This window comes from Janibacter sp. RAF52 (assembly GCF_052114035.1).
In the GTDB taxonomy this organism is placed as follows: Bacteria; Actinomycetota; Actinomycetes; order Actinomycetales; family Dermatophilaceae; genus Janibacter; species Janibacter hoylei.
Window position 1 is genome coordinate 1 of record NZ_JBFRDY010000010.1, and the last position, 111357, is coordinate 111357.

Below are 111357 nucleotides of genomic sequence, written 5' to 3' on the forward strand. Positions count from 1 at the left end.
CGTCACCTGGAGGATCGAACGGACCTACCACCGCCGACGACGACAAGACCGCCTCGGCCGATTGACGCCCATCGAATACGAGACCACCATGACCACACCAGCCGACCAGGCTGCGTGACTACCGACTGTCACCTATCCGTGCAGCAGTCCCGACGTCCCCCACGCCAGCAGACTCCGAACGAGCCGCATTTCGTGACCATGCGACCACAGGATCTCGCCTGGCGCAGGTCGAGAGGAGCGCATGTGACGGCTGGCTCACCGGTCACGTGCGCGTGTGAGGGCCCACAAGGATCGCCCAGCGTCCGGGACAGTTGAGGTCAGCGTGAGCCGAGCGGCAGGCGGACCAGCTCCCTGGCTCGCGTGATCGGCGCGGTTACGAGCCTGGGTGCTCCCGGGTCAGGTGGCCGCGCAATCCGGTGGACGTCGGGTAGATGACCTCGCAGGCAGGGCAGGGGGTGCATGTCCCGGTGGGCTGCCCACCCTTCGATCGTGTGCTCCCACCACCACGGCCGGGTCCCCTCCCGTCCGTCCGGGGCGGGCAGGAGCCCACCTGGTAGCTGCGGTAGCCGGTCGAGGGGTCCCACCCGAAGCGGTGGCTGGTGTCAGCCGTCGAAAGTCGCGGCGGCGGGGCGGCGGAGCCGGTGGCCAGGTCGTGTCGCAGCCGGGTGGGTGTGATCCCCAGCGTCTGGGCTACGGCGGGCAGCGGCTCTCCGGCGGTCCACCTCTCGTACGCGGAGATGACGGCGGCCTCGTCGGTGCGCCGGTGGCCGCGCGGCGGCCAGCCGTCCAGCGCGAGCGTCACGACCTCGGGGAGGACCCCGGACAGTGCAGCGATCAGCCGTCGGGTATCCCCGTGGTGCGGGCTCGGGCCCAGGCGGCATCCACAGCCGGTGGGTGCCGGGTGGGGTCGTGCACAGATCGCGTGAGTAGCGGTCGCGAGGGGAGGTGCGGGCGAAGGGTGGACCTCACCGCGGCACATCGGGTGCCGCCGAAGGGGAGGAGCGTCCCATGAAGAAGTCCATCGTCCGGTGGAGTCACCGGGCCCGGTTGGTCTGCGAGGCCGGCATGACGACCGCCGAGTACGCCGTGGGCACCTTGGCCGCCTGCACCTTCGCGATCGTCCTGCTGGCGGTCGTGAAGTCGGGGACCATCAAGTCGGGCCTGTCCGATGTCATCCTCGAGGCGCTCGGCATCCGCTAGGGCGGGCGACGAGTCGGGGATGGTGACGGCGGAGCTCGCCCTCACCCTCCCCGCCGTCGTCCTCGTCCTGACGATCTGTCTCGGCGCCCTTGCCTGGGGCATCGACCGGGTCCGTTGCGTCGATGCCGCGCGCGTGGCCGTTCGCGAGATCGCCCGCGGTGAGGACCCGGGGCGCGCCCTCGACGACGCCCGAGCCCTCGCCCCCGAGGGGGCGAGTGTCGAGGTCGCCCGAGGCGGTCGCGACGTCACGGTGACGGTGACGAGCTCACCGCCGGAGGTCCTCGCCTTCGCGACGGGGGAGACCTCGTGCTTCTCGACGGCGCGCGTGGAGCCGACTCATGACCCGGCGTGACCTGCACGCCGAAGCAGGTTCCTCGACGATCATGTCGCTCGCCCTCATCGCCGTGCTGCTCACTGTCACGGTCGCGGCGCTCGCGGTGCTCTCGGCTGTCCGTGCCGCGCACATCGCGCGGTCGGCTGCCGACCTGTCGGCACTCGCGGGGGCGATCGAGTACCAAGCCTCTCTCGACGCCTCCGCGGCGTGCGCGGAGTCCGACCGTCTGGCGCAGCGGCACGACGTCCGGCTCCTCGACTGCCGGGTCACCGGCGACGGGGACGTGACGGTCACGGTCGCGGCGAGGATCCCCCTTCGTCTCGGCGGTGTCGGGCCGGACCAGGCCGAAGGGAGGGCCCGCGCGGGGCCGCAGCCCGACCAGACGGCCGTGGGCGGCCTCCTCGACGGACCCTGACCGGCGGCGTCAGAGGGCAAGTCCGGCGACGAGCAGCGCGATCGCCAGCGCGGGCAGGACCCCTTGGTTGACGGCGGCGCGGGCCTTGTCCGGGCTGGAGAGGAGCAGGACGAGGCTCGCGGCGAGCATCGAGCCGACACCGGTGAGCACGAGCGTCAGGCCGACCGCCTCGTGCCCGACCGCGTGCACGACGATGCCCAGCGCGACGGCGATGGCGAGGAAGAGGTTGTAGAAGCCCTGGTTGAAGGCGAGCTCGCGGGTGACCTGGGCCTCCTCTCCCGAGGTGCCGAAGACGCCCCGGGCGCGGGTCGTCCACGCGAAGGACTCGAGGTAGAAGATGAAGACGTGCAAGGCGGCCGCGCACCCGGCGACGGCCAGACCGACCCAGATCACGGCCGGCCCGTCAGGCGCGCGGGTCGCGGCGGATCGGGCGGGTGGCGTCGTCGGCCGGCGCGGCCCCGCGCGTGTCGATCCGCTGGGTGGCCGCGCCGGTCGTGGGGTCGTGGCTCTCGGCGACCTCGGCCCGCTCGCGAGCGATCTGCGTCGAGACCCGCTGCTCCTCCAGGTCGCGCTCGCGCTGTGCGAGCTCTTCCTGGTGGGCCGCCTCCTGCTCGGCCAGCCGGCGGCGCGACTCCGCCTCCTGCTCCTTGCGCAGGCGACGTGCCTTCGCCTTGCGGGTCAGCGCCCACTTGATCGTGACCAGGCCCAGCCACAGCAGCAGCATCGTCAACATGCCCGCGATGACGAGGGTGAGCGGGTTGAGGTTGATCGTCACCGCGTCGAGGAGACGGATGTCGACCTCCTGGCCCGACACCTCCGGCGCCTGGGTCCCGAGGAGCAGCGCCGCCCCGATGAGGAGAGCGACGAGCACGAGGATGATGCCGAGGATGACCATGAGGGGTTCCTTTCGGTGGCGTCAGCCCGCCGTCTGCGGCAACGGGTCCTCGCTCACTGTAGGACCGAGCGTGCCCAGGAGCAGGTCAAGCAGGGCCACCGCGCCGCGCGCGTCGAGCGGCTCGTTGCCGTTGCCGCACTTCGGCGAGACGACGCACGCCGGGCAGCCGTCCCCGGCGCACGCACACCCGGCGATCGTGTCGCGGGTCATCGTCAGCCACTCGGTGATCCGCTCGTGCGCGCGCGCCGCGAATCCGGCCCCGCCCGGGTGCCCGTCGTAGACCATGATCGTCGGTAACCCCGTGCCCGGGTGCAGGTCGGTCGAGACCCCACCGATGTCCCACCGGTCGCAGGTCGCGAGCAGCGGGAGCATCCCGATCGCCGCGTGCTCGGCGGCGTGCGCGGCACCCGGCACGTCGGCCTCGGCGACTCCGGCTGCGGCGAGTGCCTCCGGCGTCATCGTCCACCACACGGCTCGCGTCGACAGGGTGCGCTCGGGCAGGTCGAGGTCGTGGCGCCCGATGACCTCGCCGCTCGGCAGCCGCCGGAGGAACCCGGTCACCTGCCGTCGCACGTCGACCCGCCCGAAGGAGACCCGCACCGGCCCGTGGTCGACCCCGGCCTCCTCGGCGACGATGTCGAAGGAGGAGACCGACTGGGCGTGCGTCGTCCACCCCGGGTCGCCGGCGACGACCGTGGCCGTCGCCTGATCGAGATCGAGCTCGGTGACGACGAAGGTACGCCCCTGGTGCACGTGCACCGCACCCGTGTGCGCCTGGGCGTGCGCCGACGACTCGTCGATCGTGCCGACGACGCGGCCGGACCTCCCTTCGACGATGCTCACCACCTCACCGATGCCGCGCAGGGAGACGTGCTCGCCCGGCCGGTCCGGCCGGGTCCAGTACCAGCCACCCGGCCGGCGGCGCAGGATGCCGCGGTCGACGAGGACCTCGAGCACCCCCGCCAAGCCGTCGCCGAACCACCGCTCGTCGTCGAGCGTCACCGGGATCTCGGCGGCCGCGCATGCGACGTGCGGTACGAGCACGTGGACATTGGCCGGGTCGAGCACGCTCGCCTCGACCGGTGCGTCGAAGATCGCCTCCGGGTGGTCGACGACCCACGTGTCGAGCGGGTCGTCGGCCGCGAGCAACACGGCGAGGGCGTCCTGACCATCGCGGCCGGCGCGGCCCGCCTGCTGCCACACCGACGCCAGCCGCCCCGGCCAGCCGGCCATGAGCACGACGTCGAGCCCGGCGATGTCGATGCCGAGCTCGAGGGCATTGGTCGCGGCGAGCCCGAGCAGGTCACGGTCGCGCAGCCGACGCTCGATGACGCGGCGCTCCTCGGGGAGGTAGCCGCCGCGGTAGGCGGCGATCCGCCCCTCGTCGGCGGCGCTCACCTGCCGTGCCGCGGAGGTGGCCAGGGCCTCGACCCCGGCGCGGGAGCGCGCGAAGGCCAACGTCTGCACGTCGCGACCCACGAGCTGGGCCATGAGCTCGGCGGCCTCCGTCGTGGGGGAGCGGCGGCTCCCTTCGTCGTCCTCGGGCGGCTGCCACAGCGCGAAGGTCATCGCGCCGCGCGGCGACCCGTCGTGGGTGACGGCGAGGACGTCGTCACCGACGAGGCGGGTGGCGTGCCCGCCGGGGTCGCCGACGGTCGCGGAGGCCAGGACGAAGACGGGGTCGGCGCCGTACCGACGCGCCACCCGCCGCAGGCGACGGATGAGCAGCGCGACGTGCGAGCCGAAGACCCCGCGATAGACGTGGCACTCATCGATGACGACGTAGCGCAGTCGCCGCAGCACGTGCGCCCAGTGCTCGTGGCCGGGCAGGAGGGAGTGGTGGACGAGGTCGGGGTTGGTGAGGATGACGTCGGCGTGGTCACGGATCCACCGGCGCTCGTCGGTCGGGGTGTCGCCGTCGTAGGTGGCGGCGCGGATCCCCGGGATCGCCCACGACTGGATGCGGGCGAGCTGGTCGGCGGCCAGCGCCTTGGTGGGGGAGAGGTAGAGGGCGGTGGCACCGCGACCGTTGGCCGCGGCCCTCCCTTCGAGCACGGCCGTGAGCGAAGGGAGGAGATAGCCCAGTGATTTGCCCGAAGCCGTCGCCGTGGCGAGCACGACGTGCCGCCCCTCGCGGGCGGCCTGCGCAGCGGTCGCCTGGTGGGACCACAGTCGCTCGATGCCTGCCCCGGCCAGGGCCTGTCGCAGGGGAGGGGCGACCCACGCGGGGACGTCGGCGTGCTCCGGCTCGCGGGCGGGGAGCGACTCGACGTGCCGGACCCGCTCCTCGCGCCCGCGCGCCAGGTCGGCGAGCAGGTCGCGGGCCTGCGGGCGGGTGTGGGACATGTGTTCTACGGTAGGCGGATGCCGATCTCCGTCACGACCAGCGCAGCCGGAGAGGTCAACATCGTCCACGTCACCGGGGAGATCGATGTGGCCTCCGCCGCGGTGCTGCGCGATGCCCTCGAGGCGCTCATCGCCGACGGGCGACGCCGCCTGACGCTCGACCTCGGAGGGGTCACCTTCCTCGACTCGACCGGTCTCGGGATCGTCGTCGGCCGCCTCAAGAAGCTCGCCCGCCACGGCGGGACGCTCACCGTCGCGGCCTCGCACGAGAGGGTGCTGCGCGTCTTCGCCATCACCGGCCTCGACCAGCTCCTCGACATCCACCCCGACCTCGAGGGCGCGGTCCGGGCAGCGGGGGCGCCCCGGCAGTAGGGTGACAGCGCGGCTGACCCGCCTGATGACGGACCGGCCGTGACCCGCGCCCATCAAGGAGGATGGCATGGCTGTCACGCTCGCGACCCTGTCCACCGCATCGTCGATCGACCTCGACGGCACCAACCTGGGTCTGGTCGGGGGTGTCGCCGTCATCGGCCTGCTGGCCCTCGTGCTCGGCGTCGTCCTCAGAGGCCAGGTGCTCACCGCCGGCGCGGGCACGCCCCGCATGCAGGAGATCGCGGGGGCGGTCGAGGAGGGCGCGCACGCCTACCTGCGCCGCCAGTTCAGGACCCTGCTCGTCTTCGTCGCGCTCGTCTTCGTCCTCCTGCTCTTCCTGCCCGCGGACTCCTCGGGCGTGCGGTGGGGTCGCTCGGGGTTCTTCGTCCTCGGCGCCGGCTTCTCCGCCGCCATCGGGTATCTCGGGATGTCGCTCGCGGTCAAGGCCAACGTCCGCGTCGCCGAGGCGGCCCGCTCCACCGGCCGCGACGACGGCATGCGCATCGCCTTCCGCACCGGCGGCACCGTCGGCATGTTCACCGTGGGCCTCGGTCTGCTCGGCGCGGCCGTCGTCGTCCTCGTCTACCGGGGTGATGCGCCCAAGGTGCTCGAGGGCTTCGGGTTCGGCGCCGCGCTCCTCGCGATGTTCATGCGGGTCGGCGGCGGCATCTTCACCAAGGCCGCTGACGTCGGCGCCGACCTCGTCGGCAAGGTCGAGGCGGGCATCCCCGAGGACGACCCCCGCAATGCGGCGACGATCGCGGACAACGTGGGCGACAACGTCGGCGACTGCGCGGGCATGGCCGCCGACCTCTTCGAGTCCTACGCCGTGATGCTCGTCGCCGCGCTCATCCTCGGCTCGGCGGCCTTCGGCGCCCACGGGCTCGTCTTCCCCCTGCTCATCCCGGCCATCGGTGCGGTCACGGCGATGATCGGCATCTTCATCACCCGGGCGCGCTCGGGCGAGTCGGCGCTCGATGCCATCAACCGGGGCTTCTTCATCTCCGCGGCGATCTCGGCCGTGCTGTGCGCCGCCGCGGCCTACCTCTACCTGCCCGGCACATACGCCGAGCTCGGCTCCTCCGACGAGACGGTCGCCCAGCTGGTCGGCGACCCGCGGCGCGCCGCCCTGCTCGCGGTCGTCCTCGGCATCGTCCTCGCCGCGGTGATCCTGCGGATGACCGGCTACTACACCGGCACCGACAAGCGCCCGACGATGGACGTCGCCCGCACGACCGAGACCGGCGCCGCCACCGTGATCCTGTCGGGGATCAGCCTCGGCCTCGAGTCGGCGGTCTACAAGGTCGTGACCATCGCCGTGTGCATCTACCTCGCCTTCCTGCTCGGCGGCTCCTCCGTCGTCCTCGGCCTCTTCTTCATCGCGCTCGCCGGCTGCGGACTGCTGACGACCGTCGGGGTCATCGTCGCCATGGACACCTTTGGCCCGGTCTCGGACAACGCGCAGGGCATCGCCGAGATGTCCGGTGACGTCGACGGTGAGGCGGCTCAGGTGCTCACCGAGCTCGACGCGGTCGGCAACACGACGAAGGCGATCACCAAGGGCATCGCCATCGCGACCGCCGTGCTCGCCGCGACCGCCCTCTTCGGCAGCTACACCGATGCCTGGCGCGGTGCCCTGTCGACCGTCGACGAAGGGAGCGTCACGGCCCAGCAGGTCGCCGATCTCGAGCTCATGGTCAACACCCAGATCGTCACGCCGAGCGTGCTCGTCGGGCTCCTGCTCGGAGCTGCGGTCGTCTTCCTGTTTTCGGGCCTGGCGGTCAACGCGGTCACCGTGGCCGCGGGCTCGATCGTCCACGAGGTGCGCCGTCAGTTCCGTGAGCACCCCGGGATCATGGAGTGCACCGAAAAGCCCGAGTACGCGCGGGTCGTCGACATCTGCACGCGCGACTCGCTCGCCAAGCTCGCCACCCCGGGCCTGCTCGCCGCACTGACCCCGATCGTCGTCGGATTCGGTCTGGGCATCGGGGCTCTCGCGGGTTTCCTCGCCGGGGCGATCGCCTGCGGTGCCCTCATGGCCGTCTTCCTGGCCAACTCCGGTGGCGCGTGGGACAACGCGAAGAAGATCGTCGAGGACGGGCACCACGGCGGCAAGGGGTCGCCGGGTCACGAGGCGGCGGTGATCGGCGACACCGTCGGTGACCCCTTCAAGGACACCGCCGGGCCCGCGATCAACCCGCTCATCAAGGTGATGAACCTCGTCGCCGTGCTCATCGCGCCCGCCGTCATCACCCTCTACCTCGGGGACGGCACGGATCGGCTCGTCAGGTGGGCCATCGCACTGGTCGCCCTGCTCGTCGTCGCCGCCGCGCTCGTGATCACCAAGCGCGACGACGTCGCCGTCGGCGACGGCGAGGGAGCGCCGGCGGTCGACCGGGCCTAGGCGACCGCCCCACTAGGCTCGGTCGGGTGACCGCCAGCACCACGCCCCGCACCCACCCCGAGCTCATCGCCGCGTTGCGCGCCGACCTAGGGGACGCGTCCTTCGAGGTCGACGCCGTCCGGGAGCGGCTCGGCGACCTCGCGGCCAACGCGCTGGGGCGCGAGCAGTCGCTGCCCGCCCGCCGCGCGGTGGCCGGGGCCAGCGACCCGCTCGGCATCCTCGTCGGCTGCTTCGGCCTCGGACTGCCCACCGCCGCCGACGACCTCGCCCGGGCGCTGCCCCGCACCGGCGTCACCGGCGCGGTCACCCTCGGCATCGTCGAGCCGCAGGGCGCACACGTCCTCGCCACCTGCGACCTGCGGCCCTACGGCGACGACGCGGGAGGCGCCTGGTGGGTCGCCTCCGACCCGACCGAGCACGCCCGCAGCGGCCCGCTGCCCGTCGACCACGTGCTCGGCATCGGGGGCGCCTCGTCGACCCTCGCGTCGTGGACACCCCGCCCCAGGGTCGCCCGCGCCCTCGACGTCGGGACCGGCTGCGGCGTGCAGGCCCTGCACCTCTCCGGCCACGCCGACGCGGTCGTCGCCACCGACCTCTCCCGCCGGGCCCTCGGCTACGCGGCATTCAACGCGGCGCTCAACGAGCAGGACTGGGACCTGCGCGAGGGCTCCTTCCTCGAGCCGGTCGCGGGGGAGGCCTTCGACCTGGTCGTGAGCAATCCTCCCTTCGTCATCACGCCGCGCACCGCCGACGTGCCGCTCTACGAGTACCGCGACGGCGGGGCCGCCGGCGACGCCGTCGTCGCCGCCCTCACCCAGCAGGTCGGCGCGCACCTCGCGCCGGGCGGCATCGCCCAGCTCCTCGGCAACTGGGAGTCGGTGGCGGGCCAGGACTGGCGCGAGCGCGTCGGGGAGTGGGTCGCAGCGAGTGGTCTCGACGCGTGGGTCGTCCAGCGCGACGTGCAGGACCCTGCGGAGTACGCGGAGCTGTGGTCCCGCGACGGCGGGCACCTGCCCGGCACGAGCGAGCACGAGGCGCTCGTCGGTGCCTGGCTCGACGACTTCGAGCAGCGGGGTGTCGAGCAGATCGGCTTCGGCGTCATCACGCTGCACCGCCCGACGTCGCGGCGGGCGCCCTTCGTGGACCTCGTCGAGGCGACCGGGGCGGTCGCCTCGCCGATGGGCCCGGCCATCGCGGCGGGGCTCGTCGCCCGCGACCGGCTCGCCGGGCTCGACGACGACGCCCTGCTCGACACCGCGTGGCGCTGCGCCGACGACGTGACGACGGAGACCCACGCGGCGCCCGGCGCCAGCGACCCCCATGTCATCGTCCTGCGCCAGGGCGGGGGGCTGGCCCGCTCGATCCGCCTCGACACCCTCGACGCCGCGCTCGTGTCGGTGTGCGACGGCGAGCTGACCGCCCGCCAGTCGCTCACGGCGATCTCGGCACTGCTCGACCTGCCCACCGGTGAGGCCCTCGGCGCCGGAGCTGGCCTGGTGCGCCGGCTCGCCGCCGACGGGCTGCTGCTGCCCGGCTGAGTCCCCTTCGAGACGGCCGCAGGCGGCCTCCTCAGGGGGCGGGTCGGGTAGCGGCCGCGGGCGGCCTCCTCAGGGGGCGGGTCGGGTAGCGGCCGCGGGCGGCCTCCTCAGGGGGCGGGTCGGGTAGCGGCCGCGGGCGGCCTCCTCAGGGAGCGCGGGGAGTCCGCGCAGCGGGCGGACTCTGAGGGAACGGCGCGGGTGCCTGGACACGGAAGAACCCTCCCTCCGCAGGAGCGTGAGCTCGTGCGGAGGGAGGGTTCGACGGGTTTGCCCGAGGTCAGGCGCCCATCGTGATCTTCCACTCGTCGTCGACCTTCTTGAGCTTGACGTCGTTTTCCTCGCCCTTGGAGTTCTTCACCTTGACGGTGGCGGTCTTCTCGTCGTCGGAGACGGTGGAGGAGAGGATCTCGATGTCGTCGGCGTTGGCCTCCTCGGCCATCTCGTCGCCGCCCTCCTCCATGCCCTCGACGCACTTCATGCCGCCCTGCTCCATCGTCTTGACCATCTCGGGGTCGATGGCGTCGCAGACCTTTTCGTAGTCCTTGTCCTCGAAGGCCTGGGCGAAGTCGGTCACCGCCTTCTCGGCGTCCTCCTCCGGGCTGCTGCCGCAAGCGCTCAGGCCGAGGGCCAGCGCGCTGGCGGCAAAGACGGTGGCGAGCTTCTTCATGGGTGGGTCCTCCCCTTCGTGGGCCGGCCGTGGCGCCGGACGCTGCCGACGAGCCTAGCGACGGGCGGCCGGCAGCACGACGGGGAGCCCTCCCCGGTCAGCTGAAATGCCAGGAGCGCTTCGACAGGCCGTACCAGAAGCCCTCGACGGTCGTCCGCCGCTCGCTGGCGCCGGACGCCTCGGCCGCACCCATCGCGATGTAGAGCGGGGCCCAGTGCTCGGTGCGCGGGTGCGCCTCGTGGCCGGCGGGGGCGAGCTCGAACATCCGCGCGAGGGAGTCGACGTCGCCTGCGGCGACGGTCTCGGCGGCCCAGTGGTCGAACTCGCTCGACGCGGTCGGCGGCGTGGAGTCGGCACCGGCCCGCGGGTTGAACCAGCGCAGGTTGTGCGTCGTGAAGCCGGAGCCGACGATGAGCGTGCCCTGGTCGCGCAGCGGGGCGAGGGCGCGGCCGAGCTCGAGCAGCTCGTGCGGGTCGAGCGTCGGCATCGACATCTGCAGCACGGGCACGTCGGCGTCGGGGTACATCTCGACGAGGGGCACGTAGGCGCCGTGGTCGAGCCCGCGGGTCTCGTCGCGCTGGACGTCGACTCCCTTCGGCTTGAGGAGGGCGGAGACCTCGTCGGCGAGGTCGGGAGCCAGGGGCGCGTCGTACTGCACCCGGTAGTACCGCTCGGGGAAGCCCCAGAAGTCGTAGGTCAGCGGCACCTTGCGCTGGCTGGGGCTGACGGTGACGGGGGCGTCCTCCCAGTGGGCGGACACCATGAGGATGTCCTTGGGGCGCTCGATCTCGGCGGACCAGCGGGCCAGCTCGGCGGTCCAGCGCGCGTCGTCGGCGAGCGGGGGAGCGCCGTGCGAGAGGAAGAGGACGGGCGGGGTCGAGGTCATGGCCACGACATTACTTGTACCTTTAACTAACTGTCAAGCGGACCGTCGGCCCGCCACCCGGGGTGCGAAGGGAGTCCCCAGCTCGGTGTACGGTCGGCGCCAGAAGAGCCCGACGTCGAAGCAGCGACGAATCCGCTGCACGTGGGATCAGGAAACGAGGCACACATGGCCAGCAAGCTCGTCATCGTGGAGTCACCCGCCAAGGCCAAGACGATCGCCGGGTACCTTGGCGCCGACTTCGCCGTCGAGGCATCGGTGGGTCACATCCGCGACATCCCGACCCCCTCGGAGATGCCCGCCGAGATGAAGAAGGGCCCCTTCGGGCGCTTCGGGATCAACATCGAGGAGGGCTTCGAGCCCTTCTACGTCGTCGACCCGGACAAGAAGAAGAAGGTCGCCGAGCTCAAGCGCCTGCTCAAGGACGCCGACACCCTCTACCTCGCCACCGATGAGGACCGCGAGGGTGAGGCCATCGCCTGGCATCTCCTCGAGACGCTCAAGCCCAAGGTCCCCGTCAAGCGGATGGTCTTCCACGAGATCACCAAGGAGGCCATCCAGCGGGCCGTCGAGGACACCCGCGAGCTCGACATCAACCTCGTCAACGCGCAGGAGTCGCGCCGCATCCTCGACCGTCTCTACGGGTACGAGGTCTCGCCGGTCCTGTGGCGCAAGGTCAAGGCCGGCCTGTCCGCCGGTCGCGTGCAGTCCGTCGCCACCCGCATCGTCGTCGAGCGGGAGCGCGAGCGGATGGCCTTCAAGGTCGCCTCCTACTGGAGCGTGGAGGGCAGCTTCACCTCGACCTCCGCCCCCTTCGCCGCCCGTCTGGCCTCCCTCGACGGGACGAAGGTGGCGACCGGCTCCGACTTCGACGACACCGGCGCGCTCAAGGGCTCCGCCCGCCAGCTCGACGAGCGGGCCGCCACGGCCGTCGCCGAGGCGACGATCGCCGCCGACGTCACCGTCTCCTCCGTCACGGAGAAGCCCTACACCCGACGGCCGTACGCCCCCTTCACCACCTCGACCCTCCAGCAGGAGGCCGGCCGCAAGCTCGGCCTCGGGTCCAAGGCGGCCATGGGCGTGGCCCAGAAGCTGTACGAGAACGGCTACATCACCTACATGCGTACCGACAGCACCAACCTGTCGGGCTCGGCGATCTCCGCGGCACGTGGGCAGGCCCGGGACATGTACGGCGCCGACTTCGTGCCGGAGCAGCCGCGCGTCTACGGCAAGAAGGCCAAGAACGCCCAGGAGGCGCACGAGGCGATCCGCCCCGCAGGTGACCGCTTCCGCACCCCGGCCCAGGTGGCCGGTGAGCTGCGCGGCGACGAGTTCAAGCTCTACGAGCTGATCTGGAAGCGGACGATCGCCTCGCAGATGGCCGACGCCAAGGGTTCCACCGCCACGATCAAGCTCGCCGCCGACCTCGGTGGCTGCGAGGTCGCCTCTGCCGCCGAGTACTCCGCCTCGGGCACGGTCATCACCTTCAAGGGCTTCCTCGCCGCCTACGAGGAGGGCACGGACGAGCCCCGCGAGGCGAAGAAGGACGGCGGGGCCCGCCTGCCGAAGCTCGCCGAGGGCGCGACCGTCGACGTCGTCGACGCGACCCCCTCCGGCCACGAGACGTCGCCGCCGGCCCGCTACACCGAGGCCTCCCTCGTGAAGAAGATGGAGGAGCTCGGCATCGGCCGCCCCTCCACCTACGCCTCGACGATCAGCACCATCCAGGACCGCGGCTACGTCCGCAAGAAGGGCAGCGCGCTCGTCCCGACGTGGCTCGCCTTCGCGGTGACCCGCCTGATGGAGGTGTACTTCGGTCGCCTGGTCGACTACCGCTTCACGGCGTCGATGGAGGAGGACCTCGACGAGATCGCCTCCGGCTCCGCCGAGCGCGTGGCCTGGCTGCAGCGCTTCTACTACGGCAGCGAAGGGGGCAACGAGGGCCTGCAGAGCCTCGTCGCCGACCTCGGTGACATCGACGCACGGGCGATCTCGACGATCGACATCGGCGACGGCATCGTCGTGCGGGTCGGTCGCTACGGGCCCTACGTCGAGGAGGTCGTGCCGAAGGGGGTGGACCCGGCCACCGGTGAGGTCACCGACGAGACGAAGACGACGCCGGCGCCCAAGCGGGCGACGATCACCGACGATGTGGCGCCCGATGAGCTCACGCCGGCGATGGCGCGCGAGTTCCTCGCCGCTGCCGCCGACGACGGTCGGGTCCTGGGCCAGGACCCCGAGACCGGCCGCGACGTCGTCGTCAAGAACGGTCGCTACGGACCCTACGTCACCGAGGTGCTCGAGGAGTCGGCCGACGACAAGCCCAAGCGCGGCAAGGCCAAGGTCAAGCCGCGCACGGCCTCGCTCTTCAAGAGCATGGACCCCTCGACGGTCGACCTCGAGCAGGCGCTGAAGCTCCTCTCGCTGCCGCGCACCATCGGCACGGTCACCGAGACCACCACCGGTGAGGACGGCACGGAGAAGTCCGTCGAGGTGCCGATCACCGCGCAGAACGGCCGCTACGGCCCGTACCTGAAGAAGGGCACCGACTCGCGCTCCATCGAGACCGAGGAGCAGCTCTTCACGATGACCCTCGAGGAAGCGCTCGCGATCTACGCCCAGCCCAAGCAGCGGGGCCGCGCCGCGGCCAAGCCGCCGCTCGCGGAGTTCGGCGAGGACCCGGTGAGCGGCAAGAAGGTCGTCGTCAAGGACGGTCGCTTCGGCCCCTACGTCACCGACGGTGAGACGAATGCCACGCTCCGTCGCGGTGACGAGCCGGAGACGCTGACCGCGGAGCGAGCCTACGAGCTCATCGCCGAGAAGCGGGCCAAGGGCCCCACGACCCGCAAGAAGTCGGCGAAGAAGACCGCGAAGAAGGCGACCAAGAAGACGGCCAAGAAGGCGACGGCGAAGAAGACCGCGGCGAAGAAGGCGAGCGCCAAGAAGTCCTGAAGGGCGTCCGGCCCCTGGTCGCACCCGTTGCCGCCTTCGTTACTCGTGGGTATGGTCCGGGAAACCGCACCGAAGGAGCTGCCCGCATGGACCTGGACCCGTCGACCTTTGCGTCGATGACGCCCGAAGAGTTTGCCCAGACCGCCAAGCAGATGTCCGACAAGGAGGTCTCGGAGGTCATGCGCGGCGAGTTGCGCACGCCGATCCTCGACGCGATCTTCGAGCGTTTCCCGGAGCTCTTCCGCCCGGAGCGGGCCGCAGGCGTGAGCAGCACGATCCAGTTCCGGATCACCGGCGGGCCGGACGACCACCCGCACGACACCTACGAGATCGTCGTCGACGACGGCACGTGTGCGGTCTCGCCCGAGCCGGGTGAGCGGTACGACACCTCGCTCATGATGGCGCCGCCGGAGTTCCTCAAGATGGTCACCGGCCGAGGCAACCCGACGATGCTCGTCATGCGCGGCAAGATCAAGGTCAAGGGCGACATCGCCACGGCCGCCAAGTTCCCCACCCTCTTTGACATCCCGAAGGCCTGATACCGATGAACCCCCTGATCGTCGCCAAGACCATGGCCAAGCGCGGGATGCTCACCCCCGGGCCGCCGGCCGCCCAGGTCAAGCAGCTCACCGCACTGAAGAAGTGGGGCTTCGGCCTCGCGGGCGAGCTGCGCCAGGCCGCCAACCGCTCGCCGAAGACCGTCGCGGTCATCGACGAGACCCGGGGCGCCACGACCTACGCCGAGCTGCTCGCCAACTCCGAGAAGATCTCGACGATCCTCACCGAGATGGGCTTCGGCCCCGGTGACCGGATCGGCCTGCTCGCCCGCAACCACGTGCAGGCCATCGAGGTCATGACGGCGACCTCCGCGATCGGGGTCGACCTCGTCCTGGGCAACACCGGGCTGGCCGGGCCGCAGTTCGCCGTCGTCGCCGAGCAGCAGGGCATCAAGGCACTCATCCACGACGACGAGTTCGCCGAGGTGGTCTCGCACCTGCCGCAGGAGATGCCCCGCATCACCGAGACCGAGCTGGCTCGGCGGGTCGAGCAGGCGCCCCGCCCCCAGGCGCTGCCGGTGCCGACCAAGGGCGGCCGCACGATCATCCTCACCTCCGGCACGACCGGGACGCCGAAGGGAGCGGCCCGCAAGACTCCCGGTGGCTTCGGCCCGCTCATCTCGATCATCGACCGGATCCCCCTGCGCGCCCACGACCGGATCCTCATCTCCGCGCCGATCTTCCACACCTGGGGCTACGCGGCGATGCAGCTGTCGATGGCGCTGCGCGCGACGATCATCCTGCAGCGGCGCTTCAAGCCCGAGGCGGCGCGGGCGGCGCTCGAGGAGCTGCAGCCCGACGCCATGTTTGCCATCCCGGTCATGCTCCAGCGGATGATGGAGCTGCCGAGCGACCCCGCGGCCCGCTCCCGGCGCAGGCTGCGCGTCGTCGCGACCTCCGGGTCGGCCTACCCCTCGGGCTTCACGACGAAGTTCATGGACGAGTGCGGCGACGTGCTCTACAACCTCTACGGGTCCACCGAGGCGTCCTGGGTGTGCATCGCGACGCCCGCCGACATGCGCCGCCACCCCAACACGGCGGGTACACCGCCCCTGGGGACGGTCGTGCGGATCCTCGACGAGGACGGTCGCGAGGTGCCGGCGGGGGAGAAGGGTCGGATCTTCTGCGGCAACGAGCTCGTGTTCGACGGCTACACCAACGGCAACACCAAGGACTTCATTGACGGGCTCGTCTCGACGGGGGACGTGGGGCACCTCGAGGGCGACCTCTACTTCGTCGATGGTCGCGACGACGACATGATCGTCAGCGGTGGCGAAAACGTCTACCCGATCGAGGTCGAGGGCCTGCTGGCCGAGCACCCCGCGGTGCGTGAGGTCTCCGCCATCGGCGTCCCCGACGACGACTTCGGCCAGCGGCTCGCGGTCTTCGTCGCGCTCAACGACGGGCACACCCTCACCGGTGACGAGGTCAGGGAGCACGTGCGGGCCCACCGCGCCCGCCACTGCATCCCCCGCGAGGTCGTCTTCATGGACGAGCTGCCGCGCAATGCCACCGGCAAGATCCTCAACCGGGAGCTGCGCAAGCACTTCGCCTGACGCCCCCTTCGCCTGCTCGCTCTGGCCGACCCCTCCACTGCGCATCTCCCTAGGGAAATGCGCAGTCGGGGGGCGGTCAGAGCCACTGGCCGAAGGCCAGGGGCTCGCGGGTGAAGCGGTAGGTGGCCCAGTTGAGGTGGGTGACGGAGCCGGAGGCATCGCGGGTGACCCGCAGCAGCTCGCCGCGCTCGCGGCCCGACACCGTGCGGTAGCGGTCGGTGGCCTCGGCCTCGAAGACCGAGGGCGGCATCTCCTTGGGCTGGCCGGCCACCCGCGCTTCGAGCCGGCCCTCGCGCACCGACAGCACGAAGTGGGTCCCCTCGGAGTACCAGTGCCCGAGCAGCGGGACGAGCTCGTCGGGCAGCTCGGTCCCGGGCTTCCAGGGCTCGGGCTGCACGGGCTCGCGCTCGATCGCGATCGTCCCGAGCTCGATGGCGGCGGCCGCAGGAGGGACGGGGGCGGAGTTGTTCATCAGGATCAGTCCCGTTGTGGCAGTGGGACGCTCGGTGAAGACGCCGGTGATCGAGCCGGGCCAGCCGCCGGTGTGCCCCACCCAGGTGCGCCCTTCGTGCCGCACGAGCTGGAAGCCCAGCCCCCACGCGGAGGTCCACCCCGTCACGTCGGCCATGACCTGCGGCTGGCACATCTCCTCGAGCGTGTCGGGGGAGAGCACCTCGTCGACCGGGTCGGCCACGAAGCCGCCCCAGCGCGCCATGTCGGTGGCGGTCGACCGCAGACCGCCGGCCGGGTCCATCGCGGCCGCGTCGAAGACCGGCTCCTCGACCGGGACGTCTGCGAAGGGCGGGACGTAGTACCCCTTCGCCCGGCGGCCGGAGGGGACGGTGCCGGTGCGGGTCATCTCGAGCGGGTCGAGGATGCGCCGCCGGATCGACTCCTCCCAGGTGCACCCGTCGAGGCGCCCGATGATCTCGCCGAGGACGGCGTAGGCGAGGTTGGAGTAGTGCCAGCGGTCGTGCGGCCGCCCGACGCGCTCGGCCTGCGACCAGCCGGCGAGCATCTCCTCGCGGGAGGGCATGACCATGGTGTCGAAGACGTCGCCGACGGGTTCGCGCTGCATGCCGGAGGTGTGCGAGAGCAGCTGGCGGATCGTCACGCGGGCGTGGGCGGAGTCCGCGAGGTGCTGCTCGACCGTGTCGTCGAGGTCGAGTCGGCCCTCGTCGCGCAGCGCCATGATCGCGACGGCCGTGAAGGTCTTGGAGTTGCTCGCCACGGGGTACTGCGTGTCCGCGTCGGGTGCCTCGCCCGGGGTCGCGACGTCGATCGTGCCGATGCCCGTGGACCACTCCAGCCGGCCGTCACGCGCGACGCCGGCGACGAGCCCCGGGACGCGGCCGTCGGTCTGCGCGGTCAGCGCGCGGGTGGTCAGGGCTCGTGCGGTCTCGTCGCTGAAGGTCATGCGCCCGACGATAGGCCCACCGGGTGGGGACGGCCGCAGGACCGTGTCGGGGCGGTGCCATAGGGTCGACGGCGTGACGGACAGTGGGTACTTCATCGCCTTCGAAGGGGGCGACGGCGCGGGCAAGTCGACGCAGGTGCGGCACCTCGTCGCGGCACTCGAGGCCGCGGGGCGCGAGGTCGTCGTGACCCGCCAGCCAGGCGGGACGGCGCTGGGCGCCGCCCTGCGCGACCTCGTGCTGCACGGGGAGGCGATCACGCCGCGCGCAGAGGCGCTGGTCTTCGCGGCGGACAAGGCGCAGCACGTGGCGGAGGTGGTCCTCCCTTCGCTCGCCCGCGGAGCGGTCGTCGTCACCGACCGCTACGTCGACTCGTCGGTGGCCTACCAGGGGGCCGGGCGCTCGCTGGGGGTCGACGAGGTGGCGCAGCTGCAGGGCTGGGCGGTCGGTGGGCTCACCCCGGACCTCACGGTCGTCGTGGACGTCGACCCGGCCGAAGGGCGGCGCCGTCGCGGTGGCAGCCACGACCGGATGGAGTCGGAGGCCGACGCCTTCCACACGGCGGTGCGGGAGCACTTCCTCGCGCTGGCCGAGGCGGCACCCGAGCGCTACCTCGTCGTCGACGGCGCCGCAGCGCCGGAGGTCGTCGCGGAGCAGGTGCGGGCCCGGCTCGTCGCGGACGGCCTGCTGTGACCGCGTCTCCGGCAGGCGCAGCGGCACCGATCTGGCGTGACGTGGTCGGCCAGAGCGAGACGATCGCGACGCTCACCCGGGCCGTGTCGGACCCGTCGGCGATGACGCACGCCTGGCTCTTCACCGGGCCGCCGGGTTCGGGCCGCTCGACGGCGGCGCGCGCCTTCGCCGGTGCGCTGCTGTGCCCGAGCGGTGGGTGCGGCGAGTGCCGAGAGTGCCGCACGGCGGTCGACGGCACGCACGCGGACGTCGACGTGCTCGCGACGGAGGCGCTGTCGATCGGTGTCGCGGCCACGCGCGACCTCGTCCAGCTCGCCGGTCGCTCGCCGAGCGTAGGTCGCTACCGGATCATCCTCGTCGAGGACGCCGACCGGCTGACCGAGCAGTCGGGCAATGCCCTGCTCAAGGCACTCGAGGAGCCGACGCCGCGCACGGTGTGGCTGCTGTGCGCCCCGAGCCTGGAGGACGTGCTCATCACCGTGCGCTCCCGCTCGCGGCACGTCCGGCTGCGCACCCCTCCGGTCGCCGAGGTCTCGGCCCTGCTGCAGCGTCGCGACGGCATCGACCCCGGCATGGCGACCTACGCCGCCCGCGCCGCGCAGAGCCACATCGGGCTGGCCAAGCGGCTGGCGACCGACGAGGGTGCGCGCATCCGACGTCGCGACACGATCGCCATGGCGGCGCGGATCCGGGGGGTCTCCGACGCCGTGGGCGCGGCCGCCGACCTGCTGCACATCGCCGAGGAGGAGCGTGACCGCACGCTCGACGCGCGTGCCGCGGCCGAGAAGCAGCGCCTCCTCGAGACCCTCGGGGCCGACCCGAGCGCGCGGACGCAGCCACCGCACATCCGCGCGCAGGTGACGGCGCTGGACAAGGAGCACAAGACGCGGGCGACCCGCTTCACCCGCGACATGGTCGACCGGGCGCTCGTCGACCTGCTCTCGGTCTACCGCGACGCCCTCGTCGTCCGCTCCGGCTCGCCGGTCGCCCTCGTCAACGAGGACGCGCGCCCGGTCGTCGAGGAGGTCGCGCACGCCTTCACCAGCGAAGGCCTGCTCGGGGCGATGGAGGCGATCGCCACGGCGCGTGAGCGGATCGCCGCCAACGTCGCGCCGCTGCTCGCGCTCGAGGCGATGGCGGTCTCCTTGCAGCTGCCCACCCGCAGGTAGCGTCGGGGCATGAGCTCTCGCCGGTCGCGCCCCCTTCGCGTCGTCGCCGCCGTGTCGGCACTGATGCTGCCGCTGGCCGGCTGCTCCCTGCTCGACCCCGGCCCGGAGCCGAGCGGGCTGACGCCGGGGGACCGGCAGCCGCCCGCCGGTACGACGGGCCTGGAGCGGTACTACGAGCAGGACCTGCAGTGGGGCGAGTGCGAGCGTGGTGACGGCGAGTGCGCCGAGCTCGAGGTGCCGATGGACTACGACGACCCCGACGGCGAGACGATCAAGATCGCCGTCCTGCGGATCAAGGCGAAGGGGAAGGCCGCGGGCTCCCTCGTCGTCAACCCCGGTGGCCCGGGCGGCTCCGGCGTCGAGTACGCCGCCGCGGCGGACTTCGTCGTGAGCGACCAGATCCGCAAGAGCTTCGACGTCGTCGGCTTCGACCCGCGCGGCGTGGCCCGCTCCCACCCGGTCGACTGCCTCGACGACGCCGGCATGGACCGCTACCTGGCCAAGGACCCCACGCCCGACACCGACGACGAGCGGACCGCGGACGACGAGGCGCAGAAGGAGTTTGCCGACGGCTGCGAGGACAAGACCGGTGAGCTGCTCGGCCACGTCTCCACGGCCGATGCGGCCCGGGACATGGACGTGCTGCGTGCCGCGCTCGGCGACGGCAAACTGACCTACCTCGGCAAGTCCTACGGCACCTATCTCGGGGCGACCTACGCCGAGCTCTTCCCCGACCGCTCCGGCCGGCTCGTGCTCGACGGCGTCATCCCGCCGGACGCCTCGTCCGAGGAGGTCGTCATCGGCCAGGCCAAGGGCTTCGACACCGCGACCAAGGCGTGGGCGCAGGACTGCGTCGACGACGACTGCCCGCTCGGGTCGAGCGTCGACGCCGTCGTGACGAGCGTGCAGGACCTGCTCGAAGAGCTCGACGAGCAGCCCCTACCGGCCTCGGCGGGCATCGAGCTCACCGAGGGGTGGGCGACGTGGGGCATCGGGCAGGCCCTCTACGACCAGGGCATGTGGTCGCAGCTGACCGACGCGCTCGAGGCTGCGCAGGACGGTGACGGGGGGCCGCTCAGCGAGCTCGGCCGCACCTACGCCGGGCGCGACTCGGGCGGCGAGTACGCCTCCAACCTCCTCGAGGCGCTGCCTGCGGTCAACTGCCTCGACCGTCCCGAAAAGGACGTCGACCAGGACGCGCTCGTCGACAAGGCGGTCGAGGCCGCCCCGATCTGGGGGCGTGCCCTGTCGTCGGAGTCGCCGTGCTCGCAGTGGCCGGTCGACGCGACCAACACGCCCCACAAGGTCGACGCGAAGGGGGCCGACCCGATCCTCGTCGTCGGCACCACCCGCGACCCGGCGACGCCGTACGAGTGGGCGCAGCGCCTGCACGAGCAGCTCGCCGACTCCGCGCTCATCACCCACGAGGGCGACGGGCACACCGCCTACATGCGGCAGAACTCCTGCGTCGACAACGCGGTGGACCAGTACTGGCTCACCGGCGTGACGCCGGACGGCGACGAGCTGACCTGCGCGGAGTGACCATGCGGCCACGGATCTCGCCCCGCCAGCACGTGAAGAATGCCGTCGGCTTCGCGCTCGTGTGGCTCGTGGCCAAGGTCGCGCACCGGGTGCGGTTTCACACCGCGGGCTCGGTGCCCCGGCGAGGGCCGGTGATCCTCGTGGCCAACCACCTGACGCTGACCGACCCGCTGGCGGTCGCCCGGGTGGCGATCGGGCACCGGCGCTTCCCGCACTTCCTGGCGATGCAGGAGGTCTTCGGCTGGCCGGTCGTCGGTGCGCTGGCCCGGGCGACCGGGCAGATCCCGGTGGCCCGCGGCTCGGCCGCGGCTGCCGGTGCGCTCGACGCGGCCTCGGAGCGCCTCGAGGAGGGCCAGCTCGTCGCGCTGTACCCGGAGGGGAAGCTGACGACCGAGCCCGACCGGATGCCGGGGCCGGCCCGTACGGGGGCGGCGCGTCTCGCCCTTCGTCATCCGCAGGCGCCGGTCATCCCCGTGGGGACCTGGGGCCCGCAGCAGGGCCACCACCACGTCTGGCACCGCCACACCGCCTGCCTGTCGGTCGGCGAGCCGATCGACCTGTCGGCGTGGGCCGGTCGCACGGACGATGCGGCCGCCCGCGAGGTGACCGACGTGATCATGACTGCGATCCGCACCGAGATCGGGTACGCGCAGCAGATGTGGCGCGAGCGCTGGGACGGCTGATCCGGTGGCCCGTGCGGGTCTCTGCAGCCGGACCACCCGAGGAGTCAGGCCGACCCGACGCGCTGCCAGTGACCGTCGACGTACTCGAGCAGACCCAGATCCGCGAAGCCTTGGAGCCAGGTCGTCATCGGCCACTCGCCCCACCGTAGGTTGAAGATCGCGGCGTTGCTCAGGATGACGTCCAGGTGCCTGACCGGTGGCGACTCGACGTCCATCCAGGAAGACCAGGACGTCGGCGCCCAGCTCACGGGCTCGGACGGCACCCAGGTTGCGGGCAGCGGCCAACGGCAGCCCGTCAGGGTCGCGTCCGAGCTGCACCACGTGGGCTACCGGCGCCTCGTGAGCCGGGTCGTCCATGGCGACGACGACCCGGTGATCGGGCCTCTGGTGCCCTGCTGCAGGGTGCGCCCTTGGTTGAGCAGGTGTCGGCCTCGACCGTGGGCGATCGTGATCGTGGTGATGCTGCTCATGCTGCACCTGCCTCCAGCAGGACTGTGACGAACCGCTCGGCGGCATGCCCGTCGCACCACCCCTGCCAGCTGTGGCCGTCGAGCCGACGCGCTCGCTCGAGCAGGGTCAGCCAGCTGTCCTGCGGCAGCGAGTGGCACACGATGGCCGGCCACCGGTCGTCGTCCAGGGCCTGCCCCATCGCCAGCTGCTCGTCGAAGGGGCGCGCCTGCGGGAGCACGATCGCGGGACGGCGCGCGGCGGCGGTCTCTGCGACCGCGTTCTGACCGCCGTGGGTGATCACCACATCGGAATTGAGCAGGACGTCGAAGGGATCTGCCACCCACTGGTCCCCTCCGAGCACGGTCCACGTCCAGCCGCGAGTCCGGCGGCGGGCCGTGGCGAGCTCGTGCTCCGGGGGGCCGTCACCACCGCGCCCCCACAAGACGGCCACGTGAGCCTCTCCGGCACGTCGCGGCCGCGGTTCGCTGGGGGCGAAGCGCGAGAGCCCACCCACGCACCGCAGACGGGCCACGAGATCCGGGGGCAGGCCGGTGTGAACCCGGGCGGTGGCGGGCCACATCGCCACGAGAGCCTCGCACACGCCGTACCCGAGCAGATGCGCCGGATCGGAACGGTCACCGGGCAGCACGACAGCGACCACCCGCACTCCGTGCAGACGGGCGAGCAGGGTGATCTCGACTGAGTGGTCGCTCACGAGCAGGCTCGGACGGGCGGCCTCCAGCCAGGACGAGATTCGGGCCATCCGGCTCGAGAGCCCGGTGTGACCCACCGGAGCCCAGTGCAGGTTCCCGTCGGCTGTGACGTCGGGGTGGCCGGCCGCGGGCGCGTCGTCGTCCAGCTGGATCCAGTCGCCGCTCCACCCCGGCGGCCGCGGCAGGGTCGACAAGCCCGTCACCTCACCAGGCCACGCGGCCGCGACGGACTGGGCCCGGTGGAGGTGCCCCGAGCCGTGGTGGTGCACGTAGTAGCCGATCACGCGGCTGCAGCCTCCAGAGCCCGGCTGTAGACCCCTTCGTAGCCGTCGACCATCGTGCGGTGGGACAGGCGCTCCTCGGCCTGGCGCCGGACCTGTCGCCGGTCGAGCGTCAGCGCGGCACGCACCGCCTCCGCCAGACCCGGCACGTCACCCGGGTCCGCCAGAGCCCCGGTCTCGGCGGTGACCAGATCCGCGAGCCCGCCGCGGGATAACGCGGCGACCGGCGTCCCGCACGCCATGGCCTCAGCGGCCACGAGACCGAAGGGCTCGTCCCAGGCCGGAGTGACGAGGGCGACGCTCGCACCGCCGACCAGGTCAGCCAGCTCGCGGTGGGTCACGTGCCCGAGGTACTCGGCGTCCTCGCCGAGCAGGGGCGCGACCTCGCGCTCGTAGTAGGTCTGGTCGAGGACCTCGCCGGCCAGGCGCAGCGGCACCCCCGCTCGGCGCGCTGCCGCGATCGCGAGGTGAGGTGCCTTCTCCGGCACGATCCGGCCCGACCAGATGGCCGGGCCCCCGCCCGGACCCAGCCGCCAGTGGTCGAGGTCGACCCCGTTGGGCACGGCGATGCTCGGGACGACGTTCGCCCAGGCCCGAGCAGTGGCGTCGCTCACCGCGACGAAGTAACAGTTCGGTCCGGCGAACTGCGCGGCGGACGTCAGCCACGGCAGGGGCGGCGTGTGGAGGGTAGTGACCACGGGCATGTCGAGGGCCCGCGACATCGCGACCGGCAGGTGGTGGAGGCTGTTGTTGTGCACGAGATCGTAACGGGCCTGGCCGGCGTGCATCAGGTCCAGCATGAGTCCCAAGTAGGCGTGGTGCTCCTCCATCCAGACCTCCGGTGGGGCGGCGATGTCCTGGCGGGCCGTGTCGTCAGGGGTGTAGACGGCCAGCGGCAGCTCGTGCACGTCCAGGTCGGGATCGGAGCCGGACCGGGCGAAGAGCGTGACGTGGTGGCCGCGACGACGCAGCTCCTTGGCCAGCGCGTGCGTGTGCGCCTCAAGACCGCCGGCGAAAGGCTCACGCACGGGGAACCGGCTGGACGCGATCAGGCAGATGCGCAGGCCGCTGCGGCAGTGACTCATGAGAGCAGCCGTCGGTAGAGGTCCTCGTGCGCGGTCGCGACCTCCAGGCGTTGACGGCGACGCTCATCGACGGTGGGTGAGGGGAGCGGACCGTGTGCGTAGGCGCTGCGGACGGCCGCTGCGAGACTCTCGGGGTCGAAGCTCCCTTCGTCCATCTCGTAGGTCAGGACCGGACCCTGCTCGGCGTAGTAGCCGCACGTCGGCGCCACGACCGTCGTCCCGAGGTCCCGGCAGGCCTCCAGCCACCCCGAGTGGGTGCCGAACCGGTAGGGCAGCACCGAGACGTCGAGCGAACCGAGGAGGTCCCACAGGGCCGCATCGTCGAGGTAGTCGTGCACCCGCAGGTCCACCAGGCCACGGTGCGTGGCCGTCTCGAGGTGGTCGGTCAGGGCGGCGTCGCGTCGTGCACCGTCGGGGGAGAGCACGTCGCGGTGCCCGTTGACCTGCAGCACCCCGCCCGGCAGGTCGGCGACGGTCTCCTCGAGGACGGGGAGGACGGCCAGCGGGTCCATGTTGGCCCGCAGGCTCTTGACGTGCACCCCGACGCGGAACTCACCAGGAGCTTTGCGGGAGCGCGCGTCGCTGGTGCGGTGGGCCCGCATGGTCGGCAGGTCGACGACGTGCGGGTGGGGCAGGACGATGGCGTCTCGCGCCCACCGACGACGGATCTCATCGGCTGCCCCGGGAGTGAGGGTGATGACGGCGTCCGCGTGCTGCATGAGCACGTCCAGCTGGCGTGCATGCGTCGTGCTGTCCACGTGGTGTGGGTTGCGCAGGTCATGGGCGGTGTAGACGATCGGCGCTCCTCGCCGACGAGCGACGGACAGCGCCTCGTCCAGCTGGGCTGGGTCACGCGCGTCGAAGCCAAAATGCACGTGCAGCAAGTCGTAGTCGGCGTCGGCCAACCACGCGGGGTCCAGCATGACGGGTGGCCACCACTGCTGCTGCGTGGAGCGCTCGGGGGCCTGCGGATCCGGGTCCTCGAGCCGCCGCACGCCCGAGGGCTTCCCCTCGTGGGCGATGTGTCGGACGTAGACGTGCGATCCGGGGACGGAAGCCACCGTGATGGGTCGGTCGTCGCCCGCACTCGGGCGGGTGTCCGCCCCCGTTGACGCTTCCTGGGTCATCTCTCTCCTCTAGGCATGCGGGAGACCTGCTGTGGTGTGTACGGCCCCCCAGGGGGAGCACCCGCAGTGCGTCGACCCATGCCGATGGGCCTCACCGCGTGAACCTTAGGGCAATACGTGTGAAGAGAGGGACGACGAAGCCCCCGGCCACTGGGGGCCGGGGGCTTCAGGTGAGCCGCCTGTCGGAATCGAACCGACGACCTTCTCATTACGAGTGAGACGCTCTAGCCGACTGAGCTAAGGCGGCGTGCGCCCGAGGACGCGAGGCACGAGTATACGGATGAGCGCCCCTCGCGCGTAATCGGGTCGCGCGCCTCAGAGGTCGAAGTGCGCATCGAGGTCGTCGGTCGTGGTGTTGGCGTCTTCGGACGGTGCGACGACCTCGGTGGTGAGCACCCGCGTGGCCGGGTCGTCGGCCGGATGGGCCTCCAGCCGCACGAAGGCCGTGCGCGCGTCGGCCTGGTCGCGATAGGTGCGGGCCACCGCCTCGAGGACGCGCTCGAGGGAGGCGGTGACGGCTGCGTGGTCGGAGCCCTGGAGGGTCAGCACCCCGCTGATGGTCGTGCCTGCCGAGGTCGAGTCCTGGTACTGCACGAGTCCGGCGACGTGCTCGGGCAGCGCCTCGACCGCGGAGCGCAGCGCGGCCTGCACGTCGGGCACGTCGCTCCTCCGGCCGCACGCCGCGACCGGCAGGATGAGCGCCCCGAGCAGGACGGCGCGACGAGAGGTGCGCATCAGTCCGCGAGCGCCTCGTCGCGCCCGCTGCCGATCCGCTCGAGCACCACGTCGGCCACGACGTCCGGGTGGGTCTCCATGAGCCAGTGCCCGGCGTCGAGCTCGCGCGTGATCGCCAGCTCCGGCCGGTCGCCCGCGCGGCGCCGCAGCTGCTCGACGGTGTGCGTCGTCGCGACCTCGCCGAAGGCCGGGTCCTTGCGTCCCCACAGGTAGGCCGTCGGGATGACCCGGCGGTTCACGCTGCGGCGAGGACCCCCCTTCGTCCGGCGGGCTCGCCACATGAGGGTGGGGGAGAGCGCCGCCCGGTACCAGGCGAAGGTGCCCTGGGCCGCGCCGGGCGTCTTGAGCCGCACGGCGTCGTGGGCCGCGCGCTCGCGGGGCATGCCGATCTTTTCGAGGATCTGCTGGGCGAAGAGGCGGAAGAAGAGCACCGGCACGAGCGGCAGCGCGAAGGCCGCCATGTACCAGCTGTGCTTGTGCTGCTCGCCCGCGCGGAAGCCCGCCGCCATGCCCGCGCCGGTCGGCGTCGACAGCACGGTGAGGGTCTCGACCCGGTCGGGCTCGCGCGCGGCGACTGCCCAAGCCAGCGCCCCGCCCCAGTCGTGCCCGACGACGTGCGCCCGCTCGGCTCCAGCCGCGTCGATGAGAGCGACGACGTCACCGACGATCTCGTCGAGGCCGTACTCGAGGTGGTTGCCCGGACGGGCCCCGGGGGAGTAGCCGCGCAGATCGGGCGCGATGACCCGCAGCCCGGCCTCCGTCAGTCGCGGCGTCACGTGCTGCCAGGCCGTCCGGTCCTGGGGCCAGCCGTGGAGGAGGACGACGAGATCGGCGCCCTCGGGGCCGGTGTCGTCGACGTCGAAGGTCAGTCCGTCGCGGGAGTAGTAGCGCACGGGGCCAACGTAGTTGACGTCCCTTCGAGACGCTCGGCCGCGGGCGGCCTCACTCCTCAGGGACCGGGGGGACGGGAGGGCCGCGGTCGGCCTCGCTCCTCAGGGACCGGGGGGACGGGAGGGCCGCGGGCGGCCTCACTCCTCAGGGACCGGGGGACGGGAGGGCCGCGGTCGGCCTCGCTCCTCAGGGACCGGGGGGACGGGAGGGCCGTGGACGGCCTCGCTCCTCAGGGACCGGGGGAGGAGGGAGCCGCGGGGAGAGGATGGACGGGTGACCGGACCGACCTTCACCTTCCACCACGAGTGGTCCTTCGCTGCCCCCCGGGAGGCGGTGCTCGCGGCACTCGCCGACATCGATGGATACCCGGCGTGGTGGCCACAGGTGCGCTCCGTCGGGCGGCTCGACGAGCGGAGTGGGCGGGCCCGGATCCGCAGCGCCCTGCCGCTCACCCTGCACCTGGTCCTCACCCGCGAGATCGAGGACCACGCACGGGGCCGCCTGCGGGTTCGCCTCGACGGTGACCTCGAGGGGTGGGCGCAGTGGTCGGTCGACAGCGATCCGCAGGGCGGCGGGGCGTGCGCGACCTTCGACCAAGACGTGAGGGTCGCCGCCCGGTGGTCCCGGGCGSCGACCCTCGCGCCTGCAGTGCTGCGGGCCAACCACGCGTGGATGATGCGGCAGGGCCGCCGCGGGTTGGCGCGATCGCTCAGTCGTCGCTGAGCGGCTTCTCCTTCGTCGCCAGCTCCTCGCGGGCACGGGCGGCGGCGGCCTTGATGTCCTCCTCCGAGTGGGTCACGTCCTCCTGCGGGGCGTGGCCGGAGTTGGGCATGTTCCAGCGGGCGGTGGTCACGCCATTGGCCTTGGCGCGCTCGATGGCCTCGAGGATCGTCTGGATGGCCTCCTCGCGGCCGACCCAGTGGGCGCCCTCGACGGACTTGCCCGGCTCGAGGTCCTTGTAGGTCTCGAAGAAGTGCTGGATCTCCAGACGGTCGAACTCGCTGACGTCCTCGAGTTCCTTGATGTGCTCCTTGCGCGGGTCACCGGCCGGGATGCACAGCACCTTGTCGTCGCCACCGGCCTCGTCGCGCATGTGGAACATGCCGATCGGCCGGGCGCGCACGAGGCAGCCGGGCCACGTCGGCTCGTCGAGCAGCACGAGGGCGTCGAGCGGGTCGCCGTCCTCGCCGAGCGTGTCCTCGATGTACCCGTAGTCGCTCGGGTAGGCCATGGACGTGAAGAGCATGCGGTCGAGACGGATGCGGCCCGTCGCGTGGTCGACCTCGTACTTGTTCTTCTGGCCCTTCGGGATCTCGATGGTGACGTCGAACTCCACAGGTGTACCTCTTGTCCGTGAATGGGTGAACTACTCTCGGAGGCCAGTGTTCCACCACCTCCGCCAAAACACCGCAAGGGGCCGCCCGTGAGACGTGCTCTCGTCGCCGTCACCACCGTCGCCGCGCTCGCGGTGGGCTACGGGGTGGCCGACGCGTACGACCGCGTCCCCGGCGTGCTCACCATCGACGAGGCGGCCTCGGAGCAGCCCCCCGAGCCGGTCGAGCCCACGCCCGTGCTCCCGCCCGCCGACGAGTCCGCCCCCCTGCCGACCGCGGCCGGCCTGCGCGACGCGATCGCCGACGACGTCGGCTCCTCCGCCCTCGGCCCGCGGGTCGGGATCGTCGTGCGTGACGCCGTCACCGGTGACCCCGTCTGGACGAAGGGGGCCGACCGCCCCCAGACCCCGGCCTCCACCGCCAAGCTGCTCACCGCGGCCGCCGTCGCCGAGCGCACCGATCTGAGCCGGACGATGAAGACGACCGTCGTCGCCGACGGGGACGACCTCGTGCTCGTCGCCGCCGGCGACACGATGCTCGCCCGCGGCGACGGTGACCCGACTGCCGTCGAGGGCCGCGCCGGTCTCGCCGACCTCGCCGAGCAGGTCGCCGACTCCCTCGGGACGAAGGGGGGCGGGTCCCGCTCCCTTCGCCTCGACGCGACGTACGCCGCAGGTGAGCGCTACGCGCCGACCTGGGACCGTGCCGACGTCGCGGCCGGCTACACCCAGGGTGTTTCGATGATCGGGCTGGCGGGGGACCGGCCCGAGCCCTTCAAGCCGTCGCCGACCTTCCCGGAGAAGGCGGTGCTCGCGTCCTTCGCCGCTCAGCTCGACAAGGCGGGCGTGAAGGTCACGGTCGACGACTCGCCCACGACGTGGCGCCGGGCGGCCCCCGCCGACGGCGAGCAGCTGGCCTCCGTCGAGTCGGCGCCCCTCGGCGACGTCCTCGCCCTGGCCCTCGACGACAGCGACAACGCCCTGACCGAAAACGTCGCCCGCCAGGCCGCCGTCGCCGACGGGGCCGGCGCGTCCTTCGCGGAGACCACCGCCTGGGTGCGCTCCACCCTTGACGACGCGGGCATCGACCTCACCGGGGTCAAGCTCAAGGACAACTGCGGGCTCAGCTCGGGCCAGGTGGTCCCCGCCCGGGTCATCTCCGACGTCATGCAGCTCGGCATCACCGGCTCGGCGCAGACGATGAGCGTCGTGCTCTCGCAGCTGCCCGTCGCCGGCCTGACCGGGACCCTGCACGAGCGCTACCGCACCGACGAGTCGCGGGACGCCGCGGGCATCGCCCGCGCCAAGACCGGCACGCTCACCGGCACCTCGGCCCTCGCCGGCACAACGACGACCGCGGACGGACGGCTGCTCACCTACGTCATCATCGCCGACCGCGTCCCCTCGACGACCGGCACGCTGGGCGCCCGGGCCGCACTGGACCGGATCGTCGCCGGCATCACCGACTGCGGCTGCGACTGACAGAGGTGTCGGGCCGGCGCGCGGGGTGTTTGGATGGGGGCGTGACGCAGTACGTCGACTGGAAGTTCGCCAAGTCCACCGGTGCCCGGCTCGTGCCGCCGGGCCCCGACGTGAGCGAGGACGAGGCTGCCGAGGCCGTCGCCGAGATCCGCGAGCTGGCAGCGGCGGCCGTCGCGCCGGTCGCGGCCACCTCACGACTCACCGCCCCCGGGGACGCCCCGGCGCCGCTCGTCGTCGACCGCCCGACGTGGATCGAGGTCAACGCCGACTCGATGGCCGCCCTGCTGCAGCCCGCGCTGGAGCGGGTCGCCTCCCGCCGTGGCAAGGAGCCCTCGGCCGCCGCGCAGGCCATCGGCTCCAAGGTCACGGCCGTCGAGGCCGGCGGCATGCTCGCCTTCCTCTCGACGAAGGTCCTCGGGCAGTACGACATCGCCCCCGACGGCACCCCGGCGCTGCTCCTCGTCGCCCCCAACATCGTCGCGACCGAGCGCGAGCTGGGCGTGACGCCCCGCGACTTCCGGCTGTGGGTCTGCCTCCACGAGGAGACCCACCGCGTGCAGTTCACCGCGGTGCCCTGGCTGCGTGAGCACCTCATCGGGCAGGCCCGCGACCTCGCCGGTGAGCTCGCACCCGACATGGAGTCGCTGCGCTCGCGTCTGGAGCAGGTGACCGCCCAGCTGCCCAAGGTGCTCAGCGGCGAGGGCCAGGGCCTGCCCGACCTCGTCATCACGCCCGAGCAGCGCGAGCAGATGGCCCGCGTCACCGCCGTCATGTCGCTGCTCGAGGGGCACGCCGACGTCGTCATGGACGACGTGGGCCCCGAGCACGTGCCGAGCGTCGCGACGATCCGCGAGCGCTTCACCCGCCGACGCAAGGGGGCCGGCGCCGCCGACCGCATGCTGCGACGGCTCCTCGGTCTCGAGGCCAAGATGCGCCAGTACCGCGACGGTGCCGACTTCGTCCGTGGCGTGCAGGAGCAGGTCGGCGTCGACGGCTTCAACGCCGTGTGGACCTCGCCGGAGACCCTGCCGACTCCGCTCGAGATCACCGACCCCACCACCTGGGTGCGGCGGGTCCACGGCTGATGGGGGCCGGTCACCCTGCGCAGGCCCACTGCCGAAGGGGGGTCCGCGCCGTCCTCGAAGGGCTGCCCCCCGGGTCCCTGGCCCTGGCCGCCGTGAGCGGGGGCACCGACTCCCTCGCCCTCGCCGGGGCGCTGGCCGCCGAGGGCGCCCCCCACGACGTCACCGTCGGCGCGATCATCGTCGACCACGGTCTCCAGCCCGACTCCGCGGAGACCGCCCTGCTCGCCGCGCAGCAGTGCGGCGACCTGTTGCTCGCGCCCGTCGCGATCGTCCAGGCCGTCGTCGCCGCCAGCGGCGACGGGCTCGAGGCAGCCGCCCGCGAGGCCCGCTACTCGGCCCTCGCCGAGACCGCCGCCGCGATGGGGGAGGAGCACCCTGCGCACGTCGTGCTGCTCGGCCACACCCGGGACGACCAGGCCGAGCAGGTGCTGCTCGGGCTCGCCCGCGGGTCGGGCGCTCGCTCGCTCGCCGGCATGCCCACGCTCGTGGTGCGGGAGGGCACTCCCTTCGTCCGGCCGCTGCTGCACCTGCCCCGCGATACGACCGAGCAGGCCTGTGCGGCATGGGGACTCGTGCCGTGGGAGGACCCGATGAACTCCGACCGGGCCTACGCCCGCGTGCGGGTGCGTCAGGCCCTCGCGATGCTCGAGGACGACCTGGGCCCGGGGCTCGGTGAGGCGCTGGTGCGCAGCGCCGACCTGCTGCGCGACGACGCCGACCTGCTCGACGACCTCGCCGAGGCGGCCGTGCCCGACGACGACCCGGCCGGAGTGCCCGTCGGGGTGCTGGCGGACCTGGCTCCCGCCCTTCGCTCCCGCGTGTGGCGCCGACTGCTGCTGCGGGCCGGCTCGCCCGCCGGCGCGGTCACCGCCGCCCACGTCGCCGCGTGCGACGGGCTGGTCACCGACTGGCACGGTCAGGGCCCGCTGCACGTGCCCGGCAACCTGCGGGTGGGGCGGGCCGACGGCCGGGTGCGCATCACCCCGGTCGCTGGTGGACAATGAGACCGCCCAGGCCCGCTCGCTAAGGAGAACCGTGGACTCCAAGGACATCCAGGACGACCTCGTCGAGGTGCTCATCACCGAGGAGCAGATCCAGGCACGGCTGGCCGAGCTGGCCACCGAGGTCTGGGAGCACTACCGCGACAAGGAGGTGCTCCTCGTCGGTGTCCTCAAGGGCGCGGTCATGGTCATGGCTGACTTCATGCGTCACCTGCCCGGCTCCGCCCCCATGGACTGGATGGCCGTGAGCTCCTACGGCTCCGGCACCAAGTCCTCCGGTGTCGTGCGGATCCTCAAGGACCTCGACACCGACATCACCGACAAGCACGTGCTCATCGTCGAGGACATCATCGACTCCGGCCTGACCCTCTCGTGGATCCGGGCCAACCTCGACTCGCGCTCGCCCGCCTCCGTCGAGATCCTCACCCTCCTGCGCAAGCCCGATGCCGCGAAGGTCGAGATCGACACCCGCTGGGTCGGCTTCGACATCGCCAACGAGTTCGTCGTGGGCTACGGGCTCGACTACGCCGAGGGCTACCGCAACCTGCGCGACGTCGCGACGCTCGCGCCGCACGTCTACTCCTGACGTTCCCCTTCGAGACGCTCGTTCCTCGCTCCTCAGGGAGCGGGGGTGGGGCGCTCGTTCCTCGCTCCTCAGGGAGCGGGGGTGGGGCGCTCGTTCCGCGGTCCTCAGGGAGCAGGGGGTGGGGCGCTCGTTCCTCAGGGAGCGAGGGGGAGACGCAAGGAGTGCGCGGCGCGAATCAAGGATGAAGCCCCGCCTCAGGACCGCGTGAGGAGCAGGCCGACGAGCGGGGCTTCATCCCCAGCGCCGGGTGCTGCTTGTGTCGACCACGGAGCTGGCCACGGGAACACCGGGGCGCAGGTGCTCGTTGGCCTGTTAGCCGCTGGTGAGCGGGGGTCAGGTAGTTTCGTCCTGATGTCCCGGCACAGCCGGTGGCCGCCACGTCGTCGAGTCAGGAAGTCCGGGAAGTCCCCGTACCCGTATGAACGCCAAGAAGATCTTCCGTGCCCCTGCCTTCTGGGCACTGCTGCTCATCGCCGTCTTCGTCCTGATGTTCATGACGCGCGGCAACAGCGAGTACGCGCGGGTGGACACCTCCGCTGCCGAAAAGCTCGTGACGGACGGCAAGGTGAAGGACGCGCACTTCACCACCGACAACCTGCTGCAGCTCGACCTCAAGGACGGGCAGACCTACTCCGACGGTGACTCGGTCAAGGACGCCGACAAGGTCGAGACCGAGTTCATCGACGCCCGCGCCGACGACATGCTCAAGGTCGTCGAGGCCAACGTCGAGGGGGTCCAGAACGACACCGTCGAGGAGCCGAGCGTCTGGTCGAGCCTGCTCTTCTCCCTCCTGCCGCTGCTCCTGCTCGTCGGTCTCTTCTGGTTCATCCTCAGCCAGGCCCAGGGCGGCGGCTCCAAGGTCATGCAGTTCGGCAAGTCCAAGGCCAAGCTCGCGACGAAGGACACCCCCAAGGTCACCTTCGCCGACGTGGCCGGCGCCGACGAGGCCGTCGAGGAGCTCCACGAGATCGTCGAGTTCCTCCGCGACCCGAGCAAGTTCCTCGCGGTCGGGGCCAAGATCCCCAAGGGCGTCCTGCTCTACGGCCAGCCCGGTACCGGCAAGACGCTCCTCGCGCGCGCCGTCGCTGGCGAGGCGGGCGTGCCCTTCTACTCCATCTCCGGGTCCGACTTCGTCGAGATGTTCGTCGGTGTCGGCGCCAGCCGGGTCCGCGACCTCTTCGAGCAGGCCAAGACCAACTCGCCGGCCATCGTCTTCGTCGACGAGATCGACGCCGTGGGTCGTCACCGCGGCGCCGGACTCGGCGGAGGCCACGACGAGCGGGAGCAAACGCTCAACCAGCTGCTCGTCGAGATGGACGGCTTCGACGTCAAGACCAATGTCATCCTCATCGCGGCGACCAACCGCCCCGACATCCTCGACCCGGCGCTGCTGCGCCCGGGCCGCTTCGACCGTCAGATCGCCGTCGAGAACCCCGACATGATCGGTCGCCACCGCATCCTCGAGGTGCACGCCGCCGGCAAGCCGATGGCCCCCGGCGTCGACCTGCTCGCCGTCGCCCGCCGCACCCCCGGCATGACCGGTGCCGACCTGGCCAACGTCCTCAACGAGGCCGCGCTGCTCACGGCGCGCACCGACAAGCAGTTCATCGACGACGCGATCCTCGACGAGGCGATCGACCGGGTCATCGCCGGCCCGCAGAAGCGCACCCGGATCATGAGCGCCCAGGAGCGCAAGATCACCGCGTACCACGAAGGGGGCCACGCCCTCGTCGCCGCCGCGATGAACCACACCGACCCGGTCACCAAGATCACGATCCTGCCGCGCGGTCGGGCCCTCGGCTACACGATGGTCATGCCCGTCGACGACAAGTACTCGACGACGCGCAACGAGATCCTCGACCAGCTCGCCTACGCCCTCGGCGGTCGCGTCGCGGAGGAGATCATCTTCCACGACCCGTCGACCGGCGCCTCCAACGACATCGAGAAGGCCACCGGCATGGCCCGCAAGATGGTCACGGAGTTTGGCATGAGCGAGCGCATCGGTGCGGTCAAGCTCGGCCAGTCGCAGGGCGAGGTCTTCCTCGGCCGCGACATGGGCCACCAGCGTGACTACTCCGAAAACGTCGCGACGATGGTCGACGAGGAGGTGCGCCGTTTCATCGAGGCGGCCCATGACGAGGCATGGCACGCGCTCAACGACAACCGCGACATCCTCGACCGGCTCGTGCTCGAGCTGCTCGAGCACGAGACGCTCAACGCCAAGGAGCTCGCCGAGATCTTCGCCGACGTGCGCAAGCGTCCCCAGCGCCCCACGTGGCTGAGCAGCGAGCACCGCACGATCTCCGACATCCCGCCGGTGCTCACCCCCGCCGAGCAGGCCGCCCTGCGAGCCCGCGAGGGCGAGCAGGAGCGCGCCGAGCAGACCGCGCCCCCGACCGACCCGCAGGTCACCCAGGCCATCGACCGCGCCGCGGAGGAGGGTGCTGTCCTCCCCGAGGAGCACCCGACGACCGAGATCCGCCAGGTCCCGCCGGGTGAGGCCGTCGACGGCGACGGCCCCGGCCACGCCTGAGCCATGGCTGACGTCGACCTGGGTCGCATCGAGGCGGCCGTGCGCGAGATACTCCTCGCCGTCGGTGAGGACCCGGACCGCGATGGTCTCCTCGAGACCCCGGCCCGCGTGGCGCGGTCGTACGCCGAGGTCTTCGCCGGGCTGCGGGCCGACCCCGCGGAGCTGCTGGCCACGACCTTCGACATCGACCACGACGAGCTCGTCATCGTCCGCGACATCGCGCTCTACTCGACCTGCGAGCACCACCTCGTGCCCTTCCACGGCGTCGCCCACGTCGGCTACACCCCGGGCAAGAGCGGCAAGGTCACCGGCCTGTCGAAGATCGCCCGGCTCGTCGACATCTTCGCCAAGCGGCCGCAGGTCCAGGAGCGGCTGACCAGTGAGATCGCCGACGCACTCGTCGAGCACCTCGACGTCGCCGGCGTCATCGTCGTCGTCGAGGCCGAGCACCTGTGCATGTCGATGCGCGGGGTCCGCAAGCCGGGGGCGACGACGATCACCTCCGCCGTGCGCGGTCAGTTGCGTGACTCGACGACGCGCGCCGAGGCGATGGCCCTGCTCACCGGAGCCGCTCGGTGACCCACCCGGTCCTGACCCGGATCGCGGCGGAGCACGACCGGCCCGGTCCGGTCGTCATGGGCATCGTCAACGTCACGCCTGACTCCTTCAGCGACGGCGGGCGGTGGATCGAGACCGACGCCGCGATCGCCCACGGCCGGTCCCTCGTCGCCGCCGGAGCGAGCGTCGTCGACGTCGGGGGAGAGTCCACCCGCCCCGGCGCCGAGCGCCCCAGCGAGGACGAGGAGCTGCGCCGAGTCGTGCCCGTCGTGCGCGCGCTGTCCGCCGAGGGCATCGCCGTCTCCGTCGACACCATGCGGGCGAGCGTCGCCGCGGCCTCCCTCGAGGCCGGGGCCGCGATCATCAACGACGTGAGCGGGGGCTTGGCCGACCCGCAGATGCCGCACCTCGTCGCGGCGAGCGGGGCTCCCTTCGTCGTCATGCACTGGCGCGGCCACGCCCACGACATGCAGTCGCGGGCCCACTACGCCGACGTCGTCGCCGAGGTGTGCACCGAGCTGACGGCCCGGGTCGAGGCGCTGTGCGCCGTCGGGGCCACCCCCGAGCAGCTCGTGCTCGACCCCGGCATCGGCTTCGCCAAGACCGCGGAGCACAACTGGCGCCTGCTCGCCGGGCTCGAGCAGGTCGTCGACCTCGGCCACCCCGTGCTCCTCGGGACCTCCCGCAAGGGCTTCCTCGGCTCCGTCGGTCGCGAGGAGGGCCACGAGCGGCCCCTCGACGGCCGCGCCGTGGCCACCGCCGTGACGAGCGCCCGCGCGGCCAGGGCCGGTGTCTGGTGCGTGCGGGTGCACGACGTGACCGCCACCGTCGACGCCATCGACGTGACGACGGCACTCGGGGAGGTCGGTTCCCTTCGAGACGGTCGCTTCGCGACCTCCTCAGGGACCGGGGAGAGCGGTCGGGGCTCCTCAGGGACCGGGGAGAGCGGTCGGGGCTCCTCAGGGACCGGGGAGAGTGGTCGGGGCTCCTCAGGGACCGGGGAGAGCGGTTGGGGCGAGCTGCCGTGAGCGACCGGATCAGCCTCCTCGGGGTGCGCGCGCGCGGGTACCACGGTGTCCTCGCGGACGAGAAGCGAGACGGGCAGGACTTCGTCGTCGACGTCGTGCTCCACCTCGACCTGCGGCCCGCGGGCACGAGCGACGACCTCACGGCGACCGTCAACTACGCCGAGGTCGGCGCCGAGGTCGTCCGGCGCATCGAAGGGCCCTCGCTCGATCTCATCGAGGCCCTCGCCGAGCAGATCGCCGGTGACGCGCTCGAGCGCCCGGGGGTGCATGCCGTCGAGGTGACGGTCCACAAGCCCTCCGCCCCCGTCGGCGTGCCCTTCGGCGACGTCGCCGTCACGATCACCCGACGACGTGAGGTGCCCGTCGTCATCGCGCTCGGCGCCAACCTCGGCGACGCCCCGCGGACGCTGCAGACCGCGCTCGACGACCTCGGCGACGCCCTGCACGACGTGCGGCGGGCTCCCTTCGTCGGCACCGACCCGGTCGGCGGGCCCGACCAGCCCCGCTACGTCAACACGGTCGCCGTCGCGACGACCTCGCTCACGCCCGAGGAGCTGCTCGCGCGACTGCACGCCGTCGAGGCACGCCACGGGCGGGTGCGCGAGGTGCGCTGGGGGGCGCGCTCGCTCGACCTCGACCTCGTCCAGTACGGCGAGCCTGCCACCGGCAGCGACGTGACGAGCGAGGACGCGGCGCTCACACTGCCGCACCCGAGGGCGCACGAGCGCGGCTTCGTCCTGCAGCCCTGGTCGCGGGTCGACCCCGACGCGGTGCTGCGGGTCGACGGGCGACCCGTCGCGGTGGCCGAGCTGCTCGCGGGGCTGGACACGAGCGACATCGAGGACCTCTGATGCTCCAGCGGGGCCTGGGCGTCGCGACCGTCTCGGTCGTGCTCGTCGCGAGCGGAGCCCTCAGCTGGTCCGCCGGTCACTGGTGGCTTGCCGGTGGGCACGCGCCGCTGCGCGTCGGCTGGCTCACCGGGCTGCTGCTGCTCGCCATGGGCGGCATCGTCCTCGTCACCGGCTCCCGGATGTGGCGGATGCGCCGCGGGCGCACCCACGTCGAGCCGCTCGTGGCCGCCCGCATCCTCGGGCTCGCGCAGGCGAGCGCCGTGACCGGAGCGATCATCGCCGGGCTCTACCTCGGCCAGGCGCTCGCCCTCGCGCCCGACGCCGGGTACGCCGGTCGAGGAGGCATGGCGCTCCGATGGGCGGTGGCGGCCGTCGGTGCGGTGCTGCTGACGGTGGCCGGGCTCGTCGTCCAGGCATGGTGCCGAGTCGACGACGATGACGACGACGAGGAGCGGTCGAGCCTCAGCTGACCATCTCGTCGGCCCAGACGACCCAGTTGCCCTCGTAGTGGCCGCCGCTCAGCGGGGTGTCGGGGTCGCAGGTGATGAGGCGCAGGACCGGCTCGGGGTTGTCCCAGTCCCAGATCGTGTCGTCCTTGGGGACACCCGTCTTGGGGGCCGCCTCGGAGCGGGTGATCTTGAACTTCACCTGGCGCCCCGACCCGTAGGTCACCGTGACGATGTCGCCCAGCTTGACGCTCGGCAGGTTCCAGAAGACGTCGGGGTTGCCCTGGTGGTTGATGTGGCCGACGAGGATGCTCGCGCCCTTGTTGCCCGGCTTCGGCCAGCCCGGCTCGGCGTACCAGCCGGCCGTGCCGTAGGGCGGCGCCAGGACCTTCTGCGCGTCGAGCTTCGTCGCCCCGAGCGAGGCGTCGACGAGCTCGCGGCCCCCGGAGGTCACCTGGACCCGGGTGGGGGTGCCCGCCGGCGCCTGCTTGGGGGCGGGGGTGTGGGTCGCGTCGCTGCGCGTCGCGGCCGTCGTGCTCGAGCTCGTCGAGGTCTTCTTCGGCTTTTTTGTCGTCGTGGTGGACGACGACGAAGGGGTGGTCGACGTGATCTGGCTCGGCGGCACGTAGGTGCCGGGGGAGACCGCCTCGTCGTCGTGCTGGCCCCACCAGGTGCCAGCCGCGACACCGCCGCCGAGCAGGACGGCGACCGCGACCGCGAGGAGCGCGGTGGTGCGTCGGTACTGCGTGCGGTCCCGCCAGCGCTGACGGCGCGTCGGTGGGGTCACAGGTCTCCTCCTGGCGTCACGGGGGTGCTCACGGGTGCGAACGACCGGGGAGTCGGCGAAGTTCCCCCCCGGCACGTGCCACGGGCCGCCGGCTCGGGGAAGACCCCGATCCGACGGCCCGTGGACGTCAGCCACTGACAGTGGTCAGTGGTGCTGCCTCAGTGCTGGGCGCTCTGGCGGCGACGGACGATGACGACCGACGCGGCACCGACACCGGCGAGGAGGGTCCCGCCGAGCAGGAGAGCGGCGGTGTTGTCGTCGGCCGGCTGCTCGACGCGCGTGAAGCCGTCGGTCTGGACGACACCGGGCGTCTCGGGGGCGGCGCCGTCGTCGTCACCCGAACCGGCACCGTCGTCGTCCGAGCTGCCGTTGTCGTCGTCATCACCGGAGCCGGCGTCGTCGGGGTTGACCCACGGGGCGACGTACTCGACGTTGCAACCGCCGGCGACCGAGCCGTCGTTGCCGTCCGCGTCGACGCAGTCCTCGGAGACGAGACGCACGTAGTTGGTGCCGTCGGCGAAGGCGAAGTCCTTGCTGTTGGAGCCCTCCGAGACCTCCCAGGCCTCGGTGCGCAGGACCTGCTTGTCCTTGTCGAGCAGGACGACGTTGACGGTGCCCGCCTGGGTGGCGGTGCCCTCGACGGTGAAGTGCTTGCCGTCCTCGGTGATCGGCAGGCTGCCCGGCTCGGTGAACCAGTCGTTGGGCTCGGCCGGAGTGGTCGTGGTCGTGTCAGACGGGTCGGGCGTCTCGCTCGGGTCGGGCGTCTCGCTCGGGTCGGGCGTCTCGCTCGGGTCGGGCGTCTCGCTCGGCTCGCCGCTGGCCTCGGTGACCTCGACGGTCGCGACCGTCGACGACTCGGAGACGTTGGTGCAGTCCATCGTGATGTTGGTCTTGTAGCCGGTGCCGTCCGCGTTGGAGTAGCCGCGGATGTAGGCCTGGAAGTCGCCGGCCTCGATCGTGTAGGTGCCGGGGACCTCCGCCTTGACGGGCTCGACGGCGCCGGTCGCGGAGACGGTCAGGTCACCGGACTCGGGCACGGCGGTCACCGGGACCTCGAGCGGCATGATGCCGTCGGCCGACTCGGTGCCGTTGGTCAGGGTGAAGTCCGCCTGGTTGCGGGCATTCTTGGTGTTGAGCCCGCCGTCCTCGGCAGCGGCAGTGGCGGCGTCGGGTCCGTCGACCGCACGCACACCGAGCAGGCCGTAGAGGGCGTCGCGCTGCTCGTTCTGAATCGTCACGTCGGCGGTCACGGCGGAGTCGATCTCCTCGCCGACCTCGACGGAGGTGGGCGCGTCGACGGTCAGGTCGACGGACACGGGGGCCGCGTCGTAGGTCACGCCGACGTTGAGCACGTCGAAGGAGCAGGTGTAGTTGAGCGTCACGGTGTCCGCCTGGGCTGGCGTCGCCATGAGGCCCACCCCGAAGGCGCTCAGCCCGGTGACGACTGCGGCACCCGCGGACAGGCGGGTCTTGAGGCGCTTGGCCATGAAATTCTCCCCTTGGATCTCTGGTCGCGCCACCACGTTGAGGACGCCTTCCGCGAGCCAACATACCGTTCGCTGAGAAGGCTCACAACCATTTCCCAGCCTTTTATTACCAGCTGGTCACCTGCGGTGGCCGGCACGAGGGGGGGCGCGGCCGGCCCCCTTCGCCTCACTTGTCGACGTCGCCGACGACGAAGAACATCGAGCCGAGCACCGACACCATGTCGGCGACGAGAGCGCCGGGGAGCAGCTCGCTCAGCACCTGCACGTTGTTGAAAGAGGCCGACCGCAGCTTGAGCCGCCACGGCGTCTTGTCGCCCCGTGAAACGAGGTGGTAGCCGTTGAGACCCAACGGGTTTTCGGTCGCGGTGTAGCGCTCGCCCTCGGGCACCTTGAGCACCTTGGGCAGTCGCTGGTTGACCGGCCCCGGCGGGAGGGAGCGCATCCGCTCGACGCACGCGTCGGCGAGGTCGAGACTCACGTGGGTCTGCTCGAGCAGCACCTCGAGGCGGGCGAGCGAGTCACCCGCGGTCCGGGTCACGACCCGGCCGGGGCCGTCGGCGGCGAAGAGCTCGCCGTAGGCGAGGTAGGGCGCGTCGCGCCGCAGGTCGAGGTCGACGCCGCTGGCGCGGGCGATCGGCCCGGAGACGCCGTAGGCCTCGGCGAGCGACGGGGAGAGCACCCCGATGCCACGGGTGCGCGCCTCGAGGATCTCGTTGCCCACGAGCAGCGCCTCGAGCTGTGGCATCCGGGCACGGACCGCCGCGACGGCGGCGGTCACCCGGTCCAGCCACCCGGCCGGGAGGTCCTCCTTGAGCCCGCCCACGCGGTTGAACATGAAGTGCATCCGGCCGCCGGAGATCTCCTCCATGACCGCCTGGATCTCCTCCCGCTCGCGGAAGGAGTAGAAGATCGGGGTCATCGCGCCGAGCTCGAGCGGGTAGGAGCCGAGGAACATCAGGTGGTTGAGCACCCGGTTGAGCTCCGCGAGCAGGGTGCGCGCCCACGTCGCCCGCTCAGGGACCTCCATGCCGAGCATCGCCTCGACCCCGAGGACGACCCCGAGCTCGTTGCCGAAGGCCGACAGCCAGTCGTGCCGGTTGGCCAGCACGGTGATCTGGCGGTAGTCACGGACCTCGAAGAGCTTCTCCGCGCCGCGGTGCATGTAGCCGACGACCGGGTCCGCGGAGACGATCCGCTCGCCGTCGAGAGCCACCCGCAGTCGCAGGACGCCGTGGGTGGCTGGGTGCTGCGGGCCGATGTTGAGCACCATGTCGGCGCTCGCGAGCGAACCATCGCCCACCCCGACGTCAAGGGTTCGGGTACCGGCGGGGCCCGGTGCGCTCGTCATGCCCGCCAGTATGCGCCAGGCGGTGGGCCCGTGAGCCTTTGGCACGATGGTCGGGTGCGACCCAGGGGACGACGGGCGGGTGCGGGGCTGAGCGCCCTCGCGCTCGGGCTCGCCCTGCTCGCCGGCTGCACCGACACCGAGGAGGCCCCGGAGCCGACGGGCGGCGCCACCTGGGAGCGCACGGCCGTCCTCGACCCGTGGCTCGATGCCGTGAGCACCTCCGATGTCGAGGCCGCCAATGTCGTCGTCCTCGGCGACTCGGTGAGCGAGGGGTACGGCCTGAGCAACCACCTCGAGCGCCGCTGGGTCGACCGGCTCCAGGCCGGCCTGCGCCAGCGAGCCGGCGCCCCCGGTTGCCCGACGACCCCCGGTGGCTGGCACGGCACGACCTCGCTCGTGCCCGCCGACTACCGGGCCCAGAGCCTGCCGCACCCTCGCGTGGGCGGGCGGGCGGACCCCGCGCCGACCCTCGGGCCCGGGGGCCGGGGGCTCACCCTGCGCCCGGGCGCGAGCGTCACCTGGCTCGTGGACGCCCGCTCCGTCGACATCGGCTACCGCACCCGCTTCGCCGGTGGACCGCTGCGCGTCGAGATCGACGGGCAGGTGCCGGCCGACGGCATCTCCGTGCCCACCGACGCCGACCCGAGTGCGGAGCGCAAGGTGTGGTCGTCGGGCGACCTGGGGCCGGGCTCCCACCGGGTGACCGTGAGCAACCCCCAGCCGGCGACGAGCTCGCACTTCGCGACGGTCACCGACCTCACCCCCTTCCGCGGGGACCGGAGCCGCTGCGTGCACGTGCTCGACGCCTCCCGCTCAGGCGTGTCGGCGCAGACGATCGCCCAGACGCCGACCTATCTCAAGGACTCGCTGTCCCTCGACCCCGACCTGGTCCTCGTGCCGCTCGGCTTCAACGACCGCCGGGCGGGGGTGCGGCCCGCGGACTTCGGGCGCAGCCTCGACACGCTCGTGCGGCAGGCGCGCTCGCTCGGCTACGAGGGGCCGATCCTGCTCGTCGGCTGGTTCACGCCGGGCACCGACGGGCCGGACTGGTCGGGGTACCTGCGGCAGATGGCGGCCCGCACCGACCACGAGGGCGTGAGCTTCATCGACCTCTCCGCCGTGCTGCCGGCGGCACGGCCGGGCTCGCGCTACTACATCGACGGGCTGCACCCCTCCGCCGACGGGCAGCCGCTCATCGCCTCGAGCCTCGTCGAGGCGCTTGCGCCCGAGGACGAGCAGGACACCCCGGGGTCAGCCGGCACGGGGCGCGACCCGGCGCAGGGCCCAGACGAATCCACCCGGCCCTCCTGAGGTCAGGGCCGCCGCCTGCGAGGCGGCGCCCAGAGCGGTCAGGTAGCCCGCCGGGTCCGTGCGGGCGAGGTCCAGCGACGGGCGGGCGCCGTCGACACCCAGTCCGCGCAGCGCCTCGCGCTGGGCGAGCAGTCGGTCGGCGCCCAGCGAGTCGACGGCGACGTGCGCGGTGAGGTCGCAGGACCCGTCGGGTACGGGGGCGGTGAGTGACCCGTGTGCGAAGCCGACGAGCGTCCCGGCCACGGGGCGGTCGTCGCGGGTGTGCGCGTAGTCGACGGCGACGACGAGCCCCGAGCCCACGCGGTCGACGAGACCGGCGAAGGCCTCGTCGCGGGCGCGGCCGACCTCGACCCGGTCGCCGGGGGAGTGCGGCCCCGGCCACCACTGCTGCGTCCACGCCAGGTCGGGGCCGCCGAGGGGGTCGCCGAAATGCTCCGCGCCGTCGGGGGCGACGAGCACCTCGCGCAGCACGCCGTCGTCGTCGGCCTCAGCGACGGGGCACGGGACGACGTCGAGCCACTCGTGGGCGAGCACGAGCGCCTCGTCGAGCCGCCCGAGGTCGGGCAGGTCTCGGCCGCCGGGGGAGCGGACCCACTCGACGCGCTCCGGCAGGCCCGCAGGCCGGTCGATGACGTCGACCCCGACGAGACGGAGGGAGGGGACCGCCACCTCCGCCATGGCCGCCAGCAGCTCGCCGCGACCGCAGGCGACGTCGACGAAGGTCGTGAGGTGCTCCCTTCGCGCCAGCTCGAGGAGGGCGGCCGCGAGGACACCGGCCGTGCCCCCCTGGGCCGACGTCGCGAAATGCCCGGCCGGCCCCTCGGGCCGCCGGTAGAAGCCCCCGTCGCCGTACAGTGCCGTCGCCCAGGCCTGCTCCCACGTCCGCTCCACCCGCACGACCCTAGGCACCCGCCCTCCCCAGGCGCGCACACCCCGTGGCAGATGTCAGCCGACGTGCGCATTTCCCTAGGGAGATGACGGTCTGGGTGGGGATTTCCCTAGGGAGATGCGAAGGGGAGGGGCCGCGCGGGTAGCGTCGGTCCGGTGAACGACTCCCCGCCCCCGAGGCCCGGCCGACCCACCCTGAGCGTCGGGGTCGTCGGCGCCGGCCGGGTCGGTGCCGTGCTCGGTGCCGCGCTGCGCGACGCCGGCCACCAGGTCGTCGCCGTCTCCGCCGTCTCCGACGACTCGCGCGAGCGGGCCGAGGTCCTGCTGCCCGGGGTCCCGGTGCTGCCCGTGCCCGAGGTCGTGGCCGCCGCCCAGCTCGTGCTGCTCGCCGTCCCCGACGACGCGCTCGCCGACCTCGTCGCTGGGCTCGACGCCACGGGCGCCTGGCGACCCGGGCAGCTCGTGGCGCACACCTCCGGCCGGCACGGTCTGGCCCCCTTCGCCGGCGTGCAGGACCGGCTGCTGCCGATGGCGATCCACCCCGCGATGACCTTCACCGGGACCAGCCTCGACCTCGCGCGCCTCAGCGAATGCTGCTTCGGCATCACGACGCCGGAGGAGCTGCGGCCGGTCGCCGAGGCGCTCGTCGTGGAGATGGGCGGGGAGCCGGTGTGGGTCCCCGAGGCGGCCCGGGGCCGCTACCACGCCGCGCTCGCCCACGGCAGCAACCACATGGTCACGCTCGTCGCCCAGGCCCTCGAGGTCCTGCGGTCGGCCGGCATCGACCCCGCCGACCGCGTGCTGCGGCCGCTCCTGCAGGCCAGCCTCGACAACGCACTGTCATCGGGCGACGCCGCCCTCACCGGACCGGTCGCCCGCGGCGATGCCGGTACCGTGGCCGCGCACCTCGCGGAGCTGGCCGCCCTGCCCGAGGACGTCGCCACTGCCTACCGGGCGCAGTCCCGGGCCACCGCCCTTCGCGCGCAGCGCAGCGGGCGACTCCGTGAGGACGCCGCCGCCAGGATCCTGACCACCCTCGACGAGGAGACCCGATGACCACCGCCCCCGTCGTCGCCCGCACCCGCGACGAGCTCGGCCCGGCCCGCGCCGCCCTCACCGAGGGTGACGTCGCCGTCGTCATGACCATGGGTGCCCTCCACGAGGGGCACGCCCGCCTCATCCGCACCGCCCGCGAGCGGGCCCGCCACGTCATCGTGACGATCTTCCTCAACCCGCTGCAGTTCGGGCCCAAGGAGGACCTCTCGCGGTACCCGCGCACCTTCGACTCCGACCTGGAGATCTGCACCCGGGAAGGCGTCGACCTCGTCTTCGCGCCCACCCCCGACGTCATCTACCCCGACGGCGACCCCGGCGTGCGCATCTCCGCCGGCCCGCTCGGCGACGTCCTCGAGGGCCAGTCCCGGCCGGGGCACTTCGACGGGATGCTCACCGTCGTCGCCAAGCTCATGCACCTCACCCGCGGCGACCTCTTCTACTACGGGCAGAAGGACGCCCAGCAGCTGCTGCTCATCAAGCGCATGGTCCGGGACATCGACTTCCCCGGCAGCGTCGTCGCCGTGCCGACGGTCCGCGAGGAGGACGGCCTGGCGATGAGCAGCCGCAACACCTATCTCTCCCCGAGCGACCGTGAGACGGCGCTCGCGCTCTCCCGCGCGCTGCGTGCCGGGGCCGACCGCGCCGTCGAGGGGCCCTCCGCCATCCGGCGGGCCGCCCGCGAGGTGCTCATCGAGGAGCCGCTCGCCCTCGTCGACTACCTCGTGCTCGTCCACCCGACCACCCTCGAGGACGTCCCCGAGTGGTACAAGGGCGAGGCGCTGCTCGCCGTCGCGGCGCGGGTCGGCACGACCCGCCTCATCGACAACCTGCCGGTGCTCGTCGGCCCGGGGGGAGGGCCCCGGGAGACCTTCGCGGAGGGGCCGGCCGCGGCTCCCGCCGGCTGACCCCCTTCGCTCCCTTCGTCCGCATTTCCCTAGGGAAATGGCCCCACCATCGTATTTCCCTAGGGAAATGTGGCCCTCTCTGGTGATGTCCCTAGGGAGATGCAGATCAGTGCTCCCGCATCAGGCATCTGCCGGGGAAGTGCGCGGGGCCCGGCGCGACTCTGCGAGACTGGGGGACGCACACCTCGCCACACACGACAAAGGACACTCGCGTGCAGCGCTTCATGCTCCACAGCAAGATCCACCGCGCCACGGTCACCCAGGCCGACCTGCACTACGTCGGCTCGCTCACCATCGACATGGACCTCCTGGACGCCGCGGGCATGCTCCCCGGCCAGCAGGTCGACGTCGTCGACATCGACAACGGCAACCGACTGACGACCTACGCCATCGAGGGCGAGCGCGGCAGCGGCATCGTGTGCATCAACGGCGCGGCGGCACGCCTCGTCTCGCCCGGTGACCTCGTCATCATCATCGCCTACGCCGCGATGGACGACGACGAGGCGCGCACCTTCGAGCCCAACGTCGTCTTCGTCGACGGCGACAACAAGATCGTCGAGCAGTACCACGACGCGGGCGACGTGCCCGACGGCTACGGGCTGAAGACCTCTGCGGTCACCCACCGCGACCACTCGGGGGACGGCGCCCTCGGTGGGTGACCCCGCGGCGGTCACCCTGCCGAGGTTCCTGACCTCCCCTTCGCCGGGGTGGACGACGGAGGCAGACGTCCTCGTCGTCGGCTCCGGCATCGCCGGCCTGACCTGTGCGCTGCGGCTGCGCGAGCACGTCGAGCGGGTGCTGCTCGTCACCAAGACCGAGCTCTCGGCCGGGTCCACCGCCTGGGCCCAGGGTGGGATCGCTGCCGCGCTCGCGCCCGAGGACTCGCCCGCCGAGCACCTCGACGACACCCTCGTCGCCGGCGTCGGCCTGTGCGACGAGTCCGCCGTCGAGGTCCTCGTCACCGAGGGCCCGGCCCGCGTGCGCGAGCTCATCGGGCTCGGCGCGCGTTTCGACACCGACGCCTCCGGAGAGATCACCCTGACGCGCGAAGGGGGTCACCACCGTGACCGCATCGCGCACGCCGGCGGCGACGCGACCGGTGCCGAGATCTCCCGGGCGCTCATCGCCCAGCTCGAGGCCGTGCGCGCCGACCCGGGCATCGAGGTCATCGAGCACGCGCTCGTCGTCGACCTGCTGACCTCCGACGAGGGCGTCGTCTGCGGCGCGACCGTGCACGTCATCGGGGAGGGGGAGATCGACGGCATCGGCGCGGCCCACGCCCGCGCCGTCGTGCTCGCCACCGGCGGGCTGGGACAGATCTACTCGGCGACGACCAACCCTCCCGTCGCCACGGGCGACGGGATGGCGGCGGCCCTGCGCGCCGGCGCGGCGCTCGCCGACCTCGAGTTCGTCCAGTTCCACCCGACCGTCATGCACCTCGGGGCCGGTGCGACGGGCCAGCAGCCGCTCGTCTCAGAGGCCGTGCGCGGCGAGGGCGCCGTGCTCGTCGACACGACCGGTGAGGCCTTCATGACGGGTCTGCACCCGATGGCCGACCTGGCGCCCCGCGACGTCGTCGCCCGGGCGATCCTCGACCGGATGGAGGCGACCGGGTCCGACCACGTCCTCCTCGACGCGCGGCACCTCGGTGGCGACTTCCTCGAGCGCCGCTTCCCGACGATCGTCGCCCGCTGCCGCGAGCTCGGCATCGACCCGGCAACCGCGCCGATCCCCGTCGCGCCCGCCCAGCACTACGCCTCCGGCGGTGTCCGCACCGACCTGCACGGCCGGACCAACCTCGTCGGTCTCTACGCGTGCGGCGAGGCCTCGTGCACCGGGGTCCACGGGGCCAACCGTCTCGCGAGCAACTCGCTGCTCGAGGGTCTCGTCTTCGCCCACCGCATCGCCGAGGACCTCACCGCGCGGCTGGCCGCAGGCGAGCTGCCGCCGGCCACGCCGCGGGGCGAGGGCACGACGGGCCTGCTCGACTCCTCGCGTCGGGCGCAGCTGCAGCAGGTGATGACGAAGGGGGTCGGCCCGCTCCGGTCCGCGCAGTCCACGACCGCAGCGCTCGCCGACCTCGCCACCCTCGCTGCCGGCACCGACAGCCGGGCCGAGCCGGGTCCCCGCTCCTGGGAGACGACCAACCTGCTCCACCTCGGTCAGGCCCTTGCGACCGCGGCACACCTGCGCGAGGAGACCCGCGGCGGGCACGTCCGCCGGGACCACCCCGAGCACGACGACGACCGGTGGGCCGCCCATCTCGTGCACGTGCGCGACCCCGATGACGGCGAGCTCGCCGTCATCAAGCTCGACGTCGCGCTGGCCTGGCCGGAGGGCGACGAGGACGTCGACGGCGACGACCCACAGGAGGGCATGCAGTGACGGCGCTCGACTTCCCGACCGAGGCCGCTCGGCGGCTCGTCGCCACCGCTCTCAACGAGGACCTCGGGCCCGACGGTCTCGACGTCACGAGCACCGCGACGATCCCCGGCGACCAGCAGGCGACCGGCCACGTCGTCGCGCGGGAGGCCGGTGTGCTCGCCGGTGCGCCCGTCATCGACATCGTGCTCGCCGGGGTCGCCGAGCGGACGGGCGGCAGGCCGCCCGCGGTCGACGTGCGGGTCGCCGACGGGACCCGGCTGCAGGCCGGCGACGTCATCGCCGTCGTCGCCGGCGCCACCCAGCAGGTGCTCATGGCCGAGCGGACGCTGCTCAACATCATGTCTCGCCTGTCGGGCGTCGCGACCCACACCCGCCGGTGGGCCGATGCGCTCGCTGGCACGGGCTGCACCGTGCTCGACACCCGCAAGACGACCCCGGGGCTCCGCGCCCTCGAGAAGTACGCGGTGCGCGCCGGCGGCGGCACCAACAAGCGGATGGGCCTCTACGACGTCGCGATGGTCAAGGACAACCACGTGCTCGCCGCCGGGGGAGTGGGTGCGGCCTTCGCCGCGATCCGCGAGCGCCACCCCGACGTGACGATCGAGGTCGAGGTCGAGACCACCGCGCAGGCGATCGAGGCGCTCGAGGCCGGGGCGAGGTTCCTCATGTGCGACAACATGTCGACGGAGCTGCTGCGCGAGACCGTCACGGCGGCGCGCGGCTGGGCCGCGGAGCGCGGCGAGACGGTCGAGATCGAGGCCACCGGTGGGCTGACCCTCGAGGTCGCTGCCGCCTACGGCGCCACCGGCATCGACTGGATGAGCGTCGGCGGTCTGACGCACTCGTCGCCGATCATCGACCTCGCGCTCGACCTCGTCTGACGTGCTGCAGGTCCGGGGACTCACCAAGGGCTATGGGGGCCGCACGGTGCTCGACGGGCTCGACCTCGACGTCGCAGCCGGCGAGGTCGTGGCGCTCGTCGGGCCCAACGGCGTCGGCAAGTCGACGGCACTGCGCTGCATCGTCGGCAGCGAGTCACCCGACGCGGGCGAGGTCCGCCTCGGCGAGGCGCTGCTCGACACCCGTGTCCCGCAGACCCGGCGCGCGCTGTGCACCGTGCTCGGCGACCTCGGGGTCCTGCCCGAGCTGACCGTCGCCGAGCACCTCGACGTGCTCGCCAGGGGTCACGGCGTGGCCGACCCGCGTGACGTCGTCGCCGGGGCGCTCGACGAGGCCCGCATCGAGCACGTCGCCGACCAGCTGCCGGGCACGCTGTCGTCGGGCCAGGCACAGCGCTTCGCCCTCGCCTCCGCCATGGTGCGGCCCTGGGCCCTGCTGCTCGCCGACGAGCCCGAGCAGCGGCTCGACGACACCGGCCGGGCCTGGCTCGGGGACTGGCTCGCCGCTCACGCCGCCGCCGGGCGCGCGGTGCTCGTCGCGTGCCACGACCCCGAGGTCATCTCCCGCAGCGGTGCCCGGGTCGTGACCGTCGAGGGCGATGCCTGAGGCGGCCGGCCCGGTCGGCCCGCCGGGTGACCTCGTCGGGGACCGGGCCTCGGCGCGGGCCGCCGTGCGGGCGGTGCGGGGCGGCACCCACACCGCCGGGTGGGGGCAGCTGCTGCAGGACTGGTACGTGGGCGCCTTCGTCACCGCGACCCTGCTCACCCTGCTCTTCGCCGCGACCGGGCCGTCGATCTTGCGCCCCGACTGCGCGGCGACCTGCCTCAGCGGCACCCAGCACCTCTGGATGGCCATGGCGATGGGGCTGCTCGGCGCCGTCGCTGCCGCGGCCGGGCTGCGAGCGGCGGGTCCGGCCTGGGCCGACCCCGGCCGGGCCACCTGGCTGCTCTCGACGCCCGCCGACCGTGGAGCCCTCCTGCGCGGCGGGGTGCAGCAGGTCGCCGGGGTCGCCGCCGTGGCCGCCGGGGCCTGGGGCGTGCTCACCGGTTTTGCCCTCGCCGTCGGGCTCGGGCGCATCGGCTCACCCGTCGCGCCCGTCGTGCTGACCGCCGTCGCGGGGGCCGTCCTGGCCCTCGTGCTCGCCGCCGCGGCACTCGTCCGGCAGGGGCGTGCCCGCCCGATCGCGGCCGCCGCGCGCGGTGTGGCCGACGCCGACCTCCGTCGAGCGGGAGAGGTCACTGCCGCCGTCCGGGCGACGACCCTCATGCTCGACGGCACCGCTCTCGACGCCCTGACCGCACGCCGTCGGCTGGGTCGCCGAGGACGCTTCACCAGCGCCGTCGGTGTCGGGGGCCCGCTCACCGGGCTGCTGACCCACGAGCTGCGGGCGCTCGTCCGGCGTCGCTCGCGGCTGCTGTCGGCGCTGCTCGGCTGCCTCGCCGCGCTCGCCGCCGGGCTGCTCCTCGGCCCCCTGGTCGGTGTCGTGCTCACCTGCATCGCCGGCCTCGTCCTCGCGCGACTCTCCGGTGGCGGGCTCACCGCATGGGTCGCCACCCCTGGTCTGCGTCGTGCCCTGCCGGCTCACCCGGGTGCGGTCGCCGCCGTGCTGGCGGTGGCCCCCTTCGCCCTCGTCGGGGTGGGCAGCTCGCTGGCGTTGCTGCCGCTCGGGCTGCCGCCGTGGGCGCCCGTGGCCGTCGCCGCCGGGGTGACCGCAGCGGCCGTGCGGGCGGCCGAGCCGCCGCCGCCCGGGCTCGGGCTCGTCGTCGCCACACCCGGTGGCGCCCTGCCGATGGGCCTCGTGCGCGCCGTCGTCCACGGTCCCGACCTCGCCGTCGGCGTCGGGCTGCTCGTCCTCGCCGCCGACGCCCGGGGGCTGTGGTCGCTCGCGGTGGGCGCGACGCTCGCCCTCCTCGGCTGGCAGCTGCTGCGCCCTCGGGAGTAGGCGAGGATTCGGGCACGGCGCGGCGCGCGGATATCGTGGCTCCCGTGAGTGACGCCCCCATGGAGACCCCCGCCGACGACGAGCTGCCCGAGCAGATGCGCATCCGGCGCGACAAGCGCGACCGCATCCTCGCCGAGGGGCGGCAGGCCTACCCCGTGGGCGTCGGGCGGACCCACTCGCTGGCCGAGGTGGCGCAGTCCTGGGGGCACCTCGAGACCGGTGAGGAGACCGACGACGTCGTCACGGTCGCCGGCCGCGTCATGTTCGTGCGCAACACCGGCAAGCTCGCTTTCGCCGCGCTGCAGGAGGGCATCGGGACCCGCCTGCAGGTCATGCTCTCGCTCGCGGAGGTGGGCGAGGAGGCCCTCGCGGCGTGGAAGTCCGACGTCGACCTCGGTGACCACGTCGCCGTCACCGGCCGGGTCATCCGCTCGCGCCGCGGCGAGCTGTCGGTCATGGCGACCTCGTGGACCCTGGCCTCCAAGGCGCTGCGACCCCTCCCGGTCCTGCACAAGGACCTCTCCGAGGAGGCGCGCGTGCGTCAGCGCTACGCCGACCTCGTCGTGCGCCAGGAGGCACGGGACATGGTGCGGCTGCGCGCCGGCATCGTGCGGGCCATCCGCGAGACCCTGCACGCGCGCGGCTTCATCGAGATCGAGACGCCGGTGCTGCAGCTGGTGCACGGCGGCGCGGCAGCGCGCCCCTTTGACACGCACATGAATGCCTTCGACCAGAAGATGTCCTTGCGCATCGCCCTCGAGCTGCCGCTGAAGAAGGCAGTTGTCGGCGGTGTCGACAAGGTCTACGAGATGGGTCGTCTCTTCCGCAATGAAGGCGTCGACTCGACGCATTCTCCGGAATTCACCTCGCTCGAGGTCTACGAGGCCTGGGGTGACCAGTTCACGATGGCCGAGCTCATCAAGGAGCTGCACCTCGCGGCCGCAGACGTCGCCGGCAGCCGCGTCGTCACGACGCCCGCGGGCGAGGTCGACCTCGGTGGCGAGTGGCGCTGGCTCTCCTTCTACGACGGGCTGAGCGAGGCCGTCGGCGAGGCCGTCGACGTGACGACGCCCGTCGAGCGGCTGCGTGAGATCGCGGCGGCGAAGGGGGTCGACCTCGACCCGTCGTGGGAGGCGGGCAAGGTCGCCATGGAGCTCGTCGCCGAGCTCGTCGAGCCGACCTGCGTCCAGCCGACCTTCATCTGCGACTACCCGGCGATCGCCCAGCCCCTCGCGCGCCCGCACCGCGACAAGCCGGGCCAGATCGAGGCCTGGGACCTCTTCATCGGCGGGGTGGAGCGCGGGACCGCCTTTTCCGAGCTCATCGACCCCGTCATCCAGCGGGAGGTCCTCGAGGACCAGTCCCGACGGGCCGCGGCCGGTGACGACGAGGCGATGCAGCTCGACGAGGACTTCCTGCGGGCCCTCGAGTTCGGTGCGCCGCCCATGGGTGGCCTCGGGCTCGGCATCGACCGTCTCATCATGCTCTTCACCGGCGCCGGTATCCGGGAGACCATCCTCTTCCCGCACCTGAAGCCGGAGGCCTGATCCCATGGAATTCATCGACACCTGGTGGCCCTATGCGGCAGCCCTGCTGCCGACCGTCGGCGTCGCATTTCTCTTCTACTGGATCATCAAGTACATGATCGAAGGTGACCGGCGAGAGCGCCAGGCCCTCGCGCGATGGAATGCCGAGCAGAAGGCGAAGCAGCAGTCCTCAAGTGCACATTCCGAGCCTTCCGAAAAGGCGGACAAGGAATAGCATTTCTCGAATGCGACATCTGCGCCAGTGATGGTTAGTCTGGATCCGTCAATTCATTCTCATGATTGGATCCCCTATGGCACAGCGTGTGCAGATCATCCTTGAGGACGACCTCGATGGTGGCGACGCGACCGAGACCGTCACCTTCGGCCTCGACGGCGTGACCTACGAGATCGACCTCAACGAGCGCAATGCCGCCGCCCTGCGTGACGCCCTCGCCGGCTACGTCGGCGCCGGTCGTCGGGTCGCCGGTCGCAAGAGCTCGGGTGGCGCCTCGTCGTCGCGCACGAGCAGCAGCGAGCTGACCAAGATCCGCGAGTGGGCCCGGGCCAACGGCCACGAGGTCTCCGACCGCGGTCGCATCAGCCAGAAGGTGCGCGACGCCTACGCCCGGGCCAACGGCTGAGCGCCGCCCCCACGGGTGCCGAGCTGCGTGAGGCCGTCGCGCAGCTGGACCGGCACCTCGCCGTGCTCCGGGTCCGGGTCGCCGACGACGGCGACCCGGACCTCGGGGTGTCGCTGGCCCGGGCCACGCAACTGGCCCCCGCGTGGATCGAGCGCTACGCCGAGGTGACGCTCGAACAGTCGGGGGTCGCCCCGCCGGGCATGCCCTCGGCCTTCGTCCTGCAGTACCTGATCGACCCGCTCGCCACGGTCATCGCGACGGCGGCGACGCGGACCCCCTTCGTGCTGTCGGCGGACCCCGCGCTGTGGTCGACCGGTCTCGACCCCGTCTACCTCTACCCGGTCGCCGTGCAGGTGCGGCCCGGTGACCACCGCCGCGTCGACGACGACCTGGCGCGCCTGGACGCGGCCCGGGCCGGCTACGTCGCGACGGCCCGGACGATCGCCCAGGCCCTGCCGACGCCGACGAAGATGAGCAGCCGCCAGCGCCTCGGCATGGTCGAGGACATGTGGGAGATGGCGTTGGCCCGGCTGCACGGTGCGCCGCCGCCGGAGCGGGAGTCGTGCTGCCTGCTCTACGCGCTGCCCGGGTGCGCGCCGTGCGCGGGCTGCCCCCGGCAGGGCTGAGTCACCCGAGCAGCGGGGCGAGCAGGTCACCGTCGGTCTCGAGCCGCTCGAGCACCTGCTCGTGGTCGAGCTGGGTCAGCGCGCCGGGGTCCTCGGCGCCGGCCTCGACCTCCTCCCACGTCCGCGGGGCCGCGACCCACGGGTCCTCCCGACCGCGCATCGAGTAGGGGCAGACGGTCGTCTTCGCCGCGACGTTCTGACTCCAGTCGATGAAGACCTTGCCCGGCCGCAACGACTTCGTCATCTTCCACAGCACGAGGTCGGGGTGGCGCTGGGTCATCTCCTGTGCCAGCTGCTGGGTCAGGTCGCGGACCTGGTCGCTCGTGAGGTCGCCCCCGAGCGTCGCGTAGAGCTGCATGCCCTTGCTGCCCGAGGTGACGGGGTAGAGCTCGAGGCCGAGTGCGTCGAGTCGCTCCCGCAGCAGGAGCGCCACCCGGGCGCACTCGTGCAGACCGGCGGGCTTGCCGGGGTCGAGGTCGATGACGAGCCGGTCCGGGTTGAGCGGCTCGCCGTCGGCGACCCGCCACTGCGGCACGTGCAGCTCGATGCTGTTGAGGTTGACGAGATAGGTCAGCTGCGCGAGGTCCTCGACGAGGGGATAGGTGACGTCGTGGACCTGCACCCGCGGCAGCCAGTCGGGTGCGCCGGAGGGCAGGTTCTTTTCGAAGAAGCTCATGTCGTCGACCCCGTGGGGGAAGCGCACGCGGGTCACCGGCCGTCCGGCGAGGTGGGCGAGGACCGTCTCACCGGCCCGGGCGTAGTACGAGAGCACCTCTCCCTTCGTCGTCTCCGTCGCGGGGTAGAGCACCTTGTCGAGCGAGGTGAGCCGCAGGGCCCGGCCGGCCACCTCGACGCGCGTGACGGTGCCGCGGGGGTCAGCCATCGCCCGTCTCCAGCAGGTCGGTGGCGGTGAGGTCGGTCCGCACCCGCTGGTAGGACGGCTGCCGCAGCCGGCCGCCCGAGCTGCGCCCGAGGGCGGCGACGTCGACGACGATCTCGGGCTCGACCCAGGTCGTGCCCGTCGCGTCCTCACGTGGCACCTCCGTGGCGAAGGGGGAGTCCGCTCGCTCCAGCGGTCGCAGCCGCGTGAGCAGGCTCGCCCCGGCACGGCCGGCGAGGCCGGAGCCGACCCGGCCGACGAAGCGCCAGCCGTCGGTGTCGGGCAGCCCGACGAGCACGGCGCCGAGCCGGCTGCCGCCGATCTCGGGCCGCCAGCCACCGATGACCACGGAGACGCTGTCGCGGTGGGGCCGCTTGAGCCAGTCGGGGGAGCGGCGGCCGGGTGCATAGGGGGCATCGCGTCGCTTGGAGACGACGCCCTCGAGACCCTGCTCGGCGGTGGCGGCGAGCAGCCCGTCGCCGTCGTCATGCGTGGGGGGCACCTGGCACCGGGGGCCGCCGAGCTCGAGCTGCTCGAGCAACGCGCGGCGGGTCGACCAGGGTTGGTCGACGAGGTCCTGGCCGAGGAGGCGCAGCAGGTCGAAGGCGATGAAGGTGACCGGCCGTGCCACCGCGGCGCGGGCCGCTCGACGCGGGTCGGAGACGTGCATGCGCTCGGCGAGGGCGCCGAAGGAGGGCCGGCCGGCCTCGAGAGCGACGACCTCGCCGTCGAGGAGCATGTCGTCGTAGAGCTCGGCGAGCGCGACGAGCTCGGGGAAGGACGCGGTGACGTCGCGACCGGACCGGCTCGTGAGGGTCAGGCCGCCGCCGCGCACGTCGGCGAGCACCCGCATGCCGTCCCACTTGACCTCGTGCACCCAGCCGGGCCCCTGGGGCAGGGCCTCGGTGAGGGTGGCGAGCATCGGGCGCATGGGGCCATCCTGCCCGGTCGCGCCCGCAGGCCCCCGATAGTCTGACCCCGCTGGGTGGCCCCTCGGGCCCGCAGGGACGAGCGCAGGACATCAGGGGGACCCGTGGGGGAAGCGAACGCGACGCGCACCGTCGTCGTCGTCGGTGGGGCGCAGCTGGCGGCCACGACCGCTGCGATGCTCGCCGGGGCATCGGTGCGTCGTGAGGGGTACGCCCTGCTCGCCGAGCACGCGGCCCCGCCAGCCGGTGGGCCCGCACCGGTGCACCGACTCGCGCGCGGCACCCGACACCTCGACATCGCCGTCGCCACCCGCCCCCTCGACTGGCCGGGTGCCGTCGAGCACACCGACCAGGTGGTCGTCGCGACGACGACCGGCGACGTCGCCACCGCCGTGTCCCACCTGCAGGCCATGCACGCGCGGGGTGGTCGAGCGGCCGCGCTCGCGAGCTCTGCCGTCGTCGTCCTCTCGCGGGCGCACGCCGCGCAGCCTGCGCCGAGCGAGGTGACCGGTCGGTTTGCCGAGCTGGCCCGCGCGACGCTCACCGTGCCCCACCAGGACGGCACCCCGGTCGCGCCGCTGCGGCAGTCGGCGCTGCCGCCGCCGACGCGAGAGGCGTGGGACCGGGTCGAGCAGGTCGTCGGTGCCGACGACCTGGCACCCGACGAGATGGACACGCAGCCGCGGATCGACGTGCGTGACCTCTTCGCCGGTGGGGCGCCGGCAGCGTCCGCCGGACCCTGGCGCGACGACCCGCGGCCTTCGGGCCGTCGTCGGTGGTGGCTCGCGGGGGTCGCGGCCGTCGCCGTCGTCGCTCTGGTGGTCACCCCCTTCGTCATCGGCCGTGGCCTGCCGTGGGGTGGTGACCCGGCGGACGAGGCCGTGCGCATCTCGCCGGTCGCGCCCGTCCACGGGTGGACCAGCCAGGCCGAGTGGGTCTCGTCGCCGATCGCCGTCGAGGGGCGCGCCCCGACGGTCCTGCTGCGTGAGGGCGCCGTCATCACGACGACCGGTGACGTCGCGCAGCCCGACATCACCGCCCTCAGCGGGGCGGACGGGAGCCAGCTGTGGTCCAGCCGCGTCGACGGGCCGCTCACCGGACCCCCGCAGCTCATCACCTGGGAGGACCGGCCGGCCGTCATCGCGGCGACGAGCAACGAGCTCTACCTGTGGCCCCACCTCGGGTCCGGCGGCACGGCGCCGACGGTGCAGACCTGGACCTTCACCGAGGCCGACGTGCGGCTCGTGGAGGGCAGCCCGGTGCCGCTCCTCGCCAACGAGGAGACGCTGACCGCCCTCGTGCTCCACGACGGTGCCCTGCGCCGCCGGACCCTGCCGAGCGGCGGCAGCCCCGTCGCCGCCGATAACGAAGGGAGGGTCCTGTCCGTCGGGACGACCGGCCACTGGTGGCAGTCCGGTGACGGCGGGGAGGTCTCGACGGGCACCCTCCTTGCGCCGCCGGCCTACGGGTCGCTGCCGGGCAGCGTCCTCGGGGTCGCCGGTACCCACCTCGTCGTCAACTGGACGCGCAACAACCGCACGACGCACCTCGTGGGCTACGACGTCACCGACCTCATGGCCGAGAGCTGGACGACCACGGTGCCGGGCCGCGTGGGAGCGGACGACTTCGCGGCCTCGCCCGACGGCAGCTGGGCAGTCGCCGGCTCCGTGGCCGTCGACCTCGGCACGGGCACGACCGAGCCGTTGGCGAGCGGGTGGGAGACCCTACGGGTCATCGACGACCGCGCCTGGTCTCCGCGACACACGACGACGAAGGGGGGAGTGGTCACCCCCCTGCCCGAGGCGGTCCCCGACCCCGACGGCGTGCCGGTCGGCGTGACCGGCTCAGGCCTGGGCCTCGTCGTCGCCGCGGACGAGGACGGGCGCTCGCGGATCTACGCTCTGCGCCCCGACCCCGGCGCGTAGGCTGGCGACGGCCGCACGTCGTCAGGAGGACCCATGCGAGCGATCTGGAAGGGGGCCGTCTCCTTCGGCCTCGTCAACGTCCCCGTCCGCCTGTACTCGGCGACGGAGAACCACGACGTGCAGTTCCGTCAGGTGCACCGCACCGACGGCGGCCGCATCCGCTACAAGCGGTTTTGCAGCAAGGACGGCCAGGAGGTCGCCTACGACGACATCGCCAAGGGCTACGAGACCGAGGACGGCCAGATGATCGTCCTCACGGACGAGGACATGGCCGAGCTCCCGACGCGCAGCAGCAAGGAGATCAGCGTCGAGAAGTTCGTCCCCGAGGACCAGATCGACCCGATGCTCCTCGACAAGAGCTACTACCTCGAGCCGGACAAGACCGCGACCAAGCCCTACGTCCTGCTGCGGGAGGCCCTCGAGGCCCAAGGACGCATGGCGATCGTCACGGTCTCGATCCGCACGCGGATGACGATGGCCGTCCTGCGCGTGCGCGACGGGGTCATCGTCATGCAGACGATGTTGTGGCCCGACGAGATCCGCTCGGCCGACTTCGCGAGCGTCGAGGACCAGGAGCTCTCCGACAAGGAGATGTCGATGGCGCGCATGCTCATCGACGAGCTCGCCGGCGACTACGACCCCGACGAGTTCGAGGACGACTACGCGCTCGCCGTCGAGGCCCTCGTGCGCGCGAAGATCGACGGAGGGCAGGTCCAGCAGGTCGAGGACGACGAGGAGGAGTCGGGCGAGGTCGTCGACCTGCTCGCCGCGCTGGCCCGCTCGGTGGAGAAGGCGAAGGCCGCGCGCGGCGAGTCGTCCCCCGCGCCGGCGAAGGCGACCGCGAAGAAGGCGACCGCGAAAAAGGCGACGGCCAAGAAGGCGACCGCGAAGAAGGCGACAGCCAAGAAGACCGCCGCCACGAAGTCCACGGCGAAGAAGACCAGCGCGAAGAAGACGGCCCCGAAGAAGAAGGCGAGCTGAGCCCCCTTCGTCATGCCTGAAGGCCACACCCTCCACCGCATCGCCCGCGACCTGCACGCCACCTTTGCCGGGCAGGTCGTCGAGGTGTCGTCCCCGCAGGGGCGCTTCGCCGCGGGCGCGGCGCTGCTCACCGACCACGAGCTCGTCGAGGCGCGGGCGCACGGCAAGCACCTCTTCGTCGAGTTCGCCGGCGACCGCATTCTGCACGTCCACCTCGGGCTCATCGGGACCTTCACCATCGACGAGGCCGCCTACGTCGGCGAGCGGCCGGTCATCGGTCAGGTCCGCTGCCGCATCGCCTCGCAGAGGCACGTCGCGGACCTGCGCGGCCCGATGACGTGCGCGGTGGTCACCCCCGAGCAGGAGGACGCCGTGCACGCCAAGCTCGGCCCGGATCCCCTGCGGGACACCGATGGTGGGCCCGCCTGGGAGCGGATCCACGGGTCGCGCAAGTCGATCGCGGCGTTGCTCATGGAGCAGGACGTGATCGCCGGGGTCGGCAACGTCTACCGCTGCGAGGTCCTCTACCGGCACCGGATCAACCCCGCGACGCCGGGGGAGCGCCTCAAGCGGGCCTCGTGGGACCTCATCTGGGCCGACCTGCGCCGGCTGCTGCCGCTCGGTGTGGCGACGAGCCGGATCGTCACCGTCGACGAGCAGGTCGAGCAGGTCGAGGCCGCCCTGGCGCAGGGGGAGGACGTCCACCTCACGGAGCGGACGAGCTATGTCTACAAGCGCACCGACGAGGCCTGCGTCGTCTGCGGGTCGAAGGTGAGGGCGAAGGACGTCGCCGGTCGCACGCTCTACTGGTGCGGGAACTGCCAGCGCCGCAGCTGAGTCAGGGCCGCCGCGGTCGCTGCAGGCGGAAGACCTCGGGGGAGTGCCCCCACTCGTCGCGCCCGAGCCGGGAGACCGGCCGCAGCGCCTCGATCGTCGGGAGCCCGTCGACGAGGGTCGCGTCGTCGACGGTGATGGCACGCACCTCGCCGACGACGAGGTGCGCGTCGCCGAGGGCGAGCGTCGAGTGCAGGGTGCACTCGATCGATGCCGGCGAGTCCGCGACGCGGGGGACGGGCACGACCGCGCTCGGCTCGAGCCGCACTCCGAGGGTCTGGGCCTCGTCGACCTCGGGGGCGAAGGGAGCGCTGCTCGCGTTGGCGAGCTCGGCGAGGTCCTCCGTGACGAGGTTGACGACGAAGTGACCGGTCGCGACGACATTGCGCACCGTGTCCTTGCGGCCGACGGAGGTGAAGCTGACCATCGCGGGGTGCGCGGAGACGACGGTGAAGAAGGAGTGCGGCGCGAGGTTGCCGACCCCGTCGGCGTCGAGGGTGGAGATCCAGGCGATGGGGCGTGGCACGACGATGCTTGTCAGCAGCCCGTACGCGTGGCTGCCCGGGTCGGTGGGGTCGAAGACCGTGCGCATGGAGTCAGCCTACGGAGGGCTCGACGTCGTCCACAGGGGCAGCGCGATGGCCGCGCGACGACTGCTGTCCCGACCTAGCGTGATCGCCATGCCTCGGATTCACGTCACCAGCCCCTTCGCCGAAGAGCGCACCACGCCGGTCGGCCCACCGCCCCCGGCCCCCACGGTCGCCGGTCACGCGGCCCTCGTGTCCGCCGTGACGCTCACCGTGTCGTGGGTCGCCGCGGCGGCCGTCGTGACCGTGCGTCGCGACGACGTGCACGCCTGGGTGCAGGGACGGGCGGCGACCTCTGCGGCGGTGGACCTCGCCAACCTCTGCATCGGACTGGGCGGTCTCGCCCTCCTGGCCGGCCTCGTGACGACCGGGTGGTGGTTGCTCGGCGTGCGACGGGTGGCCGAGTGGGCCGACCCGGGTCATCTGCAGCGACGGGCCCGCTGGTGGGCCTTCGCCGCCTGGGTCGTGCCGATCGTCAACCTCTGGTTCCCGTACCAGGTCGTGGCCGACGCGAGCCGTGCCCTCGGATCGCGGGTCGGCAGCTTCTGGCCGTGGTGGATCGCCTGGCTGCTCATGGGCGTCGGGTCGGTCCGCGACACCTCGGGCGGCCTGCTGGCCGATGCCGGTGACGTCGACGGCTGGGTCGCGGCCCTGCAGGTCAACGCCGTCGTCGCGGTCGTGGCCCTCGTGCTGTGGTGGCGCATCGTCCGGGCGGCCACCGCGGCCGCGCAGCAGGCGGTTAGGGTCGCCTCATGAGCATCGTCAAGATCAACGCCATCAGCGTCCCCCCGCAGGCCGGCGAGGAGCTCGAGCGTCGCTTCGCCGAGCGCCAGGGCACCGTCGACGATGCCCCGGGCTTCGAGGGCTTCCAGCTGCTCCGCCCGACCGAAGGGGGCGACCGCTACTTCGTCGTGACCCGCTGGGCCGACGAGGAGTCCTTCGCCGCGTGGCGTGACGGCGACGCCCGCGCCGCGCACGCGGGCGAGAGCAGGAAGCCGGTGGCCACCGGGGCGGAGCTGCTCGGCTTCGACGTCGTCATCGACGTGCCGGCGCCGTCGCAGGGCTGATCCGCCCGCCGGTACGCCTCAGTCCGCTGTGAGCGAACACCGCGGCACTCCCTTCGCCTCGTGGAACAGGCTGGGAGGACGCCGCGTTGTGCCCCGTGAGAGGTTCGCCCCCCGGCTCAGAGGGCGAGCACGGTTAGCATCGAGGTCAGAGCACCACGTGAAGGGGTAGATCCCATGTTCGAACGGTTCACCGACCGGGCCCGCCGGGTCGTCGTCCTCGCCCAGGAGGAGGCGCGCCTCCTCAACCACAACTACATCGGCACCGAGCACATCCTGCTCGGCCTGATCCACGAGGGCGAAGGGGTGGCCAGCAAGGCCCTCGAGTCCCTCGGCGTCTCCCTCGACGCCGTCCGTGAGCAGGTCCAGGACATCATCGGTCCCGGTCAGCAGGCGCCCTCGGGGCACATCCCCTTTACCCCTCGCGCCAAGAAGGTCCTCGAGCTCTCGCTGCGCGAGGCGCTCCAGCTGGGCCACAACTACATCGGCACCGAGCACATCCTGCTCGGCCTGATCCGTGAGGGCGAGGGCGTCGCGACGCAGGTCCTCGTCAAGCTCGGGGCCGACCTCGGCCGGGTGCGCCAGACGGTCATCCAGCTGATCTCCGGCTACCAGGGTGGCAAGGAGGGGCAGGCTGCCGGCGTCGGCGCGGGCGCGGGCCCCGCCGAGGGGCAGCCCGCCGGCTCGCTCGTCCTCGACCAGTTCGGCCGCAACCTGACTCAGGCGGCGCGCGACGGTCAGCTCGACCCGGTCATCGGGCGTGGGCAGGAGATCGAGCGCGTCATGCAGGTGCTCTCGCGCCGGACCAAGAACAACCCCGTCCTCATCGGCGAGCCCGGTGTCGGCAAGTCGGCGGTCGTCGAGGGCCTGGCCCAGGACATCGTCGACGACAACGTGCCGGAGCCGCTCAAGGACAAGCAGCTCTACACCCTCGACCTCGGCTCGCTCGTCGCCGGCAGCCGCTACCGCGGTGACTTCGAGGAGCGCCTGAAGAAGGTGCTCAAGGAGATCAAGACGCGCGGCGACATCATCCTCTTCATCGACGAGATCCACACCCTCGTCGGTGCGGGTGCGGCCGAGGGCGCGATCGACGCCGCGAGCATCCTCAAGCCGATGCTCGCCCGCGGCGAGCTGCAGACCATCGGCGCGACGACGCTCGACGAGTACCGCAAGCACATCGAGAAGGACTCGGCCCTGGAGCGTCGCTTCCAGCCGATCCAGGTCGCGGAGCCGACGCTGCCGCACGCCATCGAGATGCTCAAGGGTCTGCGGGACCGCTACGAGGCCCACCACAAGGTGACGATCACGGACCCGGCGATCGTCGCGGCTGTGACGATGGCCGACCGCTACATCAACGACCGCTTCCTCCCGGACAAGGCGATCGACCTCATCGACGAGGCGGGCGCGCGGCTGCGCATCCGTCGGATGACGGCGCCGCCGGAGCTGAAGGAGTACGACGACAAGATCGCCAAGGTCCGCCTCGAGAAGGAGTCGGCCATCGACGGCCAGGACTTCGAGAAGGCGGCGGGTCTGCGCGACGACGAGAAGAACCTGCTTGCCGAGAAGGCCAAGCGCGAGGCCGAGTGGAAGGCCGGTGACATGGACGTCGTCGCCGAGGTCGACGAGGAGCTCATCGCCGAGGTGCTCGCCGCCTCGACCGGCATCCCCGTCTTCAAGCTCTCGGAGGAGGAGTCGACCCGACTGCTCAACATGGAGGCCGAGCTGCACAAGCGGGTCGTCGGCAACGACGACGCGATCAAGGCGCTCTCGCAGGCCATCCGACGCACTCGGGCCGGTCTGAAGGACCCGCGTCGTCCCGGTGGCTCCTTCATCTTCGCCGGGCCGACCGGTGTCGGTAAGACGGAACTGGCCAAGGCGCTGTCGGAGTTCCTCTTCGGCGACGAGGACAGCCTCATCACGCTCGACATGTCGGAGTACTCCGAGAAGCACACGGTCAGCCGTCTCTTCGGCTCGCCCCCCGGCTACGTCGGCTACGACGAGGGTGGCCAGCTCACCGAGAAGGTGCGCCGCAAGCCCTTCTCCGTCGTCCTCTTCGACGAGGTGGAGAAGGCGCACCCGGAGATCTTCAACTCGCTGCTGCAGGTGCTCGAGGACGGCCGCCTCACCGACTCGCAGGGTCGGATGGTCGACTTCAAGAACACGGTCATCATCATGACGACCAACCTCGGCACCCGGGACATCTCCAAGGGCGCGATGGGCTTCACCTCGGGGACCGACCAGCGCACCGACTACGAGCGGATGAAGGCCAAGGTCACCGACGAGCTGAAGCAGCACTTCCGCCCGGAGTTCCTCAACCGCGTCGACGACACCATCGTCTTCCCGCAGCTGAGCCAGGAGGAGATCGTCCAGATCGTCGACCTCGAGGTCGCCAAGCTCGACCAGCGGCTCAAGGACAAGGACATGGGCATCGAGCTCACGCCCGCGGCCAAGGAGCTGCTCGCCAAGCGCGGCTACGACCCGGTGCTCGGTGCGCGTCCGCTCAAGCGGACCATCCAGCGCGAGATCGAGGACGTGCTGTCGGAGAAGATCCTCTTCGGCGAGCTCACGGCCGGCGAGATCGTCGCCGTGGACGTCGAGGGCGAGGGCAAGGCCGCCGTCTTCACCTTCCACGGTGCGCCCAAGGTCGGCGAGCTCGACATCCCGCTCGTCGAGGCGGGCGACGGCTCCGCCGACTGACACCCACCGCTCCCCGAGGAGGCGCGCCAGCGTCGTCTCGAGGGGACTTCCACCGCTTCCCGAGGAGGCGCGCCAGCGTCGTCGCGAGGGGACTTCCACCGCTTCCCGAGGAGGCGCGCCAGCGCCGTCTCGAGGGGACTTGCACCGCTTCCCGAGGAGGCGCGCCAGCGCCGTCTCGAGGGGACTCCTACCGCTCCCCGAGGAGGCGCGCCAGCGCCGTCTCGAGGGGTACGAAGGGAGGTGACCAGATCGCTGGTCACCTCCCCTTCGTCATGCCCGGGCTGTGGCGGTCAGGCCGGCGGTGCCCACCGCGGGTCCCGCCCGATGAAGGCGAGGAAGCGCTCCTGGACGCTCGCGTCGTCGGGCACCGGCTGTTGCTGCCCGAACTGCCCGGAGGCGCGGATCATCTCCGCCTGCGCCTGCATCCCGGCGAGGGCATCGGCGACGAAGGCCTCGTCGAGACGGTCGTCCTGGCCGGTGGCCCGGGCGAGGTCCCAGGTGTGGAAGACGACGTCGCTGGTGAAGTACTGGTCGATCATCTGCGGCAGTGGCAGCCGCCCGATGTGCTCGTGCTCGAAGACGACCTCCTCCGTCGCCGGGTCGTCGAGCAGGCTCCGCAGTTGGTCGTCGAGGGCGGCCCACGCTCCGGCCGGGTCCTCCTCGGGCGAGGACCCGGGCGTCAGGCGCACCTCGCTGCCGGCGGCGAGCAGGGCCGGCAGCCAGGAGGTCAGGTGCCCGACGACGTCACGCGCCCGCCACTCCGCGACGGGGGTGGGGGAGTCCCAGTCGGTCGTCCCGGCGACGCGTCGGGCGAAGCCGTCCGCCGCCGACCGGTAGCGGTCGGTGACGGACAGGTCGACGAGGGAGGTCACGCGACCTCGCCCGCATCGAGCGCGGCGTAGCCCTCGTTGATGCCGATCTCCATGCCGGAGGTGTGCCCGCGGTGCAGCTGCTCCGCGGTCGCCGTGAAGTCGCGCGTGATCCGCACGACCGGCACCTCGGGGTCGGCCTCGATGGTCGCGGTGGTGATGTGGTCGGTGGTGCTGGGCGTGGTGCTCATCGGTCTGCTCCTGTTGCTCGTGCTGCCGTGATCGGACGAAGGGAGGTCCGCCAGGACCTCCTCGAGGCGTGACATGCGCTCCTCGGCCCGTCGTCGGTGCCGCTCGATCCAGCCGGTCATCGTGGCCAGCGCCCCGCTCTCGAGGTGGACCGGGCGGCGTTGGGCCTCCCTGCGCCGGCTGACGAGGCCCGCCTCCTCGAGGACCTTGAGGTGCTTGCTCACCGCCTGGAGACTGATGTCGTAGGGGGCGGCGAGGTCGTTGACGGTGGCGTCACCGACCGTGAGGCGGGTGACGACGGCGCGCTGAGCGCCTCGCCCCCACCGGCCCGGCGCTTGTGACTCGCGGTCACAGGCGCCCGCCGAGGGGGTCGGCACCGACCTCGCCTTCCAGGACGACAAGGCCTTCGTCGGCAACTACGACGGATTTTCGATCATCGACGTCCGCAACCCCAAGAAGCCGAAGACGATCGTCCAGGTCAAGTGCCCCGGCAGCCAGAACGACATCACCGTCTCCGGCGACCTGCTCTACCTGTCGACCGACTCCTCCCGCAGCGACGACTCCTGCGCGTCGACCTCCCAGTCCGCCACTGTCAAGGACAGCTGGGAGGGCATCAAGATCTTCGACATCTCCGACGTGCGCAACCCGCGCTACGTCAAGTCGGTCGAGACGGCCTGCGGCTCGCACACCCACACCCTCGTGCCGGGCAAGGGCAGGACGAAGGGCAACGACTACCTCTACGTGTCGAGCTACTCGCCGCGTGACGAGTACCCCGACTGCCAGACGCCGCACGACCTGATCTCGATCGTCAAGGTCGACAAGGACGCACCGACGAAGTCCGAGGTCATCGCCACGCCCAACCTCTTCCCGGACGGCGGCAACCCCGGTGGTCCCGGACCGACGCCGATCGCCGGCCGCTCCGCGACGACCGGCTGCCACGACATCACCGCGCTCCCGCACAAGAACCTCGCGGCCGGTGCGTGCATGGGCGACGGCATCATCATGGACATCTCCAGCCCGGAGAAGCCGCGGGTCATCGAGCGGGTGCAGGACAACGAGAACTTCGCCTTCTGGCACTCGGCCACCTTCAACGCCGACGCGACCAAGGTCGTCTTCACCGACGAGCTCGGCGGCGGCGGAGCGGCGACCTGTGACGCGGCCACCGGGCCCAACCGCGGCGCCAACGCGATCTACAGCCTGTCCAAGCTCGGCAAGCTGACCTTCACGTCGTACTACAAGATCCCGCGCCACCAGGGCGAGACCGAAAACTGCGTGGCCCACAACGGCTCGATCATCCCCGTCGCCGGCCGCGACATCATGGTCCAGTCCTGGTACCAGGGCGGTGTGAGCGTCTGGGACTTCACCAACTCCAAGAAGCCCAAGGAGCTCGGCTACTTCGAGCGCGGCCCACTCCCCGTGAGCGAGGGCACCGGCGGGACCTGGTCGACCTACTACTACAACGGTCACCTCTTCTCCTCGGACATCGCCCGCGGCTTCGACGTGCTGAAGTTCAACGACAAGGCGACCAAGAAGGCCGACAAGGTCGTCATGGACGAGTTCAACGCCCAGTCGCAGCCGAAGTACAAGGTGCGCTGAGGCCCCTTCGCGTTACCGCCTGACGCGACCACCGACCTACGTCCCCGCCCATTCGGCGGGGGCGTAGGTTTGTCCGGTGACCGTGACCATCCGCCGAGCGCGCACCTCCGACGTGCGGGCGATCCGCGACCTCGTGGCCCCGCTAGCCGAACGCCGGGTGCTCGTCAGCAAGGACACCGTCGCCTACTTCGAGGGGCTGCAGGAGTTCCGCGTCGCGGAGATCGATGGGCAGGTCGTCGGGTGCGGCGCGCTGCACGTCATGTGGGACGACCTCGCCGAGATCCGGACCCTCGCCGTCTCGCAGGAGCACCTCGGCCACGGTGTCGGCGGCGCGCTGCTCGAGACGCTGGCCCAGGACGCCGTCGAGCTCGGGGTAGAGCGGCTCTTCTGCCTGACCTTCGAGGTGGACTTCTTCACCCGGCACGGCTTCTCCGAGATCGAGGGCCAGGCCGTCGACCCCGACGTCTACGTCGAGCTGCTGCGCTCCTACGACGAGGGCGTGGCCGAGTTCCTCGACCTCGAGCGGGTCAAGCCCAACACCCTCGGCAACACCCGGATGCTCCGCCAGCTCTGAGCGACCCGGGCGAAGGGAGGGAAGCCCTCACCTCGGCAGGGTGTAGCCGCCCTCGACGGGCTCGACGAGCCCGTCGTCGACGAGGGCGGCGAGGCAGCGCTCGACCTTCGCCGGGTCGTCGGGCCAGGTGGTGGCCAGGTCCCGACGGGGGAGCGGGTCGGCGCTCTCGCGCAGCAGCTGCACGATGCGCCCGCGGACCTGTCGGTCGGTGCCGTGCCAGGCCTGACCGCGACGGGGTGGTCCGTCGTGAGCCGGCCGCCCGGCGACCTGCCAGGCGCACAGGTGACTCACCGGGCAGTCGTCGCAGCGGGGCGCGCGGGCGGTGCACACGAGGGCGCCGAGCTCCATCGACGCGGCATTCCACCGGTTGGCCTCGTCGCGGTCGTCCGGCATGGAGGCCTCGGCCAGACGCATCTCGGCGGCGGTGAGGGCGGGGGCGGCGTGCTCGGTGCCGGTCACCGTCCGCGCGAGCACCCGACGGACATTGGTGTCGACGACCGTGCGTGGGTCGCCGAAGGCGAAGGAGGCGACGGCGGCCGCGGTGTACGGCCCGACACCGGGCAGGGCAAGGAGGTCGTCGTGGTCGCGGGGGACCTGGCCGGCGTGCCGCTCGACCATGACGCCGGCGGACTCCCACAGCCGCAGTGCGCGGCGCGGGTAGCCAAGGCGGTCCCACATGCGCACCGCCTCCCCGGGTGAGTCGGCGGCGAGGTCTGCAGGGGTGGGCCATCGCTCCAGCCAGCGCTCCCACACCGGCAGCACCCGGGCGACGGGCGTCTGCTGCGACATGACCTCCGAGAGGTAGACGCCCCAGGGGGAGCAGCCGGGGTCGCGCCAGGGCAGGTCGCGTCCGTGGCGGTCGTACCAGTCGAGCACGGCCGAGCGCAGCAGCGCGCTGGCTGCCCCGGTCTCGGGGGCGGGGCGGGTCACGGGAGGTCGATCTCTGCGAACTTCGGGCGGTAGAGCTCGGGGTGGGTGTAGAAGGGGCCGTGCGTCGTCGGTGCCTCGCTCCACGAGACGAGGAGCCGATCGGAGTCGATCTCGACATCGGGGTGGGCCAGTGGCGCGTAGCGCCGGATCTTGCCGTCGTTGGCGAGGGGCCGGACCCGGTGCTTGGTGTACGGGCCGGTGACCGAGGGGGCCTTCCAGACGCTCAACCAGACGCCGTGGTAGTCGCCCTCCTTGCTGATGGCGTACCAGCTGCCGTCACGCTCGATGACGCTGAGCACGTGCGAGACACCGCTGGAGCTCCCGATGAGCTGCGCGGCCTCGCTCTGGGCGGCCCCGGGGTCACCCTTGACCCAGCTGCTGCCGTCCCAGTACTCCCACTCGTCGAGGCTGCCGAGCTCCTCGGGCCTGGTCCGCGCCACGTGCAGGGCCCACCCGGCCGTCGACTTGTCGGCATTGCTCGACGTGCCGAAGACGTAGGTCCACGGGCCGTCGTCCCACATCGCGGCGCCCCAGGTCGGCACCCGCGGGTCGGAGGTGCGCTCCCCGAGGGGCTCGTGGGAGACGAGGCGGGGCATCCGGCCGGTGGGCACCTCGAAGGTCGCGAGGTTGGACCCGCTCGTCTCGAAGGAGTCGGTGCCGCGCACGCTGACGGTGGCGGTGATGACCTCGACGACCGTGCCGCCCTCGACGGCGCGGGCGCGCATCGACATCGGCCAGTAGCCCTGCTTGCCGTCGCTCGGGATCGCGGGCCCGTCGTGCTCGGTCGGCATCGGCCGCACGCAGTCCCCGTTGGAGATGAGCACGGAGTTGCGGACCATGAAGGGCCGGATCCCGTCGGCGCGGATCGTGTCGCCGTAGGTGTACATCCGGCGGCCGTCGGCCAGCTCGATCGAGGCCCCGTGGTCGGCCCCCTCGAGCCGCGGCTGCCGGTCGAGCTCACCCATGAGGTCGTCCATGCCCGCGGCATCGCGCGGAGTCGGCCCCGAGCAGGCAAACCCGACCTCCGTGCCCGCGGTGCGCAGCGGCTCACCCTCCGGCGTCGGACCCAGCTCGACGAAGCCGGCAGGTCCGGCCACCGCAGCGTCCACCTCGGCGGTGTGGGTCCACCCGAACCAGGCGCCGGCAACGACCAGCCCACCGGCCAGCCACGACACCAGGAAGCGGGCCATCGTCACACGTAGCGCTCGAGGATCGAGCTCTCGGCCAGTCGCGAGAGGCCCTCGCGCACGGTCCGGGCCCGCAGGTCACCGACCCCGTCGACGGCCATGAGGTCGTCGATGCCGGCGGCGAGCAGCCGCTGCAGCGACCCGAAGTGGTCGACGAGGCGCTCGACGATGGCTCCGGGCAGCCGGGGGATCTTGCCGAGGATGCGCAGCCCGCGCGGGCTGACCGATGCGTCGAGGGACTCGCCGACGATCGGGAAGCCGAGCGTCTTGGCGACGTGCCCGAGGTCGAGCAGCTCGGTGGCGTCGAGGCCGGAGAGGTTGGTGAGCACCTCGTCGCTGGAGCCGACGGCGCCGTCAGGGTCGAGGTAGTCGAGGATCACGGCGTTGAGGTCGTCGTCCAGACCGGCCGTCAGCTCCTCGAGCTGGAGGGTGAGCAGCCGGCCGTCGACACCGAGCTCGAGGACGTACTCGGCGATCTCCGAGTGGATCCGACGCACCATCTCCAGACGCTGGAGCACCACGGCGACGTCGCGCACGGTGACGAGGTCCTCGATCTCCAGGGCCGACAGGGTGCCGGTCACCTCGTTGAGCCGGTTGGTGTAGCGCTCGAGCGTCTGCATCGCCTGGTTGGCCTGGGAGATCAGCTCGGTCGTCGTGCGCAGCACGTGCCGTCGGCCGCCGACGTAGAGGGCGATGATGTGCATCGACTGGCTGACGGAGACGACCGGATGACCGGTCTGCCGGGCCACCCGCTCGGCGGTGCGGTGCCGGGTGCCGCTCTCGAGGGTCTCGATCGAGGGGTCGGGCACGAGCTGGACGGCGGCCTTGAGGATGCGCGAGACGCTGGAGTCGACGACGACCGCGCCGTCCATCTTCGCCAGCTCGCGCAGGCGGGTCGCGGAGAACTCGATGTTGACGTCGAAGCCGCCGGTGCACAGGGACTCGACGAGCTTGTCGTGGCCGAGCACGACGAGCGCGCCCGTGTTGCCGCGGAGGATGCGCTCCAGCCCGTCGCGCAGGACGGACCCGGGCGCCACCTCGGCAAGGGTTGATCGGAAGAGCTCGTCGTCGTGGTCGGGCACGGGCCGAGTCTAGGGTGTCGGGCTGGTCACGAGGTGTGGCCGGGGGCGACGGCGCCGCGCCTGCGCGATCGCCGACGCGACGTCGACGACCTCGACGACGTCCATCCCGGGCGGCGCGGAGGAGTCGTCGAGCGCTCCCTTCGGCACGAGGGCGGTGCGGAAGCCGAGTCGGGCGGCCTCGGCCAGGCGGCGCCCGACGCCGACCGCCGGCCGCACCTCGCCGCTCAGGCCGACCTCGCCGAGGGCCAGCAGGTCGTGGGCGATCGGCTCGTCGAGGACGGCGCTCGCGATCGCCACGGCGACGGCAAGGTCGCTCGACGGCTCGGTGATGCGGACCCCGCCGATGCTCGAGACGTAGGTGTCCTGGTTGCCGATCGGGGCGCCCGCGCGCTTGTCGAGCACCGCGATGATCATCGCGAGCCGACCGCTGTCCAGGCCGACGTTGGCCCGCCGGGGCGTGGGGATCTGCGAGGGGCTCACGAGGGACTGGACCTCGACGACGAGGGGGCGACGCCCTTCGAGCGTCACGGTCGCGCACGTGCCCGGCACGTTGATGTGGCGGCTGGAGAGGAAGAGGCCGCTCGGGTCGCTCAGCCCGACGATGCCGCCCTCGGTGAGGTCGAAGCACCCGACCTCGTCGGTCGGGCCGAAGCGGTTCTTCACCGCCCGCACCAGACGCAGTCGCGAATGCCGGTCGCCGTCGAACTGCACGACGACGTCGACGAGGTGCTCGAGGACACGCGGTCCGGCGATCGAGCCGTCCTTGGTGACGTGCCCGACGAGGAGCATGGCGAAGCCGCCCTCCTTGGCGGCCTGGATGAGCGAGCCGGCCACCTCACGGACCTGGCCGACATTGCCCGCGGCACCGTCGACCTCGGTCGAGGCGATCGTCTGGACGGAGTCGACGACGACGAGGTCGGGGCGCACTTGCTCGATCTGCGCGAGCACCGTCGCCAGGTCGGTCTCGGAGGCGAGGTAGAGCCCGTCGGTGACGGCGTCGATGCGCTCGGCACGGCCGCGCACCTGCGCCGCCGACTCCTCGCCGCTGATGTAGAGGACCCGCCCCCGGTCCCCGACACGGGCGGCCACGTCGAGGAGCAGGGTCGACTTGCCGATGCCGGGCTCGCCGGCGACGAGGACGACCGAGCCGGGCACGAGACCGCCACCGAGCACCCGGTCGAACTCACTGACGCCGGTGCTGCGGTGGCTCGCCTGCGCCGCGTCGACCTCGCGGATCGGGACGGCCGGTCGCTGGACGCGCGCGGCGGCCAGTGTGCGGGTCGTCGGGCCGCCGACCTCGTCGACGCTGCCCCACGCCTGGCACTCGCCGCACCGCCCGACCCACTTGACCGTGGTCCACCCACACTCGCTGCAACGGTAGGTCGGTCCGCCCTTCTTGGAAGCCATGGGAGAGAACCTATGCGCAGTGGCCGACAGCCTCAGAGCTCGGCGAGCATCTTGCCCGGGTTGAGGATCCCCAGCGGGTCGAGCGCCGCCTTGACCGCCAGGTGCGCCCGCCGGGAGCCCTCGTCCAGCTCGCGGGCCAGCCAGCGGCGCTTGAGGTGGCCGACACCGTGCTCACCGGTGATCGTGCCCCCGAGCTCGAGACCGACCTCCATGATCGCGTCGAAGGCTGCATCGGCGCGCGCGATGCTGTCGGGGTCGCTCGTGTCGAAGAAGACCGACGGGTGCGTGTTGCCGTCGCCGGCGTGCGCGACGACCGCGATCGTCAGGCCCGACTCCTGCCGGATCGTCTCGAGCCGGTCGTAGAACTCCGGCAGCCGGGTGCGGGGCAGGCAGACGTCGTCGAGGAGCTGCCCGCCGCCGTGCGCCTGCGCCCACCGCTCGAAAGAGGGCTGGGCCATCCGCCTCAACGCGACGAGCGCGGCGCTGTCGGCGGGGTCGTCGGAGACGGCGACGTCGAGCGCCCCGTGCGCCTGCGCGAAGTGCCCCAGCGCCTCGACCTCCGCCTGCGCGGCCTCGAGGCTGCCGCCACCGTCGGACTGCACGAGCAGCATCGCCCCGGCGCCCGTGCCGACGTCGCCGTAGCCGCACTCGGTGAGGATCTGCAGGGTCGCCCGGTCCATCGACTCGACGAGGCTGGGCTGCGCCCCCGAGGCCATGAGGTCGGCGACCGTCGTTGCGGCGGAGCGGATGTCGGCGAAGGTCGCCACCGCGGTGAGCGGCTCCGGCAGCGTGGGCACTAGCCGCAGCGTCACCTCGACGACGACCCCGAGCGTGCCCTCCGATCCGACGAAGAGGCTGCGCAGGTCGAGGCCGGCGACCCCCTTCGCCGTCGTCGTCCCGAGGGTCGTGAGGGTGCCGTCGGCAAGGACGACGCGCAGCCGCCGCACGTAGTCGCGGGTCACGCCGTAGCGCACGCAGCACAGCCCGCCGGCATTGGTCGCGACGTTGCCGCCGATCGACGAGATGGCGACCGACCCAGGGTCCGGCGGGTAGGACAGGCCGTGCGGTGCGAGCGCGTCCTTGAGATCCTGGTTGATGATCCCCGGCTCGACGGTCACGGTGCGCTCGGCGGCGTCGACCTCGAGCACCCGGTCCATGCGCTCCAGCGAGAGCAGGAGGCAGCCGGGCACGGCATTGGCCCCTCCAGACAGCCCGGTCCGGGCACCCTGCGGCACCACGGGCACGCGGTGCCGCGTCGCGAAGCGCATCGTCGCCTGCACGTCGGCGACCGTGCGTGCCCGCACGAGGGCGATCGCGCCGTCGGCGGGGCAGAAGAGCGCCTGGTCCGCGGAGTAGGACCGCACGACGTCGGCGTCGGTGACGAGGACGCCGTCGCCGAGCTCGTCGGCCAGCTCCGTGAGGTCGAAGGGAGCCACCGTCACCGCTCCTGCGCCGCCAGCGCGGCCGGGTGGACGAGCAGCGGCAGCAGGGTCCGGCCGGCGGGCGAAGGGCGGGACCCTCCCTTCGTCGTCGTGGCGGCCGCGACCAGCGCGAGGTGGGCCTCGCAGCGTGTCGCCAGCTCGTCGTAGCCGGCCTGCCCCATGAGCTCGACGAGCCCGGCGCGCTCGCTGACGTAGACCGGGTCGGGGGCGACGTGGGCGTCGGGGCTGCCGGAGCAGTACCAGTCGAGCTCGTGCCCGCCCGGCCCCCACCCGCGGCGGTCGTACTCGCCGATGCTCACCTCGAGGTAGCTGCTCTCGTCCGGCAGCTCGACGGTGCGGTAGGTGCGCCGGATCGGCAGCTGCCAGCACACGTCCGGCTTGACGGTGTGCGGCTCGACGCCGGTGAGCATCGCGTGCTGGTGCAGCGCGCAGCCGGCGCCGGCGGGGAAGCCGGGGCGGTTCAAGAAGATGCAGGCCCCGTCGACGACCTTGGTCTTGAGGTCGCCTTCCTCCTTCTCCGTCCACGCGGAGCGGCGCGTCGAGCCCGGGTGCAGCTCCCACTCGTCCTCGCCGAGCTCGTCGACGATCGCCTTGACCCGGGTCAGGTCGTCCTTGTCGGTGAAGTGCGCACCGAGCACGCAGCAGCCGTAGTCCGGCTTGTCGGCGTCGATGCCGTGGCAGCCGGATCCGAAGACGCACGTCCACGACGACGTGAGCCAGGTGAGGTCGCAGCGGAAGCGCTGCCCGTCGTCCGCCGGGTCGTCGAACTCGACCCACGTGCGGGCGGTCCGCAGGTCCGTCTCGTCCGGGTGGGTCGGGGTCTCGTCGCTCACGGGCGTCACCCTATGCGGCGTCCTGTCGGGCAGGTGGTCCGCGTGCGTCTACTGTTGCCCCGTGCGCCTTGGTGTCATCGACGTCGGTTCCAACACCGTCCACCTGCTCATCGTCGACGCCCACCACGGTGCGGCGCCGATCCCCGCGACCTCTCACAAGATCCTGCTCCGGCTCTCGGAGCACGTCGACGACGAGGGCTGCATCGACGACGCGGGGGCGGCCGACCTCTCCCGCTTCGTCGCCGAGTGCCTCGAGGTCGCCGAGGACCACGGGGCCGAGGAGATCCTCGCCTTCGCGACGAGCGCCGTCCGCGAGGCGCCCAACGGCGAGCAGGTGCTCACCCGGGTGCGCGAGGAGACCGGAGTCGACCTGCGGGTGCTGAGCGGCGAGGACGAGGCCCGCCTGACCTTCCTCGCGGCACGCCGCTGGGCCGGGTGGTCCGCGGGCAAGCTGCTCGTCATCGACATCGGTGGTGGCTCGCTCGAGCTGACCCTCGGTGACGACGAGGACCCCGACATCGCGAAGTCCCTGCTCCTCGGGGCCGGTCGCACCACGCGCGAGCTGCTCCCAGCGGACCCTCCGAGCGCCCAGCAGATCAAGGAGGCGCGGCGCTACGTGCGCGCGACCCTCGCCAAGGAGATCCGCCCCTACGCCAAGGCGAGCGCCCCCGACACCGTGCTCGGCACGAGCAAGACGATGCGCTCGCTGGCTCGCCTGGCCGGTGCCGCGCCGAGCGCCGACGGGCCCTACGTCACCCGGCGCCTGCGTCTGGCCGACGTCACCGCGACGATCGCGCGCATCACCCCGATGACCGCCCGCGAGCGGGTCGAACTACCCGGGGTGTCGGCATCGCGGTCGCACCAGATCCTCGCCGGCGGCATCGTCGCCGAGGCCGCCATGGACCTGCTCGGGGTCGAGGAGCTGACGATCTGCCCGTGGGCGCTGCGCGAGGGAGTGCTGCTGCGCTACCTCGACCTCATGTCCTGACGCCCGCTGACCGGGGTCGTCCCACCGGCGAGGTCTACGCTCGACGGCATGCCTGATCACGCGCGCCCGATCCCGGTGGGGCTGTCCACGGCGTCGGTCTACCCCGAAGGCGCCGCGGCGGCCTTCGAGACCGCGGCCCGGCTCGGCTACGACGGGGTCGAGGTCATGGTCTGGTCGGACCCCGTCTCGCAGAATGCGGGCGCCCTGCGAGCGCTCGCCGAGCACCACGGGGTCGACATCGTCTCGATCCACGCGCCGACGCTGCTGCTCACCCAGCGGGTCATGAGCGCCGACCCCTGGGGCAAGGTCGACGCGTCGATCGAGCTGGCGCAGGAGGTCGGGGCGCCGACCGTCGTGCTCCACCCACCCTTCCGGTGGCAGAAGGAGTACGCCCGCACCTTCGCCGACGGGGTGGCCGAGCGGGAGGACGACACCGGCATCGTCCTGGCGGTGGAAAACATGTTCCCGTGGGCGGCCGGTGGCCGGCAGGTGCAGGCCTACCTGCCGCACTGGGACCCGGTGCCCCAGCCCTACGACCACGTGACGGTCGACCTGTCGCACACCGCGACCGCGCGCAGCGACGCCATGCAGATGGTCCTCGACCTCGACGAGCGGCTCGCGCACATCCACCTCGCGGACGGGCTGTTGACGACCCTCAAGGACGACCACCTCGTCCCGGGTCGCGGCACCCAGCCCTGCGCGGAGGTGCTGCAGCACGTCGCGACGAGCGGTTTCGCCGGGGCGGTGGTCCTCGAGGTCGGCACCCGCAAGCGACCCAAGGAGCGTGAGGAGGACCTGCGCGAGTCCCTCGACTTCGCCCGCCGGCACCTCGGGCAGCTCGCGGCCGAGCCGAGCGGCACCTCGGCCGGATCGGCGTGATGTCGGCCCCCGGCCGCCGTCGCCGGCCAGCCCGAGCCCGGCGCCGACCTCGTCACCCCGCTGCTCGTCATCGCCGGCTGGATCGTCGTGGCCCTCGCCCTCGTCAGCCTCACCCTGCGCCGCCGGACCGGGTGAGCGCAGGACCGTAGGCTGACGGGCGTGAGACGACTGCTCTTCATCGCCAATGCCTCTGCGGGCAGCTCCGACCGTGAGGCCCAGGAGGCCGCGCTGGCGGTGCTGCGTGAGGGCGGCGACGTCGAGGTCGTCGAGACCGAGTCGATCGACGAGCTCACCGACGCCATCGCCCGGCGTGACGGCCGCGAGGTCGTCATCGCCGGGGGAGACGGGTCGCTCCACGCCTTTGTCACCGCGCTCTGCCGCACCGGCGACCTCGGCGAGGACCCGCCGACGGTCGGCCTGCTGCCGATGGGGACCGGCAACGACTTCGCCCGTGCCACGGGGCTGCCCAAGGACCCCGCCGAGGCGGCACGCATCGTCCTGGCCAGTCCGGTGCGCCCCGTCGACGTGCTCATCGACGACGACGACAACCTCGTGGCCAATGCCGTGCACATCGGCGTGGGCGAGGAGGCCGGCCGCATCGCGGCGCCGTGGAAGGAGCGCCTGGGCAAGGTGCACCTGGGGATCCTCGGCTACGCCATCGGCGGCATCTCGGCAGGACTCGGGCAGCAGGGGCGGCACCTCGAGGTCGTCACCGACGGCGAGGTCGTCGCTGACGGCAGCCGTCGCGTGCTGCAGGTCGCGGCGACCATCGGGACGAGCGTCGGCGGCGGCTCGACGATCGCACCGGACGCGCGGCCGGGCGACGGCCGGGCCGAGGTCGTCGTCTCCTTCGCCGTCGCCCCGCTGCGTCGACTGCGCTACGCCCTGCACCTGAGCCGCGGGACCCACACCGAGCTCGACGACGTCGTGACCCGTCGGGCCGGGACCGTCACCGTCCGCGGGGCCAACCACGCCTTCGCCGCCAACGCCGACGGCGAGGAGCTCGAGCCGGCCCGGGAGCGGACCTGGCGGGTCGTCCCCGGCGCCTACCGTCTGCACACCCCGGAGGAGACGACGTGAGTGCCCTTGACCCCGACCACCTGCGCACCCGCCTGCTCGACGCGCTCGTCGCCCCGGGAGCCCGGCAGCGCACCGAGCGCTCACGCATCGTGCAGGCCGCCCGGCGGCGCTTCGTCGCCGGCGACGGGATCGATGACGCCGTCGCCACCGCGGCGTGGCTGCGTCGGACCAACCGGCTGGCCGCGCTCCACCCCCTCCTGCCTGCCGCGACCGATGCCGCGGCCGTCGAGGCGACGATCAGCGAGGCGACCACGGCCATCGAGCGGGTCGCGCCCGTCACGGCCGGCGGCGACTACCACTCCGAGCTCTACCTCGCGCCCGAGCACCTCGGTCTCGGGCAGGACCCGGCCCGCGCCGAGGAGGCCCTGCGTCGGGTGTGCACAGTCGGCGACGAGCACCGCGTCGACGTCACCCTGCGCTCCGGTCCCGATCACGCGATGGACACCCTGCTCGACCTCGTCCAGCGGGTGCGGCTGGACCACCCCCGCCTCACGACCTCGCTCGTCGCCCGCCGCCACCGCTCCGAGGCCGACGCGGCGATGCTCGCCGCGACCGGTGCACGGGTGCGCCTCGTGCGCGGCGGCACCGGCAAGCCGCGGGCGTCGAGCTGGCAGGACCCGCACGAGGTCGACCTCGCCTTCGCTCGTTGCCTGGCGACCCTGCTGGGCAGCGGCGTCCACACCGTCGTCGCAACCCACGAGCCGGTGCTCCTCGACCTGGCCGACGGGCTCGCCGACCAGTCCGGTCGTGGTCCCGAGGGCCTGGAGTACCAGTTCTTCCTCGGCGCCGACCCCGACCTGCAGCTGCGCACCGCCGACGCCGGCCACCGGGTGCGCATCCTCGTGCCCTACGGTCCGATGTGGCTCGAGCACCTGCACGACCTGGCCCGCCGTCCTTCCGGGATCCGACGCCTCGTCGAGACCCTGACCGACCGCGGCTGACCCGCACCACCGACCCAGGAGGACCCCAGATGACCACCGCGATCTACGGAGTCGGCGCCATGGGCGGCGCCATCCTCGACGGGCTCACCACGGGGGGCGACGGCGAGGTCCTCGCCGTCGTGCGCACCCCGGAGCGCGCTGCCGAGCTGCGCGAGCGGTACGCCGACCGGCCCGGGGTCGAGGTCGTCGACGCCCTCGCGGCCGCCGCCCGCGCCGACGTCCACCTCGTCGTCGTCAAGCCCTACGCCGTGGCGGACCTGCTCGCGCAGGTGCGCGACTCCCTTCGTCCCGGCTCGGTCGTCGTCTCCCTCGCGCTGGGGGTCTCCCTCGCCGACCTGGCCGCCGCGCTGCCGGACGGCGTCGCCGCGGTCCGGGGCATGCCCAACACCCCGGCTCGTGTCGGCCAGGGGATGACTGTGCTCAGCCCCGCCGCAGACGTCACCGCCGAGCAGCTGCAGCTCGTGCGCGACGTGCTCGCGCCGACCGGCGCCACCCTCGTGCTGCCCGAGGCGCAGCAGGGTGCCGCCACGGCCCTCTCCGGGTCGGCTCCCGCGTACTTCTACCTCGTCGTCGAGGCGATGGTCGATGCCGGTGTCGCCCGGGGGCTGACCCGCGCCGACGCCCTCGCCCTCGCCGGTCAGGCGGCCCGAGGGGCGGGCGCGATGCTCGTCGAGACCGGTGAGGAGGCGGCGCTGCTGCGCGCCCAGGTCACCTCGCCGGGGGGCTCGACCGCTGCGGCGCTCGCCCGCCTCGAGGCCCACGGGGTGCGGCACGCGCTCGCCGACGCCGTCGCGGCCTGCGCCGAGCGTGCGGGCTGATGGTCGCCGACTGGTCGGTGCGCCGCCTGACCGCCGACGACTGGCAGCGCTACCGGGCCATGCGGCTGGCGATGCTCCTCGACGAGCCGGCGGCCTACGGCAGCAGCTTCGCCCGGGAGGTCGCGTACGACGAGCAGAGGTGGCGCGGGCTCTTCGGGCAGGCCATCTTCCTCGCCGAGGCCCGCGACGGGCTCCCGCTCGGCGCCGCGACGCTCCTGCGGCTCGACCCGGCCGACGTCCCCGAGATCGTCGCGATGTGGGTCGCCGGCCATGCTCGCGGTCGGGGGATCGCCGATGCGCTCGTCGAGGCCGCCGTGACCGAGGCGGCGGACGGCGGCGCGACGGAGGTGCGGCTGCACGTCATGCTCGACAACCCTCGCGCCGTCGCCTTCTACGAGCGGGCCGGGTTTGCCTTCGACGGAGCCCACGGAGATGCCCCGCGATGCGACCGGATGAGTCGTGATCTGCCTTCGATCGGGTGAACAATCCGTGACCCGGCAGGGCATTTCGCCGGCGGGGATGAGAGACTCGCGCCATGAGTGAGATCACCGTGCGCGCACTGACCGAGGACGAGTGGGAGACCTACCGCACCCTTCGGCTGGAAGCGTTGCAGGAATCTCCTGACGCCTTCGTCGCCGACCACGCCACCGAGGCCGCCGAGCCCGAGGACTTCTGGCGGGCCCGCATGGGTCGCAGTGACCGCCTCGTCGCCGAGGCCGACGGCGAGCAGGTCGGCGTCGTGAGCATCGGCTCCGCCGGCGAGACGAAGTCCGAGACCGCCGGCCAGCTCTTCGGCCTCTGGGTCCGCCCCGACTGGCGCGGCCGCAGCGTCGCCGCGAGCCTCGTGCGCGAGAGCGCCCGCATCGCGGAGGGCAAGGGCCTGGGCCAGCTGTACTACTGGGTCGGGGCCGACAACGGCCGCGCGGTCGCCTTCGCCTCGAGCTTCGGCTTCCGGCCCACCGACGACCGCCGCCCGATGCGCGTCGCCGGCGACGACTCCGGCCAGGAGGAAGAGGTCGCGCTCGTCCTCGCCCTCGGCGAGGACCGCGGCTGACGCTGCCTCCACGACCACCGGCGCCCCTCCTCCCCTTCGTCCGAAGGGAGGAGGGGCGCCGTCGTGCGGTCGGCCCGGCCTACGGGCGCGCGGCCATCCGCTCGATGAGGGTCGTCGGGCCGCTGACGATGATGAGGTCGCCGCTGCGCACCTTGGTGTCCGGGCGGGCGTACGTGAAGTCCTGGCCGGGGGACTTGACCCCGACGACGGTGACGCCGTACTTGCTGCGGATGGACGACTGCTCGAGCGTGAAGCCGATCGCCTCCTGCGGCGGGGTCATCTTGACGATCGCGAAGCCGTCGTCGAACTCGATGTAGTCCATGAGCCGGCTGCCGATGAGGTGGGCCAGCCGCTTGCCCGACTCGATCTCGGGGGAGAGGACGTGGTGCACGCCGATGCGGTTGAGGATGCGCGCGTGCTCGGGGCTGACCGCCTTGGCCCACACCTTCGGCGCCTCGCCGTCGATGACGTTGACCGCGGCGAGCACGCTGGCCTCGATCGACGAGCCGATCGCCAGGACCGTCGCCGAGAAGGTGTGCGGCTTGAGGTCCTCGATCGTCGTCACCGACGTCGCATCGCCCTGGACGATGCGACCCACGCGGCCCAGGTAGGTCTCCGCGAGGGAGGGGTCCAGCTCGAGAGCCGTCACCCGGTTGCCGAGTCGGTGCAGCTCAGTGGCCACGGCGCCGCCGAAGCGGCCGAGGCCGAGGACGAGGACGTCCTCGTTGTGCAGACGCATGCGCGGCACGTGGTCCTCCGATGTGTCGGGTGGTCGTGGCACCTGACCCTAGTCGGGGTAGCGTCGGGCGCATGACGACACAGGCGTGCGCCATCTGGGGTGAGGACTTCACGCGGTACGACTTCGGCCCCGGTCACCCGATGGCACCGGTGCGTCTGGACCTCACGGCTCGGCTGTGCCGCGAGCTCGGTGTCTTCGACCAGGTCGACGTCGTCGACGTCGCCCCCGCGACCGACGAGGTCCTCCACACGGTTCACGACCCCGAGTACGTCGCTGCCGTCCGCGCCATCTCGGAGGACCCGACGGTCGCCGACGGTCGGTGGGGTATCGGCACCGACGACGTCCCCGCCTTCGCCGGCATCCACGAGTCGAGCGCTCGCATCGTCTCAGGCTCGATCGAGGCGGCCCGGCGGGTGTGGACCGGCGAGGCCGAGCACGGGGTGAACTTCACCGGCGGCATGCACCACGCGATGCGCGACCGGGCCGCCGGATTTTGCGTCTACAACGACATCGCGGCCGCGATCGCCTGGCTGCTCGACCAGGGCGTCGAGCGCGTCGCCTACGTCGACGTCGACGTGCACCACGGCGACGGGGTGCAGGAGATCTTCTACGAGGACCCCCGCGTGCTCACCGTGTCGGTCCACGAGTCCGGCCGCACGCTCTTCCCGGGCACCGGCTGGCCGGGCGACACGGGTGGAGCGGGCGCCGAGGGCACCGCGGTCAACGTCGCCCTGCCGCCCGGGGTGACCGACGGGCCCTGGCTGCGCGCCATCACCGCCGTGGCCGCCCCGGTCGTACGGGCCTTCCGGCCCCAGATCCTCGTGACCCAGCACGGCTGCGACACCCACCGGGAGGACCCGCTGGCGCACATGGCGATCTCGCTCGACGCCCAGCGCCAGGCGGCGGTCGACATGCACCGGCTCGCGCACGAGGTGTGCGACGGACGGTGGGTGGCCGTCGGCGGCGGCGGCTATGACGTCGCCGGCGCGGTCCCACGGGCGTGGACGCACCTCACGGCCATCGCTGCCCACCACCCCGTACCGGCAGCCACGGAGATCCCCATGGCCTGGCGCGAGCACGTCGAGCTCGTCTCCGGGCAGCTCGGGCCGGAGCGGATGGGCGATCTCGACGACAAGGACCTGCCGATCTGGGTCCAGCCGTGGGCGATGGGCTACAACCCGCACAGCGGCGTCGACCGGGCGATCATGGCGGCGCGTGAGGCGGTCTTCCCCCTCCACGGGCTCGACGTCTGGTACGAGTGAGCGCGATTTTTGCCCGATCTGCGGCGTGTCGGGTGGACGTGCGAGCAAAACCTGCCCCGCTCGTCTTCACAGTCGTCACATCTGCCCCTATGGTTATCCCCTGCGGGGCATGTCCAGGCTCGCCGGCACCGGTCGGCGGCACTGCCTTGCGGATGCAGAGGTGATCATGTCCAACGACCGACTGGGTGAGGTGCGTTTCCTCACCGTGGCCGAGGTCGCGTCGATCATGCGGGTGTCGAAGATGACGGTCTACCGCATGGTCCACAACGGCGACCTGCCGGCCGTGCGCGTCGGCCGCAGCTTCCGCGTCCCCGAGGACGCGGTCAACACCTACCTCGAGACCTCCTTCGTCGAGACCGCCTGAGGGGTGGCGTGAGGGCCCTCGTCCGCCCCACTCGCGAGAGCGGATAGACTCAGTCCTCTGACTCGTACCCGGTGGGGCCTGCGGCCGCAGGATCGGCATCGCTCGAGGCACCACCGCAAGCACTGATCACGACACGAAGGACATCCGCATGGGTTCTGTCATCAAGAAGCGTCGCAAGCGCATGGCGAAGAAGAAGCACCGCAAGCTGCTGCGCAAGACGCGCCACCAGCGTCGCAACAAGAAGTGACCACACGAAGGGGGCCGCACCCGGGGGACCGGGGCGGCCCCCTTCGTCGTGCCCGCGGGTGATCCCGGTCTCTCCTCGCCCAGGACGGGCAGCGCAGGCCCCATGCGCGGCGGTGCGTGACTAGGCTGCAGCCGACCGTCCCTCGCACGTCCCAACCGCAGGAAGGGGTTCTGGTGCCCGAGACCGTCCTCGTGGCCGGCGTCTCCCGCCACCTCGGTGGAGCGTTCGCCCGCCGACTCAGCCGCGACGAGTCCGTCGGCCGCATCATCGGCGTCGACGTCGTCCCCCCGCGCCACGGCATCGGCCGGGCAGAGTTCATGCGGGCCGACATCCGCAGCCCCCTCATCAGCAGGATCATCTCCGGCAACGACGTCGACACCGTCGTGCACATGGGCGTCATCGCCACCCCCCGCGCCGGTGGTGGGCGGGCGACGCAGAAGGAGATCAACGTCATCGGGACGATGCAGCTCCTGGCGGCCTGCCAGCGGGCTGAGTCGGTGACCAAGCTCATTGTGAAGTCCACCGCGGGCGTCTACGGCTCGAGCCCCCGCGACCCGGCGATGTTCACCGAGGACATGTCCGCCAAGCGGATGCCCGGCTCCGGCTGGGCCCGGGACAGCGTCGAGGTCGAGGGCTACGTGCGCGGGCTCTCCCGCCGCCGCGAGGACATCGAGATCACGACGTTGCGCTTCGCCAACGTCATCGGTCCGCGGATCCGCACCGCCTTCACCGACCACTTCAGCCTGCCGGTCATCCCGATCCCCTTCGGCTTCGACGCGCGGCTCCAGTTCGTCCACGAGGACGACTGCGTCGCGGCGATCGCCCGGGCGGTCAGCCTGCCGGGCCTGGGCGCGGTCAACGTCGCCGGTGACGGCATCATCACCGTGAGTCAGGCGGCCAACATCGCCGGTCGCCCCTACGTGCTCGTCCCCCGCATGGCGACGGGCAGCATCACCGACCTGGCCAAGCGATTCGGTCTCATGGACATCGGCTCCGACCAGGTCGACCTGCTGAGCTTCGGCCGCGGGCTCGACACCCGGCGCATGCGTGAGGACCTCGGCTTCGAGCCGGCCTACACCACCCGTGCCGCCTACGAGGACTTCGCCCGTGCGACGAAGGGGAGGGTCCTGGACCGGCTCCCCTTCGCCCAACCCGGCTGGACGGCCGTGCAGGCCGCCGAGACCGCGATGCGGGCCGTGACGCCCACCCCGGAGAGTGAGAAGTGATGGCCGAGAGCACCCCCGCAGCCCGTCGTGGGACCACGGCGAAGAAGGCCACCGCGAAGAAGGCCACCGCGAAGAAGGCCACCGCGAAGAAGGCCTCCACCAGCAAGGCCACGGCGAAGAAGTCCACGGCGACGAGGGTCGCGGCCAAGAAGACCGCGGCCGGGAAGGCCGTGGCCACGACGCCGACGAAGAAGTCCACGGCCGCGAAGAAGGCCGCGCCGGAGAAGAAGACCCCCGCGAAGAAGTCTGCCGCCGCTCGCCCGAGCACCGTCTCGGCGGCGGCCGACCGCGCCGGCGGCGAGCGCGCCCGCCGCCGCAGCACCCCGCTGCTCACCGGGCCGTCCGCTGCGGTGCCGGGTGCCGAGACGCCCCGGACCCGCGCGGCGAAGCCGGCCTCCCGGTCGACGGCTCGACCGACGACACCGCGCAAGCCGACGCTCACCGTCGTGCCCGGCCCCGACGGCGCGCCGCCCGCGGCGAAGCGGACGTCGCCCCCTTCGGGCACCCGGAGCGCCGCGCGACGTCGCACCGCCCGCACGACGACGCCGACCCGACCGGCCGCGTCGACCCGCACCACGCACCCGTCGGAGCAGCCCGCAGCCACCCCCGACAGCGGGCAGGCCCTCGTGCCGGGCCTGGCCGAGCTGCTGTCGGTGCTGCTGTCGGCGGGGCAAATGACCTCCCGCACGCTGGGCCACGCCGCAGGTGCGGCCGCCGGCGAAGGATGGGAGCGCCGTTTCAGCGAGACGCTGCAGTTCCTCCAGCGGCGGGTCAAGGGCGACTACGCGGTCGACGACTTCGGCTTCGACCGTGACTTCACGCTGCACACCGTCTTCCCCGTGCTGCGGCTGCTCAAGGACAAGTGGTTTCGCGTCGAGGTGAGGGGGATCGACAACATCCCGGCCGACGGCGGGGCACTGCTCGTCTCCAACCACTCCGGCACGGTGGCCATCGACTCGGTCATCACCCAGCTGGCGATCCACGACGCGCACCCGCAGGGACGCTTCCTGCGCATGCTCGGCGCCGACCTCGTCTTCCAGCTGCCCGTCGTCGGTGACGTCGCCCGCAAGACCGGCGCCACCCTGGCCTCCAACGCCGACGCCGAGCGTCTGCTGCGCGGGGGCGAGCTCGTCGGCGTGTGGCCGGAGGGCTTCAAGGGCGTGGGCAAGCCCTTCCGCGAGCGCTACAAGCTCCAGCGCTTCGGCCGCGGAGGCTTCGTCTCGGCGGCCGTCAAGGCGGAGGTGCCGATCATCCCGTGCTCCGTCGTCGGGGCCGAGGAGGTCTACCCGATGATCGGCAACATGAAGACGGTCGCACGTCTCGTGGGTGCGCCCTACGCGCCGATCACGCCCTTCTTCCCGCTCCTCGGTCCGCTCGGTCTCATCCCGCTGCCGAGCAAGTGGATCATCGAGTTCGGCGAGCCGATCGACACCGCGTCGCTCGGGCCCGCGGCCGCGGAGGACCCGATGCTCGTCTTCGAGGTCACCGACCAGGTGCGCGAGACGATCCAGCAGACGCTCTACTCCGTGCTCGTGACCCGACGCTCGGTCTTCTTCTAGGGGCGCTGTGGTGCCCGCCCTGCCCGAAGCCCGCGTCGTCATGGTCGGCCGCGCCGGATGCCACCTGTGCGACGAGGCGCGGGTGGTGATCCAGCGGGTCGTCGCCGAGACCGGCGACGACTTCGCCGAGGTCGACATCGACAGCCACGGTGACCTCGCGCGCTACACCGACGAGGTGCCCGTCACCTTCGTCGACGGCCGTCAGCACGACTACTGGCGTGTGGACGAAGGGCGGCTCCGCTCGGCCCTGCAGGGCTGAGACCGGGTCCTGTCCACCGCGGATCCGCGACTTTGTGCATTTGTTCACAAGAGCGTAATGTCGAGGTGTTCGGTCGTCAGGCGCCGCTCGCCCTTCGGCCGGGAGAGGAGCCGAGCCCAGCCGTGTCCGTCGATCAGGCAGCCAAGCGTGAGATTCCTGACGCGACGGTCGCCCGGCTCCCCGGGTACCTCCGGGCCCTCGGTCAGCTGACGGCTCAGGACGTCCTCTCGGTCTCCTCCGAGGAGCTCGCCCACAGTGCCGGGGTCAGCTCCGCCAAGCTGCGCAAGGACCTCAGCCACCTCGGCTCCTACGGCGTGCGCGGCGTGGGCTACGACGTGGCCCACCTGACCTACCAGATCTCGCGCGCCCTCGGCCTCACCCACGACTGGCCGGTGCTCATCGTGGGCATGGGCAACCTCGGTCGCGCGCTCGCCTCCTACGGTGGCTTCGCGACCAAGGGCTTCAAGGTCGTCGCCCTGCTCGACCGCGACCCGACGCTCGTGGGGCAGCAGCTCGACGACCTGCGCGTCCAGCCGATGACCGAGCTCGAGTCCCTCGTCACGCCGGGGGAGGCGTGCATCGGTGTCATCGCGACCCCCGCCGGCTCGGCGCAGGAGGTCGCGGACCGGCTCGTGGCCGCCGGCGTCAGCTCGATCCTCAACTTCGCCGCCACGGCGATCCAGGTGCCCGAGGGCGTCCACATGCGCAAGGTCGACCTGTCGACCGAGCTGCAGATCCTCGCCTTCCACGAGCAGCAGCGATCGGGCGGCATGACCGACGACCTCCTGGAAGGAGCCGGCTGATGAGTCTCCTTGCCTTCGGCCTCAACCACCGACGCGCCCCGATCTCCGTGCTCGAGCGCGCGGCGCTCGACGAGACGAGCCTGTCGTCGATCATCGCGGCGGCCACGGCCAGCCCCGACATCACCGAGCACCTCGTCGTCGCGACGTGCAACCGCACCGAGATCTACGCTGAGGTCAGTGCCTTCCACGGCGCCGTCGCGGACCTCACCGAGGCGCTCACCGCCTCGACGGGCATCACCCACGACGACCTCAAGAGCCACCTCGACCTGCACTACGGCGACGCCGCGGTCGCCCACGTCTTCAACGTCGCGGCCGGCCTCGACTCGATGGCCGTCGGCGAGTCCCAGATCCTCGGGCAGCTGCGTGACGCGCTCGGCCGGGGGCAGGACGACGGCCACGTCGGCCCGCACCTCAACGCACTCGTGCAGCAGGCACTGCGCACGGGCAAGAGGGTGCACTCCGAGACCGGCATCGACGAGGTCTCGCGGTCGCTCGTCACGGCGGGCCTCGACGCCGCGGAGGAGCACGTGGGCGACCTCGCCGAGGCGCACGTGCTCGTCGTCGGTGCCGGTGCGATGAGCGCCCTGGCGGCGACCAGCTGTGTGCGGCGCGGTGTCCGCGAGCTCACGGTCGTCAACCGCACCCACGAGCGCGGCCTCGCGCTCGCCGACCGGCTCGGCGGCTCGGCCCGGCCGGCACACGAGCTGGCCGGTGCGCTCGCCGACGCCGACGTGGTCATCTCCTGCACGGGGTCGACCGGTCTGGCGGTCACCCTCTCCGACGCCGCCGACGCGCAGGTGGCGCGGGGCGGCGCGCGTCAGGCCTACATCGACCTCGCGCTGCCGCACGACGTCGCCCACCAGGTCGACGACCTGCGCGGTGTCACCCGCCTGGGGCTCGCCGAGCTCGGCGACCTGCTCGGTGCCGACGGCGCCGTCCCCGAGGTGGAGCAGGCCCGGGGCATCGTCGCCGAGGCCGTGACCCAGCACCTCGGCAAGCGGGCGGCGAGCATCGCCGCACCCACCGTGCGCGCGCTGCGCAGCGCTGCCCAGCAGGTCGTCGAGCGTGAGCTCGCCCGCCTCGAGCAGCGCACCCCGGGCATGTCCGCCGCCGACCGCGCCGAGGTCGACCGGGCCGTCCACCGCATCGTCGACAAGCTGCTGCACCAGCCGACCGTGCGTGCCAAGGAGCTGGCGATCGACGGCCGCTTCGGTGAGTACGAGGACGCCCTGCGCCAGCTCTTCGACCTCCATGCCGAAGGGAGCAGCCTGTGACCACCCTCCGTCTGGGCACCCGCCGCTCTGCCCTCGCCACGACCCAGTCCGGCCACGTCGCCGACGCGCTGCGTGCCGCCGGCCACGAGGTCGAGCTCGTCGAGATCGTCACCGAGGGCGACACCAACCGCGCCTCGTTGGCGAGCATGGGCGGCACCGGGGTCTTCGCCACCGCGCTGCGCGACGCCATGCGCGCCGGGGAGGTCGACCTCGCCGTGCACTCGCTCAAGGACCTGCCGACCGCGCCGGCCCCCGGGCTGACCGTCGCCGCGGTGCCGGCCCGCGTCGACCCGCGCGATGCGCTGTGCGCTCGCGACGGGCTGACACTCGGCGAGTTGGGCGAGGGGGCCCTCGTCGGCACCGGCTCGCCGCGCCGCCGGGCCCAGCTCGAGGCGCTCGGCCTCGGTCTGCGCTTCCGCGACATCCGGGGCAACCTCGGCACTCGACTCGCCATGGTCGGTCCCGGCGACGACGAGCTCGACGCCGTCGTGCTCGCGGCCGCGGGGTTGACCCGTCTCGGGATGCTCGACCGCGTCACCGAGGTGCTCGACCCGATCCAGATGCTGCCGGCCCCCGGGCAGGGCGCCCTGGCCGTCGAGTGCCGCGCGGACGACGCGGCGGTGCTCGCCGCCCTTCGTCCTCTGGACCACGCCGATACCCACGCAGCCGTGACCGCCGAGCGCGCGATCCTCGCGGAGCTCGAGGCGGGCTGCGCCGCGCCCATCGGGGCGCTCGCCGAGGTCGTCGACGACGAGGACGGACCGGTGATCTCGCTGCGCGCCGTCGTCGCCGCCACCGACGGCTCCGGAGACCTGCGCCGGTCGATCACCGGCCCCCTCGGGGAGGCGGAGGACCTCGGTCGCCGCCTCGCCCGCACCCTCGTCGCCGACGGCGCCACGGCGCTCGCCGACCTGCAAGCCACCCACCCACCGACCGCTTCGGAGCAGATCCAGTGACCCCCCAGCGCTCTGCCGCACCCTCCACCGCAGCCCCTCGACGCCCGGCGCGTGTCGCCTTCGTCGGCGCCGGTCCGGGTGATGCCTCACTGATGACCGTGGCCGCGGTCGACCTGCTCGCCCGGGCGGACGCGGTCATCACCGACCGGCTGACCAGTGCCGACGTCCTCGCGACCCTGACGGCCGACGACGTCGACGTCGTCGACGCGAGGCACGGGGAGCACGGGCAGCAGCTGACCCACGCCATGCGCGCCAAGCTCGTCGTCAAGACGGCCAAGGCGCACCGGGGTGGACTCGTCGTGCGGCTCATGGACGGCGACCCGGCGACCTTCAACGGCCTGGCCGAGGAGGCGCAGGCCCTGGTCAAGGCCGACATCGACTTCGACGTCGTGCCCGGCGTCTCCGCCGTGAGCGCCGTCCCCACCTACGCCGGCGTGCCGCTCACCGCACGCAGCACCGGCGCGGTCCACGTCGTCAGCCTGAGCAGCGGCAAGCGCGTCGACCTGTCCGCCTCCGTCGGTGACGACGTGACGCTCGTCCTGCTCGGCCTGCCCGAGCAGCTCGAGCCGGCCTTCGCCAGCCTGCTGTCCGCCGGTCGGGCCGGAGAGACCCCCGTGGCGGTGACCCGGGGCGGGACGACGACGCAGCAGACGACCCGTGAGACCACCCTGGCCGAGGCCGCAGAGGCCCTCGAGGGTCTGGAGGAGCCGACGCTCGCCGTCGTCGGGCCGACGGTGGCGATGCGCGAGACCCTCTCGTGGTTCGAGACCAAGCCGCTCTACGGGTGGAAGGTCCTCGTCCCGCGGACCAAGGACCAGGCCGGCCCGATGACCCGGCAGTTGCTCGCCCACGGTGCGACGAGCGAGGTCGTGCCGACGATCAGCGTCGAGCCGCCGCGCACGCCGCAGGCCGTCGAGCGCGCGGTCCGCGGCCTCGTCACCGGGCGTTACCAGTGGATCGGCTTCACCTCGGTCAACGCCGTCAAGGCGATCCGCGAGAAGTTCCAGGAGTTCGGCCTCGACGCCCGTGCCTTCTCCGGGCTGAAGATCGCTGCCGTCGGCGGGGTCACCGCCGACGCCCTGCGGGAGTGGGGCCTGGAGCCCGACCTCGTGCCGAGCGGCGAGCTGTCCGCGCGCGGGCTGCTCGAGGAGTGGCCGCCCTACGACGAGGTCCTCGACCCCATCGACCGGGTCTTCCTGCCGCGGGCCGACATCGCGACGGACACCCTCGTGGCCGGCCTGCAGGACATGGGGTGGCAGGTCGACGACGTCACCGCCTACCGCACCGTGCGCGCCACCCCTCCGCCGGCGCCCGTGCGCGACGCGATCAAGCAGGGCGCCTTCGACGCGGTCGTCTTCACCTCGTCCTCGACCGTGCGCAACCTCGTCGGCATCGCCGGCAAGCCGCACGCCTCGACGATCATCGCGTGCATCGGTCCGGCGACGGTCAAGACCGCCGAGGAGGCCGGCCTGCGCGTCGACGTCATGGCCGCCGAGGCGACGGGTGAGAGCCTCGTCGAGGCGCTGGCCGACCACGGTCGTGAACTCGCCGCCGCCGCCCTCGAGGCCGGCGAAGAGGTCACCCGACCCAGCGAGCGCCGCAAGAAGTCGACGAGCCGCCGCAAGGCGAAGGGATGAGCGGGGTCGGCGCCACCGGTCCGGTCGTGCGGCCGCGACGGCTGCGGGGGAGTGCCCCCCTTCGTCGGCTCGTCGCGCAGACGCGGCTGCACCCGGCCGACCTCGTCCTGCCGGTCTTCGTCCGCGAAGGGATCGAGGCCCCGGTCGAGATCTCGTCGATGCCGGGCGTGCGGCAGCACACCCTCGAGTCGCTCGTCGACGAGGCGCGCGCCTGCGTCGAGGCGGGCATCGGCGGGATCATGCTCTTCGGCGTGCCGGCGACCAAGGACGCACGCGGCTCCGGTGCGGACGACCCCCAGGGGATCCTCAACGTCGCCACCCGGGCCGTCGTCGACGCGGTCGGTGACCGACTCGTCGTCATGACCGACCTGTGCCTCGACGAGTTCACCGACCACGGGCACTGCGGCGTGCTGGCGACGAGCGCCGACGGGCGCAGCATCGTCGACAACGACGCGACGCTCGAGCGGTACGCGTCCATGGCGCTTGCCCAGGCCGAGGCCGGAGCCCACGTGCTCGGGCTGTCCGGGATGATGGACGGCCAGGTCGCCCACGTGCGCGCCGCGCTCGACGCAGCCGGGCACACCGACACGCTCGTGCTGGCCTACGCCGCGAAGTACACCTCCGCGCTCTACGGGCCCTTCCGCGAGGCGGTGCAGTCGTCGCTCAGCGGTGACCGGGCGACCTACCAGCAGGACCCGGCCAATGCGACGGAGGCGCTGCGCGAGATCGAGCTCGACCTCGCCGAGGGCGCCGACTTCATCATGGTCAAGCCTGCCCAGCCCCACCTCGACGTCGTGGCGGCTGCCGCAGAGGTCTCGCCGGTGCCCGTCGCGGCCTACCAGATCTCGGGGGAGTACGCGCAGATCGTCGCCGCGGCCGAGCGGGGCTGGATCGACCGGGACGCGGCCGTGCTCGAGTCGCTCGTCCACATCAAGCGGGCCGGGGCCCAGATCGTGCTCACCTATTTCGCCCTCGAGATCGCGGGGCGGCTGTGAGCGACGGCCCGTGGCTCTCCGCGGGGGAGCAGCAGCACTGGCGTGCCTACCTGCGGGGGTCGCGGCTGCTCGAGCGCGCCCTCAGCGATGACCTCGCCCCCTTGGGCATCCAGCTGACCGAGTACGAGCTGCTGTCCATGCTCTCCGAGTCGCCCGGCCAGCGGATGCGGATGTCCCGGCTCGCCGACGACATCATCCAGTCCCGCTCACGGGTGACCCACACCGCCGCCCGGCTCGAGAAGCGCGGCTGGGTCGAGCGCTGCCGCTCCGTCGACGACGGGCGCGGCGTGGAGATCTCGCTCACCGACACCGGTCGTGAGGCCCTCGCCGAGCTGGCCCTGGCGCACGTCCAGTCCGTCCGGCGCCACCTCGTCGACGCACTGCCGCCCGAGCAGTTCGCGGCGCTCGGGGCGGCCATGGCGACGCTGCGTGACCAGATGGCCCCCCAGCACCACGAGATCGGTCTCGACGACTAGCCCACCCGCCCCCCTCCTGCGCATTTCCCTAGGGAAATTCTCTGGAGGGTGCGCATCTGCCTAGGGAAATTCTCTGGAGGGTGCGCATTTCCCTAGGGAAATGACCTGTGGGTGGGTGATTTCCCTAGGGAAATGCGCAAGGTGGCCTGGGGGTCGTACGTCCCCGTCGGGAGCGGGGCAGGCGGTTTGGGAGACTGGGCCCATGACGCTCTCCACCACCGGATCGCAGGCCCTCTTCGACCGCGCTCGCGAGGTGATCCCCGGTGGGGTCAACTCGCCGGTGCGGGCCTTCCGTGGTGTGGGCGGCGTCCCGCGCTTCATCGCCAGCGCCGAGGGCGCCTGGCTCACCGACGTCGACGGCAACCGCTACGTCGACCTCGTCTGCTCGTGGGGGCCGATGATCCTCGGTCACGCCCACCCCGAGGTGCTCGAGGCCGTCCGGTCCGCCGCGGCACACGGCTTCTCCTTCGGCACCCCCAGCGAAAACGAGGTGGCCCTCGCCGAGGAGATCGTCGCTCGCGTCGAGCCGGTCGAGCAGGTCCGCCTCGTCTCCTCCGGCACCGAGGCGACGATGTCCGCCCTTCGCCTGGCGCGCGGGGCGACCGGACGCTCGGTCGTCGTGAAGTTCGCCGGCTGCTACCATGGCCACGTCGACGCGCTGCTGGCCCAGGCCGGCTCCGGCGTCGCGACCTTCGCGCTGCCCGACTCCGCCGGTGTCCCGACGTCCGCGGCCGGCGAGACGATCGTGCTACCCTACAACGACCTCGCCGCGGTCGAGGAGCTCTTCGCCGCCCGTGGCAGCGAGATCGCTGCGGTCATCACCGAGGCATCGCCCGGCAACATGGGCGTCGTCCCGCCCACGCCCGGCTTCACCCAGGGGCTGCGGTCGATCACCGCGGCGCACGGTGCGCTGCTCATCAGCGACGAGGTGATGACCGGCTTCCGCGCCAGCCGCTCCGGTTGGTACGGCCACGAGACCGGGCCTGCCGGGGCTCACCCGGGCGGCTACGAGGGCGGGGCCCCGGACCTCTTCACCTTCGGCAAAGTCATGGGCGGCGGCTTCCCGGCTGCGGCCTTCGGCGGCCGGGCCGACCTCATGGCGCACCTCGCGCCCGACGGGCCGGTGTACCAGGCAGGCACGCTCTCCGGGAACCCCGTGGCGACCGCCGCCGGGCTGGCCACCCTGCGAGGCTGCACGGAGGAGCTGTACCCGCGCCTCGAGGGCACTGCCCGCGCCATCGCCGACGCCGCCTCCGCCGCCCTCACGGCCGAGGGCGTCGCCCACACCGTGCAGTGGGCCGGATCGATGTTCTCGATCTTCTTCCGCGACGGCGCGGTGACCTCCTTCGCCGACGCACAGGCCCAGGACACCGCAGCCTACGGGCGCTTCTTCCACGCGATGCTCGAAGCCGGCGTGCACCTGCCCCCGAGCGCCTTCGAGGTGTGGTTCGTCTCCGACGCCATCGACGAGGACGCCCTGGAGACCATCCGCGCGGCCCTGCCGGCCGCTGCCAGGGCGGCTGCTGCCGGCTGAGCCCGGACGACCCTCGCTGAGCTGGGTTCCGGCCGGGAGATCGGGCCCGGCGCTGGGGAAAAGTCCGGACCACTCCTCGAGGACGTCGCCTGGAGCAGGGAGTCCGGACTTTTCCTTGATTCGCGCCGGACCCCACCTCCCGTCCGGCCCTGCCGTGGCCGCTGCCGGCTGACGGGGACGGGGTGCGGGGAGGGGGCTGAGCGGATCAAGCCGAAGTCGAGCACGACAACCGGACCACGCGAGCACGCAGGATTTCGGCCCAGCGAAGCCTCCTTCCCGCGCTCCGTCCCCAACCCGGCCAGCCGGGGTCAGGTCAGGGGCGGGTGAGGTAGAGGGCGTAGGTGAGTGTGCGCCCTTCGCGCTCGACCTCGAGGAGGATCTCCTCGGTGGCGCCCAGGGGCTGCAGGGTCGTGAGGAGGTCGGGCTCGCGCTGGGCAGCCCAGATGGCGAGGGTGCCGCCGGGGGCGAGCTGGTCGACGGCGGAGCGGAGGGCATCGGGGGAGTAGATGCGCGCGTTGGCGTCGTGGACGAGGAAGCTCGGGCCGTTGTCGACGTCGAGCAGGACGAGGTCCCAGGGGCCGAAGGGAGTGGCCGCGCCCCGCAGCACCGGTGCGATGTCGCCGGCGTGGACCCGCACCCGAGGGTGCCGCGCGACGAGACCGAGCGTGGGGGCCAGCCCGAGACGGGCCCACTCGACGAGGTCGGGCTCGAGCTCGACGACGTCGACCTGCCGCACCCGCTTGTCCTTGAGCACCTGCCAGGTGGTGAAGCCCAGGCCGAGGCCGCCGACGAGCACGCGGTCGGGTGACGAGGTGCGGGCCAGCGACTCCTGGGCCATCGCGACCTCCGTCGAGGTGTCGACGCTGTCCATGGCGAAGACGCCGGCGACGACCAGCTCGTGCACGACACCGTCGCCGGTCTCGCGCTCGCGCAGGGCGATCTCGCCGCGCGGGGTGGTCGCGGAGACGAGGGTGTGCGGCGGCGTGGGCTCCAAAGGTGATCATCCTTCCCCGAGATTCCGGCGATTTTTGCGACATCTGTGTTGTCTATTACGTCACGGTAACCGGGCCAATGTCACACCGTGGCGGGGCGGACCGGTGACGTGTGCCCGCTCACAAAGCGGTACCTTGACCCCGTGGCTACTACGACCCTCCCCGCGAAGAAGAAGGGGGTGGCGTCGTCCTCCATCGGGCTGAAAATGCTCATGGCTGGCTCCGGCGTCATCTTCATCCTGTATGTGCTCCTGCACATGTACGGCAACCTCAAGGCCCTCGCCGGCCAGGATGCCTTCGACACCTACGCGCACCACCTGCGCACCTTCGGGGAGCCGATGCTCCCGTACGGGGGTCTGCTGTGGATCGTGCGCATCGTCCTGATCCTCGCGCTCGTGGCCCACGTCTACGCCGCCCTGACGCTCATCGCGCGCAACAACGCCGCGCGTCCGGTGAAGTACCAGGTGAAGAAGAACCTGGGGTCCACCCTCGCCTCGCGCACGATGCGCTGGGGCGGGCTGGCCCTCTTCGCCTTCGTCATCTTCCACCTCATCCAGTTCACGATCGTCAAGCCGAACCTCTACGGGTCGGCCTCGTCCGAGGCGATCAAGGAGTCGCCCTACGTGATGATCAGCGCGGCCTTCGCCATGTGGTGGGTCCTGCTCATCTACGTGCTGGCGATGGTGGCCCTCGGGATGCACCTCTACCACGGCGTCTACAGCGCGTCGCAGACGATGGGCCTGAACCGCACCGCGGTCGCCCGCGCTCGCGCACGCGCCATCGGTGCGGTCCTCGCGGCCGTCATCGTCGTCGGGTTCCTCATCCCGCCGGTCTACATCTTCATCGACAGCCTCTGAGCAGGAGCACCCACACATGACTGACACTCTCAGCGAGTTCTTCACCGAGGGCGCGCCCATCGCGGACACGAAGGCGCCCGACGTCCCGATCGACCAGATGTGGACGCAGCACAAGTTCGACAACGCGCTCGTCAACCCCGCCAATCGCCGCAAGCTCGACGTCATCATCGTCGGCACCGGCCTCGCCGGAGCCTCGGCCGCCGCGACCATGGGCGAGGCGGGCTACAACGTCAAGAGCTTCTTCTACCAGGACAGCGCGCGACGGGCCCACTCGATCGCTGCCCAGGGTGGCATCAACGCCGCGAAGAACTACAACGACGACGGCGACTCGACCTACCGCCTCTTCTACGACACGGTCAAGGGCGGCGACTACCGCAGCCGCGAGACCAACGTCTACCGCCTCTCCGAGGTGAGCGCCAACATCATCGACCAGTGCGTCGCGCAGGGTGTCCCCTTCGCCCGCGAGTACGGCGGTCTGCTCGACAACCGCTCCTTCGGCGGCGTCCAGGTCGCCCGGACCTTCTACGCGGCCGGCCAGACCGGTCAGCAGCTGCTCATCGGCGCCTACCAGGCCATGGAGCGCCAGGTCGCCAAGGGCACCGTCACCGAGTACAGCCGCCACGAGATGCTCGAGGTCGTCCTCGTCGACGGCGTCGCGCGGGGCATCATCGCCCGCGACATGGTGACCGGTGAGATCGAGACCCACCTCGCCGACGTCGTCGTGCTCGCCTCGGGTGGCTACGGCAACGTCTTCTTCCTCTCGACCAATGCCATGGGCTGCAACGTCACCGCGGCGTGGCGTGCGCACCGCAAGGGCGCCTACTTCGGCAACCCCTGCTACACGCAGATCCACCCCACGTGCATCCCCGTCTCGGGCGACCACCAGTCGAAGCTGACCCTGATGTCGGAGTCGCTGCGCAATGACGGTCGCATCTGGGTGCCCAAGCGCGCCGAGGACTGCGACAAGGACCCGCGGGAGATCCCCGAGGAGGACCGCGACTACTACCTGGAGCGGATCTACCCCGCCTTCGGCAACCTCGTGCCCCGTGACATCGCCTCCCGCCAGGCGAAGAACATGTGCGACGAGGGCCGCGGCGTCGGACCGCTCGTCGACGAGGTCGACGCCGATGGCAACAAGCGCCAGATGCGTCGGGGCGTCTACCTCGACTTCGCCGCGGCCATCGAGCGACTGGGTGAGGCGGCCGTCAAGGAGAAGTACGGCAACCTCTTCGACATGTACGCCCGGATCACCGGCGAGGACCCCTACAAGGTCCCGATGCGCATCTACCCGGCCGTGCACTACACGATGGGTGGGCTCTGGGTCGACTACGACCTGCAGACCTCGATCCCCGGCCTCTACGCGGTCGGCGAGGCGAACTTCTCCGACCACGGAGCCAACCGCCTGGGTGCCTCGTCGCTCATGCAGTGCCTGGCCGACGGGTACTTCGTCCTGCCCAACACCATCCGCTCGTACCTCGCCAAGGGGCCCTTCGAGAAGATCGACGAGGACCACCCGGCAGTCGTCGAGGCCAAGGCCTCGGTGACCGAGCGGATCGAGAAGTTCCTCTCGATCAACGGTGAGCGCAGCGTCGACTCCTTCCACCGCGAGCTCGGCAACATCATGTGGGAGTACTGCGGCATGGAGCGCACGGACGAGGGCCTGCGCAAGGCCATCGGCCTCATCCGCGACCTCAAGCAGGAGTTCTGGACCAATGTCCGGGTCCTCGGCGAGGCCGACACCCTCAACCAGAGCCTCGAGAAGGCCGGCCGCGTCGCCGACTTCCTCGAGCTCGGTGAGCTCATGTGCATCGACGCGCTGCACCGGCGCGAGTCCTGCGGCGGTCACTTCCGCGCGGAGTCGCAGACCGAGGACGGTGAGGCGTTGCGTCACGACGACGAGTTCGCCTATGTCGCGGCATGGGAGTTCGGCGGCGACGGCGCGCCCGTCCTGCACAAGGAAGACCTGAACTACAAGTTCATCGAGCTGAAGCAGCGGAGCTACAAGTGAGCATGGAACTGACCCTCAAGATCTGGCGCCAGGCCGGACCCACGGCGAAGGGCGAACTCGTCACCTACGAGGTCAAGGACATCTCCCCGGACATGTCCTTCCTCGAGATGCTCGACGTCCTCAACGAGCAGCTCATCGCCCAGGGCACCGAGCCGATTGCCTTCGACAGCGACTGCCGCGAGGGCATCTGCGGCATGTGCGGCCTGATGATCTCCGGAGAGGCCCACGGCCCCGAGCGGACGACCACCTGTCAGCTGCACATGCGCTCCTTCCGCAGCGGCGAGACCATCACGATCGAGCCGTGGCGGGCCAACGCCTTCCCGGTGATCCGTGACCTCGTCGTCGACCGCAGCGCCTTCGACCGGATCATCCAGTCCGGTGGGTACATCTCGGTCAACACCGGCGCCGCGCCCGAGGCGCACTCGGTGCCGGTGCCGAAGGAGAAGGCCGACCGGGCCTTCGACTCCGCCAAGTGCATCGGCTGCGGCGCCTGCGTCGCGGCCTGCCCCAATGCCTCGGGCATGCTCTTCCTCGGCGCCAAGGTCACCCACCTGGGTGAGCTGCCGCAGGGTCAGCCCGAGCGTGGCGGTCGCGTCGTCAAGATGCTCGAGACGCACGACCTCGAGGGCTTCGGTGGCTGCACCAACATCGGTGAGTGCGCTGCGGCGTGCCCCAAGGAAATCCCGCTCGACGTCATCAGCACGCTCAACGCCGACCTGCGCCAGGCGGCGCGGGGCGCACTGTGAGCCTGATCTGACGATGACGCGACGACCTCGCGCACCACGGCGCCGCGCCAGCCTCGTGCTGGCCGGCGCCGTGGCCGTGTCCGTGACGGCGTGCGGCCCGCTGGGCGGGGACGACACGGAGTCGTCGTCGACCTCGGCGGCCCCACCCCTCACGACCACGACGACGACCGCGCCGACGTCGTCCAGCTCCACGACCGCGACCGGGTCGACGAAGAACCCGCCGAGCGGCAGCTCGGTGCTCACCTCGTCGCGCGAGTACATGGCCTCGACCAACAACGTCACGATCTCGGGCACGGTCTACGACGCCGACCGCGACCTGACGATCACCTTGCGCTCCGAGGGCTCGACCGGTGGGCTGCTGTCCACGTCGAAGAAGGCCGGCATCTCCCGCGCGACGTTGTCGGTGCCCGGCGGCGGCACGATGGAGACGATCATCGTCGGCATCGACCACTACGTGCGGGTCAACAAGGAGTGGCTCGAGGTCTTCGAGGCGCCCGATGACAGCCCCATGCGCAAGAACACCGGCGCCTGGGTCAAGGTGCCCTTCGACGACTCGCCGCTCGACGCCTACCGGCCGCAGACCCTGCTGCGGGCCACCTTCTACGGGGAGTCCGTCACCCCCTTCGACGCGAAGAAGAGCCCGGCGAGCTTCGAGACGCTCGACGGTGAGGAGACCTACCGCGTCGCCATCCGCAAGGCGAAGGGCGACGCGCAGGAGCGCATCCTGTGGGTCTCGACGGCGCCGGGGGAGCCAGCGCCGATCAGGCTGAGCTACGGGGAGGGCGAGCGCCAGTCCGTCCTCGAGTACTCGAAGTGGAATCGCAGCCGGGAGGACTTCGCCAAGCCCAAGGGCGCGAAGGTCATGGAGGACCTCTCCTCGGACGACTTCTGAGTCGGTCTCAGCCGAGCCAGGTCAGCCGGCTCGCCAGGAGGGCGTAGCCGACGAAGGCGACGATGTCGATGAGCCAGTGCGCGATGAACATCGGCGCGACGCGGCGCACCTTGAGGTAGACCGCGCCGAGCAGCAGACCCATCGCGACATTGCCGACGAAGCCGCCGAAGCCCTGGTAGAGGTGGTAGCTGCCGCGGACGAGTGCGCTCGTCACGACGACGGCCACCGGTGACCAGGCGGCCTCGCGCCAGCGGGTGAAGAGGTAGCCGAGCATGACGACTTCTTCGAGCAGCGCATTCTGCCCGGCGGCCAGCACGAGCACGGGGACGGTCCACCACGCCGCTGAGAGGTCCGAGGCGGCGACCGTCGTGTTGAGGTCCAGGGCGCGGGCGGCCAGGTAGAGGCCCAGCCCGGGGATGCCGATGACCGCGGCGAGGCCCAGCCCCTGCGCGAGGTCGCGACCGGGTGCGCGCAGGTCGAGACCGATGAGGTGGTGGGGGGCTGCGTGCTGGCGGGCCAGCAGGTGCAGCGCCAGGGCGACGGGCACGAGGGCCAGGCCGATGCCGACGAGCTGGTGCGTGAGGTCCAGCCACGGCTGGGCGGGGGTGACGGACTGGTTCATCGAGGTGACCTGCCCCGACAGGTCCTCGTCGGCGGTCAGCTTGCGGGCGAGGGAGAGCGCCGACCACAGGGCCGACGCCCCGAGCGAGACCCCGAGGACGAGGAGCGTCTCGGTGACCGCCGTCCGGGGCGGCAGTGGCTCGGGGGCTGAGGTCATGGCCTCAGCGTAGGCGGGGTCCGTGGCGTCGTCGCCGGCGTGGACCCCGGCCGGGGGCGAAGGGGGGAGCGGCGCTGGTCCCCCTCCGGATCACCTGAAGGCCAGCTGGCGGTAGTACGTCGGGATGCTCTGGTGGCGGGCGACGCGGACCGGGCGGTTGGCCGAGAAGAACTGGAAGGCGGCGACGCCGACGGTGACGAGGAGGAAGGTCAGGGCGATGCCCGCGAGGACGAGGGCGGCGGTGACGAAGGAGGCGACGGTGGCGATGCTCATGATGATCGAATTCCTTTCTACGTCTGTTGAAGACACTGGAAAAACTACACCCGTAGAAGGGTCTCGTCAAGTCCACCTCGGAGGTGGGCGGACGCGTCCGGGGTCGCCCGACGAGCGAGTACCGTGAGTCGGATGAGCGCCACTGCCACGACCGAGCTCTCGCCCCGCATGCAGCTGATCCTCGAGTCGGCCACCCGGGTCGTCGCGGCTGGCGGCATGCGCGGCCTGACCCACCGGGCGGTCGACGCGGAGGCCGGTCTGCCGCAGGGGAGCACCTCGGGCTACCTGCGGACCCGGATGGCCCTGGTCACCGCCCTCACCGAGTACATCGCGGCGGGTCTCATCGACAGCGTCGAGGAGCTGAGCCGGCAGCAGCAGGCCGGCGAGGACGACGCGACGCTCATCGACCACGCGCTCGATCTCTTCGCGTCGTGGCTGCGCGAGCCGGAGGCCTGGATGGCCAAGGCGGAGCTGACCCAGGAGGCCTCGCGCCAGCCGGAGATCGCGGCCGCCATGGCCCCGGCCCGCGACCGTGTCGACGGCATCGTGCGGCAGATCCTCACCCTGGCCGAGGTCCGGGACGTCGAGACCTCCGCCCAGGCGGTCATCGCGGCGATGGAGGGCGTGCTCACGGCGGCCCTCACCCGCCCGGAGGGCGAGCGCGAGCCCTTCGTCCGTGGCGTCGGACGACGGATCATCGAGGCCTTCCTGCCCGTCTGACCCACCCGGCCGTCACCCGCCCCCGAGGGGTCGGGCGTGCGGGTCAGGTGGCCGGGCGCGCCTGCCGTCGGCGTCGCACGCGCCGCCAGGCGGTGAAGACCCAGACGAGCATCGCGGCCAGGGCGATGAGCACGAGGACCACGAGCAGCGGCACGAAGACCGCGACGAGGGCGATGCCGATCGCGGCCCCGTCCTCCGCGGTCGAGACCACGGGCGCGCCGAAGCCGGCCGTCCCCACGTTGACCACGGGGCGGGCCGCGGTCTTGCCGGCGTGGACGAGACCCGAGATGACCACGCCGAGCAGGACGCCCACCCAGGCGTTGTCCTGCATCCACGTCGACTCGTCGAGAGTGCTCGCACCGGCGGTCGCCGCGCCCATGAGCCCGCCCATGCTCGGGCGGATGAAGGTCTGCACGGCGTCGTTGACGCTGTCCACGGCGGGCACCTTGTCGAGAGTGACCTCGGTGAGCAGCAGGACGGCCCCGATGCCGATGGCCCACCACGACTCCATCCACTCGAAGCCGGTCGGCAGGACGACGACGTCGGTGAACCGGGCGAGCAGGGCGACGACGAGGAAGGGGATGTAGGCGTTGAGCCCGGCAGCGGCGCTCAGACCCATCCCGGTGAGGGCGGCGATCACGGGTGCGGCTCCCTTCGTCATCGGTGCGGCGGCCCCGCACGCGGTCCCGGCAGGCTATCCCCGGGAACCTAGGATGAGCGGCATGAAGGTTCTCTCCGCCGTCGCCTGGCCCTACGCCAACGGTCCCCGCCACCTCGGCCACGTCGCCGGATTCGGGGTCCCCTCGGACGTCTTCAGCCGGTACATGCGCATGGCGGGGCACGACGTGCTCATGGTGAGCGGCTCCGACGAGCACGGCACGCCGATCCTCGTGCTCGCCGACAAGCAGGGCACGACGGCCCGTGAGCTCGTCGACACCCACCACGCGACGATCGCCCACGAGCTCGCCGACCTCGGCTGCTCCTACGACCTCTACACGCGCACGACGGCCCGCAACCACTACCAGGTCGTCCAGGACCTCTTCGAGCAGTGCAGGGCCAACGGCTACTTCATCGAGCAGACCCAGCAGGTCGCGCTCGACCCGCGGACCGGCCGGACGCTGCCCGACCGCTACATCGAGGGCACCTGCCCGATCTGCGGCTACGAGGACGCTCGCGGTGACCAGTGCGACAACTGCGGCAACCAGCTCGAGCCGAGCGACCTCAAGGACCCGCGGAGCAAGATCGACGGGTCGACCCCGCAGTTCGGCGAGACCGAGCACTTCTTCCTCGACCTGCCCGCGCTCGCCGATGCGCTGCGCGAGTACCTCGAGGGTCGCGAGGCGACCGGTACGTGGCGGCCCAATGTCATCCGCTTCAGCCTCAACATCCTCGACGACATCCGGCCACGCGCCATGACCCGCGACATCGACTGGGGCATCCCGCTGCCGGGTGAGCTGGCGACGAAGTACCCCACGAAGCGCTTCTACGTGTGGTTCGACGCGGTCATCGGCTACCTCTCCGCTTCCATCGAGTGGGCCCGACGTCAGGGCCACCCCGAGCGCTGGCGCGAGTGGTGGAACGACCCGGAGGCGCTGTCCTACTACTTCATGGGCAAGGACAACATCACCTTCCACAGCCAGATCTGGCCGGCGGAGCTGCTCGCGTACTCCGGCAAGGGGGCGAAGGGAGGCGAGCCCGGCCCCTTCGGTGAGCTCAACCTCCCGACGGAGGTCGTCTCCAGCGAGTTCCTCACGATGGAGAGCCGGCAGTTCTCCTCCAGCCGTGGCCACGTCATCGGCGTGCGGCACGTCCTCGAGACCTACGGCCCGGACCCGTTGCGCTACTTCATCTGCGCGGCCGGTCCGGAAAACCAGGACGCCGACTTCACCTGGCCGGACTTCGTCCAGCGCAACAACTCCGAGCTCGTCGCCGGCTGGGGCAACCTCGTCAACCGCACCGCGTCGATGGTCGCCAAGAACTTCGGCGAGATCCCGCAGCCGGGGGAGCTCGAGGACGTCGACCGGGCGGTGCTCGCCCGGGTCGCCGGGGCCTTCGCCGAGGTCGGCACCCTCCTCGAGCGGCACCGGCAGAAGGCCGCGCTCGGCGAGGTCATGCGGGTGGTCGGCGACGTCAACAAGTACGTCACCGACACCGAGCCCTTCCGCCTCAAGGGCGAGGACCAGCGCGAGCGGCTGGCGACGGTCCTGCACACGCTCACCCAGTGCGTCAGCGACTGCAACCTGCTGCTGGCTCCCTTCGTCCCGCACGCGGCCAACCGGGTCGACGCCGTCCTCGGTGGCGACGGGGCGCTCGTCCCGATGCCGCGCGTCGAGGACGTCGACGACCTCGACGGCGGGCCCGGCTACCCCGTCATCACGGGGGACTACTCGTCCTTCCCGCGGTGGGAGCCGACGCCCGTCGTGGTCGGCACCCCGATCGCCAAGCCGAGCCCGGTCTTCGTCAAGCTCGACGCCGAGGAGGTCGTCGGCACCGAGCGGGCGGCCATGGCGGCTGAGTGATGGGTGACCGCGACGGGGTGGCCCCCCGGCCCGACCCGCTGCCGCTGCCGGTCGTCGACAACCACACGCACCTCGACATCCGGCGGCGCGACGTCGCCGACGCCATCGCCCCCGACGGGGGAGAGGAGCGGACCACGCAGGACGTCGCCGCGGCCCTGGCGAGTGCCGCGTCGGTGGGGGTGGACCGGGTCGTGCAGGTCGGCTGCGATCTCGAGAGCGCCCGCTTCACCGTCGACCAGGTCGACCGGCACCCGTCGATGCTCGGCGCAGTTGCCTTGCACCCCAACGGGATCCCTGCGCTCGCAGAGGCCGGTCGGCTGCAGGCCGCGTGGGACGAGATCGAGGCGCTGGCCGCCCACCCGCGGGTGCGCGCGATCGGCGAGACCGGACTCGACTACTTCCGGACCGGCCCGGAGGGGCACGCGGTGCAGCAGGAGTCCTTCCGCTGGCACATCGACCTCGCCAAGCGCACCGGTAAGGCCCTGCAGATCCACGACCGCGACAGCCACGACGACGTGCTGCGCATCCTCGCCGAGGAGGGGGCGCCGGAGACGACGGTCCTGCACTGCTTCAGCGGCGACCTGGCGATGGCCCGTGAGTGCGTCGAGCGCGGCTACCACCTCTCCTTCGCCGGCACCGTGACCTTCAAGAGCGCCGCCGGGCTGCGCGAGGCGCTCGCGCACACCCCGATCGAGCAGGTGCTCGCCGAGACGGACGCGCCCTATCTCACGCCGTCGCCTGAGCGCGGCCGGGCCAATGCCCCGTACCTGCTGCCGCACACGGTGCGGGTCATGGCGCGTACCCTCGGGGTCGACGTGCCGACGATGTGCGCGGCGATCTCCGAGACCTCGGAGCGGGTCTACGGCACCTGGTGACCGGCTGCCGGAGGGGGCCGGCGGGGAGGGGCGAAGGGTGGCGCTCACCACGCTCCGTTACCAAAACTTGACCTTCGGCGGTCCGGTGGTGCAGGGTAGTCCGCTGTTGGCCGGGGCCGGTTTCCCCTGATGTTCTTCCGCTGACACGGCGCCCGCCATCCCTGGGTCGTCGTGCGCGATCCCGCCGGTGCCCGGGAAGCTCGACCATCGGAGCACTGTGAGTTCACCCGCGATCCGCCGCATCACCCAGGCCGGCGTCGTCGGCGCCTTGGCCCTCGGGGTCTCGGGAGTCGTCGTCATGGACAAGTCCGTGGCCCTCTCGGTCGACGGCGAGACCTCGACCGTCCACTCCTTCGGAGGCACCGTCGCCGACGTCCTCGACAAGCAGGGCATCGAGCTCGGCGCCCACGACGTGGTCACGCCCTCGGCCGAGACCCCTGTCGACGACGGTCAGACGATCGTGGTGCGCTACGGGCGCAAGCTGACCCTCACGGTGGACGGCAAGGAGCGCGAGTACTGGACGACGGCGACCAATGTCGGCGACGCCCTCAAGGAGCTCGGCATCCGCAACAGCGGCGACGCGGTCCTGTCCGCCTCGCGCAGCAAGGCGATCGGCCGCGACGGCCTCGACCTCGAGATGTCGACGCCCAAGGACATCAAGCTCGTCGTCGGTGGCAAGCGCACCACGGCCACCGTCACCGCCCGCACGGTCCAGGAGGCCCTGCGTGAGGCAGAGGTCCGCTTCGACTCCGACGACCGCATCAAGCCGGGCGCGAAGACCGTCGTCAAGGACGGCATGACGATCCGCGTCGACGAGATGGACGCCCGGTCCACGCAGCGCACCGAGGCGGTCCCCTTCCGCACCATCGTCAAGAAGGACGCCTCGCTCACCGTCGGCACGACGAAGGTCGAGCGCGAGGGTGTCGCCGGCGAGCGCCGCAGCACCTACCGCGACACGGTCAAGAACGGCAAGGTCGTCTCCTCCGAGCGCACGAGCAGCAAGATCACCAAGCAGCCCGTGCACAAGGTCGTCATCGAGGGCACCAAGGCCAAGCCCGCCCCCAAGCCCGCGCCGACGTCCACCCCCAAGAGCTCGACGCCGAAGTCGTCCTCCTCCTCCTCCTCCTCTTCGACGCCGAAGTCGGCCTCCTCCTCCTCCTCCTCCTCTTCGACGCCGAAGAGCACCTCGACCCCCACGTCGGAGCCGACGAAGAGCAGCAGCTCGTCCGGTCTGGACACCTCGCGCGCCGCGATGTGGGACCGGATCGCCCAGTGCGAGTCGACGGGCAACTGGTCGATCAACACCGGTAACGGCTACTACGGCGGTCTGCAGTTCGACAGCCGCACCTGGCTCGGTTCCGGCGGTGGCGACTTCGCCCCCCGCGCCGACCTCGCCACCCGCGAGGAGCAGATCACCGTGGCCAACCGCGTCTACGCCCAGCGCGGCCTGCAGCCCTGGGGCTGCGCCCACGCGGCCTGACGTCTCGACGCACCCGACGGGCCCCTGCGACCACCACGGTCGTGGGGGCCCGCGGCCGTCCCCCTTCGCCGAATAGAGTCCACCCATGAGCAGCGACCCGAGCACCGCCCCTGACGAAGGGAGCGGCGTCACCCTCCTCGGCGCCGCTCGGGTCCGTGAGCTCGCCGACGGTCTCGGCGTGCGCCCGACCAAGCAGTGGGGGCAGAACTTCGTCGTCGACGCCAACACGGTGCGGCGGATCGTCCGCGCCGGGGGAGTCACCGCAGACGACCACGTCGTGGAGATCGGCCCCGGTCTCGGCTCGCTGACCCTGGCGCTCCTCGAGGAGGCCGAGCGGGTCACCGCCGTCGAGGTCGACCCGACGCTCGCAGCGGCGCTGCCGGGCACCGTCGCCGCCCAGGGGCCGGCCGTCGCCGACCACCTGACCGTGGTGCCGGCCGACGCGCTCACCGTCACCGAGCTGCCCGGCCCACCACCCACGGCACTCGTCGCCAACCTGCCGTACAACATCTCGGTGCCGGTGGTGCTGCACTTCCTCGAGACCTTCCCGACGATCGAGCGGGTGCTCGTCATGGTCCAGCTCGAGGTCGCGGAGCGTCTCGCCGCGGGGCCGGGGAGCAAGACCTACGGCGTGCCGAGCGTCAAGGCCGCGTGGTGGGCCGACGTGGCGCTCGCCGGGAGGGTGCCGCGCAGCATCTTCTGGCCGGTGCCCAACGTCGACTCCGGGCTCGTGCGGCTCGTGCGGCGGGAGCCCCCGCCCACGGGTGCCACCCGTTCGCAGGTCTTCGCCGTCGTCGACGCCGCCTTCGCCCAGCGCCGCAAGACGCTGCGCGCCTCGCTCAAGGGCATCGCGGGGACGGGGGAGATCGCCGAGGAGGCCTTGCGCGCAGCCGGCATCGACCCGCGGACCCGGGGCGAGCAGATCGGCGTCGCGGACTTCGCCCGTGTCACCGAGGAACTCATGGCTAGGGTGACGGCATGACCTCCGTGCTCGAGCTGCCCGCGTGCGTGACCGTGCGGGCCCCTGCCAAGGTCAACCTCGAGCTCTTCGTCGGCCCGGCTCGTGAGGACGGCTACCACGCGCTGTCGACGGTCTACCAGGCCGTCGGCATCCACGACGACGTCACGGCCACCCTTGCCGACGAGTGGGGATGCTCCGTGCGCGGTCGCGACGCCGACCGGGTGCCGACCGACGAGTCCAACCTCGCGCTGCGTGCGGCCCGCGCCCTCGCGGACCACACGGGTGGTCAGGAGCCGGTGCACCTGACGATCCACAAGGAGATCCCCGTCGCCGGCGGCATGGCCGGGGGCTCCGCCGACGCGGCCGCGGCACTCGTCGCCTGCGACGCGCTGTGGGGCACGGACGTGCCCAAGGACGAGCTCGAGGAGATCGCCGCCGGCATCGGCAGCGACGTCCCCTTCCTCCTCCACGGCGGCACCGCCGTCGGGTCGGGGCGGGGCGAGGTCGTCACGGCCGTCCTGGCGAAGGGGAGGTACCACTGGGTCTTCGTGCCGTCGCTCGCGAGCGGGCTGTCGACCCCGCGGGTCTACGCCGCCTTCGACGAGCGCACGGCCGGGACGACGCTCGAGGAGCCGCAGCCGAGCGCTGCCCTGATGAGCGCGCTGCGCTCGGGTGACGCGTCCGCGCTGGCCCCCGTGCTCGACAACGACCTGCAGGCCGACGCCATCGGCCTGCAGCCCGCGATCGGCGAGGTCATCGAGTCGGCGATGGGCTTCGGTGCGCTCGCGGCGATCGTCTCCGGCTCGGGCCCGACCGTCGCGATCCTCGCCGACGGAGCCGAGGGGGCGATCGACCTGGCCGTGGCGCTCACGGCCTGCGGCGTCGCCGGCGACGTCCTGCGCGCGACCGGCCCGGTCCAGGGCGCGCACATCCTGCCCACCGTGCGTCAGCTCTGATGGCCACACCGCTCCTCGGGGCCGAAGGGCTCCACCTCGAGTACCCCACGCGCGTCGTCTTCGACTCGGTCAGCCTCGGCATCGAGGAGGGCGACCGGATCGGCCTCGTCGGTCGCAACGGCGACGGCAAGTCCAGCCTGCTCGGCATGCTCGCCGGCACGATCGAGCCGCAGGCCGGGCGGATCACCCGCCGGGGTGGCGTCCGCTTCGGCGTGCTCGGGCAGTCGGACGACCTCGACCCCGACGAGACCGTCGGTCACGCGATCGTCGGCGACCGCCCCGACCACGAGTGGGCCGGCGACCCGGCCGTCCGCGACGTCATCGCCGGCCTCGTCACCGACGTGCCGTGGGAGGCCCGCATCGGCGAGTTGTCCGGTGGCCAGCGGCGGCGCGTGGCGCTCGCGGCGCTCCTCGTCGGGGAGTGGGACCTCGTCGCCCTCGACGAGCCGACCAACCACCTCGACGTCGAGGGCATCTCGTGGCTCGCCGAGCACCTGGGCCGGCGCTGGCCCAAGGGCTCGGGCGGTCTCGTCGTCATCACCCACGACCGGTGGTTCCTCGACGAGGTGTGCACGGAGACCTGGGAGGTGCACGACGGGATCGTCGAGCCCTTCGAAGGGGGCTACGCCGCCTACGTCCTCCAGCGCGTCGAGCGCGACCGGATCAACGCCGCGACGGAGCAGAAGCGGCAGAACCTCATGCGCAAAGAGCTCGCCTGGCTGCGCCGGGGGGCGCCCGCGCGGACCTCGAAGCCGAAGTTTCGCATCGAGGCCGCCAACCAGCTGATCGCCGACGTCCCACCCGTTCGCAACCCGATCGAGCTGCAGCGCATGGCCGTGGCCCGCCTCGGCAAGGACGTCATCGACATCGAGGGCGCGAGCGTCACCTTCGGCGACCGGACCGTCCTGCGTGACATCACGTGGCGGATCGCGCCGGGTGAGCGCACCGGCATCCTCGGCGCCAACGGCGCCGGCAAGTCGACGCTGCTCGGGCTGGTCTCCGGCGACATCGCGCCGAGCACCGGTCGGGTCAAGCGGGGCAAGACGGTGCGCCTGGGCTTCCTCGACCAGCAGTTCTCCCAGCTCGCGCAGATCGGCTCCGACCGGGTGCGCGAGGTGCTCGCCCGGACCAAGGCGACCTTCACGATCGACGGGCGCGACCACACGCCCGCCCAGCTGCTCGAGCGTCTCGGCTTCGCCCGCGAGCACCTGTCAGCACGGGTCGACGACCTCTCCGGCGGCCAGAAGCGGCGCCTCCAGCTGCTGCTCCTGCTGCTCGACGAGCCCAATGTCATCGCGCTCGACGAACCCAACAATTCGATGGGTTGTTCGTTCCGGACACCTCGATTCTACCGTCGTGGCAGGGCAACGTCACGCCCTGATGCTCGACGTCGGCTCCTTGGGAGACGGTATGGCGTGCCGTGTCGCACCGCGCCGGTCGGGAGGGGTGGTCGCTGATGGCTACACCGCTTCTGGGGGCCGAAGGGCTGCACTTGGAGTACCCGACGCGGGTGGTCTTCGACTCGCTCTCGGTCGGGATCGAGGAGGGCGACCGGATCGGGATCGTCGGTCGCAACGGTGACGGCAAGTCGAGCCTGCTGGGGATGCTCTCGGGGCAGATCGAGCCGCAGGCGGGTCGGGTGACCCGGCGCGGCGGCGTGCGGTTCGGCGTGCTCGGTCAGAGTGACGACCTCGATCCGGAGGCCACGGTCGGGTACTCGATCGCCGGCGACGCGCCGGAGCATGAGTGGGCCAGCGATGCCCGCATCCGCGATGTGATCGGCGGGCTGGTCTCGGATATCTCCTGGGATGCGGTGATCGGCCGACTCAGCGGAGGGCAACGGCGGCGCGTGGCCCTCGCCGCCTTGTTGGTGGGTGACTACGAGCTCATCGCGCTAGATGAGCCTACGAACCATCTTGATGTGGAGGGTATCGCTTGGCTGGCTGAGCACATGAAGCGACGCTGGCCCAAGAACAGCGGCGGACTGCTGGTCATCACGCACGATCGCTGGTTCCTCGATGAGGTCTGCACCGAGACGTGGGAGGTGCACGACGGCACGGTCGAGCCGTTCGAGGGCGGCTACGCCGCCTACGTGCTCCAGCGGGTCGAGCGAGATCGGATGGCCGCTGCGGCCGAGAGCAAGCGGCAGAACCTGATGCGCAAGGAGCTGGCGTGGCTGCGGCGAGGCGCTCCGGCGCGCACGTCGAAGCCGAAGTTCCGGATCGACGCGGCCAACGAGCTGATCGCTGACGTGCCGCCGGTGCGCAACCCCATCGAGTTGCAGCGGGTCGCTGTCGCACGTTTGGGCAAGCAGGTCGTGGACCTGGAAGACGCGAGCGTGAGCTTCGGGGACCGGACGATCCTCGATGACGTGACCTGGCGGATCGCCCCTGGTGAGCGCACCGGCATCTTGGGCGCGAACGGTGCGGGCAAGTCGACGCTGCTCGGACTGATCTGCGGCACCCTGGAGCCGACCGAGGGACGGGTCAAGCGGGGTAAGACGGTGCAGGTCGGCATCCTCGATCAGCAGTTCTCCCAGCTCGCCGATATCGGCGGTGACCGGGTGCGCGAGGTCCTGGCCCGCACCAAGACCACGTTCCAGATCGACGGGAAAGACCTCACCCCGGCGCAGCTGCTGGAACGGCTCGGCTTCGCCCGCGAACACCTCTCGGCACGCGTCGATGACCTCTCCGGCGGGCAGAAGCGGCGGCTGCAGCTGCTGATGCTGCTGCTCAGTGAGCCGAACTTGCTGCTACTAGACGAGCCTACGAACGACGTTGATGCGGACATGCTCGCCGCGTTGGAAGACCTACTGGACTCCTGGCCGGGCACGCTGATCGTGGTCTCGCACGACCGCTACCTGCTGGAGCGGGTCACGGACCAGCAGTACGCCATCTTGGACGACGGGCTGCGGCATGTGCCGGGCGGGGTGGATGAGTACCTGCGGCTGCGAGCCGCGCAGGAGCAGCAGGCCGTGACCCCGTCGCCGATGAGCGCCCAGGCCGCCGAACAGAAACCATCGTCGCCTTCGTCTTCGGAGTTGTCGGGTGCGGAGCGCCGGGCGGTGCAGAAGGAGATCGGCGCGATCGAACGCCGGCTGGAGAAGCTGTCGGGAAGCATCGACCGCATCCATCAGCGTCTCGCCGACCACGATCAGAGCGACTACGGGGGCCTGCAAGGCCATACCGATGAGCTGCGCGAGGCGGAGGGCGAGGTCGCCGAGCTCGAAGAGCGGTGGCTGGAGCTGTCCGAGTCGATCAGCTGACGGGCCAGGGCTCCCGCCCCGCAGACAGAGGTTCGCGCCTGCCGCTTCGTGAGCGACAGGCGCGAATGCTGATCCCGATGACCGGGGTGATCAGGCCTGCGGCGGTCTGTGCTCGTTTCTTGTTTCGGCGGGGGTGGGTTCTCGGTAGGTCTCGGGAACCTCTTCGGCGCGACGACTGGCTCGTGATTCTCCGATCTCCTGCAACGTGAGACGGATCAGCATCTCCGACAGCTTGTGCAGATCGGGTGGTTCGCGATGCACCGCCCTGATAGAGAAATGTCGTTCGTCGTACCGACGCCGCGAGGTCTTCTTCACGTACTTACCCATCGTGCACTCCTACGCCGAGACCGTCGGTTCGGCGATAACGTGCTCCCGAGAGTTACGCTCCGTGCGCCGCTCGGTGTGCTCGTGGATGCGCACGCGGGCAAGCAGAACCAGGCTGACGGGGCCGATCCAGAGCAACTTGAGCCCCGACCAGATCGCGACCAGCACGATGAGGTTGAGCCAGCCCGGCCCGCCGTCACGGATGATGACGGTCAGTAGGCTCGCGGCGTAGAGGTACGGGATCGCGAGCAGCATCGCCGGGATGCCCCACTTGAGGCCGCGACGGGTGCGGACCTTGTCGAGCACGATGTTGGTCGGCATCCGGCGGCGCATGAAGACGCGGATATGGATGCTGGCGAACCAGATGAGTCGGAACATGATGCCTCCAAGCACGCAACTGTGATGAGGCAGTACGTGTGGAGTGTCCCGAAGGACGGCCCCAAAAGGGGGCCTACATGGTGAGGGGCGAATCTGCCTCTGTGCTTCTCACTCTACGCCGCGCGTACGACGCGCGGTAGCCCCCGCGGGCCGTGCTCGGTCGCTGGCGGTGCACCTTGCCGGTGACCGTCTGGGAAGGGACACAGATCATGGCGAAGCTGGCAGAGCAGGCGAAGGGTGAGCGGCAGGCACGGATGATGCTGTCGATGATCGCCGAGCCTGACGACGCGGCCACCGGCCGCATCCTGCACCGACTCGGCGGGGTCGAGACGCTCCGGCTGCTCGAAGACGACCAGGCCGCGGTGCCGGAGATGAACCGCGCCGATGCGATCGCCTGGCTCAACCGCGTCGCCCCGCGCATTGAGGGCGACATCTCGGCACGAGTTGCGGAGGCGGAACGAGCCGGTATGTCCACGCTCATCCCGACCGATACGGACTGGCCGCACGCGCTCAACGACCTCGGCTCCCGCGCCCCGTACCTGCTGTGGACACGCGGGGCGACCTCCTTCCTCGCAGGCGCTCTCACGGATCGGGTCACGATGACCGGCTCCCGGGCGGCCAGCGAGTA

General features: G+C 72.0%; 111 protein-coding genes, 1 tRNA gene and 1 pseudogene (1 of these 113 only partly in view). 76 read left to right on the plus strand and 37 right to left on the minus strand.

The features are described from left to right. Positions 1–1008 precede the first annotated feature (1008 nt). Genes AB4Y78_RS12565 through AB4Y78_RS12575 form a run of 3 tightly spaced genes read left to right on the plus strand, consistent with a single transcriptional unit; the run spans position 1009 to position 1949 of the window. Entirely contained in the window at positions 1009–1200 is a 192-nt protein-coding gene (locus tag AB4Y78_RS12565; RefSeq protein ID WP_259910308.1) for a DUF4244 domain-containing protein, read from the plus strand. A 19-nt stretch (positions 1201–1219) separates the two neighbouring features. Next, complete coding sequence (locus AB4Y78_RS12570; protein ID WP_441715288.1) at positions 1220–1552, plus strand: TadE family type IV pilus minor pilin; 333 nt, start codon at positions 1220–1222, stop codon at positions 1550–1552. Further along, the gene (locus AB4Y78_RS12575; RefSeq protein WP_282070898.1) at positions 1539–1949 is read left to right on the plus strand and encodes an Rv3654c family TadE-like protein; all 411 of its coding nucleotides are present in this window, start codon (positions 1539–1541) and stop codon (positions 1947–1949) included. Before AB4Y78_RS12570 ends, AB4Y78_RS12575 begins: the two co-directional genes overlap by 14 nt. Positions 1950–1958: 9 nt before the next feature. Here AB4Y78_RS12575 and AB4Y78_RS12580 read toward each other — a convergent pair whose 3' ends face one another. The 3 genes from AB4Y78_RS12580 to AB4Y78_RS12590 are packed head-to-tail and all read right to left on the minus strand — an operon-like array spanning position 1959 to position 5190. Beyond that, positions 1959–2342, minus strand: coding sequence for a DUF1304 domain-containing protein (locus AB4Y78_RS12580; RefSeq protein ID WP_441715290.1), 384 nt, complete (start codon positions 2340–2342; stop codon positions 1959–1961). A gap of 10 nt (positions 2343–2352) precedes the next feature. Continuing rightward, positions 2353–2844, minus strand: a complete 492-nt coding sequence (locus AB4Y78_RS12585; protein ID WP_265230028.1) for a hypothetical protein — start codon at positions 2842–2844, stop codon at positions 2353–2355. Positions 2845–2865: 21 nt separating this feature from the next. Next, positions 2866–5190: a DEAD/DEAH box helicase gene (locus AB4Y78_RS12590; protein WP_441715294.1), complete on the minus strand. Its 2325-nt coding sequence runs from the start codon at positions 5188–5190 to the stop codon at positions 2866–2868. Between the two features lie 18 nt (positions 5191–5208). On the opposite strand from AB4Y78_RS12590, the gene AB4Y78_RS12595 reads away from it, so the two are divergent. The 3 genes from AB4Y78_RS12595 (at position 5209) to AB4Y78_RS12605 (ending at position 9504) form a co-directional block, all read left to right on the plus strand. After that, entirely contained in the window at positions 5209–5562 is a 354-nt protein-coding gene (locus tag AB4Y78_RS12595; protein ID WP_007925719.1) for an STAS domain-containing protein, read from the plus strand. A gap of 67 nt (positions 5563–5629) precedes the next feature. Beyond that, positions 5630–7966 (plus strand): sodium-translocating pyrophosphatase, encoded by a 2337-nt coding sequence (locus AB4Y78_RS12600; protein WP_441715297.1) that lies wholly within the window; start codon positions 5630–5632, stop codon positions 7964–7966. Between the two features lie 26 nt (positions 7967–7992). Next, positions 7993–9504 carry a DUF7059 domain-containing protein gene (locus AB4Y78_RS12605; protein WP_441715299.1) on the plus strand — a complete coding sequence of 504 codons (1512 nt, stop codon included), beginning with the start codon at positions 7993–7995 and terminating at the stop codon, positions 9502–9504. Between the two features lie 277 nt (positions 9505–9781). On the opposite strand, the gene AB4Y78_RS12610 is transcribed toward AB4Y78_RS12605, so the two are convergent. Together AB4Y78_RS12610 and AB4Y78_RS12615 are read right to left on the minus strand one after the other, a co-directional pair. Next, the gene (locus AB4Y78_RS12610) at positions 9782–10171 is read right to left on the minus strand and encodes a DUF4878 domain-containing protein (RefSeq protein WP_441715301.1); all 390 of its coding nucleotides are present in this window, start codon (positions 10169–10171) and stop codon (positions 9782–9784) included. Between the two features lie 97 nt (positions 10172–10268). Next, positions 10269–11057 (minus strand): dioxygenase family protein, encoded by a 789-nt coding sequence (locus tag AB4Y78_RS12615; RefSeq protein ID WP_441715302.1) that lies wholly within the window; start codon positions 11055–11057, stop codon positions 10269–10271. Between the two features lie 165 nt (positions 11058–11222). Between AB4Y78_RS12615 and topA the strand changes: the two genes are divergently transcribed. From topA to AB4Y78_RS12630, 3 genes are all read left to right on the plus strand, one after another. Continuing rightward, positions 11223–14006, plus strand: coding sequence for a type I DNA topoisomerase (gene topA / locus AB4Y78_RS12620; protein WP_441715304.1), 2784 nt, complete (start codon positions 11223–11225; stop codon positions 14004–14006). A gap of 86 nt (positions 14007–14092) precedes the next feature. Beyond that, on the plus strand, positions 14093–14545 hold the full coding sequence (locus AB4Y78_RS12625; protein WP_265230021.1) for an SCP2 sterol-binding domain-containing protein: 453 nt from the start codon (positions 14093–14095) through the stop codon (positions 14543–14545). 5 nt (positions 14546–14550) lie between these two features. Beyond that, complete coding sequence (locus tag AB4Y78_RS12630; RefSeq protein ID WP_441715306.1) at positions 14551–16119, plus strand: AMP-binding protein; 1569 nt, start codon at positions 14551–14553, stop codon at positions 16117–16119. Positions 16120–16195: 76 nt separating this feature from the next. On the opposite strand, the gene AB4Y78_RS12635 is transcribed toward AB4Y78_RS12630, so the two are convergent. After that, positions 16196–17536, minus strand: coding sequence for a serine hydrolase domain-containing protein (locus AB4Y78_RS12635; RefSeq protein ID WP_441715308.1), 1341 nt, complete (start codon positions 17534–17536; stop codon positions 16196–16198). A gap of 73 nt (positions 17537–17609) precedes the next feature. On the opposite strand from AB4Y78_RS12635, the gene tmk reads away from it, so the two are divergent. From tmk to AB4Y78_RS12655, 4 genes are read left to right on the plus strand one after another with little or no spacing between them, the layout of a single operon-like run. Beyond that, positions 17610–18227 (plus strand): dTMP kinase, encoded by a 618-nt coding sequence (gene tmk / locus AB4Y78_RS12640; RefSeq protein WP_282070917.1) that lies wholly within the window; start codon positions 17610–17612, stop codon positions 18225–18227. Next, positions 18224–19396: a DNA polymerase III subunit delta' gene (locus AB4Y78_RS12645; protein WP_441737181.1), complete on the plus strand. Its 1173-nt coding sequence runs from the start codon at positions 18224–18226 to the stop codon at positions 19394–19396. The genes tmk and AB4Y78_RS12645 overlap by 4 nt, the downstream gene beginning before the upstream one ends. 9 nt (positions 19397–19405) lie before the next feature. Continuing rightward, positions 19406–20938: an alpha/beta hydrolase gene (locus AB4Y78_RS12650; protein WP_441715313.1), complete on the plus strand. Its 1533-nt coding sequence runs from the start codon at positions 19406–19408 to the stop codon at positions 20936–20938. A gap of 2 nt (positions 20939–20940) precedes the next feature. Further along, entirely contained in the window at positions 20941–21621 is a 681-nt protein-coding gene (locus AB4Y78_RS12655) for a lysophospholipid acyltransferase family protein (RefSeq protein ID WP_387356358.1), read from the plus strand. A 44-nt stretch (positions 21622–21665) separates the two neighbouring features. On the opposite strand, the gene AB4Y78_RS12660 is transcribed toward AB4Y78_RS12655, so the two are convergent. The 8 genes from AB4Y78_RS12660 to AB4Y78_RS12695 all read right to left on the minus strand — a co-directional run bounded on the left by AB4Y78_RS12660 (position 21666) and on the right by AB4Y78_RS12695 (position 26905). Further along, entirely contained in the window at positions 21666–21836 is a 171-nt protein-coding gene (locus tag AB4Y78_RS12660) for a hypothetical protein (RefSeq protein WP_265230015.1), read from the minus strand. A gap of 111 nt (positions 21837–21947) precedes the next feature. After that, positions 21948–22091 carry a hypothetical protein gene (locus tag AB4Y78_RS12665; RefSeq protein ID WP_265230014.1) on the minus strand — a complete coding sequence of 48 codons (144 nt, stop codon included), beginning with the start codon at positions 22089–22091 and terminating at the stop codon, positions 21948–21950. Next, entirely contained in the window at positions 22088–23068 is a 981-nt protein-coding gene (locus AB4Y78_RS12670; RefSeq protein ID WP_007929665.1) for a glycosyltransferase, read from the minus strand. Before AB4Y78_RS12670 ends, AB4Y78_RS12665 begins: the two co-directional genes overlap by 4 nt. Continuing rightward, on the minus strand, positions 23065–24150 hold the full coding sequence (locus AB4Y78_RS12675; RefSeq protein ID WP_441715316.1) for a glycosyltransferase family 4 protein: 1086 nt from the start codon (positions 24148–24150) through the stop codon (positions 23065–23067). Before AB4Y78_RS12675 ends, AB4Y78_RS12670 begins: the two co-directional genes overlap by 4 nt. Next, positions 24147–25211 (minus strand): glycosyltransferase, encoded by a 1065-nt coding sequence (locus AB4Y78_RS12680; RefSeq protein ID WP_441715318.1) that lies wholly within the window; start codon positions 25209–25211, stop codon positions 24147–24149. The genes AB4Y78_RS12675 and AB4Y78_RS12680 overlap by 4 nt, the downstream gene beginning before the upstream one ends. Positions 25212–25450: 239 nt before the next feature. Further along, positions 25451–25524: transfer RNA gene (locus AB4Y78_RS12685), tRNA-Thr, on the minus strand. 68 nt (positions 25525–25592) lie between these two features. Continuing rightward, the gene (locus AB4Y78_RS12690) at positions 25593–26012 is read right to left on the minus strand and encodes a hypothetical protein (RefSeq protein ID WP_441715320.1); all 420 of its coding nucleotides are present in this window, start codon (positions 26010–26012) and stop codon (positions 25593–25595) included. Further along, positions 26012–26905: an alpha/beta fold hydrolase gene (locus AB4Y78_RS12695; protein WP_441715322.1), complete on the minus strand. Its 894-nt coding sequence runs from the start codon at positions 26903–26905 to the stop codon at positions 26012–26014. The genes AB4Y78_RS12690 and AB4Y78_RS12695 overlap by 1 nt, the downstream gene beginning before the upstream one ends. 271 nt (positions 26906–27176) lie before the next feature. On the opposite strand from AB4Y78_RS12695, the gene AB4Y78_RS12700 reads away from it, so the two are divergent. Further along, positions 27177–27626: an SRPBCC family protein gene (locus AB4Y78_RS12700; protein ID WP_441737184.1), complete on the plus strand. Its 450-nt coding sequence runs from the start codon at positions 27177–27179 to the stop codon at positions 27624–27626. Here AB4Y78_RS12700 and AB4Y78_RS12705 read toward each other — a convergent pair. Beyond that, positions 27613–28239, minus strand: a complete 627-nt coding sequence (locus AB4Y78_RS12705; RefSeq protein WP_282070930.1) for an inorganic diphosphatase — start codon at positions 28237–28239, stop codon at positions 27613–27615. The genes AB4Y78_RS12700 and AB4Y78_RS12705 overlap by 14 nt on opposite strands. 87 nt (positions 28240–28326) lie before the next feature. Here AB4Y78_RS12705 and dacB point away from each other — a divergent pair, with 87 nt between their 5' ends. The 9 genes from dacB (at position 28327) to AB4Y78_RS12750 (ending at position 37830) form a co-directional block, all read left to right on the plus strand. Then, a complete protein-coding gene (gene dacB / locus AB4Y78_RS12710) occupies positions 28327–29718 on the plus strand; it encodes a D-alanyl-D-alanine carboxypeptidase/D-alanyl-D-alanine endopeptidase (RefSeq protein WP_192899835.1) in 1392 nt (463 codons plus the stop codon). Between the two features lie 41 nt (positions 29719–29759). Further along, entirely contained in the window at positions 29760–30803 is a 1044-nt protein-coding gene (locus AB4Y78_RS12715; protein WP_259912163.1) for a zinc-dependent metalloprotease, read from the plus strand. Further along, positions 30803–31807 carry a tRNA lysidine(34) synthetase TilS gene (gene tilS, locus AB4Y78_RS12720; RefSeq protein ID WP_441715327.1) on the plus strand — a complete coding sequence of 335 codons (1005 nt, stop codon included), beginning with the start codon at positions 30803–30805 and terminating at the stop codon, positions 31805–31807. The genes AB4Y78_RS12715 and tilS overlap by 1 nt, the downstream gene beginning before the upstream one ends. Positions 31808–31838: 31 nt before the next feature. Then, on the plus strand, positions 31839–32390 hold the full coding sequence (hpt, locus tag AB4Y78_RS12725) for a hypoxanthine phosphoribosyltransferase (RefSeq protein WP_259912167.1): 552 nt from the start codon (positions 31839–31841) through the stop codon (positions 32388–32390). Positions 32391–32808: 418 nt separating this feature from the next. Beyond that, a complete protein-coding gene (gene ftsH / locus AB4Y78_RS12730) occupies positions 32809–34923 on the plus strand; it encodes an ATP-dependent zinc metalloprotease FtsH (protein WP_282070941.1) in 2115 nt (704 codons plus the stop codon). Between the two features lie 3 nt (positions 34924–34926). Continuing rightward, positions 34927–35502, plus strand: a complete 576-nt coding sequence (folE, locus tag AB4Y78_RS12735) for a GTP cyclohydrolase I FolE (protein ID WP_387356343.1) — start codon at positions 34927–34929, stop codon at positions 35500–35502. 56 nt (positions 35503–35558) lie between these two features. Beyond that, positions 35559–36509, plus strand: coding sequence for a dihydropteroate synthase (folP, locus tag AB4Y78_RS12740; protein ID WP_441715350.1), 951 nt, complete (start codon positions 35559–35561; stop codon positions 36507–36509). Further along, the gene (gene folK / locus AB4Y78_RS12745; RefSeq protein ID WP_259921503.1) at positions 36506–37360 is read left to right on the plus strand and encodes a 2-amino-4-hydroxy-6-hydroxymethyldihydropteridine diphosphokinase; all 855 of its coding nucleotides are present in this window, start codon (positions 36506–36508) and stop codon (positions 37358–37360) included. Before folP ends, folK begins: the two co-directional genes overlap by 4 nt. Continuing rightward, positions 37360–37830 (plus strand): DUF3180 domain-containing protein, encoded by a 471-nt coding sequence (locus AB4Y78_RS12750; protein WP_040880863.1) that lies wholly within the window; start codon positions 37360–37362, stop codon positions 37828–37830. The genes folK and AB4Y78_RS12750 overlap by 1 nt, the downstream gene beginning before the upstream one ends. Here the strand turns inward: AB4Y78_RS12750 and AB4Y78_RS12755 are convergent. From AB4Y78_RS12755 to AB4Y78_RS12765, 3 genes are all read right to left on the minus strand, one after another. Further along, positions 37823–38593, minus strand: a complete 771-nt coding sequence (locus AB4Y78_RS12755; RefSeq protein WP_259912178.1) for a class F sortase — start codon at positions 38591–38593, stop codon at positions 37823–37825. The genes AB4Y78_RS12750 and AB4Y78_RS12755 overlap by 8 nt on opposite strands. A gap of 158 nt (positions 38594–38751) precedes the next feature. Then, positions 38752–40080, minus strand: coding sequence for a DUF6801 domain-containing protein (locus AB4Y78_RS12760; protein WP_306513026.1), 1329 nt, complete (start codon positions 40078–40080; stop codon positions 38752–38754). Between the two features lie 166 nt (positions 40081–40246). After that, positions 40247–41428, minus strand: coding sequence for an NADH-quinone oxidoreductase subunit D (locus tag AB4Y78_RS12765; protein ID WP_441715334.1), 1182 nt, complete (start codon positions 41426–41428; stop codon positions 40247–40249). Positions 41429–41482: 54 nt separating this feature from the next. On the opposite strand from AB4Y78_RS12765, the gene AB4Y78_RS12770 reads away from it, so the two are divergent. After that, positions 41483–42739, plus strand: a complete 1257-nt coding sequence (locus AB4Y78_RS12770) for a GDSL-type esterase/lipase family protein (protein ID WP_441715336.1) — start codon at positions 41483–41485, stop codon at positions 42737–42739. Here the strand turns inward: AB4Y78_RS12770 and AB4Y78_RS12775 are convergent. Next, entirely contained in the window at positions 42680–43630 is a 951-nt protein-coding gene (locus tag AB4Y78_RS12775) for an SAM-dependent methyltransferase (RefSeq protein WP_441715338.1), read from the minus strand. The genes AB4Y78_RS12770 and AB4Y78_RS12775 overlap by 60 nt on opposite strands. A gap of 153 nt (positions 43631–43783) precedes the next feature. On the opposite strand from AB4Y78_RS12775, the gene AB4Y78_RS12780 reads away from it, so the two are divergent. The 11 genes from AB4Y78_RS12780 (at position 43784) to AB4Y78_RS12830 (ending at position 53608) form a co-directional block, all read left to right on the plus strand. Then, positions 43784–44683 (plus strand): Rossmann-like and DUF2520 domain-containing protein, encoded by a 900-nt coding sequence (locus AB4Y78_RS12780; protein WP_441715340.1) that lies wholly within the window; start codon positions 43784–43786, stop codon positions 44681–44683. Further along, positions 44680–45588 carry a pantoate--beta-alanine ligase gene (panC, locus tag AB4Y78_RS12785; RefSeq protein WP_441737188.1) on the plus strand — a complete coding sequence of 303 codons (909 nt, stop codon included), beginning with the start codon at positions 44680–44682 and terminating at the stop codon, positions 45586–45588. The genes AB4Y78_RS12780 and panC overlap by 4 nt, the downstream gene beginning before the upstream one ends. A 212-nt stretch (positions 45589–45800) precedes the next feature. Then, the gene (gene panD, locus AB4Y78_RS12790) at positions 45801–46247 is read left to right on the plus strand and encodes an aspartate 1-decarboxylase (RefSeq protein ID WP_007929926.1); all 447 of its coding nucleotides are present in this window, start codon (positions 45801–45803) and stop codon (positions 46245–46247) included. After that, positions 46240–47973, plus strand: a complete 1734-nt coding sequence (locus AB4Y78_RS12795) for an L-aspartate oxidase (RefSeq protein WP_441715344.1) — start codon at positions 46240–46242, stop codon at positions 47971–47973. The genes panD and AB4Y78_RS12795 overlap by 8 nt, the downstream gene beginning before the upstream one ends. Further along, positions 47970–48854 carry a carboxylating nicotinate-nucleotide diphosphorylase gene (nadC, locus tag AB4Y78_RS12800; protein ID WP_441715346.1) on the plus strand — a complete coding sequence of 295 codons (885 nt, stop codon included), beginning with the start codon at positions 47970–47972 and terminating at the stop codon, positions 48852–48854. The genes AB4Y78_RS12795 and nadC overlap by 4 nt, the downstream gene beginning before the upstream one ends. A gap of 1 nt (position 48855) precedes the next feature. Beyond that, positions 48856–49479: an ABC transporter ATP-binding protein gene (locus tag AB4Y78_RS12805; protein WP_007929921.1), complete on the plus strand. Its 624-nt coding sequence runs from the start codon at positions 48856–48858 to the stop codon at positions 49477–49479. After that, positions 49472–50815 carry a DUF6297 family protein gene (locus tag AB4Y78_RS12810; RefSeq protein ID WP_441737191.1) on the plus strand — a complete coding sequence of 448 codons (1344 nt, stop codon included), beginning with the start codon at positions 49472–49474 and terminating at the stop codon, positions 50813–50815. The genes AB4Y78_RS12805 and AB4Y78_RS12810 overlap by 8 nt, the downstream gene beginning before the upstream one ends. Positions 50816–50874: 59 nt before the next feature. Further along, positions 50875–52362, plus strand: a complete 1488-nt coding sequence (gene lysS / locus AB4Y78_RS12815; protein ID WP_040880474.1) for a lysine--tRNA ligase — start codon at positions 50875–50877, stop codon at positions 52360–52362. Between the two features lie 4 nt (positions 52363–52366). Further along, positions 52367–52576, plus strand: a complete 210-nt coding sequence (locus tag AB4Y78_RS12820) for a hypothetical protein (RefSeq protein WP_128276943.1) — start codon at positions 52367–52369, stop codon at positions 52574–52576. Between the two features lie 76 nt (positions 52577–52652). Next, the gene (locus tag AB4Y78_RS12825; protein WP_007924178.1) at positions 52653–52982 is read left to right on the plus strand and encodes a histone-like nucleoid-structuring protein Lsr2; all 330 of its coding nucleotides are present in this window, start codon (positions 52653–52655) and stop codon (positions 52980–52982) included. Between the two features lie 62 nt (positions 52983–53044). Further along, a complete protein-coding gene (locus AB4Y78_RS12830; RefSeq protein ID WP_265229994.1) occupies positions 53045–53608 on the plus strand; it encodes a (2Fe-2S)-binding protein in 564 nt (187 codons plus the stop codon). 1 nt (position 53609) lies between these two features. Here the strand turns inward: AB4Y78_RS12830 and ligD (AB4Y78_RS12835) are convergent, their stop codons facing one another. Beyond that, the gene (gene ligD, locus AB4Y78_RS12835; protein WP_441715465.1) at positions 53610–54491 is read right to left on the minus strand and encodes a non-homologous end-joining DNA ligase; all 882 of its coding nucleotides are present in this window, start codon (positions 54489–54491) and stop codon (positions 53610–53612) included. Continuing rightward, the gene (gene ligD, locus AB4Y78_RS12840) at positions 54484–55419 is read right to left on the minus strand and encodes a non-homologous end-joining DNA ligase (protein ID WP_441715466.1); all 936 of its coding nucleotides are present in this window, start codon (positions 55417–55419) and stop codon (positions 54484–54486) included. Before ligD (AB4Y78_RS12840) ends, ligD (AB4Y78_RS12835) begins: the two co-directional genes overlap by 8 nt. Before the next feature lie 102 nt (positions 55420–55521). Between ligD (AB4Y78_RS12840) and AB4Y78_RS12845 the strand changes: the two genes are divergently transcribed. The 3 genes from AB4Y78_RS12845 to AB4Y78_RS12855 are packed head-to-tail and all read left to right on the plus strand — an operon-like array spanning position 55522 to position 59160. Beyond that, positions 55522–57342: a hypothetical protein gene (locus tag AB4Y78_RS12845; RefSeq protein WP_441715468.1), complete on the plus strand. Its 1821-nt coding sequence runs from the start codon at positions 55522–55524 to the stop codon at positions 57340–57342. 33 nt (positions 57343–57375) lie between these two features. Beyond that, the gene (gene ku / locus AB4Y78_RS12850; RefSeq protein ID WP_441737194.1) at positions 57376–58323 is read left to right on the plus strand and encodes a non-homologous end joining protein Ku; all 948 of its coding nucleotides are present in this window, start codon (positions 57376–57378) and stop codon (positions 58321–58323) included. 12 nt (positions 58324–58335) lie between these two features. Further along, on the plus strand, positions 58336–59160 hold the full coding sequence (locus AB4Y78_RS12855) for an Fpg/Nei family DNA glycosylase (RefSeq protein WP_441715472.1): 825 nt from the start codon (positions 58336–58338) through the stop codon (positions 59158–59160). 1 nt (position 59161) lies between these two features. Here the strand turns inward: AB4Y78_RS12855 and AB4Y78_RS12860 are convergent, their stop codons facing one another. Further along, entirely contained in the window at positions 59162–59749 is a 588-nt protein-coding gene (locus tag AB4Y78_RS12860; RefSeq protein ID WP_128276942.1) for a flavin reductase family protein, read from the minus strand. An 88-nt stretch (positions 59750–59837) separates the two neighbouring features. Between AB4Y78_RS12860 and AB4Y78_RS12865 the strand changes: the two genes are divergently transcribed. From AB4Y78_RS12865 to AB4Y78_RS12875, 3 genes are all read left to right on the plus strand, one after another. Next, positions 59838–60500, plus strand: coding sequence for a DUF4328 domain-containing protein (locus AB4Y78_RS12865; protein ID WP_441715474.1), 663 nt, complete (start codon positions 59838–59840; stop codon positions 60498–60500). Next, positions 60497–60811, plus strand: a complete 315-nt coding sequence (locus AB4Y78_RS12870; protein WP_282070970.1) for an antibiotic biosynthesis monooxygenase family protein — start codon at positions 60497–60499, stop codon at positions 60809–60811. The genes AB4Y78_RS12865 and AB4Y78_RS12870 overlap by 4 nt, the downstream gene beginning before the upstream one ends. Positions 60812–60985: 174 nt before the next feature. Next, complete coding sequence (locus AB4Y78_RS12875) at positions 60986–63505, plus strand: ATP-dependent Clp protease ATP-binding subunit (RefSeq protein ID WP_282070971.1); 2520 nt, start codon at positions 60986–60988, stop codon at positions 63503–63505. A gap of 290 nt (positions 63506–63795) precedes the next feature. Here the strand turns inward: AB4Y78_RS12875 and AB4Y78_RS12880 are convergent, their stop codons facing one another. Next, a complete protein-coding gene (locus AB4Y78_RS12880; RefSeq protein WP_387356308.1) occupies positions 63796–64377 on the minus strand; it encodes a TIGR03086 family metal-binding protein in 582 nt (193 codons plus the stop codon). Next, the gene (locus tag AB4Y78_RS12885) at positions 64374–64940 is read right to left on the minus strand and encodes an ArsR/SmtB family transcription factor (RefSeq protein ID WP_441715476.1); all 567 of its coding nucleotides are present in this window, start codon (positions 64938–64940) and stop codon (positions 64374–64376) included. Before AB4Y78_RS12885 ends, AB4Y78_RS12880 begins: the two co-directional genes overlap by 4 nt. A gap of 259 nt (positions 64941–65199) precedes the next feature. Here AB4Y78_RS12885 and AB4Y78_RS12890 point away from each other — a divergent pair, with 259 nt between their 5' ends. Next, entirely contained in the window at positions 65200–66159 is a 960-nt protein-coding gene (locus AB4Y78_RS12890) for an LVIVD repeat-containing protein (RefSeq protein ID WP_441715478.1), read from the plus strand. A gap of 76 nt (positions 66160–66235) precedes the next feature. Further along, entirely contained in the window at positions 66236–66733 is a 498-nt protein-coding gene (locus AB4Y78_RS12895; RefSeq protein WP_282070975.1) for an amino-acid N-acetyltransferase, read from the plus strand. Between the two features lie 27 nt (positions 66734–66760). On the opposite strand, the gene AB4Y78_RS12900 is transcribed toward AB4Y78_RS12895, so the two are convergent. The 6 genes from AB4Y78_RS12900 to AB4Y78_RS12925 are packed head-to-tail and all read right to left on the minus strand — an operon-like array spanning position 66761 to position 73614. Beyond that, positions 66761–67663 (minus strand): A/G-specific adenine glycosylase, encoded by a 903-nt coding sequence (locus AB4Y78_RS12900; protein WP_306512258.1) that lies wholly within the window; start codon positions 67661–67663, stop codon positions 66761–66763. Next, complete coding sequence (locus AB4Y78_RS12905; RefSeq protein WP_259921529.1) at positions 67660–68853, minus strand: DUF4185 domain-containing protein; 1194 nt, start codon at positions 68851–68853, stop codon at positions 67660–67662. The genes AB4Y78_RS12900 and AB4Y78_RS12905 overlap by 4 nt, the downstream gene beginning before the upstream one ends. Positions 68854–68855: 2 nt before the next feature. Continuing rightward, the gene (gene disA / locus AB4Y78_RS12910) at positions 68856–69932 is read right to left on the minus strand and encodes a DNA integrity scanning diadenylate cyclase DisA (protein WP_306512256.1); all 1077 of its coding nucleotides are present in this window, start codon (positions 69930–69932) and stop codon (positions 68856–68858) included. Positions 69933–69941: 9 nt separating this feature from the next. Then, a complete protein-coding gene (radA, locus tag AB4Y78_RS12915) occupies positions 69942–71339 on the minus strand; it encodes a DNA repair protein RadA (protein ID WP_306512255.1) in 1398 nt (465 codons plus the stop codon). 32 nt (positions 71340–71371) lie between these two features. After that, complete coding sequence (locus AB4Y78_RS12920) at positions 71372–72781, minus strand: FAD-binding oxidoreductase (RefSeq protein ID WP_441715480.1); 1410 nt, start codon at positions 72779–72781, stop codon at positions 71372–71374. Further along, entirely contained in the window at positions 72778–73614 is an 837-nt protein-coding gene (locus tag AB4Y78_RS12925; protein ID WP_441715482.1) for a hypothetical protein, read from the minus strand. Before AB4Y78_RS12925 ends, AB4Y78_RS12920 begins: the two co-directional genes overlap by 4 nt. A gap of 61 nt (positions 73615–73675) precedes the next feature. Here AB4Y78_RS12925 and AB4Y78_RS12930 point away from each other — a divergent pair, with 61 nt between their 5' ends. The 7 genes from AB4Y78_RS12930 to AB4Y78_RS12960 all read left to right on the plus strand — a co-directional run bounded on the left by AB4Y78_RS12930 (position 73676) and on the right by AB4Y78_RS12960 (position 79374). Further along, positions 73676–74602 carry a Ppx/GppA phosphatase family protein gene (locus AB4Y78_RS12930; protein ID WP_128276939.1) on the plus strand — a complete coding sequence of 309 codons (927 nt, stop codon included), beginning with the start codon at positions 73676–73678 and terminating at the stop codon, positions 74600–74602. A 48-nt stretch (positions 74603–74650) separates the two neighbouring features. Further along, positions 74651–75481 carry a sugar phosphate isomerase/epimerase family protein gene (locus tag AB4Y78_RS12935; RefSeq protein ID WP_387356300.1) on the plus strand — a complete coding sequence of 277 codons (831 nt, stop codon included), beginning with the start codon at positions 74651–74653 and terminating at the stop codon, positions 75479–75481. Between the two features lie 159 nt (positions 75482–75640). Beyond that, positions 75641–76561, plus strand: a complete 921-nt coding sequence (locus AB4Y78_RS12940; RefSeq protein WP_007924120.1) for a diacylglycerol/lipid kinase family protein — start codon at positions 75641–75643, stop codon at positions 76559–76561. Further along, positions 76558–77502, plus strand: coding sequence for a hypothetical protein (locus AB4Y78_RS12945; RefSeq protein WP_128276938.1), 945 nt, complete (start codon positions 76558–76560; stop codon positions 77500–77502). The genes AB4Y78_RS12940 and AB4Y78_RS12945 overlap by 4 nt, the downstream gene beginning before the upstream one ends. 29 nt (positions 77503–77531) lie before the next feature. Beyond that, positions 77532–78320 (plus strand): pyrroline-5-carboxylate reductase, encoded by a 789-nt coding sequence (gene proC / locus AB4Y78_RS12950; protein WP_128276937.1) that lies wholly within the window; start codon positions 77532–77534, stop codon positions 78318–78320. Further along, on the plus strand, positions 78320–78802 hold the full coding sequence (locus AB4Y78_RS12955; protein ID WP_040880450.1) for a GNAT family N-acetyltransferase: 483 nt from the start codon (positions 78320–78322) through the stop codon (positions 78800–78802). The genes proC and AB4Y78_RS12955 overlap by 1 nt, the downstream gene beginning before the upstream one ends. A gap of 53 nt (positions 78803–78855) precedes the next feature. Further along, positions 78856–79374, plus strand: a complete 519-nt coding sequence (locus AB4Y78_RS12960; RefSeq protein WP_007924116.1) for a GNAT family N-acetyltransferase — start codon at positions 78856–78858, stop codon at positions 79372–79374. Positions 79375–79453: 79 nt separating this feature from the next. On the opposite strand, the gene AB4Y78_RS12965 is transcribed toward AB4Y78_RS12960, so the two are convergent. Next, on the minus strand, positions 79454–80113 hold the full coding sequence (locus AB4Y78_RS12965; RefSeq protein ID WP_051987785.1) for a potassium channel family protein: 660 nt from the start codon (positions 80111–80113) through the stop codon (positions 79454–79456). Between the two features lie 71 nt (positions 80114–80184). Between AB4Y78_RS12965 and AB4Y78_RS12970 the strand changes: the two genes are divergently transcribed. From AB4Y78_RS12970 to hemL, 13 genes are all read left to right on the plus strand, one after another. Beyond that, entirely contained in the window at positions 80185–81375 is a 1191-nt protein-coding gene (locus tag AB4Y78_RS12970) for an acetoin utilization protein AcuC (protein WP_441715489.1), read from the plus strand. Positions 81376–81541: 166 nt separating this feature from the next. Continuing rightward, positions 81542–81739, plus strand: coding sequence for a helix-turn-helix domain-containing protein (locus tag AB4Y78_RS12975; protein ID WP_007924109.1), 198 nt, complete (start codon positions 81542–81544; stop codon positions 81737–81739). Between the two features lie 148 nt (positions 81740–81887). Then, the gene (locus tag AB4Y78_RS12980) at positions 81888–81986 is read left to right on the plus strand and encodes a 30S ribosomal protein bS22 (protein ID WP_003792170.1); all 99 of its coding nucleotides are present in this window, start codon (positions 81888–81890) and stop codon (positions 81984–81986) included. Positions 81987–82159: 173 nt separating this feature from the next. Next, positions 82160–83212: an NAD-dependent epimerase/dehydratase family protein gene (locus AB4Y78_RS12985; protein WP_259909747.1), complete on the plus strand. Its 1053-nt coding sequence runs from the start codon at positions 82160–82162 to the stop codon at positions 83210–83212. Next, positions 83212–84771, plus strand: coding sequence for a 1-acyl-sn-glycerol-3-phosphate acyltransferase (locus AB4Y78_RS12990; RefSeq protein ID WP_441737199.1), 1560 nt, complete (start codon positions 83212–83214; stop codon positions 84769–84771). Before AB4Y78_RS12985 ends, AB4Y78_RS12990 begins: the two co-directional genes overlap by 1 nt. 10 nt (positions 84772–84781) lie before the next feature. Beyond that, a complete protein-coding gene (locus AB4Y78_RS12995; RefSeq protein ID WP_441715494.1) occupies positions 84782–85030 on the plus strand; it encodes a glutaredoxin family protein in 249 nt (82 codons plus the stop codon). Between the two features lie 122 nt (positions 85031–85152). Then, on the plus strand, positions 85153–85833 hold the full coding sequence (locus AB4Y78_RS13000; protein WP_007924069.1) for a redox-sensing transcriptional repressor Rex: 681 nt from the start codon (positions 85153–85155) through the stop codon (positions 85831–85833). Then, positions 85833–87107: a glutamyl-tRNA reductase gene (locus AB4Y78_RS13005; protein WP_282071001.1), complete on the plus strand. Its 1275-nt coding sequence runs from the start codon at positions 85833–85835 to the stop codon at positions 87105–87107. Before AB4Y78_RS13000 ends, AB4Y78_RS13005 begins: the two co-directional genes overlap by 1 nt. Next, positions 87104–88063: a hydroxymethylbilane synthase gene (gene hemC / locus AB4Y78_RS13010; protein ID WP_007924065.1), complete on the plus strand. Its 960-nt coding sequence runs from the start codon at positions 87104–87106 to the stop codon at positions 88061–88063. The genes AB4Y78_RS13005 and hemC overlap by 4 nt, the downstream gene beginning before the upstream one ends. Next, positions 88060–89700, plus strand: a complete 1641-nt coding sequence (locus AB4Y78_RS13015; protein ID WP_441715496.1) for a uroporphyrinogen-III synthase — start codon at positions 88060–88062, stop codon at positions 89698–89700. Before hemC ends, AB4Y78_RS13015 begins: the two co-directional genes overlap by 4 nt. After that, a complete protein-coding gene (gene hemB, locus AB4Y78_RS13020; protein ID WP_007924060.1) occupies positions 89697–90695 on the plus strand; it encodes a porphobilinogen synthase in 999 nt (332 codons plus the stop codon). Before AB4Y78_RS13015 ends, hemB begins: the two co-directional genes overlap by 4 nt. Beyond that, positions 90692–91171 (plus strand): MarR family winged helix-turn-helix transcriptional regulator, encoded by a 480-nt coding sequence (locus AB4Y78_RS13025; RefSeq protein ID WP_007924059.1) that lies wholly within the window; start codon positions 90692–90694, stop codon positions 91169–91171. Before hemB ends, AB4Y78_RS13025 begins: the two co-directional genes overlap by 4 nt. 202 nt (positions 91172–91373) lie before the next feature. Then, positions 91374–92705, plus strand: a complete 1332-nt coding sequence (gene hemL / locus AB4Y78_RS13030; protein ID WP_282071008.1) for a glutamate-1-semialdehyde 2,1-aminomutase — start codon at positions 91374–91376, stop codon at positions 92703–92705. 313 nt (positions 92706–93018) lie between these two features. On the opposite strand, the gene AB4Y78_RS13035 is transcribed toward hemL, so the two are convergent. After that, positions 93019–93699, minus strand: a complete 681-nt coding sequence (locus AB4Y78_RS13035) for a hypothetical protein (protein ID WP_007924053.1) — start codon at positions 93697–93699, stop codon at positions 93019–93021. A gap of 141 nt (positions 93700–93840) precedes the next feature. Here AB4Y78_RS13035 and AB4Y78_RS13040 point away from each other — a divergent pair, with 141 nt between their 5' ends. Genes AB4Y78_RS13040 through AB4Y78_RS13055 form a run of 4 tightly spaced genes read left to right on the plus strand, consistent with a single transcriptional unit; the run spans position 93841 to position 98200 of the window. After that, a complete protein-coding gene (locus AB4Y78_RS13040) occupies positions 93841–94554 on the plus strand; it encodes a succinate dehydrogenase cytochrome b subunit (RefSeq protein WP_040880449.1) in 714 nt (237 codons plus the stop codon). A gap of 16 nt (positions 94555–94570) precedes the next feature. Next, a complete protein-coding gene (locus AB4Y78_RS13045; protein WP_128276934.1) occupies positions 94571–96562 on the plus strand; it encodes a fumarate reductase/succinate dehydrogenase flavoprotein subunit in 1992 nt (663 codons plus the stop codon). A gap of 2 nt (positions 96563–96564) precedes the next feature. Continuing rightward, positions 96565–97308 carry a succinate dehydrogenase/fumarate reductase iron-sulfur subunit gene (locus AB4Y78_RS13050; protein ID WP_007924048.1) on the plus strand — a complete coding sequence of 248 codons (744 nt, stop codon included), beginning with the start codon at positions 96565–96567 and terminating at the stop codon, positions 97306–97308. 13 nt (positions 97309–97321) lie between these two features. After that, positions 97322–98200, plus strand: coding sequence for a hypothetical protein (locus tag AB4Y78_RS13055; RefSeq protein WP_128276933.1), 879 nt, complete (start codon positions 97322–97324; stop codon positions 98198–98200). Positions 98201–98207: 7 nt separating this feature from the next. Here AB4Y78_RS13055 and AB4Y78_RS13060 read toward each other — a convergent pair whose 3' ends face one another. Then, positions 98208–98978, minus strand: coding sequence for a CPBP family intramembrane glutamic endopeptidase (locus tag AB4Y78_RS13060; RefSeq protein WP_007924044.1), 771 nt, complete (start codon positions 98976–98978; stop codon positions 98208–98210). A 90-nt stretch (positions 98979–99068) separates the two neighbouring features. After that, positions 99069–99251 carry a hypothetical protein gene (locus tag AB4Y78_RS13065; protein ID WP_306512238.1) on the minus strand — a complete coding sequence of 61 codons (183 nt, stop codon included), beginning with the start codon at positions 99249–99251 and terminating at the stop codon, positions 99069–99071. Positions 99252–99383: 132 nt separating this feature from the next. Between AB4Y78_RS13065 and AB4Y78_RS13070 the strand changes: the two genes are divergently transcribed. Then, the gene (locus tag AB4Y78_RS13070) at positions 99384–99971 is read left to right on the plus strand and encodes a TetR/AcrR family transcriptional regulator (protein ID WP_259909736.1); all 588 of its coding nucleotides are present in this window, start codon (positions 99384–99386) and stop codon (positions 99969–99971) included. Positions 99972–100014: 43 nt separating this feature from the next. Here AB4Y78_RS13070 and AB4Y78_RS13075 read toward each other — a convergent pair whose 3' ends face one another. Beyond that, positions 100015–100611, minus strand: coding sequence for a DUF4126 domain-containing protein (locus AB4Y78_RS13075; protein ID WP_306512236.1), 597 nt, complete (start codon positions 100609–100611; stop codon positions 100015–100017). 82 nt (positions 100612–100693) lie between these two features. Between AB4Y78_RS13075 and metG the strand changes: the two genes are divergently transcribed. From metG to AB4Y78_RS13110, 7 genes and pseudogenes are all read left to right on the plus strand, one after another. Further along, entirely contained in the window at positions 100694–102490 is a 1797-nt protein-coding gene (metG, locus tag AB4Y78_RS13080; protein ID WP_441715501.1) for a methionine--tRNA ligase, read from the plus strand. Beyond that, on the plus strand, positions 102490–103365 hold the full coding sequence (locus AB4Y78_RS13085; protein WP_441715502.1) for a TatD family hydrolase: 876 nt from the start codon (positions 102490–102492) through the stop codon (positions 103363–103365). The genes metG and AB4Y78_RS13085 overlap by 1 nt, the downstream gene beginning before the upstream one ends. Before the next feature lie 217 nt (positions 103366–103582). Next, entirely contained in the window at positions 103583–104845 is a 1263-nt protein-coding gene (locus AB4Y78_RS13090; protein ID WP_441715504.1) for a ubiquitin-like domain-containing protein, read from the plus strand. Positions 104846–104930: 85 nt separating this feature from the next. Beyond that, positions 104931–105827: a 16S rRNA (adenine(1518)-N(6)/adenine(1519)-N(6))-dimethyltransferase RsmA gene (gene rsmA / locus AB4Y78_RS13095; RefSeq protein WP_441715506.1), complete on the plus strand. Its 897-nt coding sequence runs from the start codon at positions 104931–104933 to the stop codon at positions 105825–105827. Then, complete coding sequence (locus AB4Y78_RS13100; RefSeq protein ID WP_441715508.1) at positions 105824–106762, plus strand: 4-(cytidine 5'-diphospho)-2-C-methyl-D-erythritol kinase; 939 nt, start codon at positions 105824–105826, stop codon at positions 106760–106762. The genes rsmA and AB4Y78_RS13100 overlap by 4 nt, the downstream gene beginning before the upstream one ends. After that, positions 106762–108084: pseudogene (locus AB4Y78_RS13105) on the plus strand (ABC-F family ATP-binding cassette domain-containing protein); the annotation flags it as partial. The gene AB4Y78_RS13100 and the pseudogene AB4Y78_RS13105, both read left to right, overlap by 1 nt. A 134-nt stretch (positions 108085–108218) precedes the next feature. Further along, positions 108219–110027, plus strand: coding sequence for an ABC-F family ATP-binding cassette domain-containing protein (locus tag AB4Y78_RS13110; RefSeq protein WP_119297048.1), 1809 nt, complete (start codon positions 108219–108221; stop codon positions 110025–110027). 90 nt (positions 110028–110117) lie between these two features. On the opposite strand, the gene AB4Y78_RS13115 is transcribed toward AB4Y78_RS13110, so the two are convergent. After that, positions 110118–110354, minus strand: a complete 237-nt coding sequence (locus tag AB4Y78_RS13115) for a hypothetical protein (RefSeq protein ID WP_119297042.1) — start codon at positions 110352–110354, stop codon at positions 110118–110120. A 9-nt stretch (positions 110355–110363) separates the two neighbouring features. Then, the gene (locus AB4Y78_RS13120; protein WP_119297043.1) at positions 110364–110729 is read right to left on the minus strand and encodes a sulfate permease; all 366 of its coding nucleotides are present in this window, start codon (positions 110727–110729) and stop codon (positions 110364–110366) included. A 209-nt stretch (positions 110730–110938) separates the two neighbouring features. Here AB4Y78_RS13120 and AB4Y78_RS13125 point away from each other — a divergent pair, with 209 nt between their 5' ends. Then, positions 110939–111357, plus strand: partial view of a DNA-processing protein DprA gene (locus tag AB4Y78_RS13125; RefSeq protein WP_225984160.1) — the 5' end (the start) only. Its footprint extends 595 nt past the window's final position; the window shows 419 of its 1014 coding nt (coding positions 1–419); the start codon lies at positions 110939–110941; its stop codon lies beyond the right edge, outside the window.

Excerpts from the sequence above, each read along its gene's own strand:
- proC (WP_128276937.1), top strand. The coding sequence starts at position 77,532 with ATGACCACCGCGATCTACGGAGTCGGCGCCATGGGCGGCGCCATCCTC.
- ku (WP_441737194.1), top strand. The coding sequence starts at position 57,376 with ATGCGAGCGATCTGGAAGGGGGCCGTCTCCTTCGGCCTCGTCAACGTC.
- AB4Y78_RS13050 (WP_007924048.1), top strand. The coding sequence starts at position 96,565 with ATGGAACTGACCCTCAAGATCTGGCGCCAGGCCGGACCCACGGCGAAG.
- lysS (WP_040880474.1), top strand. The coding sequence starts at position 50,875 with ATGGAGACCCCCGCCGACGACGAGCTGCCCGAGCAGATGCGCATCCGG.
- AB4Y78_RS12630 (WP_441715306.1), top strand. The coding sequence starts at position 14,551 with ATGAACCCCCTGATCGTCGCCAAGACCATGGCCAAGCGCGGGATGCTC.
- AB4Y78_RS12765 (WP_441715334.1), bottom strand. The coding sequence starts at position 41,428 with ATGACGAGCGCACCGGGCCCCGCCGGTACCCGAACCCTTGACGTCGGG.
- AB4Y78_RS12855 (WP_441715472.1), top strand. The coding sequence starts at position 58,336 with ATGCCTGAAGGCCACACCCTCCACCGCATCGCCCGCGACCTGCACGCC.
- AB4Y78_RS12970 (WP_441715489.1), top strand. The coding sequence starts at position 80,185 with ATGACGACACAGGCGTGCGCCATCTGGGGTGAGGACTTCACGCGGTAC.
- AB4Y78_RS12665 (WP_265230014.1), bottom strand. The coding sequence starts at position 22,091 with ATGAGCAGCATCACCACGATCACGATCGCCCACGGTCGAGGCCGACAC.
- AB4Y78_RS12860 (WP_128276942.1), bottom strand. The coding sequence starts at position 59,749 with ATGCGCACGGTCTTCGACCCCACCGACCCGGGCAGCCACGCGTACGGG.
- radA (WP_306512255.1), bottom strand. The coding sequence starts at position 71,339 with ATGGCTTCCAAGAAGGGCGGACCGACCTACCGTTGCAGCGAGTGTGGG.
- AB4Y78_RS12675 (WP_441715316.1), bottom strand. The coding sequence starts at position 24,150 with ATGAGTCACTGCCGCAGCGGCCTGCGCATCTGCCTGATCGCGTCCAGC.
- AB4Y78_RS12625 (WP_265230021.1), top strand. The coding sequence starts at position 14,093 with ATGGACCTGGACCCGTCGACCTTTGCGTCGATGACGCCCGAAGAGTTT.
- AB4Y78_RS12870 (WP_282070970.1), top strand. The coding sequence starts at position 60,497 with ATGAGCATCGTCAAGATCAACGCCATCAGCGTCCCCCCGCAGGCCGGC.
- AB4Y78_RS12635 (WP_441715308.1), bottom strand. The coding sequence starts at position 17,536 with ATGACCTTCAGCGACGAGACCGCACGAGCCCTGACCACCCGCGCGCTG.
- hemL (WP_282071008.1), top strand. The coding sequence starts at position 91,374 with ATGACGCTCTCCACCACCGGATCGCAGGCCCTCTTCGACCGCGCTCGC.
- AB4Y78_RS12650 (WP_441715313.1), top strand. The coding sequence starts at position 19,406 with ATGAGCTCTCGCCGGTCGCGCCCCCTTCGCGTCGTCGCCGCCGTGTCG.
- AB4Y78_RS12575 (WP_282070898.1), top strand. The coding sequence starts at position 1,539 with ATGACCCGGCGTGACCTGCACGCCGAAGCAGGTTCCTCGACGATCATG.
- ligD (WP_441715465.1), bottom strand. The coding sequence starts at position 54,491 with ATGGCTGACCCCCGCGGCACCGTCACGCGCGTCGAGGTGGCCGGCCGG.
- AB4Y78_RS12980 (WP_003792170.1), top strand. The coding sequence starts at position 81,888 with ATGGGTTCTGTCATCAAGAAGCGTCGCAAGCGCATGGCGAAGAAGAAG.
- AB4Y78_RS13120 (WP_119297043.1), bottom strand. The coding sequence starts at position 110,729 with ATGTTCCGACTCATCTGGTTCGCCAGCATCCATATCCGCGTCTTCATG.
- AB4Y78_RS13055 (WP_128276933.1), top strand. The coding sequence starts at position 97,322 with ATGACGCGACGACCTCGCGCACCACGGCGCCGCGCCAGCCTCGTGCTG.
- panC (WP_441737188.1), top strand. The coding sequence starts at position 44,680 with ATGACCACCGCCCCCGTCGTCGCCCGCACCCGCGACGAGCTCGGCCCG.
- AB4Y78_RS12825 (WP_007924178.1), top strand. The coding sequence starts at position 52,653 with ATGGCACAGCGTGTGCAGATCATCCTTGAGGACGACCTCGATGGTGGC.
- AB4Y78_RS12595 (WP_007925719.1), top strand. The coding sequence starts at position 5,209 with ATGCCGATCTCCGTCACGACCAGCGCAGCCGGAGAGGTCAACATCGTC.
- AB4Y78_RS13060 (WP_007924044.1), bottom strand. The coding sequence starts at position 98,978 with ATGACCTCAGCCCCCGAGCCACTGCCGCCCCGGACGGCGGTCACCGAG.
- topA (WP_441715304.1), top strand. The coding sequence starts at position 11,223 with ATGGCCAGCAAGCTCGTCATCGTGGAGTCACCCGCCAAGGCCAAGACG.
- AB4Y78_RS12905 (WP_259921529.1), bottom strand. The coding sequence starts at position 68,853 with ATGGCCCGCTTCCTGGTGTCGTGGCTGGCCGGTGGGCTGGTCGTTGCC.
- AB4Y78_RS12690 (WP_441715320.1), bottom strand. The coding sequence starts at position 26,012 with ATGCGCACCTCTCGTCGCGCCGTCCTGCTCGGGGCGCTCATCCTGCCG.
- AB4Y78_RS12660 (WP_265230015.1), bottom strand. The coding sequence starts at position 21,836 with ATGGACGTCGAGTCGCCACCGGTCAGGCACCTGGACGTCATCCTGAGC.
- AB4Y78_RS12965 (WP_051987785.1), bottom strand. The coding sequence starts at position 80,113 with ATGCGTCTGCACAACGAGGACGTCCTCGTCCTCGGCCTCGGCCGCTTC.
- folE (WP_387356343.1), top strand. The coding sequence starts at position 34,927 with ATGGCTGACGTCGACCTGGGTCGCATCGAGGCGGCCGTGCGCGAGATA.
- AB4Y78_RS12610 (WP_441715301.1), bottom strand. The coding sequence starts at position 10,171 with ATGAAGAAGCTCGCCACCGTCTTTGCCGCCAGCGCGCTGGCCCTCGGC.
- folP (WP_441715350.1), top strand. The coding sequence starts at position 35,559 with ATGGGCATCGTCAACGTCACGCCTGACTCCTTCAGCGACGGCGGGCGG.
- AB4Y78_RS12570 (WP_441715288.1), top strand. The coding sequence starts at position 1,220 with ATGGTGACGGCGGAGCTCGCCCTCACCCTCCCCGCCGTCGTCCTCGTC.
- AB4Y78_RS12810 (WP_441737191.1), top strand. The coding sequence starts at position 49,472 with ATGCCTGAGGCGGCCGGCCCGGTCGGCCCGCCGGGTGACCTCGTCGGG.
- AB4Y78_RS12565 (WP_259910308.1), top strand. The coding sequence starts at position 1,009 with ATGAAGAAGTCCATCGTCCGGTGGAGTCACCGGGCCCGGTTGGTCTGC.
- AB4Y78_RS12600 (WP_441715297.1), top strand. The coding sequence starts at position 5,630 with ATGGCTGTCACGCTCGCGACCCTGTCCACCGCATCGTCGATCGACCTC.
- AB4Y78_RS12975 (WP_007924109.1), top strand. The coding sequence starts at position 81,542 with ATGTCCAACGACCGACTGGGTGAGGTGCGTTTCCTCACCGTGGCCGAG.
- ligD (WP_441715466.1), bottom strand. The coding sequence starts at position 55,419 with ATGCGCCCGATGCTCGCCACCCTCACCGAGGCCCTGCCCCAGGGGCCC.
- AB4Y78_RS12990 (WP_441737199.1), top strand. The coding sequence starts at position 83,212 with ATGGCCGAGAGCACCCCCGCAGCCCGTCGTGGGACCACGGCGAAGAAG.
- AB4Y78_RS13110 (WP_119297048.1), top strand. The coding sequence starts at position 108,219 with ATGGCTACACCGCTTCTGGGGGCCGAAGGGCTGCACTTGGAGTACCCG.
- metG (WP_441715501.1), top strand. The coding sequence starts at position 100,694 with ATGAAGGTTCTCTCCGCCGTCGCCTGGCCCTACGCCAACGGTCCCCGC.
- AB4Y78_RS13045 (WP_128276934.1), top strand. The coding sequence starts at position 94,571 with ATGACTGACACTCTCAGCGAGTTCTTCACCGAGGGCGCGCCCATCGCG.
- AB4Y78_RS12960 (WP_007924116.1), top strand. The coding sequence starts at position 78,856 with ATGAGTGAGATCACCGTGCGCGCACTGACCGAGGACGAGTGGGAGACC.
- AB4Y78_RS12875 (WP_282070971.1), top strand. The coding sequence starts at position 60,986 with ATGTTCGAACGGTTCACCGACCGGGCCCGCCGGGTCGTCGTCCTCGCC.
- AB4Y78_RS12655 (WP_387356358.1), top strand. The coding sequence starts at position 20,941 with ATGCGGCCACGGATCTCGCCCCGCCAGCACGTGAAGAATGCCGTCGGC.
- AB4Y78_RS12865 (WP_441715474.1), top strand. The coding sequence starts at position 59,838 with ATGCCTCGGATTCACGTCACCAGCCCCTTCGCCGAAGAGCGCACCACG.
- rsmA (WP_441715506.1), top strand. The coding sequence starts at position 104,931 with ATGAGCAGCGACCCGAGCACCGCCCCTGACGAAGGGAGCGGCGTCACC.
- AB4Y78_RS12760 (WP_306513026.1), bottom strand. The coding sequence starts at position 40,080 with ATGGCCAAGCGCCTCAAGACCCGCCTGTCCGCGGGTGCCGCAGTCGTC.
- AB4Y78_RS13100 (WP_441715508.1), top strand. The coding sequence starts at position 105,824 with ATGACCTCCGTGCTCGAGCTGCCCGCGTGCGTGACCGTGCGGGCCCCT.
- AB4Y78_RS13065 (WP_306512238.1), bottom strand. The coding sequence starts at position 99,251 with ATGAGCATCGCCACCGTCGCCTCCTTCGTCACCGCCGCCCTCGTCCTC.
- AB4Y78_RS13005 (WP_282071001.1), top strand. The coding sequence starts at position 85,833 with ATGAGTCTCCTTGCCTTCGGCCTCAACCACCGACGCGCCCCGATCTCC.
- AB4Y78_RS12935 (WP_387356300.1), top strand. The coding sequence starts at position 74,651 with ATGCCTGATCACGCGCGCCCGATCCCGGTGGGGCTGTCCACGGCGTCG.
- AB4Y78_RS13115 (WP_119297042.1), bottom strand. The coding sequence starts at position 110,354 with ATGGGTAAGTACGTGAAGAAGACCTCGCGGCGTCGGTACGACGAACGA.
- AB4Y78_RS12955 (WP_040880450.1), top strand. The coding sequence starts at position 78,320 with ATGGTCGCCGACTGGTCGGTGCGCCGCCTGACCGCCGACGACTGGCAG.
- hemB (WP_007924060.1), top strand. The coding sequence starts at position 89,697 with ATGAGCGGGGTCGGCGCCACCGGTCCGGTCGTGCGGCCGCGACGGCTG.
- AB4Y78_RS12590 (WP_441715294.1), bottom strand. The coding sequence starts at position 5,190 with ATGTCCCACACCCGCCCGCAGGCCCGCGACCTGCTCGCCGACCTGGCG.
- AB4Y78_RS12750 (WP_040880863.1), top strand. The coding sequence starts at position 37,360 with ATGCTCCAGCGGGGCCTGGGCGTCGCGACCGTCTCGGTCGTGCTCGTC.
- AB4Y78_RS12585 (WP_265230028.1), bottom strand. The coding sequence starts at position 2,844 with ATGGTCATCCTCGGCATCATCCTCGTGCTCGTCGCTCTCCTCATCGGG.
- AB4Y78_RS12820 (WP_128276943.1), top strand. The coding sequence starts at position 52,367 with ATGGAATTCATCGACACCTGGTGGCCCTATGCGGCAGCCCTGCTGCCG.
- AB4Y78_RS12615 (WP_441715302.1), bottom strand. The coding sequence starts at position 11,057 with ATGACCTCGACCCCGCCCGTCCTCTTCCTCTCGCACGGCGCTCCCCCG.
- AB4Y78_RS13085 (WP_441715502.1), top strand. The coding sequence starts at position 102,490 with ATGGGTGACCGCGACGGGGTGGCCCCCCGGCCCGACCCGCTGCCGCTG.
- ftsH (WP_282070941.1), top strand. The coding sequence starts at position 32,809 with ATGAACGCCAAGAAGATCTTCCGTGCCCCTGCCTTCTGGGCACTGCTG.
- tilS (WP_441715327.1), top strand. The coding sequence starts at position 30,803 with ATGGGGGCCGGTCACCCTGCGCAGGCCCACTGCCGAAGGGGGGTCCGC.
- AB4Y78_RS13070 (WP_259909736.1), top strand. The coding sequence starts at position 99,384 with ATGAGCGCCACTGCCACGACCGAGCTCTCGCCCCGCATGCAGCTGATC.